Here is a 111,263-nt window from a genome sequence, read left to right on the forward strand (position 1 = left end):
GAGCCTGCGCCGCCTTCGGCAAGGCGCCGTACCTGCTGGCCGGCGGCGGCAAGGACATGGAGGGCACCGAGAAGGCCACCTCCGAGCAGCTCAAGGACGTCCCGGCGGCCGCCCTGGCCGAGGCCGAGCGCCCGCTGATCGGCACCGCCGAGGAGAACGGCGTCATCGACCCGGACGTCCTCTGGTCCTGCACCACCTGCGGCGCCTGCGTCGAGCAGTGCCCGGTGGACATCGAGCACATCGACCACATCGTCGACATGCGCCGCTACCAGGTGATGATCGAGTCCTCGTTCCCGACCGAGGCCGGGACGATGCTCAAGAACCTGGAGAACAAGGGCAACCCGTGGGGCATGGCCACCAAGGCCCGCCTCGACTGGGTCAAGGAGCTGAAGAAGGAGACCGGCATCGAGGTGCCGGTGATCGGCGAGGACATCGACCCCGCCGAGGTCGAGTACCTCTACTGGGTCGGCTGCGCCGGCGCCCTGGAGGACCGCGCCAAGAAGACCACCAAGGCCTTCGCGGAGCTGCTGCACACCGCCGGCGTGCAGTTCGCGATCCTCGGCAAGGAGGAGTCCTGCACCGGTGACTCCGCCCGCCGCCTGGGCAACGAGTTCCTCTTCCAGATGCTCGGCGCCCAGAACGTCGAGACCCTGAACGCGGCGCTGGAGGACGCTCCGAAGAAGCGGATCGTCGCCACCTGCCCGCACTGCTTCAACACCATCGCCAACGAGTACCCGCAGCTGGGCGGTCACTTCGAGGTCATCCACCACACCCAGCTGCTCCAGCACCTGATCGACGAGGGCAAGCTCGTCCCGGTCAACCCGGTCGAGGGCCTGATCACGTACCACGACCCCTGCTACCTGGGCCGCCACAACAAGGTCTACAGCCCGCCGCGCGAGATCATGGACAAGGTCCCCGGTCTGCGCCAGCAGGAGATGCACCGCCACAAGGAGCGCGGCTTCTGCTGCGGCGCCGGCGGCGCGCGGATGTGGATGGAGGAGCGCATCGGCAAGCGGATCAACACCGAGCGCGTGGACGAGGCGCTGTCCCTCAACCCGGACATCGTCTCCACCGCCTGCCCGTTCTGCCTGGTGATGCTCTCCGACTCGGTCAACGGGAAGAAGAACGAGGGCGCCGCGAAGGAGCACCTGAAGGTGGTCGACGTCGCCCAGCTGCTGCTCGACTCGGTCAAGGCGATCCCGCCGGCCGAGGCGCAGGCGGAGACGGTCGACGCCTGAGACCCGGCGGACCGGACCGGGCGGTAGGCGCCCGGGACCGGCGGACGGTCCCGAGAGGGCCGTGAGTACGTCCTGATGTTCGACAGTTCTGTCACAACTGCCCGGCCCGGTGGGTGCCACGAGCGCCCGCCGGGCCGGGCTTTTCGCCGGGCCCGCGAGCGGGCGTCCCGCCGGGCCCGGCAACGGGCCCGCCGCCCCGGTCCGACCGGGTCCCGCCCGGCTTCCCGGCTCGCGGCGAAGGCCGCAGCGGTCCGGCCCGGGCGCCAACCGCCGGACCGCCGGGAGGCGTCCCGGTTGGAAGGAAATACAGTAGGCGCCGGACCGGCCCTGTGCCGGTCGACCCGTTCCGGCCCACCGGGCGGGTGTCCTGACCACCGACGGAGGTATCGGCCCGCCGGGCCGGGCCGCAGAGACCACAAGGGGAACAGCGCAGACCATGACCGAGGCGATCATGCTGGTCGGTGGTAAGGGCACGCGACTGCGTCCGCTGACCACCCACACCCCCAAGCCCATGCTGCCCGTGGCAGGCGTCCCGTTCATCGCGCACCAGCTGGCCCGCGCGGCCGCCGCCGGGGTCACCCGCGTGGTGCTGGCCACGTCCTACCTGGCCGAGGTCTTCGAGGACCACTTCCAGGACGGCACCCCGTACGGCATCGAGCTGGTCTACCTGACCGAGCGCGAGCCGCTGGGCACCGGCGGCGCCATCCGCAACGCCGCCTCCGGGCTCACCTGCGGCCCCGACGAGCCGGTCCTGGTCTTCAACGGCGACATCCTGTCCGGCGTCGACATCGCGGCCCTGCGCGACGGCCACGTGGCCGCCGGGGCCGACGTCACCCTGCACCTCACCCGGGTCGAGGACCCACGCGCCTTCGGCCTCGTCCCGACCGACGGCAACGGGCGGGTCCTGGAGTTCCTGGAGAAGCCGGAGACGCCCGAGCAGATCGTCACCGACCAGATCAACGCCGGCTGCTACGTCTTCACCCGGTCCGTGATCGACCGCATCCCGGCCGGCCGCGAGGTCTCGGTCGAGCGCGAGACCTTCCCCGAGCTGCTGGCCACCGGCGCGCTGCTGCGCGGCGTCGTGGACACCTCGTACTGGCTGGACCTCGGCACCCCGGCCGCCTTCGTCCGCGGCTCGGCCGACCTGGTGCTCGGCAAGGTCGACTCCCCGGCCGTCCCCGGCCCGACCGGCGACGCCCTGCTGCTGCCCGGCGCGACCGTCCACCCGGATGCGGTGCTGAGCGGCGGCAGCGTCGTCTCCGAGGGCGCGGTGGTCGAGGCCGGCGCGATCGTCGAGGGCAGCGTGATCCTGCCCGGCGCCTCGATCGGCCCGGACAGCCTGGTCAAGGACTCGATCGTGGGCGCGTACGCCACCATCGGCGACCGGACGGCGCTGGACGGCGCGGTGATCGGCGACGGCGCGATCGTCCAGGCCGACAACGAGCTGCCGAGCGGCATCCGGGTCGCCTGCGGCACGCTGCTGCCGGTCGGCGCCGTCCGCACCTCGGCCGGCCCGGGCGGCTGCCCGGCCGGGACGACGGCCGCGGCCGCCGTGCACGCGCCGAAGGTGTCCGCGCAGCGCTGACGACGAGAGGGCCGGGGCGGCGCCGGGGCCCCGGCCCGGCCGTCACAGGCTCGCTGCAAACCTGCCCCGGCCCTGTGCCCGGCCGACGCGGAGTCAGCCGGACGGGTACCTTCGGAACGTGGCTGGTAATCGATACGACAGCGGTCAGGGTGCCGACCCCCGTGGCGGGTGGTCGGCTCCTCCGCCCCCGGCGGGAGCGCCCGGGGGGTACGGGCAGACGGACGGGCCGGAGTACTTCACGGCCCCGCACCGAGGGGCGCCGGGGGGCGGCCAGGGTCACGGGGGCCCGGACGGGCACGACCCGTACGCCGCCGACCAGCCCGGCCACACCCGGGCTTTCCCGACCGGCGGCGACCCGTACGGGGGCGAGCCGTACCCCTACCAGGGGCAGGGGTACCCGCAGGAGTACGGGCAGCCGTACCCGGACGAGCCGTACCCGGACGCCGGCCAGGGCGGCTACGGCGGCCAGGGTGGCTACGACGGGCAGGGCGGGCAGTACGGCTACGGCCAGGAGCCGGGATACGCCCAGGAGCAGGGTTACGCCCAGGACAACGTCGCGGTCTACCGGGCCGGCGGCCAGTCCGCCCCGCACGTCTCCGGCCCGCGCCCTGCCTGGCGCGAGCTGCTGGTCGGCATCTTCCGGAACCCGACCGCGACCTTCGACCGCACCCGCGACCACCAGGTCTGGCTCCCCGCGCTCACCGTCTCGCTGCTGTACGGCGCGCTGGCCGTGCTCGGCATCGGCCTGACCCGCGACGACGTCTTCAAGTCGACCTTCGGCGTCGCCCTGACCGCCATCCTCGCCGCCGCGGTCTGCTTCACCCTCGCGGGCGCCGTGCTCGGCGGGGTGACGTACGCACTGGCCCGCCAGTTCGGCGGGGACGGCCCGTGGAAGTCGACGGTCGGCCTCGCCGTGCTGATCGGCTGGATGACCGACGCGCCCCGGCTGCTGCTGGCCCTGGTCCTGCCGTCCGACAACATGGTGGTCCAGGCCGTCGGCTGGGCGACCTGGGTGTTCTGCGCCGTGCTGCTGACCACGATGGTCCGCCGGCTGCACGACCTCCCCTGGGGCAAGGCGGCCGGAGCGGCCGCACTGCAACTCCTCGCACTGCTGGTGCTGATCAAGCTGCCGACCCTGGGCTGACCCGGACGCGGTGCCCGGGCCGACCCGGCCGCGGTCCTCGGGCCGATCCGGACGCGGTGCCCGGGCCGACCCGGCGCCCCGGCCGCTTGTCGGGGGGCACGAGGGAGAATGGACGACGGGCCCCGCCTGCGGGGCCCGTTCCGCTTCCACCACCCTCACGCGCTCGGAGCCAGGCATGACCCTCCCCACCACCCACGTCAGCTTCCCGGCCGGGGCGGTGACCGGCGAGTCCCCGGTGCTCGCGGTGCACCCGCTGGACGGCGGCCGGTACGCGGTCGTCACCGAGGCGACCCCGTTCCACCCGCTCGACCACACCTGGCCCGACCAGCCGGCCGACCTCGGCACCCTCAGCGTCGACGGCACCGAGCTGGCCGTCGTCGACTGCCTGACCGGCGCGGTCGGCCCGGACGGCGGCGCACCGCTGGTCGGCGCCGACATCCCGGTCCGCCGCGGCGACGAGGAGTGGTCCTGGCTGGTCCTGCACGTGGTCGACGGCGACCCGGGCGACCTGGCCGGCAAGGTCGCGTCGCTCGCCGTCGACACCGAGCGCCGCGCCGCCCTCTGCGCCTCGCACAGCGGCTGCCACCTGCTCGCCCTCGCCCTGAACGCCGCCCTCGCCCCGCGCTGGCGCAAGGACCCGGGCCGCGCCGACGCCTTCGGCAACCCCGACTTCGACAGCCTCGCGATGGACACCTCGGTGATGGACACCGAGGCGAGCACCGACACCTACCGGCTCGGCAAGTCGCTCCGGAAGAAGGGCTTCACCACCGACGCCACCGAGGAGTTCCCGGCCCTCGCCGACGCGCTGCCCGCCCTCACCGAGGCCGTCAACCGGCAGCTGGCCGCCTGGGTCGCCGCCGACGCCGCCGTCCGCATCGACGTCCCCGGCCCCGAGCTGACCGCCCGCCGCCAGTGGCACTGCGAGCTGCCCGAGGGCCCCGCGCAGATCTTCTGCGGCGGCACCCACCTGCACCACCTCGGCGAGCTGGCCGAGCTCCGCACCGAACTGCGCCTCTCCGAGGACGGTAGCGAGCTGGTCGCCGTCACCCGCCCCAAGCGCGCCTGAGCAGCCCCGTGAACGCCGCGGGCGGCCACCCCTCGTTCTCCGGGGGTGGCCGCCCGCTGTGCGTGCCCTCTGGGTCCTTCCTCGTCCTTCTGCCGCGCTCCCGCTCAGACCTTCGTGCGGTGGAAGTTCAGGAACGAGCGGGACGGCGTCGGGCCGCGCTGGCCCTGGTAGCGCGAGCCGTACCGCTCCGAGCCGTACGGGTGCTCGGACGGCGAGGAGAGCCGGAACAGGCACAGCTGCCCGATCTTCATCCCCGGGTACAGCTTGATCGGCAGCGTCGCGACGTTCGACAGCTCCAGCGTCACGTGGCCGCTGAAGCCGGGGTCGATGAAGCCGGCCGTGGAGTGCGTCAGCAGGCCGAGCCGGCCCAGGCTGGACTTGCCCTCCAGTCGCGAGGCGACGTCGTCGGGCAGCGTGATGACCTCGTAGGTCGACGCCAGCACGAACTCGCCCGGGTGCAGGATGAACGCTTCGTCGCCCTCCGGCTCGACCAGCCGGGTCAGGTCCGGCTGCTCCTCGGAGGGGTCGATGTGCGGGTAACGGTGGTTCTCGAAGACCCGGAAGAAGCGGTCCAGTCGCACATCGATACTGGAGGGCTGGATCATCGCAGGGTCGAACGGGTCGATCGCGACCCGGCCCTTGTCGATTTCGGTCCGGATGTCCTTGTCAGAGAGCAGCACGCTTCGAGGTTACGTGCATGACACGGCCCCGGACGAATCGCCCGGGGCCGCAGCTGTCACTCCCGTCCCGCCGCTACGCGGGTTCCGCCCCGGTCAGGCCAGGAACTCCGCGGCCTCCAGCCGCATCGCCCGGGCCAGTTGCGGCTCGGACAGCTCCCGTACGTCGGCCAGCACCGAACTCCGCAGCCGTCCACACTGCGGACAGCGGATCAACCGGCCGGGCCCCAGCCGGCCGGGCCCGAGGTTCTGCATCGGGAACGTGGTGGTGCTGAACAGGTGCCCCTCGGCACAACGAACGACGGCGCGCTGCTCCATCGATCCCCTTCCCATCCTTACCGCAGTACTCACCCGTACTCATCGCGCCCCGAACGGCCGGGCCCCTCGGGACAGCGTCACATTAGGGGAACTTCCGGACATTCCATATCGCGGCTCGCCGCCCCGAAACCCGCCCGCCGGAGCTCTCTCACGCGGCCCAAACAGTACGCCCCCACCCCGCCCTCGCACTGCTCCGCCACGGCCTCCGGCCACCTGTGCAACAGGCCTCACGGATGGGGTACAGTGATGACGGATCGAGCGGTCTCTGACGGCTCATCAGGCGGGCGTAGTTTAATGGTAGAACATGAGCTTCCCAAGCTTAGAGCGCGAGTTCGATTCTCGTCGCCCGCTCCGTACCGAAAGCCGCAGGTCAGCGACCTGCGGCTTTCGTGTTGTCCGGGCCTGACGTACGGCATGCGTTCGCGTGATCAAGAGTCCAGGAGCAGGCAGTGTCCCTTTTCGTCCCCGACTTCGACGACACCGTCGTCGTACGCGCTGCCGACGCCGAACTGACGGGCGCCGGCGGCTCGGTGGTCAACCAGCTGCTCGTCGACAGCCCCGCCACGGGTGGGGCGCTCTCCAGCATGCGGGTCACGCTCGGCAAGGGCGCGAACGGCGCCCGCCCGCACCACCACGGCAAGTCCGCCGAGATGTTCTACGTCCTCGACGGGACCGTCCAACTCCTGTCCGGCGATCACGTGGTCACCGCGGAACGCGGGGACGTGGTCGTCGTACCGCCGGGCACTCAGCACGCCTTCGCCGCCGCGCCCGGCGAGATCGCGGACATGCTGGTCATCATCACGCCCGGGGTGGAGCGATTCGAGTACTTCCGCCATCTTGAGCGCATTCGCTACGGCAAGGTGCCGCCGGAGAGCCTCCTCGATGTCCAGGAGCTGTACGACTCCTACTTCGGGACCAGTGCGGTCTGGGAAGCTGCACGGGCTCCCCGCCCGTGACCACGAAGGCGGCCTGTGCGGTCTGGTCCCAGTCGGCCTTCGCCGTCCTCTGAACCCTGACGTGCCCCTGGCCGCGGTCGGCGAACCGCGGCGGTACGGCAGCGGGGAACACGATGGTCCCGGGTCCGGCCACGCCGACCGCGCCCCCCGGCAACGCGCGCAGGCTGCCGTGCGTGGGCGGCCCGTCACCGATGTCCGACGGAAGCCTCCTGCCGGGCTTCGCCGAAGGCTCGCCGGTAGGCGCCGGGGGTGGTGCCGAGGGCGGTCCGGAAGCGGTGGCGCAGGTTGACCGCGGAGGCGAGGCCGACCCGGGTGGCGATGGCCTCCACCGGCAGGTCGGTCTGCTCCAGCAGGACCCGTGCCGCCTCGATGCGTTGGCGCAGCAGCCACTGGCCGGGGCTGACGCCGAGCTGCTGGTTGAACCGTCGGGTGAGGGTTCGGCCGGACAGTCCGGCGTGCTCGGCGAGCCGGTCGACGCTCAGCCGGGTGCCGAGCCGGGAGGAGGCCCACTCCAGCAGGGGCGCCAGTGACTCGTCCGCCCTGGCGGGCTCGGGCCGCACGGCGTACTGGAGTTGGCTGCCCTCCCGGTGCGGTGGCAGCACCATGCTCCGGGCGACCTGGGCGGCATAGGCCGCGCCGTGGTCGGAGCGCACGAGGTGCAGGCACAGGTCGATGCCGGCGCCGGTCCCCGCGCTGGTCGCCACGTCGCCGTGGTCCACGTACAGCACGTCCGGGTCCACCTCGACCTCGGGGAAGGCCGCGGCGAGTTGGTCGGTGCGGCACCAGTGGGTGGTGGCGCGGCGGCCGTCGAGCAGTCCGGCCCCGGCGAGCAGGAACGCCCCGGTGCAGATCGCGACGATCCGCGCCCCGCGGCGGTGCGCATCCCGCAGGGCGGTCAGGACGGCCGGCGACACCGGGCCGCCCGGTGGCTGCCAGCCGGGGACGACCACGGTGTCGGCCGTCTCCAGGGCGGCCAGCCCGGCGTCGACGAGCATCGAGTACCCGAGGGTGGTCGCCACCGGCCCGGGGCGCTCGGTGCACACCTGGAAGTCGTAGTGCAACGGCACTCCCGTCCGGACGGTCCCGAAGACCTCGCCAGCGCACGCGAGCTCGAAGGGCGACTGGGGTTCGTTCAGCAGGGCGACCACTCGGTGATGGCTCATGGCAGGAATATATCCATGGATGTCTTTCCGGACTCTCGAAGTCGCGCACCGGTCTGACCCACAGTGGCCTCCATGAGCGAAACCAACGGAACGACGGCACTGAAGACCACCGTTCGGGTCGAGGAGGTCGAACCGGTCGAGGTCGTGCCCGGGATCGTGCGCCGCCGACTGCCGATGACCGAGTACGCCCGCGGCTGGCTGATCGACTTCGCCCCCGGCACCGAGTGGCCGGACGTCGACGTACACGCCACCGAGGAGCGCTACTACGTGCTGAGCGGCGAGGTGATCGAGGGGGAGGAACGCCACGGGCCCGGCACGTACGTGGTGTTCGCGCCGGGCAGCAGCCACCGTCCCCGAACGGAGACCGGCGCGCGGATGATCGGGATCACCGTGTCGGCCCGCTGACCCACCCGGCTTCGTCCGGCCGGGTGCGTCGGTACCCGGGGAGGACAGGGCTCCCCCGGCAGGGGGAGTGCGGGTTCGTGCGGCAGCCGGATCCGCAGCAGGTGCCCACCCGGCGAGACTCCGTTCCGGACCGGGAACGTCGGGACCACCTCGTCGAACCCACGACCTCTGGAGGACTTCATGGCGGCCGTGACCGCGATCCCCCTGCCCACCCGGCAGTCCCCGTGGGCCGGTTACACGGCTGCGGTGGCGGCTCTGGCCTATGCGGCACCGCACCTGTGGTGGGGCGCCGGTGTCGCGGCGACCTTCCCCGGCGACTTCGCCACGGCCCCGCACGGCACCCTGGAAGCGGCGATCGGCTACTGGGTGATGGGTGCGGTGGCCGTGTTCGGAGCGGTGCTCTCCCTCGCCCTGGTCCGCCCGTGGGGCCGGCGCATCCCGGTCCGCCTGATCGCCGTTCCGGCGGGCATCGCCTCGATCGGCATGACGCTGTGGGGTTTCACGTACTTCGCGATGCAGTACCTGCTCGCTGCCGGCCGCGTGGTCCCGGCTCCGGCCTTCGCCGCGCAGGACGCCCATCCGCAGAGCGTCTGGGGGCTCTTCTGGTACGCCCTCTTCCTCCTCTGGGGCATCACCCTCGGTACGGCCTCCTGGCAGCGCCTTCGCGCCCGTCCCCCGCGGTGCGAGGCCTGCGGCAAGGCCTGAGGGCAGGGCCTGAGGCACCTGGCGCCGGGCCGGATGCGGGGCTCCGGGCGACACGGGTGCTGAACCGGCCGTGCCGGATCCGTGCCGGATAGGGCGGTGAACGACGCTCAGCAGTGGCCGGATCCGATCGCCCGGGCGCCCGCCGGATCAGGTGTCGCCTCGGCCGGCGACGACCAGACTGCACTGGCCGTTCTCGCAGGAGCGCTGCAGCCGGCCCCTCGAAACGGTCTGCGCCAGCCCGATCGCCCAGCACATCGGACACCCGCGCAACGCGAGCAGGCCGACCGGCAGGAGCAGCAGGCTGACCGGGCCGACGACCGGTATGAGTGCGACGGAGCCGACCAGCGCGCCGAACCCCACCGCGCCGCGCGCCAGGTGCCGGGGCAGTGACGCGCTCGCGAAGTCCGGACCGTCAGCCTTCGTTCCCGTCATGGTTCCCTCCAGAAAGTGGGCCGGGTGCGGAGCGCAGTGCGAGTTGGAGCGCTGCGCGTGCTCGGTGCAGACGCGACTTCATCGCCGCCGTGGTGAGACCCAGCGCATCGGCCACCGTCCGTCCGCTGAGGCCCTGGACGTCTCTCATGATCAGCACGCGGCGCTGGTCGACGGGCAGGGCGGCGATCGCCGCCGCCACCCTGCCCGCATCGAGCCGTTGCAGGGCCTCCTCCTCGGCCGAGGCCACGGCGGTGTCCTGCAGCGGTGGGTGGTCCCGCATCGCCGTCCGCGCGCGCCGCAGGCACTCGTTGCGGACGATGCGGAACATCCACGACGCCAGTGCGCCGGAGGCCCGCAGCATCCCGATCTTGCGGTACAGGATGATCAGGGCTTCCTGCGCCGCGTCCTCGGCGTCCTCCGGGGTGGCGCAGAGGGAGCGGGCGAACCGCTGCACGTTCGGGTGTGCGCCCGACACCAGCGCGGCGATCGAATCGACGTCACCGCGCTGCGCGGCGACGACCAGCTGTTCGCCGGGCCAGGCCGAGTCAGCCACGCCCGCCCCGCTTGCGCTTCACGACGAGCATGCAGGTGCAGAGCAGCACCAGTGCGACGGCGATACCGACACCGAGGATCACGACAACCTCCAGGTTCTGTCCCGACGTTTGTCGGCACAGGTATAGGAGGCGCGGACCGTGCTGAAGGATTCGGGCCCCGCCCGGAAAGTTTCCGGGGCCACGGAGGCGGCCCGGGCGGGGCTCAGGAGAACTGCCCGGGCTGGTAGCCGCCGGCGGGCTGCTGGATCATGACGTTCGCGCGGTTGAAGGCGTTGATGAGGGCGATGCCGCACACCAGGGCCGCGAGCTGGTCCTCGTCGTAGTACTTGGCGGCGTTCGCCCAGACCTCGTCCGGGACTCCGCCGGCCGCGTCGGCGATGCGGGTGCCCTCTTCCGCGAGTTCGAGGGCGGCGCGCTCGGCGTCGGTGAACACCGTGGCCTCCCGCCAGGCGGCGACCAGGTTGAGGCGCGTCGCGGTCTCCCCGGCGTGCGCGGCGTCCTTGGTGTGCATGTCGACGCAGAAACCGCAGCCGTTGATCTGGCTGGCGCGCAGCTTGACCAGTTCCTGCGTCGCGAACGGCAGCGTCGAGTCCGCGAGGACCTTGCCCGCCGCGATGAGGTGCTTGCCGAACTTGGCCGTGACCGGGTTGGTGAAGACGTTCAGACGGGCTTCCATCGTGCACTCCTTGTCGTTGTCCGCTCTCGCCCTTGTAGACCGGACACCCCGGCGGGTTGTGACATGGAGCGGATGTGACGTGCGTCTCGTGATGTGCGGCGCCGGAGGGCGCGTGGTCGGCGTGGTGGGGTTCGGCAAGGACGGGACCCCGTCCGGCTTTCGCCGGGCGGGGTCCGTTGCCTTCCGGGGTGTAAGGGTGCAGGGATACCGGAGTGCAGGGGTGCCGGGGTGGGTCAGTGGGCGGCGAGGGCTTCGAGGGCGGGGACGAGGGCGGCCGGGGAGGGGAGGGCGGCGTTCTCGGCCTGGAGGGCGGTGGCGGCCGTGCGGAGGGCCGGGTCGGTGAGGAGGCGGGTGAGGAGGGCGGTGTCGACGTCGTCGGAGGAGGAGCGCAGGGCCGCGCCGGTGGCGGTGAGGGCGTCGGCGTTGGCGAAGTGGTCGGCGCCCTGGGGGAGCAGGAGCTGGGGGAGGCCGGCCTGGAGGGCGGTGAGCATGGTGCCGGAGCCGCCGTGGTGGATCAACGCATCGGAGGCGGTGAGCAGTTCGGCGAGCGGGACCCAGGGCAGCGCGCGGACGTTGTCGGGCAGGGTGCCGAGCGGGGTGAGGTCGGCGTCGCCGACGGCGAGCAGGAACTCGGCGTCCACCGCGGCGGCGGCCTCGATGAGGCGGACGATCGCGCGGACGCCGTCCAGCTCGGTGAGGACGGTGCCCAGGGTCACGGCGACGCGCGGGCGGTCGCCGCGGCGGAGCAGGCCGGCGGGGACGAGGCCGCCGCCGTTGTAGGGGATGTAGCGCATCCGCAGGCCGTCCGGGTCGCCGCCGAGCGAGGCGGGGACGATGTTCAGGGCGGTGGCCGCGGCGGGGCCGGCCAGGCCGTGGGCCTCGTAGACGTCGGTGAAGTTCGCGGCGATCCGCGCGGCCATGCCGTGGCCCGAGGTGACGCCGAAGTTCTGGATCGCCGAGGGGATCTTGAGCTTGGCCGCGACCAGCGGGGCGGAGGCCTGGAAGGAGTCGTAGACCAGCAGGTCGGCACCCCAGTCGCCGGCGGCGGCGAGCAGGCCGTCGACGGTGGAGCGGGAGGCGATGGCGAAGCCCCTGGCCGCCATGTTGAGGATCTCGTCCTGGGTCCTGTCGGCCGCGACGTACTGGACCTTCTCCCCGGTGGACTGCTCGAACGCCTCCCGGACGGTGCGGCCGTCGCCGATCTCGGTGATCGGGAAGCCGGCGGCCCGGAGCGGCTCCAGCGGCCTCGAACCGGCGAACAGCACTTCGTGTCCGGCGCTGCGCAGGGCCTGCGCGGTCGGGATCATCGGGAAGAGGTGGCCGGCCGCGGCCGGGCCGGTGAAGAGTATGCGCACGGATGTCTCCTGGTCATTCGTCAGTCGGTGGGGCGCGGGTCGTCCGTCGTCCACGGTCGGGGCCCGGCGCCCTCTTCACTCCGTGAACTGACGGACGGTCAGTTGGTGTTCCCGGGGGGATCGGTAATCGGACGTTCTGGCGCAGGCCTTGCCGGCCGGGGCGCGGTGTGCTCAGTCGTACGGGGGCGGTGGCGCGGTGCGGCCGGTCAGAGCGGCGGGACGGGGAGGGTGCGGAGCCGGTCGGGGTCGGCGAGGAGGTTGATCTCGGTGATCCGGCCGTCGACGACGGTGAGGGCGAGGATGGAGAACAGCCGGCCGTCGGGGGCGGTGACCAGGCCGAGGGCGCCGTTGACCAGGACCGGGCGTGCGAGCGGGGCCAGGCCGCGGAAGAGCAGCGCCTGCTGGGCGACGGCGGCGGCGCCGTGGACGAGGAGGGGCAGGGCGCCGAAGCGGGTGGCGCCGACGTCCGCGCGGAGGGTGATGTCGGGGTCGAGCAGGGTGACCAGGGCCTCGAAGTCGCCGGTGCGGGAGGCGGCGAGGAAGGCGTCCAGGACGACGCGCTGGCGCGTGAGGTCGGCCTCCGGGGTGGCCGCTCCGCGGACCCGGCGGCGGGCTCGGCTGGCCAGCTGCCGGGTGGCGGCGGGGGTGCGGTCGACGATCGGGGCGAGGTCGTCGAAGGGCACGGCGAACATGTCGTGCAGGACGAAGGCGAGCCGTTCGGCCGGCGGCAGGGTGTCGAGGACGACCATCATGGCCAAGCCCACCGAGTCGGCCAGCAGCGCCGCCTGTTCGGGGTCGGCGGCGTCGACCCGGCCGATCACCGGGTCGGGCACGTGGGTTTCCAGCGGCTCCTCGCGCCGGGCGGCGCGCGAGCGGAGCTGGTCGAGGCAGACCCGGCCGACGACGGTGGTCAGCCAGCCGGCCAGGTTGTCGACCCGGGAGGCGTCGGCGCGGCTGAGCCGGAACCAGGCCTCCTGGACGGCGTCCTCGGCCTCGCTCAACGAGCCGAGCATCCGGTAGGCGACCGACCGGAGCCGGGGGCGCTGCTGCTCGAACTGCCGGGCCAGGGAGTCGTCGTGGTTCATCGCGCGCCGTCGCAATCCGTCGTCGGGCTCCGCCGGGTCGCGGCGGGCCGGCCTCTGTCCGATGTCTGACGATAGGTCTGTCATGGTCGTCCGGGGGTCAGTTGGCGACGCCGACGGTCCGGTGGACCGACTCGGGCCGGTCCAGCAGGCCGAGCATGCAGTGGGCGACGTCGGCGCGGGCGACCGAGAGGCCGCGGCGCACGTTGCGCCCGTACGCCGTCCGGTAGTCGCGGGTGAGCGGCTTGTCGGTGAGGCGGGGCGGGCGGACGATCGTCCAGTCGAGCCCGCTCGCGCGGACCACGTCCTCCATCTGCGCCAGGTCGGCGTAGTGACGGCGGAGCGCGGCCCGGGTGAGCGGTGCGCCGAGGTGGCGCATGAAGAAGCCGTCCCCCGGGTCGTGCCGGGGCGGCTCCGGGCGGGCGGGCGAGGGGACGGTGCCGATCGGGGCCGCGCTGACCACGATCAGGCGCTGGGCGCCGACCTCGCGCATGGCGGCGGCCACGGACCGGGTGCCGCGCCAGGCGACCCCGGCCTCGGCGCCGGAGCGCGGGCCGAGGGCGGAGAGCACGGCGTCCGAGCCGGCGATCGCGGTGCGCAGGGTGGCCGGTTCGGCGGTGGCCAGATCGGCCTGGACGACCCGGACGGTCTGTGCGGCGGGTGTGCGGCCGGTGGTATCGGACAGTCCGGCCGGGTTGCGGACCACGGCGGTGACGTCGTGGCCCGCCGCGAGGGCCTGGGCGAGGAGCTGCCGTCCGATACCGCCGGTGGCGGCGAGGATGGTGAGTTTCATCTGCTGCCTCCTGTCTGCGAGGGGTGGCGTGCGGCGGCGACACCCTATGAGCGGATCGGAGGCCCGGAGTGTGACGACGGGGGCGGCGAATGTGACGCAGGTCACATCGCCGCCCGGGCGGCGGGGCCGGGCTGCCGGGGCCCGGGCGGCGGGGCCCCTGGCTGCGGGGCTCGGACGGTGGGGGCTCAAGCGGCGGGGACTCAGGTGGGGGCTCAGGCGGCGGCGAGGAAGTCGCGGACGGTCCGGGTGAACGCCTCGGGCTGCTCGGCGAGCACGACGTGGCCGGTGTCGAACTCGGCGTACTCGCTGCCGGCGATGGCCGCGTGCAGGCGGCGCGCGTTCTCCACCGGGATGGTGGCGTCCTGGGTGCAGCCGATGACCAGGGTCGGGGCCTGGACGCGGGGGAGCAGGGTGGTGATGTCGAGGTCGAGGTCGAGGGCGATGTGCCGCAGGGTGCCGGGGGTCGGCTGCATGAAGGCGGCGGCGGCCTCGACGCCCTCGCGGCCGATGCGGTTGAGGAAGCCGCGGCTGAAGGCGGTGAGGGTGGCGTAGCGGCCGAAGGCGGCCGGGTCGCCGGCGAGGGAGAGCCAGACGGTCATCATGTTGCGCAGGTACTCGTCGTCCGAGTTGATCCAGCCCGAGGCGGCGACCAGTCGGCGCACCTGGTCGGGGCGGCGGGCCGCGGCGGCGGTGGCGATGACGGCGCCGAGCGAGAAGCCGACCACGTGGACGGGGCCGCGTCCGGCGTGCTCGATGACGGCGTTGACCTGGGCGGCGAGGGTGTCGATGGTCAGTTCGGCGCCGTCGTCCTCGGCGGCCTCGCTGCCCGACAGGTCGGGGAGCAGCAGGGTGTAGCGGTCGGTGAAGGCGTCCAGCAGGTTGTCCCACATGCCGGAGCCGGGGCCGGTGCCGTGGACGAGGATCACGGTCTCGGGGCCGTCACCCACGACGCGGTAGGGGATGCGGGCGGCGTCGACGGTGATGGTGGGCATGGCGGGTGGTCCCTTCCGAGGGGGTGAGGTGCTGACAAGAAAGTAAACTACACGGTGCAGAGCAGTGATTCAACTACACCGTGCAGTGCAATGTTGGGCTGGGCGAGGGCCGGATGCGTGGCGAGGGTCAGGGGTGGGGCCGGGCCGGGGGTGGGGCCGGGATGTGTGCGTGGCCCGGGTGAGTGCGTGGCGAGAGCCGGTATGCGGAGAGGGCCGACCCCGTTCCGGGGTCGGCCCTCTCCGTGGCGGAGGCGGGGTCGCGTCAGCCGTAGAGGCGCAGGAACGCGCGGATGCCGGCGGTGACGCCCGCCTCCAGATCGGCGTCGGGGAGCGGGATCGCACCGAAGAAGCTGGCGTCGGCAGCCCCGCTGAACGTCAGCAGGGTGAACTGGGTCGCGGCCAGCGTCGCGTCCTCGATGTGCAGCAGCCCCTGGTCGGCGAGGCGGCCGAAGTGTGCGGTGAGGTCGCGCTGGGAGGCGAGCGGGCCCGCGTCCAGCCAGGCGCCGAGGACCTCGGGCGGGATGTTGCCGGCCTCGGCGCGGATCGTGCGGCCGAGTGCGGAGTGGTCGCCCGCGGTGAGGACGGCCCGGGCGCGGTCGAGGGCGAACGCGGTGAGGTCGGCCTCCAGGTTGACGATCTTGTGCAGGTGACGGTCGGCCAGGGCGGCGATGGCCTCGGTCAGCTCGCCGGCGGTCTCCAGGGCGACGGAGAGGAACAGTTTCTCCTTGTCGCCGAAGTGGTTGTAGATGGTGCGCTTGGACACCCCCGCCTCGGCGGCGATCGCGTCCACGCTGGCGCGGGTGTAGCCCTCACGGCCGAAGACCGTGCTTGCCGCGCGGGCGATGGCCTGCCGCTTCTCCGGCATCCGGCGCGAGCCCGTGGCCGGTGCGGGTGCCCCGGGGGTTGCCGGGGTTTCTGAGGTCCCTGGGGTCATCGGGTGGTCTCTCCTTCGGGCTGGTTACACTACTCGGTGCAGTGTATGCATGTCGGCGCGGCAGGGGTGGCAGGGGCGGCCTACGGGGTCGAGGTGGCGGAGCTCGGCCGAGGTGGTCGAGGTGATGGGGTCCGGCCGATGTGCACGGGAGCGGCAGAACGTGTGCCCGGTGCGTCGGCGGTGGAACTGGCGCGGTGCGGCGGGCCGTCCAGGGAGTGCAGAGGAACGGAATCCTTCCCGGGTTGAACGCCGGGAGAAGACGGAGGCCCCGGTGCAGCCAGGTGGTGCCGAAGTGAACGTCGAGACTCCCGCCGGAACGCTGCCGGCGTCCGCGCTGCCGGCCGTCCCGTCCGTGCGTACCGCGCCGGTGGACCAGGAGGCGGCGGCCGTGCGCTGCGAGAGCCTGTTACAGGACTCGTTGGACGGCGTCCGGCCGCGGCTCACCTGGCGGCACGGGGCCGCCCGGGCCGGTGCGCGACTGCCGCTGCCGGGGTCGGGCCCGGACGACGCGGCCGTGCACTGGTACGTCGGCCGGAGCCGGGACATCGTCACCATCGTCTCGGCGGCCCGTCGGGCGGCGCTGCCGGCCATGGTCGAGACGCAGTGGCGCCGGCGCGGCTGGACCGTCACCTCGGTGAACGCCGGACGCGAGTGGCCCGGCCTCGCGGCGACCACGCCGGACGGCTACCGGCTCGCGCTGGAGTTCGGCGAGCTGGGCGAGGCGCGGCTGACGGCGGTCTCGCCGGGAGTGGCCCGGTCGGAGCGGCCGGAACAGCCGGGGTGGTCGGAACGATCGGAGCGGTCGGCCGGCGGCTGGGGTGAAGTACCGGGATCCCAGGGCTACTTGGCGCGACTGCCGGAGGTGTGCTGCCCGTTCTGGAGTGCCATGGGGTAGCCGGGGCGAGGCGGTGCGCGATCCGGTGCGGGGGTGGTGTCGGACGGGGAGGCGAGGCGCGGAGCGGGTCCCCCCGGACACGCTCCGCGCCACCTCGTCGCACGGCTTCGGCGCGCGTCGCTCCCCCCGGACTCCCCGGCCCGCGCCGTCCCCCCTGGCAGTGCCCTCCGGCGAGGGCGGTCCGCACAGGCCTCGGCGAGCTCCCCTTGTGGCCGGAGGCGTCGTTGATCTCCACGCTAACAAACCGAGTGGTTGGTTTGTCAATGATCGGATCCACGAAACATCCACATCTTCGCTGCGGAACGGGGCCGCGCGGACACTCAGCGCAGCAGTCGGCGCTCCTTGGCCACGGCCACCGCACCGGAGCGGGTGTCGACGCCCAACTTGTCGTAGATCCGGCCCAGATGGGTCTTCACCGTCGCCTCGCTGATGAACAGCGCGCGGGCGATCTCCCGGTTGCCCAGGCCCTGCGCCAACTGGGCCAGGATCTCCTGCTCGCGCTCGGTGAGCTGCGGAACCGGCGCCCGCATCTGGGCCATCACCCGGGAGGCGACCGGCGGCGAGAGAACGGTACGGCCGCGCGCCGCCGCGTGGACCGCGGCGAACAGTTCCTCCGGCCGCTCGGCCTTCAGCAGGTAGCCGGTGGCGCCCGCGCCGATCGCCCGGGTGATGTCGGCGTCGGTGTCGTAGGTGGTGAGGACCAGGACGTGCGGAGCACCGGGAGCGGCGGTGATCCGGCGCGTGGCCTCCACGCCGTCGATGCCCTCGCCGAGTTGGAGGTCCATCAGTACTACCTGGGGCGCGAGCCGGGCGGCCAGGGCGACCGCCTCCTCCCCGTTGCTCGCCTCGCCGACCACTTCGATGTCCCCGGCACTGGCCAGCAGTGCCAGCAGGCCGGCCCGGACGACGGCGTGGTCGTCGCAGACCAGCAGACGGACCGGCTGTGCCGCGGGGACGGCGCTCATACGCACCTCTTGATCGTTTTGATCGTTCGTTCGGCGGGGGTTCGTTCGGCGGGGGTTCGTTCGGCGGGGGTTCGTTCGGCGGGGGTTCGGTTGGCGGAGGTCTGTTGGGCGGGGGTTCGCTCGCTCATCGCGGCTCCAGCGGGATCGCGGCGGAGACGACGGTGCCCTCGCCGGGGGTGCTCTCGACGGTCAGGGTGCCACCGAGCTGGCGCAACCGGGCCCGCATCGCGGGCAGTCCGTGGCCGCGGCCGGCATCGGGCCGGGCACCACCGGCGGGCTGTCCGCTGACACCCGTCCCGTCGGTCCGGAACCCCCGGCCGTTGTCGGCGATGTCCAGGACCGCCTGGTCGCCGAGGAAGGAGAGCGTCAGGGCGGCGGCCGAAGCGCCCGAGTGCTCCCGGACGTTGGCCAGCGCGCCCTGGGCGATCCGCAGCAGCGCGGACTGGGCGGCGGCGGGCAGCGGCACCGCGGTGCCGTCCAGGTGGAAGCGGACCGGCAGACCGCTCTCGGCGGACTCCCGCCCGGCGAGCGCACGCAGCGCCTGGTCCAGCGTGCGGCCGTCGGCGAGTTCGGCGGGTGCGAGGTCGTGGACGAAACGGCGGGCCTCGGCCAGGTTGCGGGCCGCCACCTCGGCGGCGGTCCGGACGTGGGTCCGGGCGGTCGCCGGGTCGGCGTCCCAGGTGCGGTCGGCGGCCTGGAGCAGCATCTGCTGGCTGGAGAGGCCCTGGGCCAGGGTGTCGTGGATCTCCATGGCCAGCCGTTCGCGCTCGGCCAGGGTGCCCTCCCGCCGTTCCGTGGCGGCGAGTTCGCGCCGGGTGCGGCGCAGGTCGCGGATCAGCGCGCGCTGCCGCTCGGCCTGCCGCTCCATGAAGAGGAAGACGCCGGTGGCCAGTGCCGCCACGGCGGGCGGCAGCAGGATCAGGTTGGCGTCCACACCGCCCAGCCGGACCTCGCCGACCACCACCAGCAGCGTGAGCGCCGCCACCATCGGGATCGCTGCCCGCGCGGGCAGCGTCCGCAGGGCCGTGTAGACCAGCGGGACGGCGCACCACGCGAAGCTCGGCGCCAGCAGCACCAGCACCACCCAGAGCGCGACCACCAGGGCCAGCGGCCAGAGCCTGCGGTGCTGCCCCGGGGCGGGCGGGCGGCGGTGCGCCAGCCAGGAGCCGGCCGGCTGGGAGACCGCCAGGGCGAGGCTGAGGCCGACCACCCAGGGGATGCGCGGGTTGCCGGGGTGGTGGCCGAGGTAGCGGCCGAGCGAGGTGGCGAGCAGCAGCAGGAAGGCGGAGTCGAGCAGGACGGCCAGCCGGCCCGCGTCCGGCTCCCCGGCGGTGCCGCGCGCGGTGGCGGTGCCGGGCTCGGTGGCGGTGCCGGGCTCGGGCTGGTCCACGTGCTCGCTCCTCACTCCGCGTCGGGTGCGGCGGTTGCCGCACTGCCCGGGGCCGACCGGGCCGACCGGCCGACCGGCCGACCGGGCCGGCTCACCGGCTCACCGGGCTTGCCGGGCCCACCGGGCTGACCGGTGCTGACCGGCGCTGACCTGCGTCGATCCCTCGATGGTGACCCGTCCGGCCGGGGCGCGCATCAGCCGATCGGTTGACGGGCCCGTCAACCATCATGCGCGTGAGCGGCCGCCGGACCGTCGATGTGGGGGAGGGGTCCGCGGCCGGAGGATCGGTACCGAAGCCGCCGAGCCCGATCCGGTCCCCCTGGTTCCGGCCGTGGCCCCGACCGAACCGACGAGGAGCCTGACCATGAAGAAGACCTCCGTGCGCACCCGCGTGCTGACCGGTACCGTCGTCGCCGCCGCGCTCGCGGCCGCCACCGTCGGCGCCGTCTCCGCCAGCGCCGAGACCACCGAGGCCCCGGCCGCCGCCGCAGCGGTGAAGTCCGACACCCAGAACAAGAACCTCACCCAGACCACCGGTCTGACCGTCGAGGCCGCCACCAAGGCCGCCCAGGCCAGCTTGGACGCGGCCAGCAAGGCCGGCCAGCACATCTCGGTCGCCGTGGTCGACCGGGACGGGATCACCCGGGTGCTGCTCAAGGGCGACGGGGCCGGCCCGCAGTCGCCGGAGTCCGCCGAGCGCAAGGCGTTCACGGCCGTCTCCTGGAACGCGCCGACCTCCGAGCTGGCCAAGCGCCTCGCCCAGGCGCCGAACCTCAAGGACATCCCGGGCACGCTGTTCCTGGCCGGCGGCGCCCCCGTCCAGGCCAAGGGCGCGCCGATCGCGGCGATCGGCGTCGCGGGTGCGCCCAGCGGCGACCTCGACGAGCAGTTCGCCCAGGCGGGCGTTGCCGAGCTCGCCAAGTAGCCGGACCCGCCGAGCAGCCGGACCCGCCGAGTAGCCGGACGCCGAGCAGCCGGCTGCTCACCGGCCGGCTGCTCACCGGTCGGGGGCCGGGGTGGGCCCCCGACCACCCCGGCCCCCGACCGTCCCGGCGTCCCGGTGCCCCACCCCCAGGGGGCCCGTGCCGGGAATCCGTCCGGTACTTGGTGCGGTGCCGTGCCGGAACGGCCAGGATGACCGGCATGGCACACATGACCGAGGCCGAGTGGCGCGCCTTCCTCTCCGCCGGCACCCGTACCGCCAAGATCGCCACCACCAGGGCCGACGGCCGCCCGCACGTCGCGCCGGTCTGGTTCCTGCTGGACGGCGACGAGATCGTCTTCAACACCGGGGCGAACACCGTCAAGGGCCGCACCCTCGCCCGCGACGGCCGGGTGATGCTCTGCGTGGACGACGAGCGCCCGCCGTTCTCCTACGTCCTGGTGCAGGGCACGGCGAACCTCAGTGACGACCTGGCCGAGGTGCGCACCTGGGCCACCCGGATCGCCGCCCGCTACATGGGCGAGCACCTCGCCGAGCAGTACGGCGCCCGCAACGGGGTTCCGGGCGAGCTGCTCGTACGAGTGAAGATCGAGAAAGTCGGCGCAGAACAGGGGGTGGCCGACTGAAAAGCCGGGTGCCGCTGTCGGTGGCGCGTGGCAGGCTTCCCGGTATGACGGCGTGGACCCTCAACGACATCGAACGTGCGATCCGCTCCTCCTGGGGTGTCGACACCTGTGCGCCCGAGGACCTGGCCCACTGGCGTCCCGACAATCCCGCCCGCGGCCAGTGCGGGGTGACGGCGATGGTGTTGCACGACCTGCTGGGCGGCGAGCTGATGATGGGCGAGGTGCACGTCGGCGGGGTCCGGACGGACCTGCACTGGTGGAACCGGTTCGCCACCGGCGTCGAGATCGACCTCACCCGCGAGCAGTTCGGACCGGACGAGCTGGTCGGCCCGGGGCGGCCGGTCGCCCGTCCGCAGCGCCCGGGCCGGCTCCAGGCCCAGTACGAGCTGCTGCGCCACCGGGTGGTCGCCGAGCTGGAGGCGGGCCTGCCCCGGGTCTCCGCCGTGCCCGAGCGGGCGGTCGCCTGAGCGGGCGGTCGCCTCAGTGGGGAGCGCCTCAGTGGGGAGCGCCCGAGTGGGCGGTCGCCCGGGCGTGGGGCGCGTGGACGCGGGCGCGCTTGAACCCTGCTGCGGGAGCGTCCTGACGTACAGTCGGGTGGGCCGGGCGTCCGGCAATACGTTGCCGGGCGAGGGTGGGAGTGTGCGGTGGGCGGGATGACGGTCGGGTTCGTGGGGCTCGGTGCGATGGGGCAGGGCATGGCCGCCAGCCTGCTGCGGGCCGGTCACCGGGTCCGGGTCTGGAACCGCTCGCCCGAACCGGTGGCCGCGCTGGTGGCCCAGGGGGCGGAGGCCGCCGACGGTCCGGCCGACGCGTTCGCCGCCGAGGCGGTGGTCTCGATGCTCGCCAACGACGAGGCGGTCGAGCGGCTGTTGCTCGACCCGGCCCTGCTGGCCGGGGCCGACGCCTCCGTCCACGTCAACATGGCCACGATCTCGGTGGCGCTCGCCGAGCGCGCCGAGGCCCTGCACGCCGCGCACGGCCTCGGTTACGTCGCCGCGCCCGTCCTCGGCCGGCCACCGGTGGCGGCGGCCGGAGAGCTCAACATCCTGGCAGCGGGGAGCCCGGCGGCGCTCGCCGCCGCGGAGCCGCTGCTCGCCGCGATGGGCCGGCGGACGTGGTACTTCGGTGAGCGCCCGCCGCAGGCCAACACCGCCAAGATCAGCACCAACTTCCTGCTGGCCTGCGCGATCGAGTCGATGGCCGAGGCGTGCAGTCTGGCCGAGGCCAACGGCGTCCGGCCGGTCGACCTGATCGAGATGCTCAGCGGCACGCTCTTCCCCGGGCCGGTCTACTCCGGCTACGGCGCGATGGTCGCCGAGCGCCGCTACGAACCGGCCGGGTTCCGGCTGCCGCTCGGCCTCAAGGACGTCAACCTCGCACTGACCGCGGGCGCCGACGCCCACGTGCCGCTGCCGTTCGGCGGCATCCTGCGGGACGCCTTCCTGGACGCGCTCGCGCACGGGGACGGGGAGAAGGACTGGGCGGCCGTCGCGGCCGTCGCCCGCCGCCGGGCCGGGCTCCCGGCGTAGCGCGACGCGAACCGGCGCACCGCCCCGCGGGCAGGCGTCGAACCCTGCGGCCCGGCGTCGAACCCTGCGGCCCGGCACCGAAGCCCCGCGTCCTGGCGGCGAAAACCCGGTGCCCGGCTCCGTAGCGGCTGCCTACGATCGCGCCGTGACGCTGACGAACGAACCCCGCTCCGGCGAGCCGTGGCTGGTCCGCACCGACCGGCTGGAGCTGCGCGCGGTCTGCGCCGACGACCTCGCCGAGCTGTTCCGGATCAACACCGACCCCCGGACGTGGAGCCACGTCCCCGAGGGGCGGCACCGGGACGAGGAGACCACCCGGGCCTGGATCGGACGGGCCGTCAAGTCCTGGGAGTCGTCCGGCCTGGGCTACTGGACGGCCCGGCTCCCGGCCGACGGCGCGGTGGTCGGCGTCGGTGGCGTCGCGTTCCAGCCCGCCTCCGGCTTCTGGAACCTCTACTACCGGCTGGACCCGGCGCACTGGGGCCGCGGCTACGCCACCGAGCTGTCCCGGGCCGCCGCCGACGCCGCCCGCCGGCACTCGCCCGAGGTGCCGGTGGCGGCCTGGATCCACACCCACAACGCCGGCTCCCGCGGGGTTGTGGCCCGGCTCGGTCTGGCCGACCGGGGTCTGCGCCGCGACCCGACGCTCGGCGAGCTGCTGCACCTGTACACGGACCGGCAGGTGCCGCCGGCCGTGTCGTAGCGCCGGCTCGTAGACTCGAACTCTTTTCGAGTCGTCACAGCCACGGGGGTCCCATGTCCGAGCAGCACGCCGGTACCGAAGCGCCGCGCAGCTTCCTCTTCCTGAACGCCAGCTCGCGGCCGGGCGGTAACTCCGAACAGCTCGCCAGGTTCGCCGCCGGGGCGAGCCTGCCGGCCGGTGCCGAGCAGCGCTGGCTGCGGCTGAGCGAGCACCCGCTGCCGTTGTTCGAGGACCGCCGTCACGCCGACGACGGCTTCCGCGAGCCGGCCGGGCACGAGCGGACCCTGCTGGACGCCACGCTGGCCGCGACCGACCTGGTCTTCGTCGCGCCGCTGTACTGGTACTCACTGCCGACCAGCGCCAAGCTCTACCTCGACCACTGGTCGGCCTGGTTGCGGGTGCCCGGCGCGGACTTCCGGGCCCGGATGGCCGGCGGCACCGTCTGGGCCGTCACCGCGCTGGCCACCGAGCCCGACAAGGCGGACCCGCTGATCGGCACCCTGCGGCTCTGCGCGGACTACATGGGCATGCGCTGGGGCGGTGCGCTGCTCGGCAACGGCACCCGCCCGGGGGACGTGCTGAAGGACGAACCGGCCCTGGCCGCGGCCGAGTCGTTCTTCGCCGGCTGACCCGTACCGGGGGAGGCCCCTCCGGGCGTGTACCGGTCACGCTGTGGTCACCCGGCAGTCGGGTGCAAAAGCCGCACAGGGCGACGGAGTTGGGCCAATCGGACAGGGCGTCGGCGGGGGCGTGTACGAAGCGTGGTACCCGCCTTCCGGGAGCGCGGGGTCCTTCGGTAGTCTCCGTCGGACTTTCAGCTTCGCGGGGGGACTGCTGTTCGGACAGCACCGCCCTGCCGCGCCCCCGGGCCGCGCCCGGAGACACTCTCGTGAGGTCTTCCTTGCCCATGTCCATTCGTCGCAGTCTTGCCCTCGCCGGCGCCGCCGCGCTCGCGTCCTCGATGGTGCTCGCCGGTGCCCAGGGCGCCGCCGCCGTCGGAACCACCGGCTCCCCGTCCGCCACGGCCGCGCCGCAGGCCGACAAGGCCGGTCACCAGAGCCTCGACCTGTCCGTGCACGGGGTGCCGGACACCTTCATCGCGGGTGGCGACGCCCGCGAGTTCACCTTCAAGATCGACAACTCCACCAAGCACGACTTCGTGCTCATCCCGCTGCTCAAGTTCAAGAACCGCGAGGGCAGCCTGAAGGCGGGCGACCTCAAGGTCGAGTACCAGCTGCCCGGCGGCCAGTGGCTGCCCGGCTCGGTCGCGCCCGGCGGCGGGGAGAGCGACGACAACGCGGTGCTCACCGTCCTCGGTGGCGTGGGCCAGGACGGCAACGTCGTCGACGACGCCCTCCAGGTCGTCAACCAGGGCAAGGCCCTCGTCATCAAGGTCCGGGCCTCCTTCACCAAGGACGCCCCGCTGGGCAAGGCCGGCGTGGTGCCGGTCGTGTTCTCCGCCCCGCTGGACGACAAGACCCACGAGCCGTCCGGCGAGGCCCGCTTCAGCTGCGACGGCATCCGCGGCGCGGGCTTCACCATCAAGGCCGGCGGCGGCAAGCCGAGCCCGACCGGCAAGCCCACCACGGAGAAGCCGACCGGCAAGCCGAGCCCGACGGCCACCCACTCGCCGTCCGCGTCCGCCTCGGCGTCGGCGACGACCAGCGCGTCCGCCTCGCCGTCCGCCTCGGCCACGAGCAGCGCGACCGCCTCGCCGTCCGCGACGACCAGCGCGTCCGCCTCGCCGTCCGCCTCGGCCACGAGCAGCGCGACCGCCTCGCCGTCCGCGACGACGACCGCGTCCGCCTCGCCGTCCGCCTCGGCCACCACCGCGCCGAGCGGGTCCGCCACCGGCTCCGCCCCGGCCCCGGCCGCGAGCAGCAGCGACGTGCAGCAGCCGATCGACTTCCCGGTGACGGTCCCGACCGTCACCGCGCCGAAGCTCACCCCGGCCGCCGTCACCAAGGCCAAGGCCGCCGCCGACAACGCGGACAAGGCGCTGGCCCAGACCGGTGGCGGTGACGACACCACCGCCATCGCGATCGCCGGCGGCGCCGTCCTCGCGGCCGGTGCCGGCACCCTCCTGGTGCTGCGCCGCCGCAAGACCGCCCAGCAGGGCTGAGCGCGGACGAACCGCTGAAGCGCCCCTCGGGTGTCCGCCCGCCGGACACCCGAGGGGCGCTTGCACTTCCACGGGGTCCCATAGGATGACCGGCCGGAGGGGGGCGGAACAGCGCGGAGAGGTACAGGGGTGCGGGGAGCACGTTCGGCACGGGTCAGGACCGACTACGAGGCCGCCACAGGGCGGATCGCAGGACTGCCGTTGCGCAGGCACCACGTCCTGCTGGTCGCCTGGACGGTGCTCTGGTTCCTGCTGGTCGAGCCCAGCGGCGGCTTCTCCTGGCACTACCTGCGCCAGGGTGAGGAGCTGCTCTTCAGCGGCCAGCCCGACGGCGGGCTCTCGCTCTACGCGCACCACCCCGAGCTGCAGATCGGCCCGGTCAGCCTGGCCGTGGCGAGGCTCTTCGACCCGTTCGCCCCGCACACCGGCGCGGTGCTGGCCGAGGCGGCGATGTCCGGGCTGGGCCTGGTGATGCTGGTCCTGGTCGGCCGTACCGCCGCCTGGTACTACCTCGGCACCGGCACCAACCACCGCCGGCTCCAGCAGCGGCTGCTGGTCGCCGGGCTGGCGTTCATCCCGATGTGGGTCGAGGTCTCGGTCCGCTTCGCGCACCTCGACGACGTGCTGGCGCTCTTCTTCACCACCCTCGCCGCGCACGCGCTGAGCCGTGGCAAGCAGATCCAGGTCGCCGTGTACCTGGCGCTGGCGGTGGACTCCAAGCCGTGGGCGCTGGCCTTCGCCCCGCTGATCCTCGCCCTGCCCCGGCCGGCCTGGCTGCGGACCGCGCTCTGGTTCGCCGGGCTGGTGGCCGTCGCGTGGCTGCCGTTCTACCTGGGCAACCTGGACACGGTGGCCGCCGCCAAGTTCACCATCCCCAACCAGCCGGCCTCCGCGTTGCGCTGGTTCGGGGTCACCGACCCGGCCACCCCGTGGTGGGACCGGCCCACCCAGTTCGCGCTGGGGCTGGCGCTGGGCAGCATCGCCGTCTGGCGCGGCCGCTGGCCGGCCGTCGTCCTGCTGGGGGCCGACGCCCGGATCCTGCTGGACCCCAGCGTCTACACCTACTACACCGCCTCGATCCTGCTCGGCACCCTGCTCTGGGACGCGGTCGGGCAGAAGCGGCTGGTCCCGTGGTGGAGCTGGATCGCGCTGGCCGCGCTGTACGGGGGCACGCTGCTGATCCCGTCGGACTCGGCACGCGGCCTCGTCCGGCTCGCCTTCGTGGTGGTCTCGGCCGGGTACGTGCTGCTCTGGCCCACCCGGCGGACCCGCCGTCCGCGCCGCGGGGGCCACGACCGGGCCGACGGCGGGGTGACCGGCCGGCGCGAGCGGGCGCTGGCGGGGACGGCCTCGTAGCGGGGGGCTTCAGCCCGCGACGGCGCCGGCCGCGCAGGGTCGGCACCCGAGCCGGCGTCAGCCCGCGACGAGGTCGCGCGCGTCGTCCGGCACCTGGGTGGTCCGCGCCGCCCGGGAGCGGCCGAACAGCGCCGCCGCCAGTGCCACGCCGACCGCCGCCCCGGCCAGCTGGGCCAGTACGAAGCCCGGCACGGAGCCGGGCGCTATCCCGGTGTAACTGTCGGTCAGGGCCCGCCCGAGGGTGACCGCCGGGTTGGCGAACCCGCCCGAGGAGGTGGCCCAGCAGGCCGCCCCGACCCAGAGGCCGACCGACGCCGGCACCAGCCGCCCGCGCCCGCTGCCGGCCAGCCCGGCCACCACCAGCATCAGCGTCCCGGTGGCGACCACCTCGCCGAGCCAGAGTGCGGTGCCGTCCCGGCCGTGCCCGGACGGCTCGGCGAACGGCCGCCCGAACATCACGTTGGCCAGGCCCGCCCCGGCCACCGCGCCGGCCGTCTGCGCGGCCGCGTACGCACCCAGCTCGCGCAGCGTCGGCACCGGACCGCTGCCGTCGCGTCGGCCGGCCCACCATGCGCCCGCCGTCACCAGCGGGTTGAAGTGCCCGCCGGAGAGCGGGCCGAGCAGTTCGATCAGTACCGTCAGGGCGAACGCCGAGGCGCCGACGTTGGCCAGGAACCGGACGGCGCCGTCGGAGCTGAGCGCGGCGGCCTGGATGCCCGAGCCGACCACCACGGCGGCCAGCGCCGTCGTGCCGACCGCCTCCGCGGCCAGCCGTCGTACCAGGGGCGGAGAGGTGGTGGTCATGGCGCCCATGCTGCTGGCTGCCGTCCGGCCCGGCAATAGGCGGCTTCGTCCAACCCGTGGCCCGGGCAGGGCCGTCCGCTAGGAGGGTCGCACGGTGCCGACGGCTCCCGGTGTGCGCGGGGCCGATGGGACCGGGTCTGCCGATACTGGGCTTGACCCTCACGTAACGGGAGGAGGGAGGCTCGTGGTCAGCAGGAAGGGAGCACCGCGGATGACCGGAGGACACTCGGTCGGTGAAGTGGCGAAGATCGCCGGAGTCACCGTCCGGACCCTGCACCACTACGACGAGATCGGACTGCTGTCCCCCCGGGGCCGCACCCCGGCCGGCTACCGCCGGTACCAGGACTCCGACCTCGACCGGTTGCAGCGCATCCTGTTCTACCGCGAACTCGGGTTCCCCCTGGAAGAGATCGCGGCCATCCTGGACGACCACTCGGTCAGCCCGAGCGAGCACCTGCGGCGTCAGCACCGGTTGCTGACCGACCGCATCGCCCACCTCCAGGAACTGGCCGCGGCCGTCGAACACGCCATGGAGGCACAGAAGATGGGTATCCAGCTGACCCCGGAGGAGAAGTTCGAGGTCTTCGGCCGGTCCTACCAGGAGGAGTGGGAGGCCGAGGCCGAGCAGCGCTGGGGCGACACCGAGGCCTGGGCACAGTCCCAGCAGCGCACCGGCGGCTACGGCAAGGCCGACTGGGAGCGGATCAAGGCCGAGGCGGACGCACTCAACGCCCGCCTGGTGGAGGCCTTCACCGCCGGCGAACCCGCCGACGGCGGCCCGGCCATGGACCTCGCCGAGGTTCACCGCCTGCACATCTGCGAGAACTTCTACGACTGCACCTTCGAGATCCACCGCGGCATCGCCGGGATGTACGTCGCCGACCCGCGGTTCACCGCCACCTACGAGCAGCTCGCCCCGGGCCTCGCCCAGTGGCTGCACGACGCGATGCTCGCCAACGCGGCCTTCCGCACCGGCGAGCCGGCCTAGGGATGACCTAGCGCCGGATGCCCTGACGCCCCCGGGCCGGGGTCAGGCGGCCCCGCGGCCGAAGCTGCGGCGGTAGGCGGTGGGGGAGGTGCGCATCACGCGGCCGAAGTGGTGGCGGAAGGTCGCGGCGCTCTCGAAGCCGACGGCGGTGGCGATCTCCTCCACCGAGCCCTCGGGGGATTCGAGCAGCGGCAGGCTGGCCGCGATGCGCTGGGTGACGACCCAGCGCATCGGGCTGGTGCCGTTGCGGGCGGTGAAGTGGCGCAGGTAGGAGCGGTCGGACATCTGGGCGGCGCGGGCCAGCAGGGAAACGGTCAACGGTGAGGAGAGGTGGTCCATCGCCCACTGCATGGAGCGGGCGATGCCGTCGTCCTCCTCGACCGGCCGGACGGCCGCCTCGATGAACTGGGCCTGGCCGCCGTCCCGGTGCGGGGGCACCACGAAGCGGCGGGCGACGCTGTTGGCCACCTTGGCGCCGTGGTCCCGGCGGACCAGGTGGAGGCAGAGGTCGATCCCGGCGGCGCTGCCGGCGCTGGTCAGCACGGAGCCGCCGTCCACGTAGAGCACGTCCGGGTTGACGCGCACCGACGGGTGGCGCTGCTGGAGCAGCTCGGCGTACCGCCAGTGGGTGGTGGCCTCGCGGCCGTCCAGCAGGCCGGCGGCGGCCAGTGCGAAGGCGCCCGAGCAGATCGAGACGATCCGGGCGCCGCGTTCGTGTGCCGTGCGCAGCGCGGCGACCAGTCCGGGGGAGACGTCGCCGCTGAACGCGTTGGGCACCCCGGGGATCACGACGGTGTCGGCGGCGGCCAGGTCGTCGAGGCCGTGACGGGCGGTCAGCGAGAAGCCGCCGACGGCGTTCAGCTCCGTGCCCGGCCGGTCGGCGCAGACCTTGAGCCCGTACCAGGGAGCCGCCAGCAGGCCGCTGAGCTCCGGCCGGGCGAGTCCGAACACCTCGACCACCACGCCGAGTTCGAACGGCGTCATGCCGTCGAAGGCGTACACCGCGACGTCGTGCACCGGCTCCGGGCGCCGCCCGATCGCGACGGCCACCGGCCCGGTCGGCGGCCGGACCGCCGTCTGCTGTTCGGCCGTCCGCCGGTCCGTCGTCCGCCGGTCCGTCGTCCGCTGCTCGGACGGCTGCTGATCGGCCACGGGAGACCCCCTGCTGACGGGTGGCGGGACGGCGGTGAGTGTAGCCGTTCCGGCCGGTCCGGAACTTTTCCGGGAACGACTGCAACCCCGGGCCTCGCCGCGCGTCCATCGGTATGGGGGGCGTTCCGGAGCCGGAAGAACGGTACTGGCAGGATTCCCGCAGATCACGATCATGATCACAGTTCCTGACGGGCCGGTCGCACCGGAAGCCGTCCTGGGGGAAAGCAGAACGTACATGTCCATGGCCATCGGGCCGATCGCGGGACCCGGGCGGAGCCGCGGCTTCTCCTTCGCCGGGCTGGTCGCTCTCCTCTTCGGCGCTCAGGAGGCCGCCTCCGCGCCGGCCGACGTGAGCGCGGACCAGGAGGCGGCACAGCGCCGTTCGGGCTTCCGACTGCTGCGCGGGGGGCGCAAGCGGGCGGCCGAGGAGGAGCGGCCGACCCTGACCGATCTTTACCACGCGCACCGGCTGGGCCTGGTCCGGATGGCCGTCCTCCTGGTCGACCACCAGGACCTGGCCGAGGACGTCGTCCAGGAGGCCTTCACCCAGCTCTACCAGCGGCACGGGGAGCAGCTGGAGGACCTGGACAACGCGCTCGGGTACCTGCGGACCTCGGTGGTCAACGGTGCTCGGTCGATGCTGCGGCGCCGGAAGACGGCCCGCGAGTACGTTCCCCCGCACGAGGCCGATGCGCCGTCGGCCGAAGACCACGCCGTGCTCAACGACGAGCACCGGCGGGTCCTGGTCGCCCTGCAGGAGCTGACCCCCCGCCAGCGCGAGGTACTCGTGCTGCGCTACTGGTCGGACATGTCGGAGGCGCAGATAGCCGAGACCCTGGGGCTGTCCCGGGGCGCCGTGAAGTCCACCGCCAGCCGGGCATTGGACGCCTTGGAAAAGCATCTGGAGAAGGTTCGATGACCGACAAGCTTCCCCGCCAAATCGGCGGCGACGGTGGCGGGCCGGACGAAACCCCGATGGAACGGCTGCTCCGCGAGGCGATGAACGCCCGTGCGACGCAGATCACCGCGCACAGCCTCCGCCCGTCCGTCCCGCCGAGCAGCCGGGTCCGCCGGCTGCGGCCTGCGTACGTCGCCGCCGTGCCGCTGTTCGGCCTGGCCGCCGCGGTGGCGTTCGGCGTGCTCGCCTTCAACGGCGGCCCCGTCGCCAAGCAGGAGGACCCTGGTCCGGCCGCCACCGTTCCGGTCACGGCGAGCCCGAGCCCGACGGCCGAGCCGACGACGACGCCGAGCGCGACCCCGAGCGCCACCGCCTCGGCCACCGCCACCATGACCGAGGAGCCGGGCGGGGCGGTCGAGCCGACGTCCAGCGGCAGCCCGAGCACCACCAACAGCGCCACCACGCAGGCCAACACGCCCGCGACGCCGTACACCTTCCGCGGTGTGAAGTTCACGGTGCCGGCGGGCTGGCGGGTCGCGCCGCTGAGGGAGCCCGGGACCTCCACGCTCTGCGTCCTGGCCCCGGGGGCCCCGCAGACCGCGACGGCGACCGACTGCTCCCCGTACGGCGCGGAGCTGAGCGTCTACAGCACGGCCGAGGAGGTGGACCACGCGACCTGGCCCACCGTGGACAGCGGCGACCTGGACGACGGCTGGACGACCCAGCCCTACTGCCCGGTCTGGGGCAACCCGCACCCGATCGGCGGGTCCGACCAGCTGAAGAACACCACCGCTCCGCTGCGCACCCGGGACATCGTGGCGGGCCGTCCCGTCTTCAAGACCCAGTGGCAGGTCTCCTGCAACGCCAAGGAGAGCTTCACCGCGCAGCTCTGGTCGCTCAAGTCCGACCAGGTCTTCCTCGCGGCGGTCGGGCTCAAGCCCGAGCACCAGTCCGGCCTGGTGTCGATCCTGAACACGATGGACCTGAGCGGGCGGACGGCCCCGCAGCTGAAGTCGAACCAGAACGCCGTCGCCGTCAGCGTCGACGGCCTGGCTTCGGGCCAGCAGGTGACCAACAACGGCACGACGGTGTCCTTCTCGGTGACGTACAAGAACACCGGCCAGACCGGCTACGCCTCGGTCCAGCCGCTGGTCTACACCGAGCCGTACGCGGGTACGCCCGCCGGTGCGGTGCAGATCAACGAGGGCAAGCTGGAGCGGCTGGACGGTGACGTCTGGAAGCCGCTGCCGCTCTCGCCCGGCGGTGGCATGGACTACGCGATGCTGGGCAAGGACGCCTCGTTCCCGCTGGCGCCCGGCCAGAGCAGGACGGTCAAGTACCGGATGTCCCTGGCCACCACCGACGGGGCCGGGGTCATGCCGGTGACGGCGCGGGCGACGCTGCCGTTCGACGGAACCAGCCAGCTGACGGTCATCGGCGAGCGCAGCGTTCCGGTGCGCGTCGTCAAGTAGCCCGTCCGTTCGGCCCGATGAGGCGCCGTGAGCAGGGTCTTCGCCCTGGTCGCGGCGCCCTTCGCATGTCGTGGGGACCGGTGAGAAGCTCACCTTCGAGGCCGGGGCGGTGGCGGACGGCCACGACGGCCCGGCCACGACGGCGACGGCCCGGCTCCCCCGTCACGGGGGGACCGGGCCGTCGCCGTCGTCACGTCACCGGGCTCAGGCGAGCGAGGCCATCCACGCCTCGACGTCCCCGGAGCGGCGCGGAAGACCGGCCGAGAGGTTCTCGTTGCCGTCGGCGGTGACCAGGATGTCGTCCTCGATCCGGACGCCGATGCCGCGGTACTCCTCGGGCACCGTCAGGTCGTCCTGCTGGAAGTACAGGCCGGGCTCGACGGTGAGCACCATGCCGGGCACCAGCAGCGCGTCGACGTGCTCCTCGGTGCGGGAGTGGGCGCAGTCGTGGACGTCCAGGCCGAGCATGTGGCCGGTGCCGTGCAGGGTCCAGCGGCGCTGGAGGCCCAGCTCCAGGACCTTCTCGACGTCGTACGCGGAGCCGTCCAGCAGGCCCCAGGCGAGCAGGCGCTCGGCGAGCACGCGCTGCGAGGCGTCGTGGAAGTCGCGGAACCGGGCGCCGGGCTTCACGGCCGCGATGCCGGCCTCCTGTGCGTCGTAGACCGCGTCGTAGATCTTGCGCTGGAGATCGTTGAACCGGCCGTCGATCGGCAGCGTGCGGGTGACGTCGGCGGTGTAGAGGGTGTGCGTCTCCACGCCGGCGTCCAGCAGCAGCAGCTCGCCCGGACGGACCTCGCCGTCGTTGCGGACCCAGTGCAGGGTGGTGGCGTGCGGGCCGGCGGCGCAGATGGAGCCGTAGCCCACGTCGTTGCCCTCGACCCGGGCGCGGCGCCAGAAGGTGCCCTCGATCCAGCGCTCGGAGGTGGCGACGGCCTGGCCCAGCTCGCGGACCACGTCGGTGAAGCCGTTGACGGTCGCGGCGCAGGCGGCGCGCAGCTCGCCGATCTCCCACTCGTCCTTGACCAGCCGCAGGCCGCTCAGGAACTCCTTGAACTCGGCGTCCTTGTCGGCGTCCAGCACCTCGGCCAGCGCGGCCTCCAGGCCGGCGTCGTAGCCGCGCACGATACGGGTCGGGACGGCGTCGCCCTTGGCCCGCTCGGCCAGCTCGTCGGCGGCCTTGCGGACGTCGCGGGCGGGCAGGCCGAGCAGCTGCTCCTGCTCGGTGAGGCTGTGGCGGCGGCCGACCCAGAGCTCGCCGTAGCCGTCCAGCCAGAACTCGCCGTTCTCCCGGTCGGAGCGGGGCAGCAGGTAGAGGCCGAAGGTGTGGCCGCTGTCGCCGGTGGGCTCGGCGACGAGCACCGCGTCCTCGGTCCGGTCGCCGGTGAGGTGCACGTACTCGCTGGCGGCGCGGAAGTCGTAGTCGGTGTCGTTGGCGCGCACCCGCAGGTTGCCGGCCGGGACGACGAGGCGCTCGCCGGGGTAGGCGGCGGACAGCCGGGCGCGGCGCTCGGCGGCGTACGGGGCCTGGGCGACCGGGGCGAGGCCGTGCAGCTCGGTGTCGGCCCAGCCGGACTTCATCGAGGCGGCCAGCTCGTCGGAGATCTCCGAGTACAGGCCGTTCTTGCGGCCCTTGAACTGCTTCGGCTGCTCCTCGCCGCCGGTGGCCTCGGGGTTCTCGGCCACTGCCGGGGTGCGGTCCTCGGTCACGTACGTCGCCTCCTTGCGCGTGGTGCCGCCCCGGCCGCGTCGGATCGCGACGCGCGTGGGCGGCCGTCCGTCCATGGTACGGACGTACGGCCGCCCACCTGTTCGGGGTGCGGCGGGAGGCGCCGGGCCTACGCGAAGCGGGCCGCGAGCAGCATCAGGTCGTCGGTGGCGGGGGCGGCGTCCGGATCGGGGCAGACGGCCAGCAGGTGGGCGCAGAGCCGGTCCGGGTCGATCCGCACGTCGCGCGGGGCGTCGGCCGCGGCCCGGCGCAGGTTGGCCTGCCCGGCGTGCAGGGTCGGGCCGCAGCGGCGGGCCAGGCCCTCGGTGTAGAGCAGCAGGGTGTCGCCGCGTCCGGCGGTCAGTTCGACCCCCGGCGCCTCCCAGCAGGAGAGCATGCCGAGCGGGGCGGAGAGCGAGGTCTCGATGAACTCGGCGCCGTACCGGGTGACCAGCACCGGCGGGCAGTGCCCGGCGCCGGCCAGGGTGATCCGGCGGTCCTCCGGCTCCACCCAGGCGTAGACGGCGGTGGCGCTGCGGGTGGGCTCGGTGGTCTTGAGCAGCAGCTCCAGGTCGCCGAGGACGGAGACCGGGTCCTCGCCCTCCAGCACCGCGTACGCCCGCAGGGCCGCCCGGACGCGGCCCATCGCGGCGGCCGCGCCGGGCGCCGAGCCCGGTCCGGCGCCGGGGCCGTCACCGGAGACGCTGCCGACGGTCAGGCCGACGGTGCCGTCCGGCAGCGGGATGGCGTCGTACCAGTCGCTGCCGCAGGAGTGGTCCAGGCCGGCCGGGACGAGCCGGGCGGCGAGGCGGAGCCCGGCGGGCTGCGGCAGGCGGTCGGGCAGCAGGCCGCGGCGGAGCGCCTCGATGGTGCGCCGCACCTTCTCGGCCTCCAGCTGCTTGGCCAGCAGCGGGGCGGCCACCTCGCAGTACCGGCGGGCCAGCTCGCGCTGGCGCTCGGCGGGTCCGGCGGGCTCGTCGTAGAACCAGAGGGCGGCGGCCAGCGGGCCCTCCTCCTCGGTGGCGAGCGGCAGGCCGTAGCAGCCGCCGAGGCCGAGGTGGGCGGCGAGCTCGCGCAGCCGGGGGCCGATCGCGGGGTCGTCGGCGAGGTCGCGGGAGGACAGCTGGGCCGGGCGGTCGTGCTCGCGCAGCAGCCGGGCGACCAGGCTCTGTTCCGGCGGCACCGTCTCCAGCGCGCCGAGGCTGGCGCGGTCCAGGCCGTGCCCGACGGGCTGGCTGGGCCCGCCGCCGGGCAGCGCGGTGACCAGCAGGGCGCGGCGGGCGCCGAGCAGGGCGGTGCCGGAGGCCAGCACGGTGTCCAGGGTGGCGGTGAGGCCGCGGGCGCGGGCGAGCAGCTCGGTGTGCTCGTGCAGGCTGGTGAAATCGGACAGCCGTCCGGCCAAACGGTCCTGCACCGCGGACGCGGGGGCGGTGCGGTCCCCGGTGGGTCCGGCCGGCTCGTCGGCGGCGGTCCCGCCGCCGGGCCCGGTGGGCTCCCCGGACGGTCCGGCGGCCTGTTCCACGGCCGGTCCGGCGGCGGGGCCTGGGAAGCCCGGGGGGTCGAGCACCGAGAGCCCGCTGGCGCCGCAGGGCTCGCCGGGCTCGGAGGAGGTCGACGGTGGGTGGGACTCGGTCATGCCGCCACTCCTGACGCGGTACGTGTCATGCGGAACCCCCGGGTACGGCCGATGGGAGCGAGGACGGCCAAAGGGCGCGTTTCGCCTCGATTCACTACTACTCGTCATTGATCGACAGCAATGCCACCACTTCTACACAGGCCATTCGGGGCATGTCCAGATCCGTGACGACGCGGGCGGCCGGTTCCCCGCCCGCCGCAGCCCGCTCGGGGGCGCGAGCCGTTGATGCGCGCGCCGGTGGGGCCGAGGGCATGGAGCGGCCGGAGAACGGGCAGAACCGTGGGGACGGCTCCGGTGGCCGTCCGGATCGTATGCTTTGGCGGCCCGCGGACCGGGCCGGCCGGAAGTCACTCACTCGTACGGTGGAACCAACCGCGCCCGGGCGGCGTCCATCCGGTCGCATACGGGATTCTCGTTCCAAGGGCTGTTCTAATCCGCGGCCCTTTCAGGTCGTGCTCCACACCGTGCTCCACCGCTGCCACGCCGCTCGTCGCGCCCCCGCCCCTTCTCCGGGCCCGGTGCGGCGCACCCCGACGCGGGCCGGCGGGCCCCGGAGCGAACCGAGCGGTCACGGAAAGGAACGAGCGCCATGCGTGAGAACCCGAGGAGCAGCCGTTCGGCGGCCCGTGCCGCCCGGCTGGCCGAGGCCCTGGCGGCCGCCGTCGACCACCGCTGGCCCGTGGTGCCCGGCACGCTCGTGGTCGGCGGCGCCTGTTCCTGCGGCGACCCGGACTGCGCCGTCCCCGGCGCCCATCCGTACGACCCGTCGCTGCTCGCCGCCACCACCGACGCCCGGATGGTGCGGTGGTGGTGGGAGCGGCAGAGCCCGGACGCGCCGGTGCTGGCCGCGACCGGCCGGACCGTCTCGGCGGTCAGCCTGCCCGCGGCGGCCGGTGTCCGCGCGATCGCCTACCTCGGCGCGCTGAGGCTGCCGCTCGGCCCGGTGCTCGCGCTGCCCGGCCGGTACGCGCTCCTGGTCGCCCCCTACTCGCTGGACGTGCTCGGCGAGATGCTCGTCCAACTCCCTTGGGTTCCAGGCTCGTTGCGCTACCACGGGGCGGGCGGATTCCTCCCGCTGCCGCCCGGCGGCGGGGCGGGCGGTCAGGTGCGCTGGGTACGGGCGCCCCGCGCGGCGGCCGACGGCGGGGTCTGGTTGCCCCAGGTCGGGCCGCTGCTGGGCGAGTTGGTCGAGGCGACGGTCCGTCTGGACAGCGGGCGTTCGGCGTACTGAGCGGCGTTGCACGTGGTGCGGCGCCGGTCGGGGCGCCGAACGCGCCGGGCCCTTCGCGGTGATCCGCGGGCTTGGTGCCGGTCTTCGCGCCGGGCTCGGCGCGGTCTTCGCGGGGCTGGTGCGGCCTCTTCGTGCGGCTGGTGCGGACGCTCCGCGGGGCTCGCCGTGGGCCCGTGTGGCGGACTGATCGGGCACGGCCGAACGGCTTGATCCGGAAAAACAAAAGATCCGGCCGCTGGCGACGGGGGATGCACCAGCGACCGGACTCTTTAGACAGTAACAAGGATCCGCGGCCACGCCAATTTCCAAGAGGCCTTCACAGCCCGGAAATTGCGGTCCTGACGGCCAATGTGACGCGTATCACCCGGATCCCGGCCGCCTTTAGTTCAGGGTGACCTGACGGTTCACCAGGTTCGCCCGTGCGCGCCGCTCCTCGGCGGTCAGCGGCGCGGTGTCGGACAGCGTCGCGGCGAGCCGCTCGGCGAACTCGGCGGCCGGCTTCTCGCAGTCGGCCGCCGTCATGGCGAGCGGCAGGTCCCAGACCGGGACGGTCAGGCCGTGCGCGCGGAACGAGCCGACCAGGCGGGTGTCCGGGCCGATCGAGGACCGGTCGGCGGCGGTCAGCCGGGCCAGCGCGTCCAGCAGCTGCTCCTCCGGGACGGTCATCACCCAGCGCAGGTGGTTCTTGTCCGGGGTGCCGCACCAGTACGCGGAGTCCACGCTGTCGAGCTTCTCGGTCGGGATCGCCGAGGCGTTGGCGCGCTCCAGCGAGGCGGCCACCTCGCCGGTGGCGGTCTCGGCGTCCTCCAGCCAGAACTCGAAGCCGGTGTGCACGGCGGGCACGAAGGCGGCCTCGGCGTCCAGCAGGTCCTGCAGACGGCGGCCACCCGGGACGGTGCGGCGGGCCGGCACCGGCGTGCCGGGCTCGGTGGCGAGCGCGAGCTCCAGCGCGTCGGCCAGGTCGCGGCTGAGGTCACCGGAGGCGGACTGGGTCTGCAGGCCGAGCAGGATCGAACCGTCCTGGCGGCGCAGGGCCGGCCAGGCCAGCGGCAGCACGGTGGCCAGCGTCACCGACGGGACGTCACCGTTGGCGGCCTCGGCCACCCCGGCGGCCAGCGTCAGGGGCACCGTCGCGGCCGGCACCAGCTCGCGCAGCGCCACCCAGTCGGCCTCGCCCGGCAGGCCCTCGAACGGGCGGTGCACCAGCTCCTGCACGGCGTGCGAGGCCTCGCGGCCGTGACACGCCTTGTACCGGCGGCCCGAACCGCAGGGGCAGTCTTCGCGGGCCCCGACGACGGGGATCTCGCCCGTGACGGCGGTGGTGGACTGGCTGCGCTGCGGCGCCTTCTTGGCGGCCTTCTTGCCCATGGTGCGGCTCTCCCGGGGACGGTTGTGTTGTGCTCCGGGCAGCCTACTGACGTTCTCCCGGCACGTGGGCACGCGCCGGGACGCCGGGCGGGGGAGGGGATGCCCCCGGGGGTCGCGCAGACCTCAGGCGCTGCGGGCATCACCGCCGGTGCGCCGGGCGTGCCGGGCCCGGGCGGGCAGCGCCGCCCACACCGTCACCTCGCCGGGCGCGTCGCGCACGCCCCAGTCGCTGGCCAACTGGCCGACGATGCTCAGCCCGCGGCCGCCGCGCGAGGTCAGCGACGGGCTGGCCGGGGACGGCCGGGTCTGCGCCCCGCCGTCGGTCACCTCCAGGGTGAGGACTCCGTCCGCGTGCATCTGCCAGCGGACCAGGACGCCGCCGCCGTCCTCTCCGTCGTCCGGCTGGGCGGCCTGGGCGTGGGCCTGTGACTGGGCGTGGGCGTGGGCCTTGGCCGGGGCGGCGGCCCTGGCCGTGGCGCCCGGTGCGCCGGCGGCACCCGAGGGGACGCCGACCAGTACCTGGTCCACCACCTCGGCGCGGGCGCTACGGCCGAGCACCGGCAGCGGGCCGAGCGGCCGTGCGTAGCGACAGGCATTGCTCAGTAGTTCGGAAAGGATCAGAACAGCATCATCAATGACCGGTTCCGGTATCTCCCGGTCACCCAGATCTCGACGCAGTCGGCGCCGTGCGACCCCGACACTCGCTGGGCCGTGCGGCACTGCCATGGTCGATGAAGTCGGCACTTCACGCGCCACCATCAACGCCACCCCCGGACCTCCTTCAGCGTATGCCGAGGGATGGATGCCCCTTGGTAATGCGTCGGAAACGACCGCGCGGCGATCCCTCGCGGACATTTCAAGCACCGCGACCCACGGTGCGCGACAGGTGATTCGACGCTCACCCTCCGTCGTGAAAACGGATAATCTCCGGCAAAAACGATCGTGGAAGGTTTGGGTTCCTACCAGGGCGATCAATAGATCGCTCAGGTGGAACCGCGCCCCGCCGGCCGGTCCCCGTCGGCGGCTCCCCGTCGGCCGTCATCGTCGGCCGGTCATCGTCGGCCGGTCACCGTCGGCCGGTCACCGCCCGAGCTGGGCCAGGACCTCCGCCGGGCGGTTGGTGATGATCGCCGACACCCCGAGCTCCAGGCAGAGCTCCACGTCGGCCGGCTCGTCCACGGTCCAGACGTGCACCTGGTGGCCCAGCTCGCGCAGCCGCGTCACCAGCCGGGGCCTGGCCCGCACCAGGTCGATGCCGGGCCCGGCGATCCGGGCCCGGCCCGGCAGCGTCGCGCCCGGGCGGAGCCGGCCCTGCAACGGCAGCATCCGCTCGAAGAGGAAGACCCGCGGGTACTCCGGTACGGCGGCGGCCACCCGGGTCAGGGCCAGCGAGGAGAAGCTCATGATCCGGGCCTGCGGGCGGTCGCCCTCGCGGGGACCGTCGTCCTGCTGCGCCCCGCCGATCTTGAACCGGTCGAGCATCCGCAGCAGCTCGCTCTCCACCCGCCCCCGGAAGCGGACCGGGTGCTTGGTCTCGATCGCCAGGTCCACCGGCCGTCCGCAGTCCGCGACCAGCTCCAGCAGGCTCTCCAGCCGCAGCACGCCGCGCAGCTCCGGGTCCTCGCTCGGCACGCCGGTCTTCCACGCGCCGAAGTCGTGCGCCTCCAGCTCCGCCAGCGTCATCGCGGAGACGGTGCCGCGGCCGTCCGAGACCCGGCCGATCCGGCGGTCGTGCACGCAGACCAGCTGCCCGTCGGCGGTCACCCGGACGTCGCACTCGACCGCGTCCGCGCCTTCTTCGAGCGCCCGGCGGTAGGCCGCGAGCGTGTGCTCGGGCAGCGCGTGCGAGGAACCGCGGTGGGCGATCACCTGGACGGGCGGCGCGGTGCGCGCCGCCGTCGGGGAGAGGTCAGGGCTGGTCACGCGTCCACGATAGGCGTCGCAGGTGACGGGCATGCGAAGACGGCCCCAACCTGCGGGGCCGTCTTCGTCCGGGTGTCTTCCGGGCCGGGTCGTCCTCGCCCGGGGGCGAGGACGGTCGGGGCGTCACCGGTCGGGCGGCGGGGGTCAGCCGGCGGGCGTCCCGGCCGGTGCGGGCCGCCGGGTCAGCGGGGAGAGCGCCCAGGTGGCCAGGGCCGGCACCAGGAAGCCGAACAGCGACGCCGAGGTCCACTCCTGCGGCGTGAAGTGCAGCGCCTGCTGGGCGGAGGTCCAGAAGTCCGTCCACCAGCCGGCGATCGCGGTCGGGGCGATCAGCTGGTACACCGCGAAGCCGAGCGCCCACGGCAGCAGCATCAGCCAGCGCGACGGCGCGTCGTCGGAGAGGTTCCAGCCGCGCCGCCCGGCGCCGAGGAAGTAGTCCACCGCCAGCACTGCGAACATCGGCACGAACACCGAGCCGATCAGGCCGAGGAAGGCGTAGTAGGAGTCGGTGAACTCGGTGATCTGCAGCGCCAGCACGGTGATCAGCAGGCCGGTCCCGCCGGTCAGCACCCGGCGGTCCACCTTCGGCAGCAGGTTGTGGACCGACATCGCGGTCGAGTACACGTTGGCGAAGGACTGGTCGGTCTCGCGCAGCACCAGGACCAGCAGGAAGAACCAGCCCGCCCAGACGCCCAGGAACGAGTCGAAGATCTTGGTGGCGTCCCCGTCGGACTGCAGCAGCGCGAACAGCCCGAGCACGTAGCACCAGACCTGGGCGATGGTGTAGCCGGAGAAGCTGCCCCAGAACGCGGCGCGCGGGGTGCGCGAGTGCCGGGTGTAGTCGGCGGCCAGCGGCACGAACGAGATCGAGACGGCGATCATCGCGTCGGTGGCCTTCAGGAAGCCGTGCCAGTTGCCGGCGCCCGGGTCCGGCACGCCCTGGCGGCCCAACTGGACGGTGAAGTACACCATCGCCACCGCCACCGCCCCGGCGACGAAGCGGCGCAGCACCGCGATCGCGCCCAGCGGCCAGATGGTCAGCGCGGTGGTCACCGCACCGGCCAGGACGACGAAGACCCAGCGGTAGCCCTCGGTGTGCGCGACGGTCTGCGCGCCCATCGCGATGACCAGCAGCTCGTACACGCCCCAGCCGATGCACTGGACGATGTTCAGCACGGTCGGGACGTACGAGAGCCTCGTACCGAACAGCCCGCGCAGGTTCGCCATCGCCGGGGCGCCGGTGCGCGCGCCGATCAGCGCGGCCACGCCGAGCATCGCCGTGCCGACCACGGTGCCGGCCACGATCGCGGTGACGGCGGCGGCCAGCGAAAGCTCGCTGCCCTGTGCGCCCAGCACGGTGGCGGCGGTGGTGAAGCCGATCAGGCTGACGCCGAGGTTCATCCAGAGCGCGAAGTGGTCCCGGAAGCGGAGCGTGCGCGGCGGCTCGGTGTCCAGGACGAGTGGCGCCTCGACCCGGCCCTCGTGCTCCGGCCGGTCCAGCACCGCGGCGGCGGCCCGGGAACCGGCGGCGGGGGCGGTCGCGTCCGAGTGAACGGTCGTGGACGACTCGGGGAAACCCTTGGACGCGGGCGCGCCCGAAGAAGAGGATGGCGAAGCAGGCGGCATGGCCGATACTCCCTACGCCGGCATTACCCGGACAGGTTCCGGCGGTCTGCGCCCCCTCGACGATCCGTCCACGGAGTCCGTGGCGTACGGTCGACCGGCGCACTCTCAGCCTGGTGGGTCCAAGCTCCCGCGTGTCAGTTTGGAGCGACAGGCTAACCGGCGCAGGGGTGTAGGCCAAGGCCAGACGTCTGGCGGTCCGCATCGCGGGACGTCGGGAGCGGTGTCGCGGAGGCGGTTGCGGGGGCGTCGCGGGGTCGCGGCCGGGGGTGCTGTTGGGCCGGGCTAAGGATTCTTATGAGTTCTTCAGAAGGGTCCTTACGGCAATCGAATCGAGTGTGCGAAAAACTATGGTTGTTGGTCCTGTCAGCTATGGAGGTCGTCCGTGAGCACCGAGCGCGAGGTTGGGTCCACCGGGCCGCAGGGGGAGCAGCCCTCCGGCGGCCAGGGGGTGGTGGGTCCCGCTCATGACGGTCCGGCGCAGTCCGCGTCCGCCGGCCCCGCCCCCGCAGAGGCGCCCGAGGCCGACTACACCCTGACCGACGCCGCGGCGGGTACGCCGGCCGCCCCGGCCGCCGGTGGGTCGACGCCGACGCTGGCGTTCAGCAAGGTGACCGCACCCGAGCCGGCCCCGGCCCCTGCGGCCCCTTCTGCCCCTGCGGCCCCGGCTCCCGCTCCGGCCGACAACGGCTACATCGACGCCCCGCCGCCGGTCCTGCCGCCCGCCCCGCCCGCGCCCGCCGCCCACGCGGCCCCCGCGCCCGCCGCTCCGGCCGGCAACCCGTACGCCGCCCCGGCCGCTCCCGCGGCGCCCGCCACCCCCGTCGCGGCGGCCGCCCCCGGCCACGACCCGTACGGCGCCCCGGCGGCACCCGGCGCGCCCGCGGCCCCCGGCCAGCACCACCCGTTCGGCGCCGGCCAGCCGCTCGGCGGCTGGGGCGTGCACGACGCCACCGGCGGCGGTGCCGGCACGCCCGGCGGTCCCGGCTACCCCGGCGGCCCGCTCGGCTACCCGGGCGAGTACCCCGCCACCCCCGAGCCCGGCGGCCCGCGCAAGAAGCGCGGCGGCCTGATCGCCCTGATCGCCGCCGTCGCCCTGGTCGCCGGTGTGGCCGGCGGCGCGCTCGGTGTCGCCGTCGCCGACCGCGACGGCAACGGCATCCTCGCCTCGGACGACCACCGGAGCACCACCGTCCAGGCCAGCAGCCCGCAGAAGAACGAGCCCGCCCCCGGCTCCGTCGCCGGCATCGCGCAGAAGGCGCTGCCCAGCGTCGTCACCATCAAGGCGCAGGGCAACGGCGAGTCCGGCACCGGCACCGGCTTCGTCTTCGACACCGAGGGCCACATCCTCACCAACAACCACGTCGTCGCCCCCGCCTCCAACGGCGGCAAACTGACCGTCAAGTTCGCCGACGGCACCTCCTACAGCGCCTCCGTGCTCGGCCGCGCCGAGGGCTACGACGTCGCCGTGGTCAAGCTCGACAACCCGCCGAAGGGCAAGCTGGCGCCCCTTCCGCTGGCCGACTCCGACAAGGTCAACGTCGGTGACTCCACCATCGCCATCGGCGCCCCGTACGGCCTGGAGTCCACCGTCACCACCGGCATCATCAGCGCAAAGGACCGCCCGGTCGCCTCCGGCGACGAGACCGGCGCCCAGTCCTCGTACATGAACGCCCTGCAGACCGACGCCTCCATCAACCCCGGCAACTCCGGCGGCCCGCTGCTGGACTCCAGCGGCGCGGTGATGGGCATCAACTCGGCGATCCAGTCCAACACCTCCAGCAACGGCCGGGCCGGCAGCATCGGTCTCGGCTTCGCCATCCCGATCAACCAGGCCCGGTGGGTCGCCGACACGCTGATCAAGAGCGGCAAGCCCGTGTACGCGAAGCTCGACGTCCTGCGCAACGACGACTACAAGGGCGACGGCGCGCAGATCCAGACACGCGACATCCAGGGCACCCCTGCCGTCACCCCCGGCGGCGCCGCCGACAAGGCCGGCCTCAAGCCGGGCGACGTCATCACCAAGCTCGGCGGCAGCCCGATCGAGAACGGTCCCGCCCTGGTCAGCAAGATCTGGACCCACAAGCCCGGCGAAACCGTCGACGTCGAGTACACCCGCAACGGCCAGACCTTCACCACCAAGGTCACCCTCGCCGAGCGCGTCGGCGACAGCTGACCCGCCACCTCCCCAAACCCGGTGCACCGAACCCCGCCGGACCCGTTAGGCTGACCTCCGCCTGGAGAGCTGCCCGAGCGGCCTAAGGGAACAGTCTTGAAAACTGTCGTGGCGTGACCCGTCACCGTGGGTTCGAATCCCACGCTCTCCGCTGGTAGGAGAACCACCTGCTCAAGGCGGGTGCCGACGTCGAGTCGGCACCCGCCTTCTGCGTTTCCGGGCCGAGGAGTGGTGTCCGGTTTCACCTGAACGGGGGGTTTGGGGCGGGGGTGTCCTCTCGTGGGGCGCGAGGTCTCGTTTGCCGGGAGTAAGGGGCGGACCGCCCTGGGCCCGGCGAGGAGAGACGGATGGCCTGGTACCCCGGCGCTGAGAAGATGGAGCTCCAGCCCGAGTCGGACGCGCAGCCGGCGATCGTGCCGACGCAGGTGATCTTCCACAGCATCGCGGCGCCGTGGACGCCGCGGCGCATGTACGAGTACTGGCGGGACTCGACCAACCTGGAGTCCCACTTCGGAGTCGGCTACGACGGGCACGTGGGCCAGTTCATCGGCACGCAGACCCGGGCCGACGCCAACATGTACGCCAACCGGCGGCCGGACGGCACGGGGGCGGTGAGCATCGAGTCGGCCAGCAACGACCAGCACACCGATCCGTGGACGGACGCGCAGGTCGCGGCGCTGATCGCGCTCGGGGTCTGGCTGCACCGGCAGCACGGGATCCCGGTGCGGATCTGCCGCAGCGCCGACGACCCGGGCTTCGGGTACCACCGGCTGTTCCCGGACTGGTCGGACGGCGGCACCGCGTGCCCGGGTGACGTGCGGGTGCAGCAGTTCCTGGCCGTGGTGCTGCCCGGTGTCGCCGCGGCCGTGGGCGGGACGGGTACGCCGCTGCCACCGCCGCGTTCGGACAGCGGGCCGGCCCGGTACCGGGTGACCATCAACGGTCTGGAGTACGGCTACGGCGCGCACGGCCCGCAGGTCCGGGAGGTGGGCGAGGCGCTGGTGGCCTCGGGCCACGGCTCGCACTACACGGCCGGCCCGGACGAGGACTGGCGGGACGCCGATACCCTCAACTACCAGGAATACCAGCAGAGTCTGGGCTATTCGGGGTCCGCCGCGGACGGCGTGCCGGGCGAGGACTCGCTGCGCCGGCTGCTCGGCCGGCTGCCCTCGCCGTACCGGGTCTCGCTGGCCCACATCGTCGCGGCGGCGCGGACGGACCCCGGCGCCGAGCAGGGGCACCAGACCTACGGCGGCGAGGTCCGGATCGTCGAGCAGGCGCTGGCGGACGAGGGCTTCCTGGAGCAGCGCTGGGTCGACGGCTCGCTCGGCACCATGACGGTGCAGGCGTACGCGGCGTTCCAGCGCAGCCTCGGCTACGCGGGCTCCGACGCGAACGGCATCCCCGGGCAGCGCAGCCTGCGGGAACTGGGCCAGCGACGGGGGTTCGACGTGACCGACTGAGGGGCCGGCGACCCCGCGGTCCGACGTGACCGGCCGAGGGGCGGCGGAGCGCCACGGCACGGGCGGCGGCCGGGCCGGTCGGCAGCCAGGAGGGGGAGGCGGAGCGCGGTGCTTGACCATGACACGGTGTGAGGGTCTGCACTGGAGGCATCATGTTCAACATCGGAGACTTCGCCAAGCACGGCCGGGTGTCGGTCCGCATGCTGCGCCACTACGACGCGATCGGGCTGCTGCGCCCGGCCCGTGTCGACCCGGCCAGCGGCTACCGCTCCTACGAGGCGGCCCAACTCGCCCGGCTCAACCGCGTCATCGCGCTCAAGGACCTCGGCTTCACGCTGCAGCAGGTGCTGGCCGTCCTGGACGAGCGGGTGGACGCGGCCGAGCTGCGCGGGATGCTGCGGCTGCGGCGGGCCGAACTCGCCGCGGCGATGGCGGCGGACGCCCAGCGGCTGGCCCGGGTCGAGGCGAGGCTCCGGACGATCGAGAGCGAGGGAACGATGTCAGCGCACGACGTTGTGGTGAAGCGGGTGCCGTCGGTCCGGGTGGCGGAGCTGACGGCCGTCGCGGCGAGCTACGAACCGGAGGACATCGGGCCGGTGATCGGCCCGCTGTTCGCCGAGCTCTGCCGCCGGCTGGCGGAGGCCGGGGTGGAGGAGGCCGGTCCGTCGTTGGCCCGGTACGAGGACGTGCCGGACGGGGACGGCGCGGTGCTGATCCGGGTGGCGGTCCCGGTCGCGAAGGCCGTGACCGGGGCGGGCGAGTCCGGCTTCGCGGTGGTCGACCTGCCGGAGATCGCGGAGGCGGCGACCATCGTGCACCGCGGTTCGATGGACGACGCGGTGGGGGCCTTCCAGACGCTGGCCCGCTTCATCGCCGAGAACGGCTACCGCTCCGCGGGGTACGCGCGTGAGCTGTACCTGGAGTGCCCGGACGCCCAGGCGGACTGGGTGACGGAGTTTCAGGAGCCGGTGGTCCGCGCGTAGTCCGCCGTGGGGCGGCCGGGGCCGGTGCGGGGTCGGCTGCGGCCGGGTTGCCCTCGACCAGGTCGAGGGTCCTACGGTCGGCGGGCATGGCGACCACCACCACCGAAACCACGCCCGCCGGTCCTCCCGGCCCTCCCAGCCCTCCCGGTACCGCTGCCGCACCGGCGCGGCGGGCGGCGCTCCCCGGGCCGTACCTGCTCTGGCTCGCCGGTGCCCAGGCCGGCCTGCTGGGCGACGCGGCGCTCTACTTCGCGCTGGGCTGGGCCGCGTCCGCCCACGGCGGAGGTGCGGCGGGCCTGGTGCTCACCGCGATCACGGTGCCGCGCACCGTCCTGGTGCTGCTGGGCGGCGCGGTGGCGGACCGGTTCGGGGCGCGCCGGGTGATGCTCGCCGGGGACGCGGTGATGCTGGGTGCCACGTTGGCCCTGGCGGCGGCCGCGTCCGGCTGGGGCACGCCGATGCGGCTGCTGGTCGTGGCGGCCGTCGTGATCGGCACCGTCGACGCGTTCTACCTTCCGGCGAGCGGTTCGATGCCGCGCCGACTGGTGGGCGCCGGGCAGCTGTCCCGGGCGCTCGCGCTGCGGCAGGCGGGCGGGCAGGTCGCCGCACTGCTCGGGGCGCCGCTCGGCGGCGTGCTGGTCGCGCTGGGCGGGCTGTCCGGGGCGGCGCTGGCGGATGCGGTGAGCTTCGGGGTCGTCCTGCTGGTGCTGCTGCGGGTGCGGCCGCAGGAGGGGCGGGACGAGCGGGACGAGCGGGAGCCGGGGCAGCCCGGGGACTCCCCGGGGCTGCTGCGCGAGGCGGCCGACGGCGTCCGGCTCGCGTTGGCCGACCCGCTGCTGCGGGCGGCACTGCTACTGACCGGGGCCGCCGCCGGGGCGCTGCTGCCGGTCGTCTCGTTGCTGACGCCGCTGCTCGCCCGGACGCACGGCTGGGGTGCCGGGGCCACCGGACTGGTGGCCGGCGGTCAGGGCGCCGGGGTCCTGGTGGTGGCCGGTCTGATCGCCTGGCGGGGTGCCCTGCGGCGGGCCGGGGTCGGGGCGGCGGCCGGTCTCTGCACGGCGTCGGCGGGGATCGCGCTGCTGGCCTGGGCGCCCGGCGTGCCGGCAGCGGTCGCGGGCGGCGTGGTGGCCGGGGCGGGCTCGGGCCTCTTCGCCTGCCACCTCGGCCCGCTGGTCCTCGGCGGGGTCCCGATCGGCCATCTCTCCCGCATGCAGGCGCTGTTGACACTGGTGCAGAGTGGCGCCCTGGTGCTGTCGACTGGCCTGCTCGGCGTCCTCGCCGACGCGGCCGGTGCCCGTTGGCCGACGGCGCTCTGCGCGCTGGCGACCGGTACGGCAGGGCTCGTCGCGCTGACGTCGGCCGCACTGCGCCGGGCCTGACGGGCGCCGCTGCCTGATTCCTCCGCGCAGCCGGGATGTGCGACCCGGATGCGTGGCCCGGATGCGTGGCCCGCTGTACTGCCTCTGCCGGTGCCTCTGCTGCTGCCTCTGCTGCTGCCTCTGCCGGTGCGGAGGGCGTGGGCCGTCCTCCGTCCGGGGCGGGCCGGGCCGGAGCGGCGTACTTGCCGGTCGTCCGGCCGCCGGGCAGAGTGCGGACGGAGGCGACGGGCGGCGTACGACCGCGCGGCCCGCGGCCGGGCACCAGCGGCCGACGGGCGGCGTACGACGGTCGGGCGGCGCGCGAACAGGGCGGCGTACCGCCGGACGGCGTGCGCCGGGTGGCGATCGGAGGCGGCGATGAGTGATCTGACGGACCGGCTGGCACAGGGGCTCCCGCCCGGCGCACTGGCGGTGGACCCGGATGTGATGGCCGCCTACAGCCATGACATGGCGGGATTCTGCGCTGCCGGCACCCCGGCGGTGGTGGTCTTCCCGGAGACGGTCGAGCAGGTGCAGCACATCCTGCGGATCGCCACCGAGCTGCGCGTCCCGGTGGTGCCGCAGGGCGCCCGGACCGGGCTCTCCGGCGCGGCCAACGCCGTCGACGGCTGCATCGTGCTGTCGATGGTCAGGATGAACCGGATCCTGGAGCTCGACCCGGTGAACCGGATCGCGGTGGTCGAGCCCGGCGTGGTGAACGCGGAACTGTCACGCGCAGCAGGAGAGTTGGGGCTCGCCTATCCGCCGGACCCGTCGAGTTGGGAGTCCTGCACCATCGGCGGCAACATCGGCACCGGCGCGGGCGGGCTCTGCTGCGTGAAGTACGGCGTCACCAGCGAGTACGTGCTCGGGTTGGACGTGGTCCTGGCGGACGGGAGGCTGCTCTCCACCGGGCGCCGGACGGCCAAGGGTGTCGCGGGCTACGACCTGACCCGGCTGCTGGTCGGTTCGGAGGGCACGCTGGGGGTGGTGGTCCGGGCGGTGGTGGCCCTGCGGCCCGCGCCCGCACCGCAGTTGGCGCTGGTTGCGGAGTTCCCGAGCGCGGATGCGGCGGGCGCCGCGGTCTGCGAGGTGATGGCGCGCGGGCTCACGCCGTCGCTGATGGAGCTGATGGATTCGGTGAGCGTCCGGGCGGTCAACGAGCTGGCGCAGATGGGGCTTCCGGAGTCGACGCAGGCACTGCTGCTGGTGGCTTTCGACGGAACGGATCCGGCGGCCGAGCTGGCGGTGGTGGGGGAGATCTGCCGGGCGGCCGGCGCGACCGAGGTGGTGCCGGCCGACGACCAGGCCGAGTCCGAAATGCTGCTGGAGGCAAGGCGGTTGGCGCTCCCGGCACTGGACCGGCTGGGCACCACGATGATCGACGACGTGGCGGTGCCGCGCTCCCGGCTCGCCGAGATGCTGAACGGCGTGGCCGCGATCGCCGAGCGGCACGAGCTGACCATCGGGGTGGTGAGCCACGCCGGCGACGGCAACACGCACCCGATCGTCATCTTCGACGCCGCCGACCCCGAGGAGTCGGCGCGGGCCCAGCGGTCCTTCGACGAGATCATGGCGTTGGGGCTGGAACTGGGCGGCACGATCACCGGGGAGCACGGGGTCGGGCTGCTGAAGCGGGACTGGCTGGCGCGCGAGTTGGGGCCGGTGGCGGTGGAGCTCCAGCGCCAGGTGAAGGCGGTCTTCGACCCACTGGGCATCCTCAATCCCGGGAAGGCGGTCTGAGTCGCGGGCTGAGTCGCGGCCAGGGCTGGGGCCGGGAGATCTGCGCTGTGGGCTGACCGGTGGCCTGAGCTGCGGAGTGGGCCATGGCCTGCGTGAAATAGGATTGTTGGAATAGTCGCAGGATGGCTGGATATATCGACACGGTACGGTCGCGCGACCTTTGGGGGCGTGATTGGTCGGGATTCGCGCCAGGGTGGTGTGACGGGTTCTCCGTGTGCCCCCCGTGCGCTGTTCGCGATGGTCTCGTTTCTTGCCGTCGCTCGGGCAAAATCCTAGGTGGATGGCGGTGTATCGGCGCGCTTTCCGTTTGGACTGCCGTTATTCCCCGCCGCCCTGAATATCACGCTAACGGGCGAAACTGCCGCCCCAAGGTGGCGCTTTGTCGATTTGTTGCGGAAGTCTGTCCCTCGGCGTCGCAGCCCGCTGGCGTTCGTCTGGCCGACGAACTCCCGCACCCAATGCACGAATACCCGACTGACAGCTTTTTTGGAGGCAGATCCATGGCGCGTATCCACATCCGCAATCGCCATCGCAATCGCCGGCTTGCCGGTCTTCTGGTCGCCGCTCCGCTCGCGGCCGGTCTGCTGCTCGCGGGTGCCGGCTCCGCCGCCGCCGACAACGGTGCGGCGGCCAACGACGGCTCCAGCAGCGGCGTGGTGTCGAACGTGGGGACGGGCAACGTCTTCGGCTCCGTCGACGGCAACTACGTCTCCACCCAGCAGACGGCCACCGGCGCCGGTGCCTCGAACCAGGCCAACACCCTCGCGGTGAAGGACAACACGGGCGTCATCCTGGCCGGCCAGTCCAACAAGAACGTCAACCTCGTCTTCGCCCCGGTCTTCCACTGACCGGAACGGGTACCACCGCCGGCGGGGGCGCCGGGGGTGGGTGGCCGCAGGTGCACTGAGCATCCGCGGTGCGGCTCGAAGCGAGACGACTCGATGCAGCGAACGACCGGGTAGCGGAAAGGGTCACCGCGAACCGGCCTCGTGGGCGGTGCCGATCGACGGCGCCGCCCACGAGTGTGTCCGGGGGCGGGCCCTCCCGGTACGCACCGGCGCCCGCCCGGGCGCGCGCCCGACCGGCTGTCCGACCGCCCGCCCGGGCGTGTTCCCGACCGTCCCGCCCGACCGCCGGCCCGACCGCCGCGAACCCCGTCGGGCCAGGGCGCGCGCGGAGCCGTCACCCCTCGGCGGTACGGTTGCGCTCCGACAGCGCACCCCGTGCCCGGGCCCTCGGAGGCCCGTCCGGCGAGGGGCTGCGGCCGCGGCAACCGGAAGGAAGGGTGCGATGGCAGCGGAGGAGGAGGGCCTGAAGGGCCCGGGCGAGGCCAGGCCTGCACCGGGACCGGAAACGAGGCCCGAACCGCGGCTGGAGCCGAGGCCCGAGCCCAGGTCCGTACCCGAGCTGCTGCTCGGCCGCCCGCCGATGGCCCGCCCGCTGCCGTCCTTCGACGCCGAGGCGGCCCCGGCCGAGCCCGGCCCGCTCTTCGTCGACTGGCTCGCCACCGCCCTCGCGGCCGGCGTCCTGGACCCGCAGGTCGCCACCCTCTCCACGGTCGACGCCGACGGCCTTCCGGACGCCCGGGTGCTGGTGCTGCGCGACGTGGACGCGGCCGGCACCGGTTGGGTCTTCTCGGCCGCCGCCGACAGTCCGAAGGGCCGTCAGCTCGCCGACCACCCGGCCGCCGCGCTCACCCTCTACTGGCCGCCGCTCGGCCGCCAGGTCAGGGTCCGGGGCACCGTCGAGCGTGCCGCCGACCAGGTCGCCGGCGCCGAGTTCGCGACCCGCTCCCCGGATGCCCGGATCGGCGCGCTGGTGGGCCGGCAGAGCGAGCCGCTGGCCTCCCTGGCCGAGTACGACGAGGCGGTCGCGGTCGCCCGCCGCCGTCTGGAAGCCACGCCGGACGCGGTCGCCGCGGGGCACGCCGTCTACACGCTCTGGGCCCACGAGGTGGAGTTCTGGCAGGGCGACGCGGACCGCCGCCACGTCCGGCTGCGCTACACGCGGACGGGGCCGGTCCGCACCCCGGAGTGGTCGCGGACGCTGCTCTGGCCGTAGGACGCCTGCCGGTGAGGCCCTGACCGGTTACGTGCTGACCGGTCAGCGCCTCCCGCTTGCACGCCGACCGGTGAGGCGCTGACCGGTTGCGCGCCGACCGGTGAGGCATCGGCCGGTTGCGCGGCGGCCGGGCGGCGCAGGCCCGCCCAACCCCGCCCGACCGGCGCCCCGCCGCGTTCGGCTCAGCGCCGCCCGGTCAGGGTGGCTCCGACGCTGGCGGCCACCACGCAGCCGATCCCGGCCAGCTGAGCCGCACCGAGCAGCTGTCCCAGCACCACCAGCCCGACCAGTGCACTGACCGCCGGTTCCAGGCTCACCAGCACGCTGAAGACCCGCTGCGGCATCCGCCGCAGCGCCGTCATCTCCAGCGCGTACGGGATCACCGGCAGCAGCAGCGACACCCCGGCGACCGAGAGCAGCAGCACCAGCGGTGAGGCGCCCGGCGCGGTCAGGCCGTCCCAGGCCTGGCCGAGCCCGAACGGCGCCAGCGTCAGCGCGCCCACCGTCATCGACACGGCGAGCCCCTGGAAACCCTGGAAGGCGGCGCCGACCTTGTCCGTGAACAGGATGTACGCGGCGTAGCAGGCGGCGGCGCCGAAGGCGTACATCAGGCCGACCGGGTCCAGCCCGGCCCCGCCGCCGCCCTCGCCGAGCAGGGTCAGCAGGGCCACGCCGCCCGCCGCCAGCAGCGCCCAGAGCAGGTGGCTGGCCCGGCGCGCGAAGACCAGCGCGACCGCGAGCGGACCGAGGAACTCGATGGTCGCGGCGGTGCCCATCGGCAGCCGGTCGATGGCCCCGGCGAACAGCAGCGTCATCCCGGCGGAGGCCATGCCGAGCAGGCCGGCGGCGGCGAGGTCGCGCGGACGGCGGCCACGCAGCCGGGGCCGGGTGGCGGCGAGCAGGATCACTGCTGCGAAGCCCAGCCGGAGGAAGGTCGTGCCGCTGACCCCGAGCGGGCCGAACAGCGGCTTGGAGAGGGCGATGCCGAGCTGGACCAGGAACATCGCGGTCAGACAGAAGAGCGGCGCCGGGATCCTCCCCCGGCCTTCGGCCGGGGGGTCCCCCATCGGGCGCCGCAGGAAGTTCGGGAACCGCCGGCCGGTGGGCCGGCCGGGGTGCGTGCCTGGTGGTGTCTCGGGGCCGGGCGCCCCGCCTCGTCGCCAGCTGCCGCGCTCGCCGGCGGGCTCGCCCTTGGGGGCGGGCGGCATGGCAAGGGCCTCGGCGACGGCGGCGGCCGGCAGCGGGGCGGTGGTTTCGCTGGGGTTGAGCGTGGGCATGGTGGCGAGTTTGCCGTAAGGAGTGATGTGGCTGCAAGCTCGTTACCAGAATCGGGACGGATGTGGACGGGTGCGCCCGAAAGGGTGGGCTTCTCCGGCGCCCGCGGCGCGGCTGCCGCATTCGTCCGATGGTCCGTCAGTATCAATGCCAGGTGCGCTATCTCCGCCCGGCGGCCATGGCCGCCGCCTCCCTCGTCCTCCTGCTGGCCGTCGACGGGACGGATGTGGGCGCCCCGGCGGCCGCCGCCATGCCCCGCATCCGGGCCACCGTCCTGCCCGACCGGGCCGGACCCCCGCCCGCCCGCACCCGCGAACCCTTCAGCGGCGCCGCCTTCGACGCCTGCACCGCACCGCCGCTCGACACCCTCCGCGCCTGGCGCGGCGTCTCCCCGTACGGCGCGCTCGGCATCTACACCAGCGGTGCCCAGCGCGGCTGCACCCAGCCGAGGCTCACCGCCGACTGGGTCCGCCAGGCCCGTGCGATGGGCTGGCGGTTCCTCCCCGTGCACGTCGGCCTCCAGGCGCCGTGCAGCGATCTCAAGAACAAGCCGAACCGCATCGACCCGGCCCGCGCCGCCCAGCAGGGCCGGGCCGAGGCGGGCGAGGCGGTCGGCGGCCTCATGGCCGTCGGGTTGGGCGCGGGCAGCCCGGTCTTCCTCGACATCGAGGCGTACCCGCTGCACGACCCGGTCTGCGGGCAGGCCGTCGTCGACTTCACCCTCGGCTGGACCCAGGCCCTGCACGCCGCCGGCTTCAGCTCCGGTTTCTACTCCAGCCTCGACTCCGGCATCGCCGACCTCGCCGCCGCAGCCCGGGCCGGCAGCTCCCCGATGCCCGACACCCTCTGGTACGCCCGCTGGAACGACCAGGCCGACACCGCCGGCGGCGGCGCCCTCACCCCCGAGCTCTGGACCGACCACCAGCGGGTCCACCAGCACCACGGCAACGTCGAGGAGACGTACGGCGGTGCCACGCTCACCATCGACCGCAACCAGGTCGACGCCCCGCTGGCGGGCTGACGGCCCAGCACCGGTGGGTGGATAGGGTGTCCCGTCGACTCGATCAGCTTGATCAGCTTGATCAGCTTGATCAGCTCCATCGGCTCGATCGGCAGAGCGCGATCAAGCAGAGCGCGATCAGACATAGGGGGACGGGCGTGTCGGACGGTCAGGGGTACTACGGCGGGGCGGGCGGGCACGGCGGCGTGCCGCAGCCGGACCCGTACCCGCAGGGTGTGCCGCACTCCAACCCGTACGGGCACGGCGGCGTGCCGCAGCCGAACCCGTACGCGCAGGGTATCCCGCAGCCGAACCCGTACGCCCAGCCCGTCCCCGCCCCCCGGGGCACCCCGTACCCGCAGCCGGTGCCCGCGCAGTTCGTGCCGCCGCAGCCCGTGGCCGCGTACCCCGCGCCTGCCGTGCCGCAGTCCGTGCGCGCTCCCGCGCCCCCGGGCACCGACTACCCGGGCCCGGCGCCGCGCCGCAGCCGGACCGGTGTGCTGGTCCAGTTCACCCTCCAGTGGATCTACGCACCCCTCTGGATCGCGGCCCTGGTGTCCCTCTTCGTGATCCTGCTCTGGACGGGTGCCAGCGGTCCGACCGGCTCCGACTCCTGGCTGAAGGTCAACCGCACGTTCATCCCGCCGCGCCGTCTCAAGGCCGAACTCACCGGTCGGCCGGACGTCTGGGAGCGGTACCTCACCCCGATCCTCGAGCGGCGGATCCGCGAGGCCGAGGCGAGGCACGCCGCCGGTGACGGTGAGGTCGGCGACGACCTCGCCCGCACGATGCGGGTCAAGTTCTCGGTCCGCCTCTACCGGGGCATCGGCGCGGCCGGCGTGGTGCGGCTCGCCGAGCGGTACGGCTGGGAGGGCGGGTCCGTCGGGGGCGACCCGGACCGGGTCTGGATCCGCCGCGTCTTCCCCGCCCCGCCCCGGGTGCCCGCTCCCGGCCCGCAGGACCCGCCGGCCGCCCCCGGCACGCCGTGGGGTCCGCGACCGGGCCGGTTCGCGCTCCTGCTGCCGCTGATGTTCGTGCTGCAGATCGTCTACGTCCCCGTCTACGGGGTGCTCAGCCTGCTGGCCTTCTGGGTGACCCACCACGAGCCGGACTACTGGGAGCGCTGGGGCGCCCGTTGGACGGTCGGGCCGCGCGCCTTCTGGGCGGAGCTGTCCGGCAGCGCAGCCGCCTGGGACCGTCACATCCGCCGCATCCTGGCCCGCGACACCCGCCGCAAGCCCGGCTCCGCGGGCGCGGCCCTTCCGGCCCGCATCCGCATCAACCTCGCCACCTACCGCGGCGCCGGGGCTCAGCAGGTTCTGCGCATCGCCGCCGAACAGGGGTACGCCCTCGACCCGGCCTACATTCCGGAGCCCGAGGCCTGCGTCCGCCTCTACCGGCCGGACCAGGGCTGACCTGCCGTCATCCGGTCTGCAGCCGTCGCGCCTGCGGTCGTCCTGCCCGTCGGTGTCCCGTCTGCCGTTCTCCCGCCTGCCGTCATCCAGTCTGCCGGTGAGCCGGGTCGGACCCTTCTCGTAAGACCACGGTCCGACCCGAAAGTGACGACCGTGCTCCGATGTGCCGGGGTGGGGCGCCGCCGCATTGTTGGCCCCATGAAACCCGCCACGTCGGTCTCCTCAGTCTCCTCGGTCTCATCGGTCTCATCGGTCTCATCGGTCTCCTCGGCCTCCTCGGTCTCCTCGGCCTCCTCGGCCTCCTCGGCCTCCTCGGCCTCCTCGGCCTCCTCGGCCGTCTCCGCCCCCGCTCTCGCCCCCTCGTCCACCTCAAGGGGCACCCGCCCCAAGGCCCATGAGCCTCCCGCCACCTTCCCGGGCCGCTGGGTCGGTGGTGTCTCCCTCGTCGTCGGGCCGCTCCTGCTCCTGGCCGGTGTGCTGCTCCGCGTCCGGTACGACTTCTTCTACCCCTCCCAACTCCGTGCCTATGAACGGCATCCCACCCTCATCACCACCTCCTACAGTGCCTTCGGGGCCGGTTGTGTCCTGCTCTCCCCGGGCATCGTGCTGCTCGCCTCCCGGATAGCGCGGCAGCGGCGTGAGCTGGCCTTGTGGGGTGGCACCCTGGCGGTGCTCGGCCTGTCCGCGCGGACCTTCCACGCGGGTGTCGACCACCTCGCTTTCCAACTCGCTGCACAGGAGGGCGCAGAGGCAGCGATCCGTACGGTCGGTCAGGCCTACGGCGCGTTCCACGTCTTCAGCACGCTCAACGCGGCCATCCTCGGCGGCTGGGTCCTGCTGGCCCTCGGCGCGCACCGGTCCGGGGTGCTCGGGCCGTGGCGGGCCCTTGCGCTGGCGCTGACCGCGGTGCTGCCGCTCGGGGTGCTGAAGGGGACGTCGCCGGGTTCGTTCGTCGCGGTGGCCGGGCTCTGCCTCGCGCTGGTCCCGCTCGGGGTCTCCGTCCTCCGGTCCGGTCCACTGCCGGCGCGTCGTGTGGCCGTCGGGCGGCTGCTGCTCGTCGGGGCCGCCGGCACTGCGATGTTCCTTCTCGGGCAGGCAGGATGAGGCCGCGCAACTACGGTGGGGGGATGCGCTTGCTGCTCCGGTCGCATGCCGGCCATCTGATGGTGCTCGACTTCGGGGCGGCCGTCGTCATCACCCTCGCCTACGGGAGCTTGGCCGGCGCCGAACCGGTCGACGGGCTCCCCGTCTTCGGCGGGCCTGCCTGGCTGGGCTGGCTGGTGGCCGCAGGCGTCGGGATGCCGCTCGCCGTGCGGCGCCGCCGGCCGCTGCCCGTCCTGGCGGTGGTGCTGCTGTCCTCGGTGGCCGCCACCCTGCTGGACATCACCCGGGACCCGTTCGTCGCCACCGCTCTGGCCTGCTACCCGGTGGCCCTGTTGGAGCCGGCCCGGCGTTCCGCGGTGGCGATGGTGGTGACCCTGGCCGCGTCCGCCGCGGCGGTCCTGCTCGGCGAGGCGGTGGTCACGCCGGCCGGGTCGTGGACGGAGGCGGGCGCCACCGCGGCGTCGGTGTGCCTGGCCGTGGGCCTCGGCTGGGTCGTCGGCCGCTGGGTGCGCGAGCGCCGCGCGCTGGCGGCCGAGCAGGGCCGGGTGCTTGCCGATCAAGCTCTCGCCGACGAACGCCTCCGTATTTCACGGGAGTTGCACGACATCGTGTCGCACAGCCTGAGCACGATCGTCGTGAAGGCCTCGATCGCCAACCACGTCGCCGCGGCCCGTCCGGAGGAGGCCCACGACACCCTGCGGGTGATCGAGCAGACCGGCCGCGAGGCACTGGCCGAGATGCGCCGGGCTCTCGGCGTGTTGCGCGACGACGCCGGTGCCGCGGCGGAGTCGGCCTCGCTGGCCCCGGCGCCGGGGCTGGCCGACCTGCCACAGCTCGTCCGCCGCGCCGAACAGGCGGGCGTCCGGGCCAGGCTGCGGGTCCGTGCCCCCGGGTACCTCCCGGCCGGGATGGAGCTCGCCGTCTACCGCATCGTCCAGGAGGCGTTGACCAACGTGGTGAAGCACTCGGGAGCAGGAACCCGCTGCCAGGTCTCGGTCGGGACCGGTACGGCCGGAGAAATCCTGATCGACGTTCTCGACCACGGCCCGCCGTCCTGGGCCCCCGCCCCCGACCGGACCGGGCTCACCGGCGGCCACGGCCTGCTCGGCATGCGCGAGCGCGTGCTGATGTACGGCGGCTCGCTCACCGCCGAGCCCCGCGCGGGCGGCGGCTTCGTGGTCTCGGCCCGGCTGCCGCACCCCCGACAGGGAGCGCCCGCATGACCGCTCCCACGTCGTCCGGCCCAACCTCCTCCGGCTCCACGCCGTCCGGTCCCACCTCCACCTCCGGCTCCACGTCCTCCGACCCGGTCCGTGTCCTGGTGGCGGACGATCAGGCGCTGCTGCGGGGCAGCTTCAAGGTGCTCATCGAGACCGCCCCCGGGCTCGTCGCCGTGGCCGAGGCCGGCACCGGCGAGGAGGCGGTCGCACTGGCCCGCCGCCACCGGCCGGACGTCATCCTGATGGACATCCGGATGCCCGGCATGGACGGCATCGCCGCCACCCGCGAGATCTGCGCCTCGCCCGACACGGCCGGCACCCGGGTCCTGATCCTGACCACCTTCGACCTCGACGAGTACGTGTTCGCCGCGCTGCGCGCCGGCGCGGCCGGGTTCCTGCTCAAGGACACCTCGCCGGACGCCCTGCTCGGGGCCATTCGCACCGTCGCAGAGGGCGAGGCCCTGCTCTCCCCGTCGGTCACCCGCCGCCTGATCGCCGAGTTCGCCCGCCTCCCGGACGCCCGGGGGCCCTTCGCCGGAGCTCTCGACGGCGTGACCGGGCGGGAGCGGGAGGTTCTGACCCTGATCGCCCGCGGTCTTTCCAATGCCGAACTCTGCGAGCACCTCCACCTCAGCCCCGGGACGGTCAAGACCCACATCGGCCGCCTCCTGGCGAAGCTCGACGCGCGCGACCGTGCCCAGTTGGTGATCGCGGCCTACGAGTCCGGGCTCGTCCCCGCCCCTACTCCTTCAGGCCGAGCGTCAGCCAGCCGAGCCCCCCGCAGTCCCGGCAGGTCTCCGTGATGTGCCCCGTCCCGGACCGGTCCGCCCGCACCCCCAGCCGCGCCCGCGTCCGCACCCCACCGGAACAACACGGACAGGGCACCCGGAACCCACCCGCCCCCCGATCAACCCGGCGATCCTCATGACTGTCGCTCATGCCCACCAGTATCGCCCGCCCCACTCGCCCCCTCCTGTTGTTCCGGATCTTCCCCGAGTGGTGGAACCGCGGCGAAGCCGTGATCCGTGCAACGGGGTCGGGATGCTGACATGGGGAGGGCGGAGAGGCACAATCGGGCTCGACTGCCCGCATTACCGGTGAGTAGACGAATGGTGGTGCAGTCGCAGCCGCAGTGCCGCCCGGTCAAGGAGGACCCGTGTTCAGCACGATGCAGGACGTACCGCTCACCGTCGCCCGAATCCTGAACCACGGGGCGACCATCCACGGGCGGTCGACGGTCACCACCTGGGACGGCACCGGGCCGGTGGTCCGGACGTACGCCGAGGTCGGGGCGCGGGCCGCGCAGTTGGCGTGCGCGCTGCGGGACGAGCTCGGGGTGACGGGCGACGACCGGGTCGCGACCTTGATGTGGAACAACGCCGAACACCTGGAGGCCTACCTCGCGGTGCCGTCGATGGGCGCGGTGCTGCACACGCTCAACCTGCGGCTCCCGGCACAGCAGCTGTCGTTCATCATCAACCACGCCGCCGACCGCGTCATCATCGTGAACGGCACCGTGCTCCCGCTGCTGGCCGCCGTCCTGCCGGAGCTCGGCCCGACGCTCAAGCACATCGTGGTCAGCGGCCCGGGTGACCGGTCGGTGCTGGCCGGCTTCGCCGGCGTCGTGCACGAGTACGAGGACCTGATCGCCGGCCGTCCGGCCGAGTACCCCTGGCTGACCGACATCGACGAGCGCCAGGCTGCCGTGCTCTGCTACACCTCCGGTACCACGGGCGACCCGAAGGGTGTGCTCTACAGCCACCGCTCGGTATACCTGCACTGCCTCCAGGTCAACACCGGCGACAACTTCGCCTTCACGCCGCGTGACACCGCGCTGCCGGTCGTCCCGATGTTCCACGTGAACGCCTGGGGCATCCCGCACGCCGCCTTCATGTCCGGCGCCAACCTGCTCATGCCGGACCGCTTCCTCCAGCCGAAGCCGATGGCCGAGATGATCGCCGCCGTCCGGCCGACCGTCAGCGCCGCCGTGCCGACCATCTGGAGCGGCCTGCTCGACGAGCTGGACGCGGGCGACTACGACACCTCCAGCCTGCGGATGGTCGTCATCGGTGGTTCGGCCTGCCCGCCCTCGCTGATGAAGGGCTTCGAGGAGCGCCACGGCATCAGGGTCGTGCACGCGTGGGGGATGACCGAGACCTCGCCGCTCGGCTCCTTCGCCCAGGCGCCGGGCGGCCTCACCCCGGAGGAGGAGTGGCCGTACCGGGTGACCCAGGGCATCTTCCCCGCCTCGGTCGAGGCCCGGCTGATCGGCCCGGGCGGCGAGCGGATGCCGCACGACGGCGTCTCGGCGGGTGAGCTGGAGGTGCGCGGACCGTGGATCGCTGGGGCGTACTACGGCGGCGCCGGCCACGACCCGCAGCGCCCGGAGGACAAGTTCTCCGAGGACGGCTGGCTGCGGACGGGTGACGTCGGCACCATCACCGCGGACGGCTACCTGACCCTGACCGACCGGGCCAAGGATGTGATCAAGTCCGGCGGCGAGTGGATCTCCTCGGTGGACCTGGAGAACCAGTTGATGGCCCACCCGGAGGTCGCCGAGGCGGCCGTGGTGGCGGTGCCGGACGAGAAGTGGGGCGAGCGGCCGCTGGCCACCGTCGTGCTGCGGCCCGGTGCCACGGCCGGGCTGAAGGAGCTGCGGGCCTTCCTTGCCGAGCGGATCGCCTCCTGGCAGCTGCCGGAGCGCTGGGCGATCGTCGAGTCGGTGCCGAAGACCTCGGTCGGCAAGTTCGACAAGAAGGTGATCCGCGCCAACTACGCGGCCGAGGAGCTGGACGTCACGGTGCTCGGCAAGGAGTAGCCGAGTACCCGACGCAACGGGCAGGCGAACACGGCTGAGGGCCGGTCCCCCCAAACGGGGTGACCGGCCCTCAGCAGTGTTCGGCAAACGATCAGCCGCGAGCCGCCACCGCCACCGCCACCGCCACCGCCACCGTCGGCCGTCAGGCGTCAGCGTCAGCCGCCACCGTCAGCCGGCGGCCGCGACACCCGCCTCGCCCATGGCGCCGATCCGCCCGAGCAGGTCGACGATCCGCGACTGCACGTCCGCGCTGGTCGAGCGCTCGGCGAGGAAGAGCACCGTCTCGCCGGTGCGCAGCCGGGGCAGTTCGCGCGGGTCGAGGTCCACCGAGGTGTAGACGACCAGCGGGGTGCGGTGCAGCCGGTCGTTGGTGCGCAGCCAGTCGAGCAGGCCGACCCGGCGGCGGCGGATCTGGAAGAGGTCCATCACCACCAGGTTCGGCTGCACGCTGCTGGCCCGCGAGACGGCGTCGTTCTCGTCCACCGCGTGCTCGACGTGCATGCCGCGCCGCTCCAGGCTGCTGATCATGGCGGCGGCGATGTCCGGGTCGCCCTCGACCAGCAGGACGCGCGGGGCATGGTGCTCGCCGTCGCGCGGGGCGAGCGCGCGCAGCAGGACGGCCGGGTCGGCGCCGTACGCGGCGTCCCGGTTCGACTGGCCGAGGCCGGCGGTGACCAGCACCGGGACCCGGCTGTTGAGCGCGGCGGTGCGCAGCGACTGAAGCGCTGTCCGGGTGATCGGGCCGGTCAGCGGGTCGACGAAGAGCGCGGCGGGGAAGCCCGCCACCTGGGCGTCCACCTCCTCGCGGGAGCGGACGATCACCGGGCGGTAGCCGCGTTCCTGGAGGGCCTGCTTGGTGGCCGGGTCGGGCTCGGGCCAGACCAGCAGGCGGCGCGGACCGCCGTCCCCGCCGGGGGCGGCCTGCGCGGGGTGCTCGGCGGGGTCGTCGTGGCCGGCTGCGGGCAGCTCGGCCATCGGCCGCGGCGCCGGACGGGCCTCCGGCACGGCGGGCAGCTGCGGGGCACCGGCCGGGAGGGCCGGGGCACCGGTCTCCGGGGCCGGTCCGGACGGGATGCCGGGCACACCCGGGGACGGGATGCCGGGCACACCCGGGGACTGGAGCGGGCGCGGCGGCGCCAGCTCGGCGAGGCCGGTGCCGACGGGCTGCGGACCGTTGCCCTGCCCGGCCGCGGCCGGACCGTCCGCCGCCGGGGCGGGCAGTGCGGGGCGGGCGGGGGCGAGTGCGGTGGAGGCGGCGTCGGGGGCGGCCGGTCCCTGGGCCTCGGTGCCGGGGCCGGGCGGGACGGCCAGCCTGCGGCGGCGTCCGGTCGGGGCGGCGGCCGGTTCGGGCAGCGCGGGTGCGGGACCGGCGGGCAGCGCGTGCTCCAGACCGGGGTAGACGGTGGAGGGATCGGGGACGCCGGGCAGGGCGAACCCGCCGGAGGAGTCCTCGTTGGCCGGCAGCGCGCGGCGCCGCCGGGACGGCCTCGGCTCCTGCCCGCCGTCCGCCCGGCCGGTCTCGGTGCCGACCGCGGTGCCGCCCGCAGGAGTCCCGTCGACGGGGGTGCCGCCGGCCGGAGTCCCGTGGAGCTGGGCGCCCCCTGCCGGGGTGCCTTCCACGGGAGTCCCGACCGCCGGCGTGCCGTGGGCCTCTCCGGCGGACGTGGACGCGGACGTCGGCGCGGACGCGGGCGCGGATACGGGCGCGGGCGCCGGGCCGAGCGCGAGCGGTCCACGCGGACCGGCCGCACCCGCCTCGGCGGCGCGGTGGCCCTCCGGCCGGGCGTCCTGGCGGCCCTGGCCGTCCGGCCGGCCCGGGCCGTCGACGCCGTCGACGGGCACGGCGTACGCGGTACCGGAGCGGCCGTCGTCCTTGCCCCATGGGTCGGTCGGCTGGGCGGTCGGACTGCCGAGGCCCGGCCGCCCGTACGCGGGGTCGTTGCCGGTGCCGTGCCACTGCTCGGGGACGGCCCGCTCGACCCGCGCCGGGGCGTGCGGCCACTGCTCGGGGGCGGGAGCGTCACCCGCCGGAGCGGAGGAGGGAGCCGGGGACGGAGCGCCGGACGGCTCGGAGGACGCGCCGGACGGCGTGCCGGAGGGCACGGCCGAAGGCGCGGCGGCGGGAACGGGCGGCTGCTCGACGGCGGGCCGGCCCCGGCGCCCGCGCCGCTCGGCCACCGGCTCCTCGGCGGGCTGGTCGCCCGCCCGCCGCTCCGCTGCGGGCGCGGGGTCCTTGCCGCCGCCCGGCGCCGCCTCGGCGTCGTCCTCCGGGTGCCGCGCGCTGGGCAGCTGCGGGATGCCCGGCAGGTCGGGCAGGACGGCGGAGTCGCTCTCCTTGGGCCGGTCCGAGCGCCCCTCGGCCGACGCGCGCTCGGCGGCGGCCTTCGCGGCGGCCGGGTCCAGCGGCAGCTCGACGACGTAGGTGGTGCCGGCCTTGCCGGGCAGTTCGTGCGGCTGGAGCACGCCGCCGTGCCGCTCGACCACCGCGCGGGCGATCGGCAGGTGGACGGGGCTGCCGCCGCGGCCGGGGCCGCGGATCTCCACCCGGGCGACGTCGCCGCGCTGGGCGGCGGCGAGCACCACCATCGGCGCGTCGGCGCCGCCGGGCGGCAGCGCCGCGGTGCCGGGGGCGGCCAGGCCGGGGGAGGTGACGGTGGGCGGGGCGTCCAGCGAGAGTGCGACCCCGCTGACGTCGGCGACCAGGTGGGCGAGCGCCTGGGCGAGCCGCTGTTCGTCGGCGATCACCTCGACGGCGGCGGCGTGCACGGAGAACCGCACCCGGCCGGCGCCGACCAGCTCGCCCGCGTGCTCGACGGCCTGCCGGACCACCTTGTCCAGGGCGACCGGGACGCGCTCGGGGGCCTTCTTCCCGCCCTTGCCGTCGCCCTTGTCGTCACCTCTGCCGTCGTCGTCGCCGTCGCCGGGGCCGCCGGACGCGGAACCGGACCCCGATCCGGACTCGCCGGCCTCGGAGCGCTGGTGGGCGAGTACGCCGTCGATCAGCTTGCCGAACCGTCGGCACTCGTCGGCCAGCCGGCGCAGCGTCCAGTTGGCCTCCGGCCAGAGCTGGCCGGCCGGGTCGGCGGCGAGCGCGTCGATCCGCCGGTGCAGCGCGGTCAGCGCGCCGCCCAGCTCGCTCTCCAGGACGGCGGTGAGGTGCTCGTTGCGGGCGACGAGCGCCAGCTCGCGGCTGCGGTCGGTGAAGGTCATCACCGCGCCGACCAGCTGGTCGCCGTCCCGGACGGGGGCGGTGGTGAGGTCGACGGTGACGGGCCGGCCGTCCTTGCGCCAGAGCACGGTGCCGCGCACCCGGTGCTTGCGTCCGGAGGTGAGGGTGTCCAGCAGTGCGGACTCCTCCAGCGCCAGCGGGGTGCCGTCGGCCCGGGAGTGCTGGATCAGCGGGTGCAGCTCGCGCCCGCCCAGCTCGCTCGCCCGGTACTCGAGGATGTGCGCGGCGGCCGGGTTGACCAGCACGCAGCGGCCTTCGAGGTCCACGCCGAGCACGCCCTCGGCGGCGGCGCGCAGGATCATCTCGGTCTGCTTGTGCTGGCGCCGCAGCTCGGCCTCGACGCCGAGCCGGCTGGAGAGGTCGCGGACCAGCAGCAGGAGCAGGTCGCTGGCGGAGGGCCGGGAGCCGTCGCGGTACGGGTCGTAGGGGACGAGCGGCGAGAGCGCGTAGCCGCGGCCGTCGCCGGAGCGGGCACCGGACCCGTCGTCGGCGAAGTCGTTGCCGGAGACCTCGACCGGGAAGGTCGTGCCGTCGGTGCGGCGGGCGGTCATCCGCACCGGGCGGTCGAGGGCGTCGTCCTCGCGCGGGGTCGGCCGCATCGAGCCGGGGATCCGGCTCGGGTCGAACTCCGGCAAGAGGTCGAGCACGCCCATGCCGACCAGCGAGGTGCCGGGCGCCTGGAGCGCCTGGACGGCTGCGTTGTTGGCATCGACGACGGTGCCGTTGCTGTTCACCAGCAGCAACGCGTCGGGCAGGGCGTCGAGTATGGCGGCGAGGCGAGCAGCGCCTCGGATCGGCCTGCTGCTCACGTCGACAGGTCTCCTCGGCTCAGGGCAGCTCCTCCGGAGACCGCAGTATCTCATTCTTCTTTGCGGTGGGGACGACCCGCCTAGTAACGTTGGCGGTGGTTGGTGCCGAGCCCTTGGGTTGTGGCATCATCTCAGGCACACGGAGCGGGTCCGCCACGCGGGCACGGTTCATGTGGGGAGGCTTCGCCTAGTCCGGTCTATGGCGCCGCACTGCTAATGCGGTTTGGGTCTTAAAGCCCATCGAGGGTTCAAATCCCTCAGCCTCCGCCAGCCGGGAGCCCCGCCGACGATCACGTCGGCGGGGCTTTCCGCATTTCCGGGCGGGATCCGGCCGACAGGTCCGGCAGGTCCGACGCCGCCGACACCTCCGATACCTCCGGCAGGTCCGGCAGGTCCGGTCGGTGGTCCGGGCGTGCGCGCGGGGGGTGGCCGTCGCGGCGGGAGCAGGTGTCCGGGGTGCCCGGATCAATCGATTTCGCCCCACGTCGCAGGTCATGTAATGTTGTCCCCGCACCGCCCCGGTGGCACGTTCACCAGGGCGAGCGCTCATAGCTCAACGGATAGAGCACTTGACTACGGATCAAGAGGTTGCAGGTTCGAATCCTGCTGAGCGCACCAAACCCCGCAAGACCGGGTCCGCCCGGTACTTGCGCTCATAGCTCAACGGATAGAGCACTTGACTACGGATCAAGAGGTTGCAGGTTCGAATCCTGCTGAGCGCACCAGCGAGAAGCCCCCGGCCACCGGCCGGGGGCTTCTCCGTTTCCCGGGGAACCAGTCGGAGGAGGTCAGCGGCCGGGTCCGGTTGAAGGTCGCCGGCACCGGGCCGTGCCGGATCGGATCGGACCGGGGCCGGGGCCGCCGGTAGCGCCCGGAGCCGGTCGTTCCGGGCGAGCAGCCGCCCGACGACGCCCAGGTCGTACTGCTCGGTGTCCGAGCGGGCGGCGAGCACCACGGTGACGCCGCGGGGAGAGCGTTCGGCGGTGAGCTGCTCCAGCAGTGCCAGGGCCCTGCCCCCAGCCGGTGCCGCCCGCGACGCCCGCCACCGCCGGCAGCGGCCGGGACGAGCCCGGGTCGAGCACGGCGTCACCGTGTAGGCCTCGGTCCACGCCTTCTCGGTCTCCGTGGTCCAGGCGTCCCCGGCGAAGTGGGCGGCGTGGCCGGCGGGCTCGCGCCGAGGGCGGGGAAGTGGCCCGTCAGCGCCCCGTGCCCGGCGTGCCGGGTGCCGAGGTCGCGCAGGATGCCGACCGGCGTGTCGGTGCCCTCCAGGGGGTGACCGGCGCGCCGAGGGCGGCCCGGAGCCGGTCCTGCTGCTCGTCCAGGTGCTCGGCTAAGAGGTCGCGGACGCCGGGATCGTGCTCGAACGGGTGCTGGTGGAAGTAGCCGGTGGTGGCGGGGCCGTGGGGTTCGACGGCCGCGAAACTGCTCTTGATGAGAACGGGGTCGATAGTCACGGGCCCCGACGCTGGTGAGCGGTCGGCCAATTCGAACAGATCCGCCGGATGAGTGGTCAGGTGCCGGACAGTGGCGTCCGGCCGGAATCGCCGGGGTTCACGGGGATTCGTCGGGATTTCCCTCGATGCACCGCCTAATGGATGAAATACATCCCTTTCAGGTACATGCTGTCCTGCCGGTCGGATAACCGCCAATCGGGTGGGAAGCGGCCATGAGTGCAGGTGTCGCAGTATGACCGGCCCGGGATCGTGATTCCGTTTTGTCGCATCTTGTGCCCAGACTGCGGAGCCCCTGGTGACTGGCCACCGGCCCCTGGCAGCCGACACCGGAGGAGAGCCGGATGAGCCGACGGATTCCCCGCGACGCCGCCCTGTCCGCACCGGCCCCGCACCGGTGCGGCGCCCGGACGGGAGGGGTGCGGCGACTCCGGCTGGCGGCGGCCGGAGCGTCGGCGGCACTGGCGGCCGGCCTGCTGATCGGCTGGAATCCGCCGCACTCCGCGGCCCAGCAGTCACCTGACGCCTGGTCGGGTGACCATTGGGCGGTCCTGCCCTCCGGTCTCGCCGTCCAGCTCGATTTCTCCGCCGCTCCCGGAGTGGCCGTCGCCGCCGAACCGGGTGAATTGGCCGACCGCGCCGGAGGCGGCCGGGCGGCCGCCCTCTATACCGACGGAGTTCGGCCCGGAGATCCCGCGCAGACCTTCCGGATCGCGGAGGACCGTCCGCAGGCGGACGGTTCCTGGCGAACCGTCGGAACGCTTCAGATCGGCTTCTCCCGGCCGGTCCGGAATCCCCGGCTGCATCTCAGCGGACTCGCCGGAATCGCCGCCGGGAAAGACGGCGCCACCGGCACCGCGGCCCGGCTGACCCTCACCGGCGGCTCGCCGGCCGCCCCGACCCTGGTCAACCGGACCGACTTCCCCGGCTGGACGGTCGACGGGAACACCCTCGCCCCCGCCGGGGCGGACGGCGGCGCCGACCCCTCGAACGGTTCGGCCGCCGAAGGCAGCCTGGAGCTGGCCGGCACCTTCCGCACCGCCGTCTTCCGCGTCGAGCAGCGCTCCACCGCCCGGGACGGCTCCACCACCGCGCCGCAGCCGCTCGTCGTGGCGGCCACCGTCACCCTGGACGAGGGCGTCGGCACCGCCCCCCCAGGGCTACGGGAACGCCTCCCACCTGCTCTCCGACCTCTTCCTCGGCGCGGACGCCACGGCCCCGGCCCGGCTCGCCCGTGGGCCCGCCACCACCTCGCGGGGCCAGACCGACGAGCCGCTCGTCCAACTCGACCACGGAGCCGCGCGGCGCAGCGTCTGGTCGAACCCGGCCCCGCCGCAGCTCCAGCCCGGGCGCGGCGAGTACCAGGGCGCCGACCCGGCCGTCAGCTACCCGGCGGAGGCGGCGATCGGCCACTACTACCGGCTCGTCGTACCGGTCGCGGTGGGCGGCGCGCCCGCCATCCTGGCCGGCTGGGTCGACTTCGACCGCAACGGGCGCTTCGACCCCGCCGAGCGGGTGCAGGCCGAGATCCCGGCGGGCGCCGACACCGCCACCCTGGGGTGGACCGTCCCCGCCGGCGCCGCATCCGGGGAGACCTGGGCCCGGTTGCGGATCGGCCGGGACGCGACCCAGCTGGTGCCGGCCGGCGGCTTCGCCGATTCCGGGGAGGTCTCCGACCAGCGGATCCGGCTGACTGTCGGCGCCGCCCGGCCCGAGATCGCGATCCCGGTCGACGGCAGCGTGGTCTCCGACGCCCGTCCGCAGGTGCGTGGCGAGGGCGCCGTGACCGGTGCGACAGTGGAGGTCCGGGACGGTGACGCGGTGCTCTGCAAGGCCCGGGTCGAACGGGGCGGCGACTGGTCCTGCCGGCCGGGCAGCCCGCTCGGTGCGGGGGCGCACAGCCTGACTCCGGTCGAGACGACCAGCGGCGGTGTGGTGCTGCGCGGCGAGCCGGTCCGGATCACCGTGAAGACCGCGCCGCCCACCGCCCCCGTGCTCAGCCTCCCCGAGTACACCAACGACCCGGGCCTCCAGCTGACCGGCACCGGGGAGCCGGGCAGCACCGTCTCGGTGGCCGACCAGCCGGCCGGGGTCCGTGACGACGCCGCCGCCGAGCTGTGCAGCACGGCGGTCCGGTCGGACGGCGGCTGGGCCTGCCTGCCGGTCGAGAACCTGGCGGACGGGCGGTACCAGCTCACCCCGACCGCCGTCGACGCCGCCGGGAACCGGAGCCCGGGCCGGTCCGCCGCCCTGGTCGTCGACACCGTCCCGCCGGACCGTCCGGTGCTGACCGCGCCGGCCGCCGGCGAGACCGTCCGGGCCGCCAGACCGAAGTTCGCCGGGCGGGCGGAGCCGGGCGCCAAGGTGACCGTCACCGCCCGGTCGGGCGGTGCGGCCTCGGCCGAGCGGATCGTCGCCTGCGGGGCCACCGCCGCCGCGGACGGCGGCTGGAGCTGCACGGCCGGCCGGGACCTGGCGGACGGCGATCAGTGGCTGGTCGTCACGGCGACCGACCTGGCGGGCAACGGGACGGCGGCCGACGCGGTCACCGTCAGGGTCGCGGGGGTCGGGGCGCCGGCAGCCCCGGCGGCCCCGACTTCGGTGGCCCCGAGCCCGGTGGCCCCGACTTCGGAGGCTTCGGCGGCGGTGCCTGTGGTGACCGGCGCTCCGGTGGTGCCTGGTGTTCCGTCACCTGCCGCGCCGTCACCGGTGGGGCCGGGCTCTCCGGCGCCTTCGCCGGGGACGCCTTCGCCGACCGCGCCTTCGCCGGGGACGCCTGCGCCGACGGCTCCCGCGTCGCCCGTTCCCTCGCCCTCTGCGTCCCTGACCCCGGCGGCCGCGCCGTCGGCGTCCCCGGTGCCCGTGCCGACGGTGTCGCCCACGACGCCGGTCCCGCCGACTCCGCCGGTCCCGCCGACTCCGCCGGTCCCCGGCCCCGAAGCTGCGCTGGAACCCGTCCTGCCCGGCCTGCTGCCGATCGTCGTCCCTGCGGTCGCCGACCCGGCCGGCCGGCCGGTGGTGCCCGTGGCCACGGCCACCACCTCGGTCGGCGTAAAGCCGGGCCAGATTTTGAGCCAGAGCCCGAGCGTGAACCCGAGCCCGAGCGTGAGCCCGAGCCCGAGCGTGAGCCCGAGCCCTGACGTGAGCCCGAGCCCGTCCCTCTCCGTTTCCCCGGGCTCCCCGTCCGTGTCGTCCGCGCCCTCGTCGTCCCCGTCCACCAGGGCGGCCGTTGCCCCGGCGGGAGTCCCTGGTGCGGCGCAGGCGGTGCCCGCCGGGCGGGTGTCCGCCGAGCCCGCCCGGGCGCTGGCCGCACCGCCGGCCGGGCAATCCGTCGAGGCCGGGACCGCGGCGTCGCAGGTGGCGGTCGCCCGGTCGCGGCCGGATGGCTGGCGCGCCGGCCTCGCCGGTGTCCTGCTGCTGCTCACCGGGGTCGGGCTGATCACCCGCAGGGTCTTCGCCCGTGGCCCCGGCGCGCGGCGACGCTGAACCATTCAGACCATTCGCTCATGCTGCCTGCGCGTCAGGTCGGCTTCGGATGATTCGTCAGTAAATGTCGACACGCTCTATCTCAAATGTCGCATTTGATGACGTATGAACTTAGCCTGACTCTGGCACTGCCCGTCAGATCCGGGCCGCCCGTTGCGCGACACACCGAACCCGAGGATCCGTGCATGGACGTCACCCGCGATTCTTCGCAGCGACCCGACAGCCTGCCCAAGGCGCCACCGCTGGCCCTGCCGGAACGTTCCGCCTCCGGCTCCAGTCCACTGGTCAGGACGGTGGCAAGGGTGTCGGCCACCCGAACTGCGGCCGCCCCGGCGCCCAAGACCGCCAAGCCGGCGGACTACGGCCCGGCCACCACCCCGTTGGCGGTGGTCCCCGGTCCGGTGATCACGCCCGCCGACTTGCGGGACCCGCTGGAGACGGGCCCGGAGACCGTGGAGATCCCGGAGGCCACCCCGGCCGGCGCGGTCGCCGCCGCCACCTCCCGCCGCCCCCCGCGCGCCGACCAGTCGCTGCGCGAGCACGGCGCCACCGCGCTGCCCGGCTGGATCGCCCTGCTGGCGGTGCTGGCCGGCCTGGCGGCCGTCGTACTGGTGCTGCTGCACGCGGGCGTCATCCCGCACTGGGACGCGCTGCCCGACCTGCGCGGCGCCGTCGCCCTGGACGGCGGCCGGGCCGAGGTGGACGCCAGGTCGATCGCCGCCGTCACCGCGGCCGGCCTGCTGGTCGTCTTCTCGCTGGCCGGGCTGCTGGCCAACGCGGGTGGTGAGACCCGGGTGCTCAGCCGCTGGGGCCGCTACCGCGGCACCGTCCGGCGGACCGGCCTGGTCTGGGTCAACCCGCTGCTCCGCCGTCGCCGGGTCGACGTCCGGCTGCGGCACTGGCGCAGCGAGCCGGTCAAGGTGGTGGACCGGACGGGAACGCCGATCGTCGTCCGGCTGCTGATCGTGTGGCGGGTCAAGGACACCGCCCGGGCGCTGCTGGCGATCGAGGACCACGAGGGCTACCTGCGCGAGCAGGTGCAGGCGGTGCTGACCCGGACCGCGTCCACGCTGCCGTGCGACAGCAACGCGGCGCCCGGCCCGGCGCTGCGGGACGGCCAGTGGTTCGCCGACGAGATGACCCGGGCGCTGGCCGCCGAGGCCGCCCCGGCCGGCCTGGAGGTGTACTCGGTGCAGTCGCTGGCGCTGGACTACGCGCCCGAGGTGGCCGAGTCGATGCGCCGCCGCCGGCTGGCCGATCTGGACGCCGACCTGCGCACGGTGCTGGTGGACGATGCGGTGGAGGCGGCGGCGCTCGCCGTCCGCCGGCTGGAGCGCGCCACCGCGCACGAACTGGACGAGGCCGCCCGCAGTGCGCTGATGGAGCAGTTGCTGGTCGCCTTCGTCGCCCCGGCCGGAGTGGCCGCCTCGGTACCGTCCCCGGCCGCCCGGGCCGGGCGGAAGGAAGGACGACCGGCATGAGGATAGCCACCGGCACGGAAGCCGACTTCGGGACGGACTTCGCCCCGGTGTCCGGCGCGAAGGCCGACGCCGGGCTCGAAGCCCGGCTCGATGCCGAGTTCGACGCGGACTTCGACGCGGACTTCGACGCCGCGCTCGATACCGACTTCGGTGCGGAGTTCGCCGGCTTCGACGCCGACGCCGCGCTGATCGACTTCGAGGAGAGCCTCGGCAGCGTTCCCGCGATAGCGGGCTGCGCCTGCCCGAACTGCGTGCTCCGGCCGCGGTTCGCCCGCCCGGCGGTGGCCGGGGTGTCCGGTGGCGGACGAATACACCGCGCCGTGCGAAGTACCTGCCTGGCCACCACCGTGCTGGCCGGTGCCGGCGTGGTCGGCCTGACGGCCGGGGCCGGGTCCGCACACGCCGCGGCCGGGAAGCAGGGCTGGGACGGTTCGAAGTACTGGTTCAAGAACGGCAGCGGCGAGTGGCGGTACACCAGCCACTACGACGTCTACCTGAACCGCACCGGCCAGTCCGGCGGCGGTTCGGCCCCCGCGCCCGACCGGCCCGCGAGCCGGCCGGACCCGGACGACGCGCCGGACTCCGGCAGCGTCGAGGCGGCGATCGACTACGCACTCGCCCAGCTCGGCAAGCCGTACGTCTGGGGCGGCAACGGCCCGTCCGGCTACGACTGCTCGGGGCTGGTCCAGCAGGCGTACCGGCGCAGCGGGATCAGCCTGCCGCGGGTGGCCGACGACCAGTACGCGGCCACCACCCCGATCGGCGCGGGGCAGCTGCGCCGCGGTGACCTGCTGTTCTGGTCGGACTCCGGCCGCGCCTCCGGCATCCACCACGTGGGGATCTACCTGGGCGGCGGCAAGTTCGTCGAGGCGCCCCGGCCGGGCAAGGCGGTACGGGTCTCCACCATCAGCAGCGGCTTCTACCCGACGCACTTCGGCCGACCCTAGCACCGGGCCCCTGGTGTAGGTTCCCGCTAGACCTGTCACTTTCCCAACGTTCTGTCGTCAACTTGTCGTTGGCGACAGAACGTTAGGAAACGGATGGAGCCGAGCCGGTCACGTCATCGTGACGAGTGGAGGGGGGCTCCGCTCAGGCGGAGGCGGTGCTCAGCAGGGTGAGCTGTTCCGGGGTGAGGCGCAGGGAGACGGCGGCCAGCAGCGGAGGGAGTTGCTCGACCGTGCGGGCGCTGGCGATCGGGGCGGCGACCGTCGGGCGGGCGTTGAGCCAGGCCAGGGCGACCGTGGCGGGCTCGGCACCGTGCTCGGCGGCGACGGTGTCCAGCGCCTCCAGGACCTTGGGGCCGCGCGGGTCGGCCAGGTAGCGGGAGGCGCCCTCGGAACGGGCGCTCGCGACCTCGCCGCCGCCGGGGCGGTACTTGCCGGTCAGGAAGCCGGAGGCGAGCGCGTAGTACGGGACGGTGGCCAGGCCGTGGTCGGCGACCACGTCGGCCAGCGGGCCCTCGAAGGTGGCGCGGGAGACCAGGTTGTAGTGCGGCTGGACGGCGACGTACTTGGCCAGGCCCTCGCTCGCGGCGAAGGCCAGCGCCTCGGCGAGCCGCTCGGCGCTGATGTTGGAGGCGGCGATCTCGCGGATCTTGCCCTCCTTCACCAGCTCGTTCAGCGCGGTGACGAACTCCTCGACCGGGGTGTCGTCGTCCTGGTGGGTGTAGTAGAGGTCGATGCGGTCGGTGCCGAGGCGGCGCAGCGAACCCTCGACCGAGGACTTGATGTTGGCCGCGCTCAGGCCGCGGGCCTCGGGGTGCAGGCCGACCTTGGTGGCGATCACCAGGTCGTCGCGGTTGCCCCGGCTGCGGATCCAGTTGCCGATGATGGTCTCGGACTCGCCGCCGACGTTGCCGGGTACCCAGGAGGAGTAGGTGTCGGCGGTGTCGACGAAGTTGCCGCCGGCGGCGGCGTAGGCGTCGAGGACGGCGAAGGACTGCTCCTCGTCGGCCGTCCAGCCGAAGACGTTGCCGCCGAGGGAGAGCGGGTACACGGCGAGGTCGGAGGTGCCCAGCCGGACCCGGCCGGGGGCGTCACTGTGGTTTCCGGTCATGACCGGAGTCAACCGGATCGGGCGGGTGGGCATTCCATGATCCGGACGGACTTCACACGCTTGTCGCACCCCCGTCGCAAGGGCGCGGGGGCGAACCCTGGGAGGACAGGAGGGGGGAGACGTGGGGGGAGCGTGCCGGAGGAGGGTCCGGGGTGTCGGCGGGGTCCACGGATTCGTTAGAGTCCGTGCCATGGCTGACAACGACTACGACCCCGCCGGCAGCACCCAGATGTTCCGGGCGTTCGTCGACGAGAGCCCGGCACCCCAGGCGCCGGGCTCCGTCTCCACCTACGGCAGCACCAGCAATGGCAGCCGGACCGGCCTGATCGCGGTGATCGCCGTCGTCGCACTGGCCGTTCTGGGTGCCGTCATCTGGTTGGCGGTCAAGTAACACGCTGGACGGAGTGCCTGGCGGACTGCCCGCCCTGCCGGGTCAGCAGGGCTTCCGCCAGGCGTCCAGTTCGAGCTTCTTCTGCATCGAGCTGAAGCCGAGGGACTTGGTCTTCTCGCAGAACTTCTCCGTGCCGAGCTTGTACTCGACGTGGAAGACCGCCTTGCCCGCCTGCACGAACGGCGAGAGCCGGGCGCACTCGTTGAACTGGGCGCACTCCTCGTTCACGGCGAAGTCGAAGTCGGGCAGCAGGGCGGGGATCTGCTCCAGGTCGTTCTTCAGGCCGATCGCCATGCCGCGTTCGTGCGCGAGTCCGGCCAGCATGCGGTTGTACCGGAGCTGGTCGTCGGCGGTCAGCGGGAAGCCGCTGTTCTGGTTGTAGGCCTCGATGGTGTCCGGTTCGACGGCGTCGAACCCCTTGCTCCTGCACATGTCGAAGCGGGAGGCCATCAGGGGCTTCAGCTGGTCGATCTTGCGGATGTCGAACCACTTCTCGCCCTTCCAGCCGTTGCCGTCCCCCTGGAGGGCCTTGGCGAAGGCGGTGGAGTCGGGGCGGAAGTCCTCCCAGGAACCGGCGTTGATGTAGCAGATCACCTTGCGGCCCTTGGCGTGCAGGGCGGCGACGGTCGCGGCGTCGGTCTCGAAGCCGTCGATGTCGTAGACCGGGACGTCCACCGACTGGTCGACGCCGCCGCCGAGTTGCCACTGCCAGGCGAGGCCGGGGGTTGGCTGCCAGCGGGAGCCGGCGGGCTGCGGCGGCGTGCCGGGCGTGCCGGGGGCGGACGGACTGCCGGGGGTTCCCGGGGTCGCCGGGGTGGTTCCGGGAGTGCCCGGGGTGCTGGGCGTGCCGGGGGTCGCGGGAGTTCCGGGAGTTTCGGGGGTGGCCGTCGTGGGTGCCGACGGGGTGCCCGGGGCGGTGGTGCCGGTGGCCGCGGGCGGCTGGGTGCCGGTGGCGTCGGCCGAGGGGTCGTCCCCGTCCTCCGAACCCGAGCTGCTGCACGAGGTCGCCAGCAGGGCGGTGGTCAGGGCGAGGGCGGCCAGCAGGGGCCGGGTGCGGCGTGTCACGGTGGTCGAACTCCGGATCAGGTCGGTTCGGCGACGGTGCGGCGAGCAGGTCGGGTGGTCGGTCAGACGGCCAGGCCGTGCGGAAGGGTGCTCCAGGGGTTCTCCCCGGCGCCCGGGACGACGCAGCCGACACCGGCCCGGCGTGCGGCGATCAGGGCGACGGCGTCCCGGGCCTGGTCGGCGGGGACGTCGTACACGAGGTGGCAGAACCGGGCGGCGGCGTGCCGTCCGGTCCAGAGCGGCAGGGTCATCTCCCGGTAGGCCGTCCAGTCGCCCTCGAAGGTGACCAGCAGGTCGGCGAGGCCGACCTCGGCGTAGCCGGGATCGGGGTGGTCGCCGTGGCCGAACACCACTGTGGCGCAGCCGGCGGCGCGGGCCGCGGTGGCGAGCCGTCGGTAGTGCGCCAGCGCGCCCGGATGGGTGGCGACCTGGTCGAGGTAGACGCCGGTGATGCCGTGGCGGTGACGGTAGGTCAGGATGTCGTTCACCACGGCGGCGTGCGGCCGTCGGCCGTAGTCGGTGTCGGCGTAGCCGAGCAGCGGGAGGCCGGCCTTGCGCAGCTCGTCGGCGGCCTCGGCGAAGACGCTGTCGGGGGTGTCGCCGGGGCCGTCGGCGAGGTTGAGCACGACGGCGGCGATCCGGCCCGGGTCGGCGGCGGCGACCGCCTGCCAGGCCGCCGGGTCCACCGCGGGGTGGACGTACAGCGGCACCAGCAGGCGGCCGTCGTTCGGGCTTGCGCCGGTCATGCGGCGACCAGTGGGCCGGTGCTGAGCCAGAGGTCGCGCAGGGTGTCGGCGAGGCCGGTCTCCGGGTGCCAGCCGAGCTCCCGGGCGGCGGCCGAGACGTCGGCCTGCTGCCAGGAGACGGCGGCCGAGCGCTCGGAGCCGGCACCGCTCTCGTCGATCCGGCCGGTGAACCCGGCCGCCGCGACCAGGCCGTCGGCGATCGCCCGGACCGGCTGCGCCCGGCCGGAGGCCAGGTTGAGCACCCGGGGCAACGGGCGCTCGGCGGCGACGGCCAGGCCGACCGCGCGGGCGACGTCCCGGGCGTCGACGAAGTCGCGGTGGGCCGAGAGGTCCCCGACCTTCACCACGCCGTCGGCACCCTCCGGGGCGGCCCGGCGCAGCTCGGCGGCGAGCCGGCCGGGCAGCGAGCCGGCCGGGGCACCCGGGCCGACCGGGTTGAACACCCGCAGCACCACGGCGTCCAGCGGCGAGCCGGCCACCGCGAGGGAGCCGGCCAGCTTGGTGGCGCCGTAGACGCCGACCGGGCGGGCGTCGGCGTCCTCGGCGAGCGAGCTGCCGGGGGCACAGACGCCGTACTCGCCGGCCGAGCCGATGTGCACCAGCCGGGCCTTCGCGGCACCCTCCCGGAGCGCCTCGCAGAGCACGGCCGGGCCGCGGGCGTTGACCTCGGCGAGCGTGACCGCGCTGCCGGCCACCGCGCCGGCGAAGTTGACCACCGCGTCGGGGGCGAGCGCGGCCAGCTCCTCGCCGAGCGGGCCGGCCTGGGCGGTGGCCAGGTCGAGACGCAGGTCGTGGTCGGGCCGGCGCCCGGCGGTCAGCACGGTGGCGCCGGGCAGTGACCGCAGGACGGTAAGGGCGTGCCGGCCGAGGAAGCCGTCCGCGCCGAGCAGCAGGATCCTCACGCGGCCCGTCCGTCCTTCTCGGGGCCGGCGGCGGCCGTGGCGGACTGGTCGGGTGCGGCGGCGAGACCGGCGTCCGGTGCGGTGCGGGCGGCCGGGACCGGCAGATCCTGCCCGCCCGGGACGGCGTACAGGCCCTCGGACTCGGCCGGCATCAGCTGCGAGCGGATGAGCGAGAACTCGGCGTTGGCCCGGTCGTAGTCGTCGGGGCGGCCGATGTCCAGCCAGTAGCCGCCGAACTCGTAGGCGGCCGGCGGGGTCTGGGCGGCGAGCAGGTCCAGCACCAGCTCGTCGAAGCCGAGCGGCAGGCCGGGCGTGTACTTGGCGAGCGCCGAGCGGGAGACGCCGTAGACGCCCATCGAGACCCGGTAGTCGATGCTCGGCTTCTCCTGGAAGCCGGTGATTGAGCCGGAGTCGGTGGTCAGCACGCCGAAGTCGATCTTGACCTGGCGGGCGTAGGTGGCGATGGTGAGCGGTGCCCCGGAGGCCTCGTGGTGCTTGAGCACCCCGGCGAAGTCCAGGTCGGTGAGGATGTCGCCGTTCATCACCAGGAAGTTCTCGGGCAGCCGGTCCTGCATGGTGAGCAACGGGCCCATGGTGCCGAGCGGGCTGTCCTCGACGGCGTAGCCGACCCGCAGGCCCCACTGGGAGCCGTTGCCGACGTACGCGCGGATGATGTGGCCGAGGTGGCCGATGGCCAGGGTGACGGTCTTGAAGCCCGCGGCGGCGAGCTGGCGCATCACGATCTCCAGGATCGCGTGCTGGTCGCCGATCGGGACGAGCGGCTTGGGGAGCGCGGTGGTGTAGGGGCGGAGACGGACGCCCTTACCGCCGGCCAGGATCACTGCATGCATGGTGTTTCCCCCACGGAATTTAGTGCGACAGGAGCCTTGGTTAGCGAGTTCTGGCAGGTGGTGCGGCGGCGTCAGACGTTGTAGATGTCGGTCTTGTAGCGGGCCAGGTTGGCCGGGTCGCGGAAGAACTCGATGGTCTGCTCCAGGCCCTCCTCCAGGGAGAAGGCGGGCGCCCAGCCGGTGGCGGTGCGCAGCCGGGTGGCGTCCGCCACGAGCCGCATGACCTCGGAGTTGGCCGGGCGGATGCGCTGCTCGTCCTCCTTCACCAGGAGGTCGACGCCCATCAGCTTGCCGACCAGGGTGACCAGGTCGCCGACCGAGATCTCGCCGCCGGTGCCGGCGTTGAAGGTCTTGCCGACCACGGTCTCGGCCGGGGCGGTGCCGACCGTGCGGAAGGCGTTGGCGGTGTCCTTGACGAAGGTGAAGTCGCGGGTGGGGCGCAGGTCGCCGAGGGTGATCTCGGTCTCGCCGGCCGCGACCTGGGCGATCACGGTCGGGATGACGGCGCGCATCGACTGGCGCGGGCCGAAGGTGTTGAACGGGCGCAGCGTGACGACCGGGGTCTCGAAGCTGGCGTGGTAGCTGTCGGCCAGCCGGTCCCCGCCGGCCTTGGAGGCGGCGTACGGGGACTGGGTGTTGATCGGGTGGTCCTCGGTGATCGGCACGGTCTGCGCGGTGCCGTAGGTCTCGCTGGTGGAGGTGTGCACCAGGCGGGGGATCTCCAGGTGGCGCACGGCCTCCAGCACGTTGAGGGTGCCGGTGACGTTGGTGTCGACGTACGAGTGCGGGGCCCGGTACGAGTACGGGATCGCGATCAGGGCGGCCAGGTGGTAGACCGCCTCGGTGCCCTTGACCAGGCCGTTGACGGAGCCCGGGTCGCGGACGTCTCCGAGGACGATCTCGACCGACTCCAGCACCTCCTTGGACAGGGTCTCCAGCCAGCCGAAGGAGGAGAAGGAGTTGTACTGGACCATGGCGCGGACCTGGTGGCCGTCGGCAACCAGGGCCTCGACGAGGTGGGAGCCGATGAAGCCCTCGGCTCCGGTGACGGCGACGCTGCTCATGCGTGATTCGCTTTCTGTTCTTCGGGGACGGCCGGGCGGGAGGTCAGTGGTGGCCCGGCGTGCACCGGCCGTGGCCGGTGGTCGGTGGTGTCGGACGGTTCAGCGGTGCTTGGTGGTGCGGCCGAGCACGGGCCCGGCGATTGCGGTGAGGACGGCCGCCGCGGCCCCGCAGCCGATCAGCTGCAGGACGGTCGGGTCCACTCCGGTCAGCAGCGCGGTGCACTCGGCGCCCGCGGCTGCCAGACAGATCAGGGCCGTGCTCCAGCTGAGCCCGAAGGCGTTCAGCAGCAGCGCCAGCCAGAGCGAGCCGCCCAGCAGCAGCAGCGCACCGAGCTCCGGGACGCCGAGCGCTGGGGCGCCGGGCCAGAGCACGGTGGCGGCGGCGTCCAGCGCGGCCACGGTGGTGAGGTAGATGAACAGGCAGCCGAGCAGCACGCCGCCGGTGCGGCGGGCGAACGCGGCCGGGGTGTGGCTGGTCCGCAGCGCGGCGACGGCCATCGCCCGGTAGCGGAAGAGCAGCCACTCGGCGAGCCCGAGGCTGAGCGTCAGCGCGATCATCGCCGGCCCCGTCGGGCTGGCTGACGCGCCTTCGGCGGCGCCGGTGCGGACCGCCTGGTGGACGGTGGCGCCGAGGCCGGCGATCAGGGTGAGCGCGCCGACCGCCAGCCCGAACAGCAGGTGCGGCAGCTCGTGCAGGAGCGGGAGCCTCAGTGCCGTGGAGTCCTGCTCGCTGCGCAGGCAGCGGACGATCTCCCGGGCGGCCAGCCCCACCGCCAGCCCGAGCGAGGCCAGCAGGACGACCGTCCGGGCCAGTTGCGGCACGTCGACGGCGAGCACCACGCCCGCGCCGACCGAGGACGGCGCCAGCGCGACCAGCAGGAACTTCTCCCGGCCGAGCACCAGCAGCACGGTGGCCGCCGCCAGGTAGCCGGACTGCCCGGCGGCGAAGCAGAGCGCCCCGAGCGGGCCGCCGATCACGTACCCGGCGGTGGCCGCGACCAGCGCGCCCAGCGGAGCTCCGACGGCCAGGCAGAGCCCGGCCGCCCGGCGCCGGCCGCGGCCGAGCCAGGCGTACGAGCGGTGCGCCAGCGCCTGGTTCCAGGACCAGCTGACCAGGGTGGCCACCGAGAGCGCGAGCATCCCCGAGGGGAGGCCGAAGCGCATCCGGGTGGCCGCGAACAGGTTGGCGCCGAGCAGGTAGCCGAGCCCGGGCAGGGCGAAGACCAGGCCGCGCACCACGCAGCGCCAGGGGTCGGCCCGCCAGGGGTTGGCGAACTCGGCGCTCGGGCCGGGGTAGCGGCGCTCGACCTTCTCGAACAGCTCCTCGGCGACGGTGAACGCGTCGGGGCGGCCGTACAACAGCCCGGCCTGCTCGTCGGAGAGGCCGTCGGACTCCAGGAAGGCCGCGATCTCGTAGGGGTGGACGGCGTCCGCGCAGACGTCGGCGAGCCGTTCGGCCAGCTCGTCCAGCGGGTCGGGAGAGAGGTCGAGCTGCTCCTGCGGCTCGACCGGCTGCGTGGGCACCGCCTGCCGCCGGCGCTTGCGCGGGAGGGTGCGCAGCTGCACAGTCTGCTCGGCCCAGTCCGGGCCGGCCTCGTCGGGGACGAGACGGAGGGGACCACTCATGCGTCCACCTCGTTGCACTCGGCGGCCGCTTCGCGGGACACGCTGCTCTTCACGGTTCGCTCGCTGTGCTCGTTCACGCCGCCACCTCGTTGCACTCGGCGGCCGCTTCGCGGGACACGCTGCTCTTCACGGTTCGCTCGCTGTGCTCGTTCACGCCGCCACCTCGTTGCACTCGGCGGCCGCTTCGCGGGACACGCTGCTCTTCACGGTTCGCTCGCTGTGCTCGTTCACGCCGCCACCTCGTTGCACTCGGCGGCCGCTTCGCGGGACACGCTGCTCTTCACGGTTCGCTCGCTGTGCTCGTTCACGCCGCCACCTCGTTGCACTCGGCGGCCGCTTCGCGGGACACGCTGCTCTTCACGGTTCGCTCGCTCACGCCGTCACCTCGTCGCGCTCGCCCAGGGCCACGGGCTCGTCCCAGCCGGCCGGGGCGCCGTCCTGGACCGCGACCACGCCGTTCGGCAGCCAGCGGGAGGTGCCCAGCAGCTCGGTGTAGATGCCGCGGAAGCCGTCGATGTTCTGGCGGAGCGTGAACTGCTCGATCACCCGCAGCCGGGCCTGCTCGCCCAGCCGGGCGCGGCGCTCGGGGTCGCGCAGCAGCTCGATGGCGGCGGCGGCCATGGGTTCGGGTTCGCGCGGGGGGACGACCAGGCCGGTGTCGCCGACGGCCTCGCGCACGCCGCCCACGTCGGTCGAGACGGTGGAGCGGCCGCAGGACATCGCCTCGATCAGGGTGAACGGGAAGCCCTCGCTGATGCTGGAGAGCATCACCACGTTCCCCGCCGCGTACGCGTCGGTGATGTCGGCGACGCGGCCCTCGAAGGCCACCGAGTCGGCGATGCCGAGCTCGGCGGCCAGGGCTATGCAGCCGTCGCGGTACGCCTCGCCGCCCTTGGGCGTGCCGCCGAACAGCCGCAGCCGGGCCTCGGGTATCTCGCGCTGGACGATCGCGAAGGCCCGGATCAGCGTCTCCAGGTCCTTGATCGGGTCGACCCGGCCGGCCCAGCTGAGCGTGGGCGTCTGCGGCTCGGGTCCGGCGGGCGGGAAGGCCGCCGGGTCCACGCCGTTGTAGACGGTGCGGATGTGTGCGGACGGCGTGCCGCCGCGCTCCTCCCAGCGCCGGTTGTACCGGTTGCCGGGGGTGACCAGCGCGGCCCGCCGGTAGCTTTCCTCGGCGAGCATCCGGTAGAAGCCCAGCAGCAGTGCCTTGACCGGCCAGCGGTACGGGCCGGTGCGGTAGCCGAGGTAGCGCTCGCGCAGGTAGATGCCGTGCTCGGTGAGGAGAAACGGTACGCCGTACTGCTGTGAGGCGATCAGCCCCGGCAGGGTGGCCAGGCCGCCGCTGGCGGCGTGCGCGACGCCCTCCTTGGGCGGCTCGGCCGAGAGCGGGCGCAGCGCGTGTTCCAGCAGGTCGGTGGCGTTGAGCGCGTCGTGCAGGGTGGGCCTGGAGACGGCGGTGGAGAGGTAGTCGCGGGTCCACACGTGCTGGAGGGTGCGCAGGGCGCGCTCGCTCCGCAGGGCCGGGCTGAGCAGCCCGCGGCGGGCGAGGTCGGCGAAGCCGTACAGCTCGGTGCCGAAGTGGGTGGTGTAGACCGGGTCGAGGATGGAGTGCAGGAAGCGCTCGTACGCGTTGAGGAAGCGGCGCATCTCCTTGCCCCGCGGGGCTCTGCCCTCGATGGCCGGGCCCCAGAGCGGCGCGGTCGTGACGGACCGCACGTTGGCGGGCAGCTCCCAGGCCAGCGGTTCGTGGCCGGTGCCCGTGACGGCGATGATGTCGAAGTCGACGTCCGGCATGCCCTGGACGAGCTGGTCGCACCAGACGCTCACACCGCCGTGCTGGTGCGGGTACGTCCCCTCGGTGAGCAGGGTGACGCGCATGGCTTCCCCCCTCCTGTCCTTGCGTCAAGCGTCCGGCCCGAAGGGCCGGTCGGGTGCCGGTGGCGGGGCCGGGGGACGGCCCGGCCCCACCACCGGTATCACCTGTTCAGCGGGTGCCGGTCGTCCCGGCGGTGTTCTTCGCCGGGGCGGCCTTCCCCCCGGAGGCCTTGCCGGTCTTGCTGCTGCCCTGGGCGGTGCCCTTGCCGGCGGAACCGGTGGTGGCGCCCTTGCCCGCGACCGGTGCCCCGCTGCCGGGGACCAGCACCGGCGCGTCGGTCCGGGCGGTGTCGCCGGGACCGGCCGGGACGGCGTCGGCGGTGCCCTGCGGCACGACCTTCTTGTCGGCCGGCGCCGGTGCGGTCACCGACTGGGCGGCGACGTTCGGCGTGACGGCCGGGGCCGCCGCCGGGGCTGCGGCCAGCTTCAGCGTCACGGTGCTCTGCAGCAGCGCGGGCTTCACCCAGCCGGACAGCGTACCGGCGTACGCGGTGCCGAACGGCGTGGTGCCGATGGACAGCTTCTGCGTGGTGCCGGTGGGCATGGTGGCCTGGACCTGGACGCCGGCCGGGGCGGACACCGTGACGGTGTCGCCGACCCGGTACGCGGTGACCTGGCCGGAGGCGAGGGCCGCGTTCCAGGCCGCGCGCCGCTGGAACTCGGCGCCGATGTCCTTCTGCGCCAGGTTCACGATCGGGGCGTTGTCGGCGTGCAGCGAGCGGTAGGTCGAGAGGACCTTCTCCAGCACCGGGTAGACGATCCGGTCCTCGGACAGGTTCGACTGGTGGATGAAGTGCGGCCGCGGGTCGTTGCTCAGCACGTGGCCGAGGTCGATCCGGGCCTCCAGCGGGACGATGTACGACTGGTAGCCGGTGTTGACGTCCAGCGGTGCCGGCAGGCAGGTGGAGTTGGCGTTGTTCTCGCAGACGCCGCTGCCGCCCTTGGCCGCGCTGGTGTAGATCCAGTTGTACTCGTCGGCCTCCTCCTTCGCCGTGCCGGCGTTGTAGAAGACGTTCATCGGGTACCGCGGCACGGTCAGCGTGGACGAGCCGACGGCCCGCTGGGCGGGCTCGCGGGAGGCGTCGCTGGCCGTCCACTTGACGCCGTTGGTGACCAGCGAGGGGGCCAGGTACGGGTTGTCGCTGGTCTCCTGCGGGGCGGTCAGCAGACCGGAGTGCTCACCGGTGACCAGCTCGGTCTTGTCCAGGTGCAGGTTGCGCGCCGTCGCCCAGTCGAGGTTGTTCTTGATCTGGGAGGTGATGGTGGCCTGGTCGACCCAGACGGTGTTGCCGGAGGCGTCCTTCGTGCACTTCCACGGCACCACCGAGACGTCCTGGAGACAGCCCAGGTACGGGTGCGTGTAGGTGTGGTTGATCCACCGGTAGCTGGCCTGGTCGGCGACCATCTGGTCCACCACCGGGTCGGTGGTGGCCGAGTGGTCGGCCTTCCAGTCCTCGCTGCCGCCGCCGTTGAACACCATGTCCATGGTGAAGTTGTTGGCGGTCTGCCACTGCTTGGCGTACTGCGCGTCGGCGACCGTCATCCGGATCGGGTTGGCCGTCTCGGGGGTGCCGGGCGGGCAGGTGACGTCGCCGGGGGTGCACTTCAGCGCGGTGTCCCAGCGGTCGTCGGCCAGGAAGACGTCGTCCACGTGGGCCGCGAAGTAGTTGCGGTCGTAGCCGAGGTGGACGCCCTGGGTTATCCAGTCGACTATGCCGCGCGCCAGCAGCCGGTACTGCTGCTGGTACTGGTTGTAGACGAAGGTGACGACCAGTTCCTTGCGGCCGTCGTGGCTGTACTCGCCGACCAGCGAGCCGCGCGCGGTGGAGCCCGGGATCGGGGCGTCCACCAGCGGCGTGAACGAGGCGTCGGCCGGCAGGGAGGCCAGCGGGGTGGCCAGGTAGCCGTAGCTCTCGTCCACCGACGGGTCGTTGTCCTCGAAGGGCACGGCGCCCTTGAGGTAGCCGAACGGGCCGGCCAGGCCGGCCGTGGTGACCTGGCCCTGGACGCCGTCCAGCTTGCCCATGTAGCCCGGGTTCGCCGCCCAGTTCAGGCCGACGTCCGGCTGGGCGTAGGTGTACGCGTCGACCTGGCGCACGCCGAAGGCGGCCTCGTAGGTGGCGAGGGCCGTCATCTCGGCGGAGCCCGCCGTGAACGGGTTGTTGTTGGGCATCACGATGCCCTGGTACTTGCCGCGAGGCTGCCCGTTGACCGTGTCGCTGAGGAAGGCGGCATCGATGACCGGGCGGTTGGCGTCGTTGAGGTCGACGACCTTGTACGGGGTGCCCTGGCTCTTCAGCTCGGCGGCGACGGCCGCCGTCGCGGGTCCGCCGTCGCTGATCACCAGGACCGTGAGGTCGATCCTGGGAGCCGTGGTGGCGCCGTGTGCGAGGGACGACTGCAGGCCGCCGGCCAGCAGGACTGCTGCCGCGCACGCGGCAACTCTTCGGGTCGCTCGACCCATGTGTGTACCTCCCCTGGGCAGGGCGCTCCGCTGCTCGGCGCTCGCCTGCCCTGTCGCTGTTCGCGGGCAGCAGGCTGCCCGGCGCCCATCCTGGTGGAGACTCCGCACCGATTGGGACCAAATGGGCGGGAGTGCAGCGAATCTGTTACCAACGTTCATGGCGATGCCATGAAGGCGCTGATTGTGGCCGGAACTGCACCCGCTGCGCAAATAATGAATTGAAAATTAATAACCGAAGCCTGAGCGTTACTGCTGGTCACCCACCGTGCGCTGGGGCTGGCTGTGGTGCGCCCTACACTGGCGGCGTTGCGCATGACACTCTGGCACACCCTCCCGTTCCGTCGGGCAGGTTCATGCAATATCGCGCAGGGTTGTGCCATGTCACAGTCCGAATATCCAATGGAGGCCGCCGCGTGACCGAGCAGCAGACCGAGACCGCCGTTATCGAGGCCACCCGGAAAGCGGCGCAGGGCGCCCCGGACGCGGGCCTGGAGGCCCGGAGCCTCGGCCTGCAGGGCGCCGTCAACGCCCGCGATCTCGGCGGCTACCGGGCGGCCGGCGGCACGGTGCTGCGGCACGGCGTCGCGCTGCGCAGCGACGGCCTCAACCGGCTCACCGACGAGGATCTCGGCCTGCTCGGCTCGCTCGGCCTGCGCCAGGTGGTCGACCTGCGCAGCCTCGACGAGGTCCGCGAGGCCGGCCCCGACCGCGTCCCCGGCCTGCCGGTCGCCGCGATCGCGGCCGCCGAGATGTCGGCCACCCCGATCACCGTGGAGCCCGCCACGCCGGACGGCGTGACCCTGCACCACGTGCCGGTCTTCGCCGCCGACTTCGACATCTACGTGACGCTGCGTGACGCCCTGGCGGACCGCAGCCCGGAGAAGCAGCGCGCCCTGCTCGGCAACGGCAGGGCCGCCGCGATGATGACCGGCCTCTACCGCTGGTTCGTCACCGACCGGGTGGCCCGCGAGCGCTTCGCCATGGTGCTGCGCCTGCTGGCCGCGCCGGACGGCCCGCCGCTGCTCTTCCACTGCTCGGCCGGCAAGGACCGCACCGGCTGGACGGCCGCGATCCTGCTGACCGCCCTCGGCGTGGACCGCGAGACGGTCTTCGCCGACTACCTGCTCACCAACGAGCGCTCCGCCGGGATCGTCGAGAACATCGTCGACAGCTTCTTCACCCGCGGCCTGATGCAGGAGCCGGAGCTGCTGCTCCCGGTCTTCCGGGCGGAGCGCTCCTACCTGGAGGCGGCCTTCGAGGAGGTCGCGACCGGCTGGGGCACCTTCGAGGGGTTCTGGCGGGACGGACTCGGGCTGGGCGACGAGGTGCTGGAGGGCCTGCGGGCCAACCTGCTCACGGCGCCCTGAGCGCCCCTCAGGGCGCGTCAGGACGCCGGGTGACGCCTCACCCCCGGGCGCGCCGTCAGCCCTCGCTGATCAGGCCCTCGCGCAGTTGGGTGAGGGTCCTGGTCAGCAGCCGGGAGACGTGCATCTGGGAGATGCCGATCTCCTCGCCGATCTGCGACTGGGTGAGGTTGGCGAAGAACCGCAGCATGATGATCCGGCGCTCGCGCGGCGGCAGCTTGGCCAGCAGCGGCTTCAGCGACTCGCGGTACTCCACGCCCTCCAGCGCGAGGTCCTCGTAGCCGAGCCGCTCGGCCAGCGGGCCGTCGCCGTCCTCCTCGCCGGGGCTGGAGTCCAGCGAGCTGGCGGTGTACGCGTTGCCCACCGCCAGGCCCTCGACCACGTCCTCCTCGCTGACGCCCAGGCAGGCGGCCAGCTCGGCGACGGTGGGGGAGCGGTCCAGCCGCTGGGCCAGCTCGTCGCCGGCCTTGGTGAGCGCCAGCCGCAGCTCCTGGAGCCGCCGGGGCACCCGGACCGACCAGCTGGTGTCCCGGAAGAAGCGCTTGATCTCGCCGACGACGGTCGGCATCGCGAAGGTGGGGAACTCCACCCCGCGCTCCGGGTCGAACCGGTCGATCGCCTTGATCAGGCCGATCGTGCCGACCTGGACGATGTCCTCCATCGGCTCGTTGCGGCTGCGGAACCGGGCCGAGGCGTACCGGACCAGCGGCAGGTTGAGCTCGATCAGGGTGTCGCGGACGTACGTGTGCTCGGCGCTGCCGGCCTCCAGGGCGGCCAGCCGCAGGAAGAGCGAGCGGGAGAGCGTCCGGGTGTCCAGCGCGGCGCCGGACGGGGCCTCCGCGGGCGTCTGGGCGGCCGCCCCGGGCACTGCCCGTTCGACGGCCCCCGGCGGGGCCCCGGGGGCGGGCGGGGCTGCGGCCGGGCCGCGCTGGACCGGGATCAGGTCGACGGCGACCGTTGTGCCACTGGCCCGACCACCGTGGATCTCCGCAGCGCCCAGATCTCCGGACATGCACCCACCCCCTTGTGACTGACAGTTGAACGGGGGCTGTCGCACTGAGGTTCCCGGCGACGCCCTCCCCCTCCATACCGGAACACGGTCCCCGGCAAACCCGAACGTCGCAAGACGTCACGCGTCGGTAACGCGCAGCAATCCTGTTCCGGGTGCCCTTTTGCCGTGCTCTGAGGGGATTGTGATGCTCAGTCTTCCCAGGAGTTGCCGGTCCGAAGCCTGGCCAGGATCCGGGACAGAAGGCGTGAGACGTGCATCTGGGACATCCCCAGCTCGGTGCTGATCTGCGACTGCGTCAGGTTGGCGAAGAACCGCAGCATGACGATCCGCCGCTCCCGCTCCGGCAGCTGCACCAGCAGGTGGCGGACCATGTCCCGGTGTTCGACCTCGGCCAGCGCCGAGTCCTCGTAGCCGAGCCGGTCCAGCAGGGCGAGCCCGCCCTCGTGCTCCTGCGCCGCCTCCAGCGAGGCCGCGTTGTAGGCCCGGCCGGCGTCCAGGCAGGCCCGGACGTCCTCCTCGGGGATGCGCAGGCTGGCGGCGATCTCCGGCACCTTGGGGGCCCGGCCGTGGGTCACCGTCAGCTCCTCCATCGCGCCACTGACCTGCACCCAGAGCTCCTGGAGCCGGCGCGGCACGTGCATGGTGCGGACGTTGTCCCGGAAGTACCGCTTGATCTCGCCGAGGATGGTCGGCAGGGCGTAGGTCGGGAACTGGACGCCGCGGGCGGGGTCGAACCGGTCGATCGCGTTGATCAGGCCGATCGTGCCGACCTGGACGACGTCCTCCATCGGCTCGCTGCGGCTGCGGAACCGGGTCGCCGCGTAGCGGACCAGTGGGATGTTGACCTCGATCAGGGCGGCCCGGACCCGCTCCCGCTCGGGGGCGTCCGGGGGCAGCTCGGCGAGCCGCTCGAAGAGCACCCGGGTCAGCGTCCGGACGTCCACCACGGGGCGCCCGCCGGGGCCGCGCAGGCCGTCCGGGCGCAGTTCGCCGGCCGGGCCGATGACGGCGGCCAGCACCTCCTCGGGCGGCATGGCCTGAACGGGGGGCTGGGCGGGGGGCTGAACGGGAGCCTGGGTCTGAACCGAGGCCTGGGTCTGGGGCGGGGGCTGGGCCGGGGGTTGCGCCTGGCCCTGTGCGGGCGGGGCCGGCGCCGGTGCGGCGGCCGTCGTACTGGTCTGTGCAGTGGCCGGCCCGGTATCGGTTCCCGGCGCGCTCCCTGGTGTCCGCACGGACACGTCACCCTTCCCAAAGTCGACAATGGTGGGACTTGCGGATCGGGCGTCGCGTCTCGGTTCATCACCTCGCCATGTCCGGCAAAACCGGTCATAGCATCACAAGAGGGGCGCAGGTCGGGCAAGCACCGCGTAGAGGTGTGTTGGTGGTGTGGGGGTGCTTCACCGGGTCTTCCGCCGCGGCCTCCGGAGGATCGTTCCGGGACAGAGCAAGGCGCCCCGCCCGGGTCTCGGGAGGGGCGCCGCGGTCCGTCCGGGGGATGTCCCGGGATCAGACCTCGATGTCGGCGATCACCCAGGTGGCGAACTCGCGCCACTGGCCGGCCGCGGCCTGGTGGGCCGGGTGGGTGAGGTAGGCCTGGAGCGCCTCACGGTCCTCGACCAGGCTGTTGATCGCGTAGTCGTGGGCGATGTCGCGCTCGGTGGTGTTCCAGCCGCACTCCCACTCGCGCAGCTCGGGGATGACCGGGCCGAGGGCCTCGAAGGCCTTGGCGCCGGCGAGCGCGCGCTCGTCGTCCTTGCTGACGCCTTCATTGAGCTTGAACAGGACCAGGTGCCGGATCACGATGCCGCTCCTCGCGGACGGGGGGTTGAGGGACGCGCCCACCGTAGCCGGTGCCGGAGCGGCTACTTCACCAGCCCGGTCATGAAGGTGCCGATCGCCTTGGCGGCGTTCGAGATGCCCTCGAAGCCCAGTTGGACGAGCTCGGCGGCGCGGGCCGGCGAGGTGATGATCGTGTAGAGCACGAAGACGAGCAGGAGAACCATGCCGATCTTCTTCGCCTGCGCCATCCGGTGGCCTTCCTCCCTGCTGTGGGCCGCCGCCATTCGGTCCCCGAGCGTCCCTCTGCATTGGGCAGCTTATCCACCGGACGGCCTATCAAGTGTGCGACGCGTTCGCCCGGCGGGACGAAGGTCCCCGTGAGTGGGGCCTTTCTCCGGGTGCCCCGGAGCGATGTGTCGAGCAGGATGGTTGATGTGCCGAGGATCTGGCAGGAATCCCCGGTGTGTGGATCCGGAGCTCCCCGCTGTGGGACCGGGCGCCGCGGCTTCCCCCGACGCGGCCCCGGTTGTGGGACTCCGCAGGGGGAGCGGTTGTTCCCCCCGAACCGCTCCCCCCTCCAGGCTCCGTGCTCGAAGAGCGTTGGTGGTCATCGGCTCAGGGCGCGGAGCCCTTTCCGTGTATGAGGGTGCGCGGAAACGACGAGGGCCCCGTCCGGTGCGGACGGGGCCCTCGTGTTGCTGGCGGTAGCGGTGGGATTCGAACCCACGGTGGAGTTGCCCCCACACACGCTTTCGAGGCGTGCTCCTTTGGCCGCTCGGACACGCTACCGAGGGGAACTCTACCGGACGGGTGGCTCCGTCACGAAATCCGTATCGGGAGGGGGTCCTGTGGGTGGCCTGCGGGGGTGTGCGGCGGGGTTCGACGGGGTGTTCAGCGGTGGGTGTCGAAGAAGGCGCGGAGCTGTTCGGCGCAGTCGTCGGCGAGGACGCCCGGGACGACCTCGGGGCGGTGGTTGAGCCGGCGGTCGCGCATCACGTCGAAGAGGGAGCCGGCGGCGCCGGCCTTCTCGTCGAGGGCGCCGTAGACCACCCGGTCGATCCGGGAGAGGACGATGGCGCCCGCGCACATGGTGCAGGGCTCCAGGGTGACCACGAGGGTGCAGCCGCTCAGGCGCCACTGGCCGGTCTTGGCGGCGGCCTCGCGGATGGCGACCACCTCGGCGTGGGCGGTCGGGTCGCCGACCGCCTCGCGCTCGTTGTGGCCGCGTCCGATCACCTCGCCGTCCGGGCCCAGGACGAGCGCCCCGACCGGGACGTCCCCGGTGGCCGGCGCCAGTGCGGCCTCGGCGATGGCGAGGCGCATCGGCGCCGCCCAGCGGTCGCGGACCGGGTCGGGGCGGACGGGGGCGGGGAGCGGGGCTATCTGCGGGACAGCCGGCGGGACTGTCTGGCGGGCGGACGCGGACTGCATGGCATCCAGTGTCCGGCATCCGGTGACGGGCACCGGTCGCTACCGGACCGCCTCCAGGACCTCGCCGCAGCCGAGGGCCTCGGCGATCTCCTCCAGGGCGTCGCCCGGAACGGCGCCCTCGCCGCTGAGGGCGAGCAGCTCCTCGGAGGGCAGCCCGAACTCGGAGAGCAGGTGGGAGTCGCCCAGCGGGCCGACCGGGACGCCGCCGCGGGTGCCCGCGTCGTCGTCCTCCTCCGGCTCCTGCGCCTGCTCCTCGTCCTCCAGCTCGGCGACCAGGTTGTCGAGGTCGCCGAACTCGCTCTCGCCGGCCTGGTCGACCAGCTCGTCGGTGAGGACGGAGCCGTACGAGCTGCGGGCGGCGGCGGCGCCGTCCGACACGAAGATGCGCGGGTCCTCCTCGCCGTCGACCCGGACGACGGCGAACCAGGCGTCCTCCTGTTCGATGAAGACCAGGACGCTGTCGTCGTCCTGGGCCGCCTCGCGGGCCAGATCGGCCAGATCGACCAGGGTTTCGACGTCGTCGAGTTCCGTCTCGCTCACATCCCACCCGTCCTCGGTGCGAGCAAGCACTGCAGCGAAGTACGCCACCAGGGACACTCCCAAGATCTCGGTCTCGGCTGTCGGCGCTCTCGGGCAACGCGGAACCTGGCCGCCCCCGCGCCAGAGGCGGTCCGCTGTTCGGACCGTCCCATCGGAATCGTGACAGAAAGCCCGCCGTTGCGGGGGGTGTTCGGCAGCGCGTCTTTGCAGGTCGTGTCGGAAGGACTGGCCGGGGGCCGGTGTACGCCCGCCGGGGCGCGCCGAGACCGCTCGAACGGCGGTTGCACGGTGGCCGGAGGGGAGCCCGGGGGAAACGGGGGAGTGATCCGGAGGGGACGGGAGGCCGTTCAGATCCGGAAGGTTCGCATCCGCAGGGCTTCGCGCATCCGCCGTTCCTTGGTCCGGCGGGGCTGCACCCGCTCACGCAGTTCGCGCGCCTCGGCGAGCTCGCGCAGGAAGACGGCCCGCCGCTTGCGGCGTTCCGCCTCGGTCTCCGGAAGGTCCGGGCGCCCGCCCGACGGGCCCGGGAGCCCGTCCGCCGAGCCGTCCCCGGTCCTCGGGTTGCTCGTCATACGACGTGACTTTCCCAGATCGGCCCGGTTGATACCACAGGAGGCCGTTCCGTCCTGAGAGCCGCGGTGCGTCACGGCGTGTCACGGCAGGGTGAACACGGCAGGCCGCGGCGTGTCGTACGGGCGTCCGGGCCGGGCTAACCTCGATGTATGCGGATCCACGTCGTCGACCATCCCCTGGTCGCCCACAAGCTCTCCACCCTGCGCGACGAGCGCACCGACTCGCCGACCTTCCGTCGCCTGACCGACGAGCTGGTGACCCTCCTCGCCTACGAGGCCACCCGGGACGTCCGCACCGAGGAGGTGGAGATCACCACCCCCGTGGCGGTCACCACCGGCACGCGGCTGAGCTACCCGCGCCCGCTGGTGGTGCCGATCCTCCGGGCCGGCCTCGGCATGCTGGACGGGATGACCCGGCTGCTGCCGACCGCCGAGGTCGGCTTCCTCGGCATGGTGCGCAACGAGGAGACCCTGGAGGCCTCCACCTACGCCACCCGGATGCCGGACGACCTCTCCGGCCGCCAGGTCTACGTGCTCGACCCGATGCTGGCGACCGGCGGCACGCTGGTCGCGGCGATCCGCATGCTGATCGAGCGGGGCGCCACCGACGTCACCGCCGTGGTGCTGCTGGCCGCGCCCGAGGGCGTCGCGGTGATGGAGAAGGAGCTGACCGGCCTTCCGGTCACCGTCGTCACCGCCGCGGTCGACGAGCGGCTGAACGAGAACGGCTACATCGTCCCCGGCCTGGGCGACGCGGGCGACCGCCTCTACGGCACCGCGGGCTGAGCACCTCCCCCGAACAGCTGAGAGCCCCCCGGCACCGTGCCGGGGGGCTCTCGTACGTCCGGGGCCGGGCCGCTCAGCAGCTGCCGGTGGCGCTCGGGGTCGGGGAGGGCTTGGTGGCCAGGGCCAGTGCCGCGGCGGCCTGGGTCTCGTCCAGCAGGGCGTTGTAGCTGTCGCCGACGACGACGTCCACGCTGCTGTCGGTGCGGGCGTCGGTGCTGATGGTGGCCCCGGCGATCTGCGAGCTGATCAGGGTGGCGGCTCCGGCGCCGGCCGGGCCGGCGATCACCACGGCGGTGCCGGGCACCTTCTTGTCGAGCTCGGCCGGGGCGTTGCCCTTCTTGTCCACGGTGAAGCCGCGCTTCGTGAACTCGTCGGCGGTCCGCCCGGCCAGGCCGGACTTGGTGGTGGCGTTGAAGACGTTCAGCTTGAAGCCGGTCGGCTGCGGGATGGCGTGCGGGTCGCCGCCGGGGGCGCCGGGGGACGCGTCCGGGGTGGGGGTGGGCGCGGCCAGCGCCTTGCCGGACGGCGAGGCGCAGGCCTGGGCGGAGGCGTTCTTGCCCTTGCCGGTGAAGATGTCGTAGAGCTGGACGCCGCCGAGCGCGATGAGCGCCAGTGCGAGCAGCGAGCCGATCAGGGCCATGACCTTGCGGCTCTTCTTGGGGGGCCGGCCCAGCCGTGGATAGCTGTTGCCGGTGATGCGGTACTGCTTCCCCTTCAGGCCTTGGGGAGTCAACATGCTCACGGTTTGTCTCCCCCTCGTGCCAGGGCGGGGATCGGGTGACGGGTCGGCCGGGGTTGGCGTTCGCCGTGGTCGCGGCCGTAGTCAGCAGACTAGTGCCGGACGGCTGTGAAGGTACTAAATGATCATCATCTGGAGCACGCCGGTACCCGAACGGAGGTATCCGGGTACGAACCGACCGCCTTCCGGCGGACGGCCGGAAGGCGGTGCGGGGGCACGCGGGAGCGGCCCGTCACTCCATTTCGAGGACACGGGCGTGCAGCACCTGGCGCTGTTGCAGCGCGGCGCGCACGGCCCGGTGCAGCCCGTCCTCCAGGTAGAGGTCGCCGTGCCATTTCACGACGTGGGCGAAGAGGTCGCCGTAGAAGGTGGAGTCCTCCGCGAGGAGGGTCTCCAGGTCGAGTTGGCCCTTGGTGGTCACCAGCTGGTCCAGCCGCACCGGGCGCGGGGCGACGTCCGCCCACTGGCGGGTGCTGGTCCGGCCGTGATCCGGGTACGGCCGCCCATTGCCGATGCGCTTGAAGATCACACGGAAAGCCTACCGTTTGGGCGGCGGATGGCCCAGCAGCCGCGGCGCCGCCACGCGCTCCAACGTGAGCTGCGGGCGGACGATTGCGGCTGTTTCATGGGAAATGTCGCGAACGTCGTTCCTCAGCTCTGCCTCTGGAGTGTGATCCGATGTCCACCGCCGAGCCGCCGGCCCCCGCCGAGCCGCCGGCCCCCGCCGGGCCGCCGTCCACCACCGTCCTGCCCGCCCGGGTGCGGGAGATCGCCGACGGGTACGCCTTCACCGGGCCGGCCCTCGACCTCGGTGCGGTGCTGCTGGACGGCACCGCCCACGCCGGCGCCCAGGTGCGGGTGCCGCTCGGGGTGCTCAACCGCCACGGACTGGTGGCGGGCGCCACGGGCACCGGCAAGACCAAGACCCTCCAGCTGATCGCCGAACAGCTCTCCGCGCAGGGCGTGCCGGTGTTCCTGGCCGACGTCAAGGGCGACGTCTCCGGCGTCTCCGTACCCGGTACGCCGAGTGAGCGGACCACCGCCCGTGCCGCCGAGGTCGGGCAGAGCTGGTCGCCGCAGGGCTGCCCGGCCGAGTTCTACGCACTCGGCGGCCTCGGCACCGGAATCCCGGTCCGGGCCACCGTCACCAGCTTCGGCCCGCTGCTGCTCGCCAAGGTGCTGGACCTGAACGAGACCCAGGAGTCCTCGCTCGGGCTGGTCTTCCACTACGCCGACCGCAGCGGCCTGGAGCTGTACGACCTCAAGGACCTCACCGCCGTCATCACCTTCCTCACCTCGCCGGAGGGCAAGGAGGAGCTGAAGGGCATCGGCGGCCTCTCCGCTGCCACCGCCGGGGTGATCCTGCGTTCGCTGACCCTGCTGGAGGACGAGGGCGCGGGGGCGTTCTTCGGCGAGCCGGAGTTCGACACGGCCGAGCTGTTGCGGACGGCGGATGGGGACACCTCCCGCCCGGAGGGTGGGGGAGGGCGGGGCGTCGTCTCGGTGCTGGAGCTGCCCGCGGTGCAGGACCGGCCGCGGCTCTTCTCCACCTTCCTGATGTGGCTGCTGGCCGACCTCTACCAGGAGCTGCCCGAGGTGGGGGACCTGGAGAAGCCCAAGCTGGTCTTCTTCTTCGACGAGGCGCACCTGCTGTTCAACGGCGCGTCCAAGGCCTTCCTGGAGGCGATCACCCAGACCGTCCGGCTGATCCGGTCCAAGGGCGTCGGGATCTTCTTCGTCACCCAGACGCCGAAGGACGTCCCGTCGGACGTGCTGGCCCAGCTGGGCAACCGGGTGCAGCACGCGCTGCGGGCCTTCACCCCGGACGACGCCAAGGCGCTCAAGGCGACGGTCTCGACCTTCCCCAAATCCTCCGCGTACGACCTGGGTGAGCTGCTGACCTCGCTCGGCACCGGCGAGGCGGTGGTGACGGTGCTCTCGGAGAGGGGCGCGCCGACGCCGGTGGCGGCGACCAGGCTGCGGGCGCCGCAGTCGCTGATGGGGCCGGTCGAGGCGGGGGCGTTGCGGGCGGTGGTGGACGCGTCCGCCCTGACGGCCCGGTACCGGGACGCGGTCGACCGCGAGTCGGCGTACGAGAAGCTGGCGGCGCGGGCGGCGCGACCGGAGGCCGCCCCGGTGGCGGAGCCCGCGCCCCCGGGCGGGCAGGAGCCCCCGGCGGGGCGCGCGTCCTCGGGGAGCGGACGGGAGCAGAAGGAGGAGCGGGAGGAGAAGGACGGCGGCGGGCTGCTCGGGGCGCTGATGAGCAACGCGGCGCTGAAGTCCTTCGCCCGCTCGGCCGGGACGCAGCTCGGCCGGGAGATCTCGCGCAGCCTGTTCGGGACGTCCCGGCGGCGGCGCTGAGGCAGCGCTCCGGGGCCTACCCGGCGAGGGCGGCGCCGATCCGGTCCATCGAGGAGAGCCGCATCAGGCCGTAGTTGTAGAACTCGACCTCCGGCACGCCCAGCTCGCGCAGGGTGGCGATCTTGGCGGCGAGGTTGGCCGGGCCGTCGCAGTCCGAGGCCGTCGGACGCAGGATCACCGCCATCTCCTGCGGGCGGACGCCGTGCAGGGCGAAGGCGGCGATCTTCTCGCGGACGGCCTCCGGGGTCCTCGCGTAGCCGAGGGTCTCGATCTGGTCGGCGGCCTTGGTGAGCGCGGGCAGGTCGATGCCGGAGAGCCAGCCCTTCCCCGGGCCGCCGCCGTCCATGAAGCTCAGCCGCATGCCGTGCCGCCGCGCCTCCGCGGCCACCTCGGCGGCCAGCGAGGTCACCGTCGCGGCGGAGGCGTCCACGTAGGCGGCGAACGCGCCGCCGGCCAGTTCGTCCAGGGCGCCCGGTGCGGCGGCGGCCGCGTCGTCGGCCAGCCGGCGGCGCAGTTCGGCGCGGACGGCCGTGGCCACCTCGTCGGCCGGCACGCCGGCGCGGGTGGCGGCGGTGCGGCAGTGGTCGCAGAAGCAGATGCCGAGCAGGGCCTCGGCGACCGGGCCCAGCTCCTCGAAGTAGCGCTCGTGGTGGTAGCCGTGGCGCAGGCCGTGGAAGTGCAGCGACTCGGCCCGGATCGCGTCCACCCCGTACCGGGCCAGCTCGCCGACCAGGGTCACCGCGTACTCGCGGACCTCCGGGGCGGCCGGGCAGAGCTCGGTCAGGTGACGGTCGCCGAAGGCGTTGGCGGGCGCGCAGTCCGGGTGCTCGAAGCCGAGCCGGTCGTTGTGGCAGAAGACCGTCCAGGCGTGCAGCCTCAGTCCGCGGCGCCCGGCCTCGGCGGCGGCCTCGGCGAAGGGGTCGCGGTCGCCGATCGCGGTGGAGGGGGCGGGCCGCAGCCGCCGGCCGGCCCAGCGGGCGGGGTCGGGCCGGAAGTAGGCGGCGCCGGGCTCCAGGTAGCGGATCACCCGGTGCGGGTTGTGCGGGAAGACGTCCCGGGCCTCGTGGTAGACCGAGGCGAGGGTGACGCCGCCGACGCCCGCCCGGTCGGTGAGGTTGCCGAAGAAGGTGTCGGGGCCTTCGTCGAGCAGGTCGGTGGCGAAGGCGAGGACGGACGACTCCACGGTGCGGCTCCGGAGCAGGGGGCGGGTGCCCTCCCACGCTAGCCGGAGGGGGTGGGCTGGTCTAGACCTGGCCGGCCGGGCGCGCCTGCGGCACGTCTGCCGCCTCGGGCCCCGCAGGCCCTCGGTGTGGCTCAGAGGCCCAGGTCCTCCAGCTCCTTGTGCAGGGCCGCCCGGGGGCCGGTCGTGGTGGCTGCGGTCGCGGCGGCCGGTCGCGGGGCGGCGGACGCGCGCGGGCTCCGGTTGCGGAAGAGCCAGGCGCCGACGAGGCCGCCGAGCAGCCCGCCGAGGTGGCCCAGCCAGCTGATCCCCGGGTCGCCGGGCAGGACGCCGAGCAGGACGTACGCGTACACCGCCGCGATCACGACGCCGACGACCGCGTCCAGCGGGTTGCGGTCGAGGAGGCCTCGCAGCACCACGTAGCCGAAGTAGCCGTAGACCATGCCGCTCGCGCCGACCGTCACCGCCTCGGGCCGCTCGAACAGCCAGATCGTCAGGCCGCCGGTGAGGAGGATGACCAGGGAGACCCAGAGGAACTTCTTCATGCCGCGGTAGGCGGCGAGGAAGCCGAAGGCGAAGAGGGGCCAGGAGTTGGCCTCGATGTGTTCCCAACTTCCGTGCAGCAGCGGCATGGTGAACATGTCCGGAAGTTCGTCCAGGCGCTGCGAGCGCAGGCCCCACTCGCGGGAGAGCCCGTAGTCGTCCGTCCAGTTCACCAGCTGCACCAGCCAGATGACGGCCAGGACGCCGAGCATGGTGAAGAGCGCGCGGCGGGAGTCGGTGAGCAGGCGGGCGAGTTTGGAGGCCATGTCCCGACTGTAGGACGGGGCGGCCCGTGGTGGCACCCCACTACAGTGAATCGCGTCATTCGGCCTGGTCCGAGCCGTTCCCGGCTCCCCCGGCCGTCCTTGGCCGTCCGCGGCCGTTCCGGCTTGTCGAGAGGTGACCATTCATGAGTGTCCGTCCGCCGCTGCCGTACGAGTTCCTGCCGCAGGTGCCCTCCTTCCCGCTGACCAGCGAGGACATCACCGAAGGCGGCACGCTGGCCAAGGAGTTCGTCTACTCCGGCGGCAACCTCTCGCCGCAGCTGGCCTGGTCCGGCCTCCCGGAGGGCACCCGGTCCATCGCCGTCACCTGCTACGACCCGGACGCCCCGACCGGTTCCGGCTGGTGGCACTGGCTCGCCCTCAACCTGCCCGCCGGCACGGCGGCCCTGGCGCGCGGCGCCGGTTCGTCCGACGCCGGCCTGCCCGGCGAGGCGTCCTTCCACGCCCGCAACGACTTCCCCGGCCACAAGTACGACGGCGCCGCCCCGCCGCCCGGCGCCCCGCACCGGTACGCGTTCGCCGTGCACGCGCTGGACGTGGACGCGCTGGACGTCACCGCCGACACGCCGGCGGCCCAGGTCGGCTTCCACATCACCTTCCACACGCTGGCGCGCGCGGTGATCACCGCCGAGTTCGGCGTCTGAGATTCTTCTCGGATGAACGATCCGGTTGAGGTCTGGCGGCTGCCCGAGCAGGAGTTCAAGGCGGGCCGCCGGGCCTTCGGATGGACGGTGGGGCCGGGCGGCGAGCTGGTCGTGCTGGTGGTGTCCGAGGAGCAGCTGTCGAACGCCTACGGCTGGGTGCGCCTCGACCTGCCCTGCGACGCCGAGTTGGTGACGGTGACGCCGGAGGGCGAGTGGCGGATGCTGCTGCGCGGCGTCACCGTCCACCCGGACCACCTGGCGCTGCTGCCCGGCGGCCGGACCCTGGTGGCGTGTGCCGGCGCCGACGAGCTGGCGGACGGGTGGGAGCGCAACGCCGTCGTGCACGGGCCCGACGGCCTGCCCGCCCGGGAGCTGACGCTCGGCCACGACATCCAGGCACTGGTGACCGACCGCGACGGCCGGATCTGGACGGCCTACGGGGACGAGGGCGTTTACGGCGACCACCCCGCCTCGCAGACCGGGCTGCACGGGATGGACGCGGCCGGCCGCACGGTGTGGAGCCCGGGGCGGGGCGAGCTGCCCGGGCACCCGCTGGAGGGGCTCGCCGCCGCCACCGAGGGCCGGGCTGTCTGGCTGGCCTGGTACCCGGACACCAAGGGGAGCTTCCTCACCCGGGTCGATCCCTCGGGCGGGCCGTCGTCGTCGCTGCCGCTCCCGGTGCGCGAGCCGGTCGGGTTCGCCGTCGGCGGTGACCGGGCGGTCTTCCTGGACCACCGGTCCGGGCTGCTCTGGGCCGAGCGCGTCGGAGACGGCTGGAAGGAGCTCCGGCGCGCGCCGCTCGGCCTGCCGGGCGAGCTGGACCGGCAGCGGGCGTACGGGCGCAACGGGGTGCTCTGGTTCCGGTCGGGGAACGGCTGGTACCGGGTGGCGGCCTGACGGGGCGCTACCGGCCGCCGTTGTCCGCCGCCCGGTTGGCGCGGGCGGCGAGGGCGCGCAGGTGGGTGTGCATCTCCGGGGGATCGTGCACCTCGAACTCGCAGCCCAGCATGAGCAGGCGCATCGCCAGGTAGTCCAGCGAGTCGGCCCGGGAGCGGAGGCGGCAGCTCCGGTCGTCGAGCGGTTCGACCGTGGTGTCGTTGGCGTGGCTGATCCAGCGCTCGACCTCGGTGGCGGGCATGTGCAGGGTCGCCACCAGGGTGTGGACGGCCGCGGGCCGGCGGAGCTTGCTCGCCACGTACGCGGCCGCGTCCTCGGCGGGGAGTTCGCGCGGGGTGAAGCGGACTCCGGTGGCGAACGGCTCGCTGATCCGGTCCACCCGGAAGAGCCGCCAGTCGTCGCGGTCGAGGTCGAACCCGACCAGGTACCAGCGCCGCCCGGCGGAGACCAGGCGGTCGGGCTCGACCTGGCGGCGGGTCTCGGCGCCGTCGGCGGCCCGGTAGCCGAAGCGGAGCCGCTCCCGGGCGGCGACGGCGCCCGCGAGCACGGTGAGGTCCTCGGGGTCGACGGTCGCCCCGTCGCCGGTGAGCAGCGGGACGGTGGCCGTGTTCAGCGTGCCGACCCGGTGGCGCAGGCGGCCCGGCAGCACCTGGAGCAGCTTGCCGAGCGCACGGACGGACGCCTCCTCGATGCCGACCACGGCGTGCCCGGCCGCCGCCCGGAGGCCGACCGCGATGGCCACCGCCTCCTCGTCGTCCAGCAGCAGCGGCGGCATGGCCGTCCCCGCCACCAGCCGGTAGCCGCCGACCGCGCCCATCGTCGCCTGCACCGGGTAGCCCAGCTCGCGCAGCCGGTCGATGTCGCGCCGGATCGTCCGCGGGCTGACCTGGAGGCGCTCGGCCAGCTCGCTGCCGGGCCACTCGCGCGGGGTCTGGAGGAGGGAGAGCAGGTTCAGCAGCCGTGCCGGGGTGTCCGTCATGGCCTCCAGGATGCCGGACAACGCGGACAGGATCTGACCTACATCCCCCCTATCGTCGTCGACGTGCCGAAGAGCGAGGTAGTGGAGGAGAGCGTGATGGGTGCAGTGGAACCGGGGGTGGTGTCCGACCGGCGGAGGTGGATAGCGCTGGCGATCGTGATGACGGCCTCGTTCATGGACCTGGTGGACGTCACCATCGTGAACATCGCCGTCCCGAGCATCCAGGCCGACACCGGTGCCTCGTTCAGCGCCGTCCAGTGGGTGACCGGCGGCTACGCGCTGGCCTTCGCGATCGGGCTGATCACCGGCGGGCGGCTGGGCGACATCTACGGCCGCAAGCGGCTCTTCCTGCTCGGCATCGGCGGGTTCACCGTCGCCTCCGCGCTGTGCGGCCTGGCGAGCGGCGCCGAGATGCTGGTCGCGATGCGGGTGGTGCAGGGCGGGACGGCCGCGCTGATGGTGCCGCAGGTGCTGTCGATCATCCACGCGACCTTCCCGGCGGAGGAGCGCGGCAAGGTGTTCGGCCTGTTCGGCGCGGTGGTCGGCCTCGGCGCCGTCTCCGGCCCGCTGATCGGCGCGCTGCTCACCGAGTGGGACCTCTTCGGCCTGGCCTGGCGGCCGATCTTCCTGATCAACCTGCCGGTCGGCATCGCCGGCCTGCTGCTCGGCCGCGCGTTCATCGGGGAGTCGCGGGCGGAGAAGGCGCTGAAGCTGGACCTGGTGGGCGTGCTGCTGGTCAGCGTCGGCCTGCTGATGCTGATCTACCCGCTCACCCACGGCCGGGAGGCCGGCTGGCCGCTCTGGGGCTACCTGTCGATGGCCGGTTCGCTGCCGGTGTTCGCGCTGTTCGTCGCCTACGAGCGGGTCAAGACGCGGCGGGACGGCTCGCCGCTGGTGGAGCTGTCGCTGTTCCGGGTGAAGAGCTTCGCGGCCGGCATCGGCGTGCAGCTGACCTTCGGCGTCGCCACCGGGATCTTCTTCCTGGTCTGGACGCTCTACATGCAGCTGGGCCTGGGCTGGAGCCCGCTGAAGGCCGGGACGACCGGCATCCCGTTCTCGATCGCCGTCTCGGTGGCCGCCGGGGTCTCGGTGCAGAAGCTGGTGCCGCGCTTCGGGCGCAAGGTGCTCCAGGCGGGCGCGCTGGTGATGGCGGCGGGCGTGGTCACGTACATCTGGGAGGCCGAGCGGTACGGGACGGCCATCGCGCCGTGGCAGATGGCGCTGCCGCTGGTGGTGATGGGCCTCGGGATGGGCCTGATCGTCGCGCCGATCACGGACGCCGTCCTGGCCGAGGTGCCGCGCGAGCACGCCGGCTCGGCGTCCGGGCTGATCAACACGGTGAACCAGATGGGGAACGCGCTGGGGCTGGGCCTGGTGTCGGTGGCGTTCTTCGGCCGGATCGACGACGTGATCGCGCCGGAGGCGGTGGGCGCCGCCTTCAACGGGGCGTTCGTCCACGCGATGTGGTGGGTCGTGGGGGTGATGGCGGCGGTGTTCCTGCTGATGTGCGCGCTGCCGCGGCGGAAGGCGGCGGTGGTTGCGGACGCCGTCGCGGCCGAGGACCAGGTGCCCGTCCTGGTCTGACGGCCCCCGGATGGTTGACGGCGGGTGACAGGCCCCGGTCGCGGTGCGCGGCCGGGGCCCTCGTGCGCACACTGGAAGGGCCATGGACCGTACGGCGGTGGACTCGTCGGTGCTGCGCTCGGTCGGTTACGACGCGGCGCTGCTCGTGCTGGAGCTGGAGTTCACCGGCGGGCGCGTCTACGTGTACGAGGCCGTGCCCGGGCGGGTGCACCGGGAGCTGATGGCGGCGGAGAGCCACGGGCGGTACTTCGTCCGGGAGATCAGGGGGCGCTACGCGTACCGGCGCCTGGCCTGAAGCCGGTGCTGGGCCTGAAGCCCGGCGCTGGACCACCCGTTGCTACGCCACCCGCCGGTAAGTGCTGCCGTCCTCGGGGCGGGCGAGGTGGCCGCCCTCGACCAGGAAGCGGCGCAGGGCCGGGTAGTCGTCGTGGACCGTCCGCAGCACGTCGTTGACCTCGCGCTCGGTGTAGGCGCGGTCCGGCTCGAACAGGGTGCCGGTGAGGTGCGTGAGCAGCTGCTGACGGCGGGCCGCCCTGCGGGGGATCGCGGGCAGGCGGCCGTCGGCGGAGAAGAGCGCGGACACGCCGGGGGCGGTGGCATCGGTCATCCGTCGAGCGTCGCCCGGCGGGTGATCGGCGGGCAACCCGTTTTCGCCCGTCCGCTACCGCGGCCAGTCCGGGGCGGGGTCGGTGGCGAGGAGCGGGCGGAGGGCCCCCAGGACGGCGCCGATGCAGACGTCGCGCAGCTCGGTGCGGGTGCAGGTCTCCTTGGTGAGCCAGTCCACGCAGAGCACCTGGACGAAGACCAGCCAGCTCTTCAGGACCCCGGACACCGCCTCGCGCGCGTCGGCGTCGGCGAGCGGGAGGACGCCCAGCAGCCGGGCGCGGAGGGCGTCCAGCTCGTTGGTCATGATCGTCTGGATCACCGGGTCGCCGGCGAGCACCCGGTTGGCGGCGAGGACGGCGTTGCGGTTGGCGACGAAGTAGTCGAGGTGGGTGTCCATGCCCTGGATCAGCTGCTCGACCAGCGTGTCGGCGGGGTCGAACCGTGTCCCGGCGAGCAGTTGGTCGGCCGCCTGCTGGTAGACCGCCGCGAAGAGCTCCTGCTTGCCGGGGAAGTGCCGGTAGAGCAGCGCGCGCGAGACGCCGGCCTCCGCGGCGACGTCCTCCATCAGCACGTCCTCGTAGGGGTGGGCGGCGAAGAGCCGCGCGCTGACGGCGAGGAGCTGGGCGCGGCGGTCGGCGGGGCTGAGCCGTTGGCGTCGCGGGCTCTGCTGGTGCGGGCGCTGCTGGTGGGGAGGCACGGGGGAATCCTACTTGACACGTGTCTACTAGCGGGCGCCTACTTAAGTAGACGTGTGTCAACCAGCTCCGAGGGGTGAGTCGGTCATGACCAGAGCCAAGGCGCTGTGGGTACTCGCGTGGGCGATGGGGGTCGTGGACGTGGCGATCGGGCTGTTCCACGTCCTGGGCGGCAACACCGCGATCCCGGGCGCGGCGGACGCGGGCCCGACGATCGACAGCATGGGCCGCTTCTTCGGCGCGATATTCGTCGGGTACGGGCTCGCGTGGATCTGGGCCGCCCGGCAGACGCCGATCCCGGCGGCGGCCGTCCGGATGCTGACCGGCGTCTTCCTGCTCGGCGCGCTCGGACGGGTGCTCTCGATCGCGGTGGAGGGGTGGCCGCACGGGTTCCAGGTGGGGCTGATGGTGCTCGAACTCGCCCTGTCGCCGCTGTACTTCTGGCTCGCCGACGCGGACGAGAAGGCGGCCCGGGCGGAGCCCGGGCGGGCGTAGGCGACCGTGCGCAAGTGGGCGGGCGATGCCGGCGGGTGCTCCATAAGTCCTGCTTCGGGATGTCGAATCGCCGCTTCTGAACCCTCATCGACAGTAACATTGCACTAACTGTGTGCAATTTTACGCATTCGTGAGATGTCCTGGAATTTTCTCGGATCGGTAATGATTGCGTAACTGTGGACTAGGCCATTATAGCCACTGATGGGCAACGAGGCGGCCAGTGGCGAAAAGTGACTGAACGTCATGGTGTGATGTTGAAAACGGGGTCATCTCCCCCGGAATTGCTCGTTCCGGTTGTTGTGCGTCTCTGCCAGAATCCCCAGAATTCGGTTTCACCGTAAACGGGGAGTGAGATCTGACGCATGAACAGACACCGTAGGAAGTCACGTCGGGCGGCGGTGGTGGCGGCCGCCGCCACCCTCCTGGCCGGCACGATCGCGTTCGGCGTGGGTGCGATAGCCCAGGCCGACCTGATCAAGGGCACTGTCGTCGGGGGACAGGGCAACTTCAGCACCGTCAACGAGCGTGTGCTCCCATCGCTTTCGGCCCGGAGCACCGGTCAGGCCCAGGTGGGCGACCGGATCCCGATGGTCTGCCGCACCACGGGCGACACGGTCGAGAGCAACAACCGCTGGATCTGGTCCGGCGCCTTCTACATCGCCGACGCCTTCATCAGGGAGAACACCGGCAACCTGCCGGTCTGCAGCTCCACCCGGCCGACCAGCTGGACGGCGCTCGACATCACCATGCAGAAACAGGTCCAGGACCAGTGGTGTTGGGACGCCTCCGGCCTGACCATCGCCAACTACTGGGGCTACACCCAGTACAACCAGTACGACTTCTGCCGCCTCGCCGCGCAGGGCCGCTGGCTCGACTGCAACGACAAGCCCGCGACGCTGGAGGACATGGCCGGTGGCCTGTCCCGGATCGGCTTCCGCAACAGCGGCTACAGCCTGAACCGCAACGCTTCGTTCAGCGAGGTTGCCAACGAGATAGCCGGCGGACGCCCGCTCGCCGTGCGGATCGGCTGGCGGTCCGGCGGTGGCCACATGAACGTCATCTACGGCTACGACAGCACCAGCAACATGATCGCGGTGGGCGATCCGTGGCCCAGCACGCAGACCTACACCTGGTGGAACTTCGACACCTACGTCAACAACAACTCGTTCCAGTGGACCCACTCACGAACGGGCATCCACGCATGAGGAGGCGAACAGGCATGCAGAAGCGGAGCGTTGTCGCTCTGACCGCCGCAGTGCTGGTGGGAGTGGGCGCCGTCGCGACGCCGGCGTGGGCCGACGGCGGGAGCGGCGGTACGGGCGGGAGCGCCGCGAGTGACGTGCCGGACTACGGCGCCGCGCAGCAGGTGCTCCGCTCTGGCCAGACCCAGACCACCGTCTCCCGCTTCCTCGGCGCGGCGAAGAACGCCGCCACGCCCGGGGGCGGGGGCACGGGTGCCGACGGCGGTGCCACGGGCGCGCGACCGAACGCCCCGAAGGCGGCGGGGGCACCGTCGTTCGAACTGAAGGACCCGGTCCCGCTGTACGAGCTGGCGCCGGACTTCGTCTCGGGCAAGGCCCAGCCGGCGGCGCAGAACGCGCTGAGCCTGTCCTACCTCGCCTCGCGGGTGAACGCCGCCGACGGCCACCAGGCGGCCGTGCTGCTCGCACCCCAGCCGAAGGGCGGCAGCGGCTGGCAGCTGGCCGGCATCCGGGACGGCGACAGCGAGGTCAAGCTGGCGGAGGGCGCCACCGCCGGCGCCCGTACCTTCAGCGAGTCGCAGATCCACGCCTGGTATCGACTCACGCCGAGCGGGGATGTCGTGCCGCTCAACTCCGAGGCCACCAAGGGGCTGGGGGGCAAGCAGAGCGTCACGCTGGCCGCGTACCAGAAGCTCGTGTCCGGGCGGTACGCGGACAAGCAGCCCGGCTCCGGGTACGACCAGAAGGGTCTGGCCGGCGGTTTCGGGCTGGCGGACGCCCAGGCGGCGGCCGGGGCTCAGACGGTGGCCGAGCCGGTGGCCGACGCGCAGCCGGTGGTCGAGGCACAGCCGGTGGCATCGGCGGAGTCGCACTCCGCGGGGGCCTGGCAGGCCGCTGTCGTCGGGGCCGCGGTGGTGGTTGCCGGCGGTGGGATCTACCTACGCCGTCGCCGCGCAGCGGATCGCTGAGGGCCCGGAAGGTTTTTTCGGCGCTCGTGTCACACGCGGGCGGTGCGGCGGGTCAGAGGGGCGAAAGAGCGCGATCGACCCGCCTGGCACCACCCGATGAGGAGAACCTCCGATGTCCACCACTTACGTCGTCGTCACCGTGCTGGCCGCCTTCATGGCGGGTTTCTCCGGCGGGGCGATCTTCTTCAAGGCCGCGTTCGTGGTGGACCCGCTGGTCGAGTACGGGGTGCCGCGTTCGTGGTGGAACTGGCTGGGTGCGGCGAAGGCCGCCGGTGCGGCCGGCCTGGTGGCCGGCCTGTTCCTGCCGGTGATCGGGGTGTTGGCGGCGATCGGCCTGGTGCTCTACTTCGCCGGGGCCGCCGTCACCGTGATCCGGGCCCGCTCGTACGCCCACGTCGTGTGGCCGCTGATGTACCTGGCTCCGGCCGCCGCCTCGCTGGTGCTGTTCGCCTGAGACGCCTGAGCCGGCCAGAACGGAGGCTCCCCGACGCGCCGGTCCCGGCACTCCTCGTGAGTGCCGGGACCGGGCGGGTGGGGTCAGGCCTTGGCCTTGGCCTCCTTGGCGGCGCGCTTGACCTCCTGCTTGTGGGCGCGGACCTTCTCCAGGGACTCCGGGCTGGTGATGTCCGCGACCGAGTGGTACGACCCCTCCTCGCCGTACGTGCCCGCCGCCTCGCGCCAGCCCTCGGGCTGCACGCCGTACTGCTTGCCGAGCAGGGCGAGGAAGATCTGCGACTTCTGCTTCCCGAACCCGGGGAGGGCGTTGAGGCGACTGAGCAGCTCCCGGCCGGACTTGGCGTCCCGCCAGATCCCGGTTGCGTCGCCGTCGTACTGGGCGACGAGGAACTGGCAGAGCTGCTGCACCCGTTTGGCCATCGCGACCGGGTAGCGGTGGACGGCCGGTTTCTCGGAGAGCAGCGCGACGAACTCCTCCGGGCTGTACACGGCGATCTCGTGTGCGTCGAGGTCGTCCCGCCCGAGCCGCTGCGCGATGGTGAGCGGACCGGTGAACGCCCATTCCATGGGTACCTGCTGATCGAGCAACATCCCGACGAGCGCGGCGAGCGCGCTGCGCCCGAGCAGCGCGTCGGCCTCGGGCTGCTGTGCGAGCCGAACGGTGACGTTCATGGGAAAGCCCTCCTCGGATGTGGAGACTCGGGTCGCGGCCCAGTCTGGTGGACGGGGCGGGAGGGGGAGGGGTCAACACGCCAGGGGGTGGTGATTCCCTGGAAACGCTGGGTGGTTCGTTGGCAGAGTTATTGCGTCGTCGCACATTGCGCGGAGTATTGGTCTGCTCTGCCCGGCGTGAGGGCTGATCAATCGTGTCCGGATCGATTTGATTGGCCGGGGCCGGTTCAATCAAGTGCGGGCTGGAATGGTCGATTGACGGCGAAAATGTCAACGGGCTTTGTGTGCACGGTTGTTGTGGTACGTTCCGTGGCCTCATGGAAAAATAGTCGACCCCGGCAGCGCGCCAACGCTCCGGGGCCAGGCACCAGGAGTAGAGCTCCAGATGCACATCCATCGTACCGAACTGGTACGCAACTTCACCGTGCTTCCCAACGGCCTGTTGCAGGACCGGCGGCTCAGCTACACCGCCCGCGGGCTGCTCGCCGACCTCCTCTCCCGCCCCGACGGCTGGCGGGAGGACGGGCGGCACATGGCCGACACCAGCCCGCAGGGGCGCGGCCCCGTCCGCCGGGCGCTGAAGGAACTGACCGAGGCCGGGTACTACCGGGTCGAGAAGATCCGGATGCCGGACGGGAGGATCCGCAGCGAGGCCCACGTCTACGACACCCCGCAGCGGGCGCTTCCGGGTGCCACCCGTCCGGCGGCCGGTGAGGCGGGGGCCGGCTCCGCAGGCGTCCCTGTAGTAAAGAACCGGAAGCAAGAACCCACCCTCCCCGCGGAGTTGGCCGACGAGGCCGACGAGGCCGGGGTGCTCGGGGTGGTCGGGGCGTCGGACGAGCAGGTCCGGGAGGCGGTGGCCGTGCTGTTCCGGGCGATCCGCCCGGAGCCCCGGTTACGGCTGGGCGAGCCGGAGGCCGTGGCGCTGGCGCCGCTCGTCGCGCAGTGGCTGGAGCGGGGCAGTACGGCGGCGGACCTGACCCGGGCCCTGTTGCCCGCCCTGCCCGTCCCGATGCACTCGGCGGCCGGGGTGCTGCGGTACCGGCTGGTGCAGAAGATGCCGCCCGTCCCTGAGGCCGGCCCGCCCCCGGTGGCGCGGCTCGCCGAGTGCGCCGAGTGCCGCGATCCGGTGCCGCAACCGGGCATCTGCGGCGCCTGCGCGGGAGTTGAGCGGCGCCCGGCACCCGCCGCCGGGGGCGCGGCGGTCACAGTCGGGGGCGTGGCGCGGGCCCGGGCGATCCTGCTGGCCGGCAAGGCCGCCCTGGCGGGCCCCCGCCCGGCGGTGGCACCGGCCGGTTGAGGCAGCGGGGGCCTATCACAGGGATGAGTACTGCCTGATCGAGGAGGTGGGCTCATGAGCCGGACAGTGATCGATCTGGATGACGAACTGCTCGCGGACGTGGCCAAGGCTCTCGGGACCAGAACCAAGAAGGACACGGTCAACACCGCTCTTCGTGAGGTGCTGGAGAACAGGAAGGCTGCGCCGGCCCTTGCCGGGCTGCGTGCCACAACGGACGAAGGGTGCGGATTGCCGGGAGTGACTTCGTAGGCCAAGCAGCGAGTTGGTAGCGGGCCTGGTGGTTGCGCCGGTGCTCTTGGCCCAGATGGCAGGTCCAGTAGCGGTCGAAGCCGCCGTTGGCGAGCAGTGCACGGAGTTTCAGGACGGCTTCGGCGCCGGCGCTCCGCCCGGCCGTCGACGCGTTCGTCCGACAAATTCGCTACCTGGCGGCCGGAGCACCGCGATACACAACCGACGTGCAAAACATCTTGGAGTTCCCCGAGGTCCTGCGGCTGATCGAAGACCGCTCGGCCGCGTTCCGCGCCGCGATCGCGTCCGCCCCCGACCTTGACGTCCAGGTCCCGACCTGCCCGGACTGGACGCTGCGCGAACTGGCGCAGCACCTCGGCGACGGCCGCCGCCGCCAGGCCGCCATCGTCGCGGCGGGCCCGGGCGCCGAGCCCCCGGCGAGGACGGACCCGAAGGGCGCCCCGACCGCGCCCCGCGACCGCGAAGCCCTGGACGCCTGGCTCGCCGAGTCGACCGAGCTCATGCTCGACGCGATGCGCGAGGCCGGCCCGGACCGCGGCTGCTGGACCTGGTGGGGCCGCTCGCAGGCCCCGGAGACCAGCGGAGCCGTGGCCCGGCACCAGATCCAGGAGATCGCCGTCCACACCTACGACGTCCAGCTCACCCAGGGGGCCGCACAGCCGCTGCCGACGGACGTCGCGGTCGAGGGCGTCGACGAGTTCCTGACGACCGTCTCGGCGACGACCGTCCCCTGGCCGTTCAAGCCGGCGACCATCGACCTGCACACGACCGAGGGCCGCTCCTGGCGCCTGACCCTCAACGCCGACGGCGTCCGCTGCGACGACCTCGCCGCCGACGCGGAGCCGGGCGACATGGTGATGCGAGGCGCAGCGAGCGAACTGGTCCTCTACTTCTACGATCGCATCCCGCTCGACAGCCTGGAGAACACCGGCGACACCGAGCCGATGGAGCAGCTCGCAGACTGGGACCCGAACGCGTAGAACGCGCACTTGTGACGCATCTGTCGATGGTGCGCGCGCTCCTGCAGGCGCCACTGGGCCCGGGGTTGCGGACATCGCGCGGCTGCGGGCAGGCTGCGGGCCTGCTGTTCAAGGGCGAAGGGCGCACCGGCGGGCGGCTCGCGCTCACTTGGGCAGCATGCCAGGCGTACACCTGGCAGGGGCGTTTCACAGTCCCGGTGATCATGTGAGTCCGCAGGCCGTGGCGGCGTGACGAGTCCGGGCCGCCGTCACCCCTTCCACATGCGAGGCGGGGCGGCGGCGGCCGGCGGGTGAGGCCTACTCGTGGAACTCGAAGATCCAGGCCTGGCCGAGGTTCTCCGGCTCCAGCGGACGCAGCGCCGTCATCGGGGGGAAGATCCGGAGCAGGCTGAGGTCCACCACCAGTTCGACACCGTCGACCGGGCCGCCGGGGACGACGACATGGAACATGAACGGCTCGGCGGACTGCCGGAGCTGCCACTCGGTGGCCTGCGAGGAGCCGCGGAGCATCTTGTTGATCTCCGGAACGCCGTCGAAGCTGAGGTACGTTCCGTGCCGCAGGTTCTTGATGGTGACGTTGCCGTTGGAGAGGCCCCCGACGTGCCACTCCTGCTCACCGGGCTGACCGGTCGGCGGCAGGACGACCGCAGGGGCCTTCTCGTCCTGGAGCGTCAGGTACTGCTCGCCGCGCTTGGCGATTCCATAGGGGCCGTTGGGGATCGGTGCCATGGCAGGTGTCTCCTCGGGAGGGGAACTCGTCGGTGCGGTGCTCCAGCCGGAGCGCACACACACGATCCTTGCCGTGAGACCGTGCTACGCGCGATGGGCTCGCCCAGCGGTCGTCCGATCGGGTGACGTGGACCGGGGACGGGCGGGCGCGCGGCGGCTGTCAGGCGTCGAACTCGCCGGTGTGGACGGCGGTGAGGAAGGCGCTCCAGGCGGTCGGGGTGAACGTGAGGGCGGGGCCGCTCGGGTCCTTACTGTCACGCACCGGGACGAGGCCGGGGAATCCGGGGGCCACCTCGACGCACTCGCCGCCGTTTCCCCCCGAGTAGCTGCTCTTGCGCCACGCCGCGTTCGTCAGATCGAGGGCTTGGGACACTGTTGCTCAGTCCTCTCATGATGCGGTGGATCAGCTGCATGGACTCCGAGTCGGACAGAGCTGCTGCCCTGGTCCGATCATAGTGAGCGGCCCAGCGTCGGACCTCCGCCGCATCATCGATGAAGTGACCTCGGTTCAGGCTCTCCGAGTAGACGCGGCGCCGGCCGTCCGGCATCTCCAGGAGAACCATTCCCGGCATCCAGGCGCGAGTCGCCGCCCTGTAGGGCAGCACCTGGATGATCACGTTGGGGCGGCTCATCATGTCGATCAGGTGTTGAAGTTGCTCCGCCATGGCGTCCGGTCCACCGATGACTCTTTCGAGGGTCGCCTGTTCGAGAACGGAGATGATCAGGGGAGCTTCATCCGGCAGGAGAAGGAGTCGCTGCCGTTCCATTCGGCCTGTGATCATGCCGTCGATCTCGTTGGGGGCAAGGCCTTCGTTCTCTTCGACGAACAGTGCGCGCATATAGCGCTCGGTTTGCAGCAGGCCTGAGATTCGGCCGGTCTGGAGTTGTCGGATCACAACGGCCTTCGCCTCCGACTTCGCGAACTCCTGGAACCAGTCCGGGTGGTAGTCGTGCAGGTACGGCGCGATCAGCTCGTAGCTCCGCACCAGCTGTCCGCCTGTCCCGAGCGCCCGGTCGAACATCTCCGCGTCCTTGAGTGTCGGCGGTGCCTTGCTCAACTCGAACTGTGACACGCGGGTCTGATGGATGTTCACCAGCCCGGCGACCTCGTCCTGCCGCAGGCCGGCCGCCTGCCGCCAGTGCGCCAGCTCGTCGCCCCAGGTCCGCGGCCGATCGCCCGGATCCACCTTCCTGCGAGCCATACCGGCTCACCCCCCGCTGTAAGAGCGCCTGAAGTGGCTTGTGGAAACCCTTGGTGATCCCACGGTCACAGACCGACACTTCCTCCGCAAGGGATTTGCGAAAACGCGACGACCCTTGCGGTCCTCCTGCATTCCCTCCGCATCGGATCGCCCTCGAACAGTGGATTGGACATGACGAACCTCATCATCGAGCGGAACTTCCCGCCCTGCCTCTGCGCGCACTGCAACGACGCCGTCCCCGAGGCCCGTCTCAACGGTGACGACCTCGCCCCCGCCGCGCCCGCGGCCGTCCCGGGCGCCGTTCCGCCCGTCCTGCCGTATCTCCCCGTCCGCCGGGGCGAGGCCGTCTTCGACGTCCGCAGCGGCCGCTGGGGCGCCTTCATGGCCGTCCACCAGGGCGTGGTGTTCCTCCGCCCCTTCGGCGGCGGCGTCGAGTGGGACGCCGACCCCCGGTGGCTCTCGCAGCACAAGCCGCCGAAGTCCTCCGTCGTCTCCTGAGCCGGCCAACTCCCCATCCGAGGAACCACTATGAGCATCCTGGGCAGGATGACGGCTGACGACCGCCGTCGCGCCGCCGACGCCTTCGACGACTTCCAGGCCACCCTCGCCGCCGCCGGCCTCACCCTCCCCTCGGCGGGCGTGGACTGGCGGTCGGCGCAGACCACCGGGGTCGTGCTGATCGACCTGGGCGCCGTCCGGGCGGACGTCGTCGAGCGGCTCACCGACCTCGTCCGCAGGGGACTTCGCCGGTGAGCCCCGCGTGACGGCTGCTATCCGCGGCCCTCTTCGGGCTTCAGGTGGAGGACCTCGCGGGCCTGGTCCGCGGCGCGGGCGATGCTCTCGCTGACGAAGTCGAGGAAGCGGGCGACGTTCTCCAGGCGGTTGGCGGCCGGGGTGTCGGGGCCGAGGACCTTGACGCCCTGCCGCGCGGTCTCGGCGACGAGGGTGGTGCCGCGGACGCTGGCCATCATCGACTGGTACCAGACGTCGTCGTCGACGACGTAGCGCTCGCGCCGGCGTTCGTCGCGTTCCCGGCGCACGAGGCCCTGTTCCTCAAGGAACGCGACCGCCTTGGAGATGGACGCCGGGCTGACCTGGAGGCGCTGGGCCAGTTCGGACGCGGTGAGGCTGCCCGCGTCGTTGGTGCAGAGGGCGGCCAGCACCCGGGCCATCATCTTGGGCGTGCCCGACGCCATGAAGACGGTGGTGAACGTCTCCTCGAACTCGCGCACCGCCTCGGGGTCGCGCCCGTGGGCCTGTTCGGGTGCCTGCGGCTGCCGGGGTGCGGTCTGCCTGCGCTGGTGGGCGCGGCGTTCGGTGGCGCGGTGGGCCAGGTCGGCGCGGTAGCCGGTGGGGCCGCCGTTGCGCATCACCTCGCGCGTGATGGTCGAGGTGGGGCGGTCGAGACGCCTGGCGATCTCCGCGTAGGCGAGCCCGTCGCCCACCCCCAGCGCGATCTGCTGGCGTTCCTGCTGGGTGAGCCTGCCTCCCGGCATCGC

General features: G+C 73.3%; 101 protein-coding genes, 6 tRNA genes, 4 pseudogenes and 1 riboswitch. Of the genes and pseudogenes, 58 read left to right on the forward strand and 53 right to left on the reverse strand.

Features of this window, described 5'->3' with window-relative positions; genetic code table 11:
* From C2142_RS40070 to C2142_RS19910, 4 genes and pseudogenes are all read left to right on the forward strand, one after another.
* Positions 1-1,238 (forward strand): annotated as a pseudogene (locus tag C2142_RS40070) (heterodisulfide reductase-related iron-sulfur binding cluster); the annotation flags it as partial.
* Between the two features lie 436 nt (positions 1,239-1,674).
* Positions 1,675-2,748 (forward strand): annotated as a pseudogene (locus C2142_RS19900) (NDP-sugar synthase); the annotation flags it as partial.
* Positions 2,749-2,941: 193 nt separating this feature from the next.
* Entirely contained in the window at positions 2,942-3,967 is a 1,026-nt protein-coding gene (locus C2142_RS19905; RefSeq protein ID WP_241002676.1) for a Yip1 family protein, read from the forward strand.
* A gap of 175 nt (positions 3,968-4,142) precedes the next feature.
* Positions 4,143-5,033: a metal-dependent hydrolase gene (locus C2142_RS19910; protein WP_148643910.1), complete on the forward strand. Its 891-nt coding sequence runs from the start codon at positions 4,143-4,145 to the stop codon at positions 5,031-5,033.
* A 104-nt stretch (positions 5,034-5,137) separates the two neighbouring features.
* Here C2142_RS19910 and dcd read toward each other — a convergent pair whose 3' ends face one another.
* Both dcd and C2142_RS19920 read right to left on the reverse strand, forming a co-directional pair.
* A complete protein-coding gene (gene dcd / locus C2142_RS19915) occupies positions 5,138-5,713 on the reverse strand; it encodes a dCTP deaminase (RefSeq protein ID WP_148643911.1) in 576 nt (191 codons plus the stop codon).
* A 93-nt stretch (positions 5,714-5,806) separates the two neighbouring features.
* Positions 5,807-6,043, reverse strand: a complete 237-nt coding sequence (locus tag C2142_RS19920; protein ID WP_148643912.1) for a hypothetical protein — start codon at positions 6,041-6,043, stop codon at positions 5,807-5,809.
* 265 nt (positions 6,044-6,308) lie between these two features.
* Here C2142_RS19920 and C2142_RS19925 point away from each other — a divergent pair.
* Together C2142_RS19925 and C2142_RS19930 are read left to right on the forward strand one after the other, a co-directional pair.
* Positions 6,309-6,379: transfer RNA gene (locus C2142_RS19925), tRNA-Gly, on the forward strand.
* A gap of 98 nt (positions 6,380-6,477) precedes the next feature.
* Entirely contained in the window at positions 6,478-6,984 is a 507-nt protein-coding gene (locus tag C2142_RS19930; protein WP_148643913.1) for a cupin domain-containing protein, read from the forward strand.
* Positions 6,985-7,169: 185 nt separating this feature from the next.
* Here C2142_RS19930 and C2142_RS19935 read toward each other — a convergent pair whose 3' ends face one another.
* Positions 7,170-8,147: a helix-turn-helix domain-containing protein gene (locus tag C2142_RS19935; protein WP_148643914.1), complete on the reverse strand. Its 978-nt coding sequence runs from the start codon at positions 8,145-8,147 to the stop codon at positions 7,170-7,172.
* 72 nt (positions 8,148-8,219) lie between these two features.
* Here C2142_RS19935 and C2142_RS19940 point away from each other — a divergent pair, with 72 nt between their 5' ends.
* Together C2142_RS19940 and C2142_RS19945 are read left to right on the forward strand one after the other, a co-directional pair.
* Positions 8,220-8,552 (forward strand): cupin domain-containing protein, encoded by a 333-nt coding sequence (locus tag C2142_RS19940; RefSeq protein WP_148643915.1) that lies wholly within the window; start codon positions 8,220-8,222, stop codon positions 8,550-8,552.
* A 180-nt stretch (positions 8,553-8,732) separates the two neighbouring features.
* A complete protein-coding gene (locus tag C2142_RS19945; RefSeq protein ID WP_148643916.1) occupies positions 8,733-9,257 on the forward strand; it encodes a DUF3995 domain-containing protein in 525 nt (174 codons plus the stop codon).
* Between the two features lie 147 nt (positions 9,258-9,404).
* On the opposite strand, the gene C2142_RS19950 is transcribed toward C2142_RS19945, so the two are convergent.
* The 8 genes from C2142_RS19950 to C2142_RS19985 all read right to left on the reverse strand — a co-directional run bounded on the left by C2142_RS19950 (position 9,405) and on the right by C2142_RS19985 (position 16,075).
* A complete protein-coding gene (locus C2142_RS19950) occupies positions 9,405-9,689 on the reverse strand; it encodes a hypothetical protein (protein ID WP_148643917.1) in 285 nt (94 codons plus the stop codon).
* A complete protein-coding gene (locus tag C2142_RS19955; RefSeq protein WP_148643918.1) occupies positions 9,670-10,242 on the reverse strand; it encodes an RNA polymerase sigma factor in 573 nt (190 codons plus the stop codon). Before C2142_RS19955 ends, C2142_RS19950 begins: the two co-directional genes overlap by 20 nt.
* Before the next feature lie 203 nt (positions 10,243-10,445).
* A complete protein-coding gene (locus C2142_RS19960) occupies positions 10,446-10,919 on the reverse strand; it encodes a carboxymuconolactone decarboxylase family protein (protein WP_148643919.1) in 474 nt (157 codons plus the stop codon).
* Positions 10,920-11,152: 233 nt separating this feature from the next.
* Complete coding sequence (locus C2142_RS19965; protein WP_148643920.1) at positions 11,153-12,274, reverse strand: nucleotide disphospho-sugar-binding domain-containing protein; 1,122 nt, start codon at positions 12,272-12,274, stop codon at positions 11,153-11,155.
* 206 nt (positions 12,275-12,480) lie between these two features.
* Positions 12,481-13,359 (reverse strand): RNA polymerase sigma factor SigJ, encoded by an 879-nt coding sequence (sigJ, locus tag C2142_RS19970; RefSeq protein ID WP_148643921.1) that lies wholly within the window; start codon positions 13,357-13,359, stop codon positions 12,481-12,483.
* A 97-nt stretch (positions 13,360-13,456) separates the two neighbouring features.
* A complete protein-coding gene (locus C2142_RS19975) occupies positions 13,457-14,149 on the reverse strand; it encodes an NAD(P)-binding oxidoreductase (protein WP_148643922.1) in 693 nt (230 codons plus the stop codon).
* Positions 14,150-14,361: 212 nt separating this feature from the next.
* Positions 14,362-15,141 (reverse strand): alpha/beta hydrolase, encoded by a 780-nt coding sequence (locus C2142_RS19980; protein ID WP_148643923.1) that lies wholly within the window; start codon positions 15,139-15,141, stop codon positions 14,362-14,364.
* 262 nt (positions 15,142-15,403) lie between these two features.
* The gene (locus C2142_RS19985) at positions 15,404-16,075 is read right to left on the reverse strand and encodes a TetR/AcrR family transcriptional regulator (RefSeq protein ID WP_148643924.1); all 672 of its coding nucleotides are present in this window, start codon (positions 16,073-16,075) and stop codon (positions 15,404-15,406) included.
* A gap of 292 nt (positions 16,076-16,367) precedes the next feature.
* On the opposite strand from C2142_RS19985, the gene C2142_RS19990 reads away from it, so the two are divergent.
* Complete coding sequence (locus C2142_RS19990; RefSeq protein WP_148643925.1) at positions 16,368-16,970, forward strand: hypothetical protein; 603 nt, start codon at positions 16,368-16,370, stop codon at positions 16,968-16,970.
* Between the two features lie 320 nt (positions 16,971-17,290).
* Here the strand turns inward: C2142_RS19990 and C2142_RS19995 are convergent, their stop codons facing one another.
* Positions 17,291-17,935: a response regulator transcription factor gene (locus C2142_RS19995; protein WP_148643926.1), complete on the reverse strand. Its 645-nt coding sequence runs from the start codon at positions 17,933-17,935 to the stop codon at positions 17,291-17,293.
* A 124-nt stretch (positions 17,936-18,059) separates the two neighbouring features.
* Positions 18,060-19,325: a sensor histidine kinase gene (locus C2142_RS20000; protein ID WP_241002677.1), complete on the reverse strand. Its 1,266-nt coding sequence runs from the start codon at positions 19,323-19,325 to the stop codon at positions 18,060-18,062.
* Positions 19,326-19,689: 364 nt separating this feature from the next.
* On the opposite strand from C2142_RS20000, the gene C2142_RS20005 reads away from it, so the two are divergent.
* The 8 genes from C2142_RS20005 (at position 19,690) to C2142_RS20040 (ending at position 26,604) form a co-directional block, all read left to right on the forward strand.
* Positions 19,690-20,250: a heme-binding protein gene (locus tag C2142_RS20005; protein ID WP_148643928.1), complete on the forward strand. Its 561-nt coding sequence runs from the start codon at positions 19,690-19,692 to the stop codon at positions 20,248-20,250.
* 227 nt (positions 20,251-20,477) lie between these two features.
* Positions 20,478-20,894, forward strand: coding sequence for a PPOX class F420-dependent oxidoreductase (locus C2142_RS20010; protein ID WP_148644892.1), 417 nt, complete (start codon positions 20,478-20,480; stop codon positions 20,892-20,894).
* 44 nt (positions 20,895-20,938) lie between these two features.
* The gene (locus tag C2142_RS20015; protein ID WP_148643929.1) at positions 20,939-21,361 is read left to right on the forward strand and encodes a hypothetical protein; all 423 of its coding nucleotides are present in this window, start codon (positions 20,939-20,941) and stop codon (positions 21,359-21,361) included.
* Between the two features lie 186 nt (positions 21,362-21,547).
* Complete coding sequence (locus C2142_RS20020) at positions 21,548-22,423, forward strand: NAD(P)-dependent oxidoreductase (RefSeq protein WP_148643930.1); 876 nt, start codon at positions 21,548-21,550, stop codon at positions 22,421-22,423.
* A 145-nt stretch (positions 22,424-22,568) separates the two neighbouring features.
* Complete coding sequence (locus C2142_RS20025) at positions 22,569-23,126, forward strand: GNAT family N-acetyltransferase (RefSeq protein ID WP_162002509.1); 558 nt, start codon at positions 22,569-22,571, stop codon at positions 23,124-23,126.
* Positions 23,127-23,179: 53 nt separating this feature from the next.
* Complete coding sequence (locus C2142_RS20030; RefSeq protein ID WP_148643932.1) at positions 23,180-23,755, forward strand: NAD(P)H-dependent oxidoreductase; 576 nt, start codon at positions 23,180-23,182, stop codon at positions 23,753-23,755.
* 278 nt (positions 23,756-24,033) lie between these two features.
* The gene (locus C2142_RS41635) at positions 24,034-25,248 is read left to right on the forward strand and encodes an LPXTG cell wall anchor domain-containing protein (protein WP_148643933.1); all 1,215 of its coding nucleotides are present in this window, start codon (positions 24,034-24,036) and stop codon (positions 25,246-25,248) included.
* Positions 25,249-25,443: 195 nt separating this feature from the next.
* On the forward strand, positions 25,444-26,604 hold the full coding sequence (locus tag C2142_RS20040; protein WP_241003232.1) for a hypothetical protein: 1,161 nt from the start codon (positions 25,444-25,446) through the stop codon (positions 26,602-26,604).
* Between the two features lie 57 nt (positions 26,605-26,661).
* On the opposite strand, the gene C2142_RS20045 is transcribed toward C2142_RS20040, so the two are convergent.
* Positions 26,662-27,408: an aquaporin gene (locus C2142_RS20045; protein ID WP_148643934.1), complete on the reverse strand. Its 747-nt coding sequence runs from the start codon at positions 27,406-27,408 to the stop codon at positions 26,662-26,664.
* A gap of 211 nt (positions 27,409-27,619) precedes the next feature.
* On the opposite strand from C2142_RS20045, the gene C2142_RS20050 reads away from it, so the two are divergent.
* A complete protein-coding gene (locus C2142_RS20050) occupies positions 27,620-28,396 on the forward strand; it encodes a MerR family transcriptional regulator (RefSeq protein ID WP_148643935.1) in 777 nt (258 codons plus the stop codon).
* Between the two features lie 42 nt (positions 28,397-28,438).
* Here the strand turns inward: C2142_RS20050 and C2142_RS20055 are convergent, their stop codons facing one another.
* Positions 28,439-29,548 carry a helix-turn-helix domain-containing protein gene (locus C2142_RS20055; RefSeq protein ID WP_241002678.1) on the reverse strand — a complete coding sequence of 370 codons (1,110 nt, stop codon included), beginning with the start codon at positions 29,546-29,548 and terminating at the stop codon, positions 28,439-28,441.
* A 235-nt stretch (positions 29,549-29,783) separates the two neighbouring features.
* Between C2142_RS20055 and C2142_RS20060 the strand changes: the two genes are divergently transcribed.
* Both C2142_RS20060 and C2142_RS20065 read left to right on the forward strand, forming a co-directional pair.
* Positions 29,784-30,467 (forward strand): SigE family RNA polymerase sigma factor, encoded by a 684-nt coding sequence (locus C2142_RS20060; RefSeq protein ID WP_241002679.1) that lies wholly within the window; start codon positions 29,784-29,786, stop codon positions 30,465-30,467.
* A complete protein-coding gene (locus tag C2142_RS20065; RefSeq protein WP_148643936.1) occupies positions 30,464-31,918 on the forward strand; it encodes a hypothetical protein in 1,455 nt (484 codons plus the stop codon). The genes C2142_RS20060 and C2142_RS20065 overlap by 4 nt, the downstream gene beginning before the upstream one ends.
* A gap of 204 nt (positions 31,919-32,122) precedes the next feature.
* Here the strand turns inward: C2142_RS20065 and C2142_RS20070 are convergent, their stop codons facing one another.
* Both C2142_RS20070 and C2142_RS41640 read right to left on the reverse strand, forming a co-directional pair.
* Positions 32,123-33,625, reverse strand: a complete 1,503-nt coding sequence (locus tag C2142_RS20070; RefSeq protein WP_241002680.1) for an aminopeptidase P family protein — start codon at positions 33,623-33,625, stop codon at positions 32,123-32,125.
* Between the two features lie 128 nt (positions 33,626-33,753).
* Positions 33,754-35,259: a PP2C family protein-serine/threonine phosphatase gene (locus C2142_RS41640; RefSeq protein WP_148643938.1), complete on the reverse strand. Its 1,506-nt coding sequence runs from the start codon at positions 35,257-35,259 to the stop codon at positions 33,754-33,756.
* A 589-nt stretch (positions 35,260-35,848) separates the two neighbouring features.
* Between C2142_RS41640 and C2142_RS20080 the strand changes: the two genes are divergently transcribed.
* Complete coding sequence (locus C2142_RS20080) at positions 35,849-36,490, forward strand: bifunctional DNA primase/polymerase (RefSeq protein WP_148643939.1); 642 nt, start codon at positions 35,849-35,851, stop codon at positions 36,488-36,490.
* A 381-nt stretch (positions 36,491-36,871) separates the two neighbouring features.
* Here the strand turns inward: C2142_RS20080 and C2142_RS20085 are convergent, their stop codons facing one another.
* The 4 genes from C2142_RS20085 to C2142_RS20100 form a co-directional block, all read right to left on the reverse strand.
* Positions 36,872-37,858, reverse strand: coding sequence for a DUF5926 family protein (locus C2142_RS20085; RefSeq protein ID WP_148643940.1), 987 nt, complete (start codon positions 37,856-37,858; stop codon positions 36,872-36,874).
* A 123-nt stretch (positions 37,859-37,981) separates the two neighbouring features.
* The gene (locus C2142_RS20090) at positions 37,982-38,416 is read right to left on the reverse strand and encodes an ATP-binding protein (RefSeq protein ID WP_346766386.1); all 435 of its coding nucleotides are present in this window, start codon (positions 38,414-38,416) and stop codon (positions 37,982-37,984) included.
* Positions 38,417-38,938: 522 nt separating this feature from the next.
* Positions 38,939-39,781: a glycerophosphodiester phosphodiesterase family protein gene (locus tag C2142_RS20095; RefSeq protein ID WP_241002681.1), complete on the reverse strand. Its 843-nt coding sequence runs from the start codon at positions 39,779-39,781 to the stop codon at positions 38,939-38,941.
* 144 nt (positions 39,782-39,925) lie between these two features.
* Complete coding sequence (locus tag C2142_RS20100; protein ID WP_194235794.1) at positions 39,926-41,407, reverse strand: cytosine permease; 1,482 nt, start codon at positions 41,405-41,407, stop codon at positions 39,926-39,928.
* Positions 41,400-41,548: riboswitch (TPP riboswitch) on the reverse strand. Its footprint overlaps the gene before it by 8 nt.
* Positions 41,549-41,789: 241 nt before the next feature.
* Here C2142_RS20100 and C2142_RS20105 point away from each other — a divergent pair.
* From C2142_RS20105 to C2142_RS20140, 8 genes are all read left to right on the forward strand, one after another.
* Complete coding sequence (locus C2142_RS20105; protein ID WP_148643942.1) at positions 41,790-43,580, forward strand: trypsin-like peptidase domain-containing protein; 1,791 nt, start codon at positions 41,790-41,792, stop codon at positions 43,578-43,580.
* A 63-nt stretch (positions 43,581-43,643) separates the two neighbouring features.
* A tRNA-Ser gene (locus C2142_RS20110) sits at positions 43,644-43,731 on the forward strand.
* 196 nt (positions 43,732-43,927) lie between these two features.
* Positions 43,928-45,043 (forward strand): peptidoglycan-binding protein, encoded by a 1,116-nt coding sequence (locus C2142_RS20115; protein ID WP_206670991.1) that lies wholly within the window; start codon positions 43,928-43,930, stop codon positions 45,041-45,043.
* Positions 45,044-45,195: 152 nt separating this feature from the next.
* Positions 45,196-46,026, forward strand: coding sequence for a MerR family transcriptional regulator (locus tag C2142_RS20120; protein ID WP_148643943.1), 831 nt, complete (start codon positions 45,196-45,198; stop codon positions 46,024-46,026).
* Positions 46,027-46,112: 86 nt separating this feature from the next.
* The gene (locus C2142_RS20125) at positions 46,113-47,405 is read left to right on the forward strand and encodes an MFS transporter (protein ID WP_148643944.1); all 1,293 of its coding nucleotides are present in this window, start codon (positions 46,113-46,115) and stop codon (positions 47,403-47,405) included.
* Positions 47,406-47,762: 357 nt separating this feature from the next.
* Positions 47,763-49,127: an FAD-linked oxidase C-terminal domain-containing protein gene (locus C2142_RS20130; RefSeq protein ID WP_148643945.1), complete on the forward strand. Its 1,365-nt coding sequence runs from the start codon at positions 47,763-47,765 to the stop codon at positions 49,125-49,127.
* 500 nt (positions 49,128-49,627) lie between these two features.
* On the forward strand, positions 49,628-49,975 hold the full coding sequence (locus C2142_RS20135; RefSeq protein ID WP_148643946.1) for a hypothetical protein: 348 nt from the start codon (positions 49,628-49,630) through the stop codon (positions 49,973-49,975).
* A gap of 442 nt (positions 49,976-50,417) precedes the next feature.
* Entirely contained in the window at positions 50,418-51,188 is a 771-nt protein-coding gene (locus tag C2142_RS20140) for a pyridoxal 5'-phosphate synthase (RefSeq protein WP_241002682.1), read from the forward strand.
* Between the two features lie 182 nt (positions 51,189-51,370).
* Here the strand turns inward: C2142_RS20140 and C2142_RS20145 are convergent, their stop codons facing one another.
* Entirely contained in the window at positions 51,371-52,465 is a 1,095-nt protein-coding gene (locus tag C2142_RS20145; RefSeq protein WP_241002683.1) for an EamA family transporter, read from the reverse strand.
* 152 nt (positions 52,466-52,617) lie between these two features.
* Here C2142_RS20145 and C2142_RS20150 point away from each other — a divergent pair, with 152 nt between their 5' ends.
* The 6 genes from C2142_RS20150 (at position 52,618) to C2142_RS20175 (ending at position 60,020) form a co-directional block, all read left to right on the forward strand.
* Positions 52,618-53,484, forward strand: coding sequence for a DUF1906 domain-containing protein (locus C2142_RS20150; RefSeq protein ID WP_162002510.1), 867 nt, complete (start codon positions 52,618-52,620; stop codon positions 53,482-53,484).
* 137 nt (positions 53,485-53,621) lie between these two features.
* Positions 53,622-54,878 carry a hypothetical protein gene (locus C2142_RS20155; RefSeq protein ID WP_148643948.1) on the forward strand — a complete coding sequence of 419 codons (1,257 nt, stop codon included), beginning with the start codon at positions 53,622-53,624 and terminating at the stop codon, positions 54,876-54,878.
* Between the two features lie 198 nt (positions 54,879-55,076).
* Positions 55,077-55,982 (forward strand): hypothetical protein, encoded by a 906-nt coding sequence (locus C2142_RS40090; RefSeq protein ID WP_241002684.1) that lies wholly within the window; start codon positions 55,077-55,079, stop codon positions 55,980-55,982.
* Positions 55,983-56,005: 23 nt separating this feature from the next.
* The gene (locus C2142_RS20165) at positions 56,006-57,205 is read left to right on the forward strand and encodes a histidine kinase (RefSeq protein ID WP_148643949.1); all 1,200 of its coding nucleotides are present in this window, start codon (positions 56,006-56,008) and stop codon (positions 57,203-57,205) included.
* Positions 57,202-58,005 carry a response regulator transcription factor gene (locus C2142_RS20170; RefSeq protein ID WP_148643950.1) on the forward strand — a complete coding sequence of 268 codons (804 nt, stop codon included), beginning with the start codon at positions 57,202-57,204 and terminating at the stop codon, positions 58,003-58,005. The genes C2142_RS20165 and C2142_RS20170 overlap by 4 nt, the downstream gene beginning before the upstream one ends.
* A gap of 353 nt (positions 58,006-58,358) precedes the next feature.
* On the forward strand, positions 58,359-60,020 hold the full coding sequence (locus C2142_RS20175; protein WP_148643951.1) for a long-chain fatty acid--CoA ligase: 1,662 nt from the start codon (positions 58,359-58,361) through the stop codon (positions 60,018-60,020).
* Between the two features lie 168 nt (positions 60,021-60,188).
* Here the strand turns inward: C2142_RS20175 and C2142_RS20180 are convergent, their stop codons facing one another.
* Positions 60,189-64,058, reverse strand: coding sequence for a PAS domain-containing protein (locus tag C2142_RS20180; RefSeq protein WP_148643952.1), 3,870 nt, complete (start codon positions 64,056-64,058; stop codon positions 60,189-60,191).
* A gap of 176 nt (positions 64,059-64,234) precedes the next feature.
* Between C2142_RS20180 and C2142_RS20185 the strand changes: the two genes are divergently transcribed.
* The 3 genes from C2142_RS20185 (at position 64,235) to C2142_RS20195 (ending at position 64,783) form a co-directional block, all read left to right on the forward strand.
* A tRNA-Ser gene (locus tag C2142_RS20185) sits at positions 64,235-64,328 on the forward strand.
* Positions 64,329-64,600: 272 nt separating this feature from the next.
* Positions 64,601-64,676: transfer RNA gene (locus C2142_RS20190), tRNA-Arg, on the forward strand.
* Positions 64,677-64,707: 31 nt separating this feature from the next.
* Positions 64,708-64,783 (forward strand) — tRNA-Arg (locus C2142_RS20195).
* A gap of 471 nt (positions 64,784-65,254) precedes the next feature.
* Here the strand turns inward: C2142_RS20195 and C2142_RS20200 are convergent.
* Entirely contained in the window at positions 65,255-65,512 is a 258-nt protein-coding gene (locus C2142_RS20200; RefSeq protein WP_148643953.1) for a hypothetical protein, read from the reverse strand.
* A 1,437-nt stretch (positions 65,513-66,949) separates the two neighbouring features.
* Between C2142_RS20200 and C2142_RS20205 the strand changes: the two genes are divergently transcribed.
* The 3 genes from C2142_RS20205 to C2142_RS41645 all read left to right on the forward strand — a co-directional run bounded on the left by C2142_RS20205 (position 66,950) and on the right by C2142_RS41645 (position 71,423).
* Positions 66,950-68,995 carry an Ig-like domain-containing protein gene (locus tag C2142_RS20205; RefSeq protein WP_148643954.1) on the forward strand — a complete coding sequence of 682 codons (2,046 nt, stop codon included), beginning with the start codon at positions 66,950-66,952 and terminating at the stop codon, positions 68,993-68,995.
* A gap of 185 nt (positions 68,996-69,180) precedes the next feature.
* Complete coding sequence (locus tag C2142_RS20210) at positions 69,181-70,476, forward strand: SPFH domain-containing protein (protein ID WP_148643955.1); 1,296 nt, start codon at positions 69,181-69,183, stop codon at positions 70,474-70,476.
* The gene (locus tag C2142_RS41645) at positions 70,473-71,423 is read left to right on the forward strand and encodes a C40 family peptidase (RefSeq protein WP_148643956.1); all 951 of its coding nucleotides are present in this window, start codon (positions 70,473-70,475) and stop codon (positions 71,421-71,423) included. The genes C2142_RS20210 and C2142_RS41645 overlap by 4 nt, the downstream gene beginning before the upstream one ends.
* Before the next feature lie 142 nt (positions 71,424-71,565).
* On the opposite strand, the gene C2142_RS20220 is transcribed toward C2142_RS41645, so the two are convergent.
* Positions 71,566-72,531, reverse strand: a complete 966-nt coding sequence (locus C2142_RS20220; protein ID WP_148643957.1) for an aldo/keto reductase — start codon at positions 72,529-72,531, stop codon at positions 71,566-71,568.
* Between the two features lie 190 nt (positions 72,532-72,721).
* Between C2142_RS20220 and C2142_RS20225 the strand changes: the two genes are divergently transcribed.
* Positions 72,722-72,922: a hypothetical protein gene (locus C2142_RS20225; protein ID WP_148643958.1), complete on the forward strand. Its 201-nt coding sequence runs from the start codon at positions 72,722-72,724 to the stop codon at positions 72,920-72,922.
* A 42-nt stretch (positions 72,923-72,964) separates the two neighbouring features.
* Here the strand turns inward: C2142_RS20225 and C2142_RS20230 are convergent, their stop codons facing one another.
* The 8 genes and pseudogenes from C2142_RS20230 to C2142_RS20265 form a co-directional block, all read right to left on the reverse strand.
* Positions 72,965-73,936 carry an endo alpha-1,4 polygalactosaminidase gene (locus C2142_RS20230; RefSeq protein WP_241003235.1) on the reverse strand — a complete coding sequence of 324 codons (972 nt, stop codon included), beginning with the start codon at positions 73,934-73,936 and terminating at the stop codon, positions 72,965-72,967.
* A 113-nt stretch (positions 73,937-74,049) separates the two neighbouring features.
* Positions 74,050-74,733 carry a spherulation-specific family 4 protein gene (locus C2142_RS20235; protein ID WP_148643959.1) on the reverse strand — a complete coding sequence of 228 codons (684 nt, stop codon included), beginning with the start codon at positions 74,731-74,733 and terminating at the stop codon, positions 74,050-74,052.
* The gene (locus C2142_RS20240; protein ID WP_148643960.1) at positions 74,730-75,635 is read right to left on the reverse strand and encodes an NAD(P)-dependent oxidoreductase; all 906 of its coding nucleotides are present in this window, start codon (positions 75,633-75,635) and stop codon (positions 74,730-74,732) included. Before C2142_RS20240 ends, C2142_RS20235 begins: the two co-directional genes overlap by 4 nt.
* Positions 75,636-75,784: 149 nt before the next feature.
* Positions 75,785-76,486, reverse strand: a pseudogene (locus tag C2142_RS20245) (sugar phosphate nucleotidyltransferase); the annotation flags it as partial.
* 71 nt (positions 76,487-76,557) lie between these two features.
* On the reverse strand, positions 76,558-77,550 hold the full coding sequence (locus C2142_RS20250; RefSeq protein WP_148643962.1) for an SDR family NAD(P)-dependent oxidoreductase: 993 nt from the start codon (positions 77,548-77,550) through the stop codon (positions 76,558-76,560).
* 99 nt (positions 77,551-77,649) lie between these two features.
* Positions 77,650-79,176: a hypothetical protein gene (locus C2142_RS20255; RefSeq protein ID WP_148643963.1), complete on the reverse strand. Its 1,527-nt coding sequence runs from the start codon at positions 79,174-79,176 to the stop codon at positions 77,650-77,652.
* 372 nt (positions 79,177-79,548) lie between these two features.
* Entirely contained in the window at positions 79,549-81,054 is a 1,506-nt protein-coding gene (pelF, locus tag C2142_RS20260; protein ID WP_148643964.1) for a GT4 family glycosyltransferase PelF, read from the reverse strand.
* A 106-nt stretch (positions 81,055-81,160) separates the two neighbouring features.
* Positions 81,161-83,515: a hypothetical protein gene (locus tag C2142_RS20265; RefSeq protein WP_241002685.1), complete on the reverse strand. Its 2,355-nt coding sequence runs from the start codon at positions 83,513-83,515 to the stop codon at positions 81,161-81,163.
* 413 nt (positions 83,516-83,928) lie between these two features.
* Between C2142_RS20265 and C2142_RS20270 the strand changes: the two genes are divergently transcribed.
* Positions 83,929-84,882: a tyrosine-protein phosphatase gene (locus tag C2142_RS20270; RefSeq protein ID WP_162002512.1), complete on the forward strand. Its 954-nt coding sequence runs from the start codon at positions 83,929-83,931 to the stop codon at positions 84,880-84,882.
* Between the two features lie 55 nt (positions 84,883-84,937).
* Here the strand turns inward: C2142_RS20270 and C2142_RS20275 are convergent, their stop codons facing one another.
* The 8 genes from C2142_RS20275 to C2142_RS20310 all read right to left on the reverse strand — a co-directional run bounded on the left by C2142_RS20275 (position 84,938) and on the right by C2142_RS20310 (position 90,213).
* Positions 84,938-85,891: an RNA polymerase sigma factor SigF gene (locus tag C2142_RS20275; RefSeq protein ID WP_241002686.1), complete on the reverse strand. Its 954-nt coding sequence runs from the start codon at positions 85,889-85,891 to the stop codon at positions 84,938-84,940.
* Positions 85,892-86,079: 188 nt separating this feature from the next.
* On the reverse strand, positions 86,080-86,925 hold the full coding sequence (locus tag C2142_RS20280; RefSeq protein ID WP_241002687.1) for an RNA polymerase sigma factor SigF: 846 nt from the start codon (positions 86,923-86,925) through the stop codon (positions 86,080-86,082).
* Positions 86,926-87,397: 472 nt separating this feature from the next.
* Positions 87,398-87,691, reverse strand: a complete 294-nt coding sequence (locus tag C2142_RS20285; protein ID WP_148643967.1) for a Dabb family protein — start codon at positions 87,689-87,691, stop codon at positions 87,398-87,400.
* A gap of 62 nt (positions 87,692-87,753) precedes the next feature.
* On the reverse strand, positions 87,754-87,918 hold the full coding sequence (locus C2142_RS20290) for a hypothetical protein (protein WP_174315669.1): 165 nt from the start codon (positions 87,916-87,918) through the stop codon (positions 87,754-87,756).
* 451 nt (positions 87,919-88,369) lie between these two features.
* Positions 88,370-88,459 (reverse strand) — tRNA-Ser (locus C2142_RS20295).
* 102 nt (positions 88,460-88,561) lie between these two features.
* A complete protein-coding gene (gene tadA, locus C2142_RS20300) occupies positions 88,562-89,101 on the reverse strand; it encodes a tRNA adenosine(34) deaminase TadA (RefSeq protein ID WP_148643968.1) in 540 nt (179 codons plus the stop codon).
* A gap of 39 nt (positions 89,102-89,140) precedes the next feature.
* The gene (locus tag C2142_RS20305) at positions 89,141-89,689 is read right to left on the reverse strand and encodes a tRNA adenosine deaminase-associated protein (protein ID WP_148643969.1); all 549 of its coding nucleotides are present in this window, start codon (positions 89,687-89,689) and stop codon (positions 89,141-89,143) included.
* A 299-nt stretch (positions 89,690-89,988) separates the two neighbouring features.
* Positions 89,989-90,213: a hypothetical protein gene (locus tag C2142_RS20310; RefSeq protein ID WP_148643970.1), complete on the reverse strand. Its 225-nt coding sequence runs from the start codon at positions 90,211-90,213 to the stop codon at positions 89,989-89,991.
* A gap of 150 nt (positions 90,214-90,363) precedes the next feature.
* Here C2142_RS20310 and upp point away from each other — a divergent pair, with 150 nt between their 5' ends.
* Entirely contained in the window at positions 90,364-90,999 is a 636-nt protein-coding gene (upp, locus tag C2142_RS20315) for a uracil phosphoribosyltransferase (protein ID WP_148643971.1), read from the forward strand.
* A 73-nt stretch (positions 91,000-91,072) separates the two neighbouring features.
* Here the strand turns inward: upp and C2142_RS20320 are convergent, their stop codons facing one another.
* A complete protein-coding gene (locus C2142_RS20320) occupies positions 91,073-91,735 on the reverse strand; it encodes a LytR C-terminal domain-containing protein (protein ID WP_241003236.1) in 663 nt (220 codons plus the stop codon).
* A 235-nt stretch (positions 91,736-91,970) separates the two neighbouring features.
* Positions 91,971-92,267 (reverse strand): type II toxin-antitoxin system VapB family antitoxin, encoded by a 297-nt coding sequence (locus C2142_RS20325; protein ID WP_030061387.1) that lies wholly within the window; start codon positions 92,265-92,267, stop codon positions 91,971-91,973.
* 149 nt (positions 92,268-92,416) lie between these two features.
* Here C2142_RS20325 and C2142_RS20330 point away from each other — a divergent pair, with 149 nt between their 5' ends.
* Positions 92,417-94,099: a helicase HerA-like domain-containing protein gene (locus C2142_RS20330; RefSeq protein WP_148643973.1), complete on the forward strand. Its 1,683-nt coding sequence runs from the start codon at positions 92,417-92,419 to the stop codon at positions 94,097-94,099.
* A gap of 16 nt (positions 94,100-94,115) precedes the next feature.
* On the opposite strand, the gene C2142_RS20335 is transcribed toward C2142_RS20330, so the two are convergent.
* Positions 94,116-95,282, reverse strand: coding sequence for a hypothetical protein (locus tag C2142_RS20335; protein WP_148643974.1), 1,167 nt, complete (start codon positions 95,280-95,282; stop codon positions 94,116-94,118).
* A gap of 131 nt (positions 95,283-95,413) precedes the next feature.
* Positions 95,414-96,088 carry a rhomboid family intramembrane serine protease gene (locus tag C2142_RS20340; RefSeq protein ID WP_148643975.1) on the reverse strand — a complete coding sequence of 225 codons (675 nt, stop codon included), beginning with the start codon at positions 96,086-96,088 and terminating at the stop codon, positions 95,414-95,416.
* A gap of 143 nt (positions 96,089-96,231) precedes the next feature.
* Here C2142_RS20340 and C2142_RS20345 point away from each other — a divergent pair, with 143 nt between their 5' ends.
* Entirely contained in the window at positions 96,232-96,750 is a 519-nt protein-coding gene (locus C2142_RS20345; RefSeq protein ID WP_148643976.1) for a YbhB/YbcL family Raf kinase inhibitor-like protein, read from the forward strand.
* Positions 96,751-96,762: 12 nt separating this feature from the next.
* Positions 96,763-97,647, forward strand: coding sequence for a hypothetical protein (locus C2142_RS40100; RefSeq protein WP_241002689.1), 885 nt, complete (start codon positions 96,763-96,765; stop codon positions 97,645-97,647).
* Positions 97,648-97,654: 7 nt separating this feature from the next.
* Here C2142_RS40100 and C2142_RS20355 read toward each other — a convergent pair whose 3' ends face one another.
* Positions 97,655-98,626 (reverse strand): YafY family protein, encoded by a 972-nt coding sequence (locus C2142_RS20355; protein WP_148643977.1) that lies wholly within the window; start codon positions 98,624-98,626, stop codon positions 97,655-97,657.
* A 96-nt stretch (positions 98,627-98,722) separates the two neighbouring features.
* Between C2142_RS20355 and C2142_RS20360 the strand changes: the two genes are divergently transcribed.
* Together C2142_RS20360 and C2142_RS20365 are read left to right on the forward strand one after the other, a co-directional pair.
* On the forward strand, positions 98,723-100,210 hold the full coding sequence (locus C2142_RS20360) for an MFS transporter (RefSeq protein ID WP_148643978.1): 1,488 nt from the start codon (positions 98,723-98,725) through the stop codon (positions 100,208-100,210).
* A gap of 82 nt (positions 100,211-100,292) precedes the next feature.
* Positions 100,293-100,505, forward strand: a complete 213-nt coding sequence (locus tag C2142_RS20365) for a KTSC domain-containing protein (RefSeq protein WP_148643979.1) — start codon at positions 100,293-100,295, stop codon at positions 100,503-100,505.
* A 42-nt stretch (positions 100,506-100,547) separates the two neighbouring features.
* On the opposite strand, the gene C2142_RS20370 is transcribed toward C2142_RS20365, so the two are convergent.
* On the reverse strand, positions 100,548-100,817 hold the full coding sequence (locus tag C2142_RS20370; RefSeq protein WP_148643980.1) for a DUF2087 domain-containing protein: 270 nt from the start codon (positions 100,815-100,817) through the stop codon (positions 100,548-100,550).
* 54 nt (positions 100,818-100,871) lie between these two features.
* Positions 100,872-101,513, reverse strand: a complete 642-nt coding sequence (locus C2142_RS20375) for a TetR/AcrR family transcriptional regulator (protein ID WP_148643981.1) — start codon at positions 101,511-101,513, stop codon at positions 100,872-100,874.
* An 85-nt stretch (positions 101,514-101,598) separates the two neighbouring features.
* Between C2142_RS20375 and C2142_RS20380 the strand changes: the two genes are divergently transcribed.
* The 4 genes from C2142_RS20380 to C2142_RS20395 all read left to right on the forward strand — a co-directional run bounded on the left by C2142_RS20380 (position 101,599) and on the right by C2142_RS20395 (position 104,630).
* On the forward strand, positions 101,599-102,006 hold the full coding sequence (locus tag C2142_RS20380; RefSeq protein WP_148643982.1) for a DUF4345 domain-containing protein: 408 nt from the start codon (positions 101,599-101,601) through the stop codon (positions 102,004-102,006).
* A 362-nt stretch (positions 102,007-102,368) separates the two neighbouring features.
* The gene (locus C2142_RS20385) at positions 102,369-103,211 is read left to right on the forward strand and encodes a papain-like cysteine protease family protein (protein ID WP_241002690.1); all 843 of its coding nucleotides are present in this window, start codon (positions 102,369-102,371) and stop codon (positions 103,209-103,211) included.
* A gap of 14 nt (positions 103,212-103,225) precedes the next feature.
* Positions 103,226-104,176 carry a hypothetical protein gene (locus C2142_RS20390; protein ID WP_148643983.1) on the forward strand — a complete coding sequence of 317 codons (951 nt, stop codon included), beginning with the start codon at positions 103,226-103,228 and terminating at the stop codon, positions 104,174-104,176.
* A gap of 112 nt (positions 104,177-104,288) precedes the next feature.
* Positions 104,289-104,630 (forward strand): DoxX family protein, encoded by a 342-nt coding sequence (locus C2142_RS20395; RefSeq protein ID WP_148643984.1) that lies wholly within the window; start codon positions 104,289-104,291, stop codon positions 104,628-104,630.
* Positions 104,631-104,713: 83 nt separating this feature from the next.
* Here C2142_RS20395 and C2142_RS20400 read toward each other — a convergent pair whose 3' ends face one another.
* Complete coding sequence (locus C2142_RS20400) at positions 104,714-105,304, reverse strand: HhH-GPD-type base excision DNA repair protein (protein ID WP_148643985.1); 591 nt, start codon at positions 105,302-105,304, stop codon at positions 104,714-104,716.
* A 385-nt stretch (positions 105,305-105,689) separates the two neighbouring features.
* Between C2142_RS20400 and C2142_RS20405 the strand changes: the two genes are divergently transcribed.
* The 3 genes from C2142_RS20405 (at position 105,690) to C2142_RS20415 (ending at position 107,833) form a co-directional block, all read left to right on the forward strand.
* Positions 105,690-106,604: a hypothetical protein gene (locus tag C2142_RS20405; protein ID WP_148643986.1), complete on the forward strand. Its 915-nt coding sequence runs from the start codon at positions 105,690-105,692 to the stop codon at positions 106,602-106,604.
* 54 nt (positions 106,605-106,658) lie between these two features.
* The gene (locus C2142_RS20410) at positions 106,659-106,853 is read left to right on the forward strand and encodes a type II toxin-antitoxin system VapB family antitoxin (protein ID WP_148643987.1); all 195 of its coding nucleotides are present in this window, start codon (positions 106,659-106,661) and stop codon (positions 106,851-106,853) included.
* A 206-nt stretch (positions 106,854-107,059) separates the two neighbouring features.
* Positions 107,060-107,833, forward strand: a complete 774-nt coding sequence (locus C2142_RS20415; RefSeq protein ID WP_148643988.1) for a maleylpyruvate isomerase family mycothiol-dependent enzyme — start codon at positions 107,060-107,062, stop codon at positions 107,831-107,833.
* Positions 107,834-108,130: 297 nt separating this feature from the next.
* On the opposite strand, the gene C2142_RS20420 is transcribed toward C2142_RS20415, so the two are convergent.
* The 3 genes and pseudogenes from C2142_RS20420 to C2142_RS40105 form a co-directional block, all read right to left on the reverse strand.
* On the reverse strand, positions 108,131-108,562 hold the full coding sequence (locus C2142_RS20420) for a hypothetical protein (protein ID WP_148643989.1): 432 nt from the start codon (positions 108,560-108,562) through the stop codon (positions 108,131-108,133).
* 160 nt (positions 108,563-108,722) lie between these two features.
* The gene (locus tag C2142_RS20425; protein ID WP_148643990.1) at positions 108,723-108,935 is read right to left on the reverse strand and encodes a DUF397 domain-containing protein; all 213 of its coding nucleotides are present in this window, start codon (positions 108,933-108,935) and stop codon (positions 108,723-108,725) included.
* 34 nt (positions 108,936-108,969) lie between these two features.
* Positions 108,970-109,764: pseudogene (locus C2142_RS40105) on the reverse strand (helix-turn-helix transcriptional regulator); the annotation flags it as partial.
* A 171-nt stretch (positions 109,765-109,935) separates the two neighbouring features.
* Here C2142_RS40105 and C2142_RS20430 point away from each other — a divergent pair.
* Complete coding sequence (locus C2142_RS20430) at positions 109,936-110,262, forward strand: hypothetical protein (RefSeq protein WP_148643992.1); 327 nt, start codon at positions 109,936-109,938, stop codon at positions 110,260-110,262.
* Between the two features lie 48 nt (positions 110,263-110,310).
* A complete protein-coding gene (locus tag C2142_RS20435; protein WP_148643993.1) occupies positions 110,311-110,517 on the forward strand; it encodes a hypothetical protein in 207 nt (68 codons plus the stop codon).
* Positions 110,518-110,534: 17 nt separating this feature from the next.
* On the opposite strand, the gene C2142_RS20440 is transcribed toward C2142_RS20435, so the two are convergent.
* Entirely contained in the window at positions 110,535-111,260 is a 726-nt protein-coding gene (locus tag C2142_RS20440; RefSeq protein WP_148643994.1) for a helix-turn-helix domain-containing protein, read from the reverse strand.
* Positions 111,261-111,263: the final 3 nt, after the last annotated feature.

Source organism: Streptomyces sp. CB01881, assembly GCF_002953255.1.
GTDB lineage: Bacteria > Actinomycetota > Actinomycetes > Streptomycetales > Streptomycetaceae > Kitasatospora.

What these genes read in the sequence shown, in the direction of transcription:
- C2142_RS19910 (WP_148643910.1), top strand. Translation starts at nt 4,143, where the DNA reads ATGACCCTCCCCACCACCCACGTCAGCTTCCCGGCCGGGGCGGTGACC.
- C2142_RS19920 (WP_148643912.1), bottom strand. Translation starts at nt 6,043, where the DNA reads ATGGGAAGGGGATCGATGGAGCAGCGCGCCGTCGTTCGTTGTGCCGAG.
- C2142_RS19935 (WP_148643914.1), bottom strand. Translation starts at nt 8,147, where the DNA reads ATGAGCCATCACCGAGTGGTCGCCCTGCTGAACGAACCCCAGTCGCCC.
- C2142_RS19940 (WP_148643915.1), top strand. Translation starts at nt 8,220, where the DNA reads ATGAGCGAAACCAACGGAACGACGGCACTGAAGACCACCGTTCGGGTC.
- C2142_RS19945 (WP_148643916.1), top strand. Translation starts at nt 8,733, where the DNA reads ATGGCGGCCGTGACCGCGATCCCCCTGCCCACCCGGCAGTCCCCGTGG.
- C2142_RS19950 (WP_148643917.1), bottom strand. Translation starts at nt 9,689, where the DNA reads ATGACGGGAACGAAGGCTGACGGTCCGGACTTCGCGAGCGCGTCACTG.
- C2142_RS19960 (WP_148643919.1), bottom strand. Translation starts at nt 10,919, where the DNA reads ATGGAAGCCCGTCTGAACGTCTTCACCAACCCGGTCACGGCCAAGTTC.
- sigJ (WP_148643921.1), bottom strand. Translation starts at nt 13,359, where the DNA reads ATGAACCACGACGACTCCCTGGCCCGGCAGTTCGAGCAGCAGCGCCCC.
- C2142_RS19975 (WP_148643922.1), bottom strand. Translation starts at nt 14,149, where the DNA reads ATGAAACTCACCATCCTCGCCGCCACCGGCGGTATCGGACGGCAGCTC.
- C2142_RS19980 (WP_148643923.1), bottom strand. Translation starts at nt 15,141, where the DNA reads ATGCCCACCATCACCGTCGACGCCGCCCGCATCCCCTACCGCGTCGTG.
- C2142_RS19985 (WP_148643924.1), bottom strand. Translation starts at nt 16,075, where the DNA reads ATGACCCCAGGGACCTCAGAAACCCCGGCAACCCCCGGGGCACCCGCA.
- C2142_RS19995 (WP_148643926.1), bottom strand. Translation starts at nt 17,935, where the DNA reads ATGAGCGCCGTCCCCGCGGCACAGCCGGTCCGTCTGCTGGTCTGCGAC.
- C2142_RS20005 (WP_148643928.1), top strand. Translation starts at nt 19,690, where the DNA reads ATGAAGAAGACCTCCGTGCGCACCCGCGTGCTGACCGGTACCGTCGTC.
- C2142_RS20010 (WP_148644892.1), top strand. Translation starts at nt 20,478, where the DNA reads ATGACCGAGGCCGAGTGGCGCGCCTTCCTCTCCGCCGGCACCCGTACC.
- C2142_RS20015 (WP_148643929.1), top strand. Translation starts at nt 20,939, where the DNA reads ATGACGGCGTGGACCCTCAACGACATCGAACGTGCGATCCGCTCCTCC.
- C2142_RS20020 (WP_148643930.1), top strand. Translation starts at nt 21,548, where the DNA reads ATGACGGTCGGGTTCGTGGGGCTCGGTGCGATGGGGCAGGGCATGGCC.
- C2142_RS20030 (WP_148643932.1), top strand. Translation starts at nt 23,180, where the DNA reads ATGTCCGAGCAGCACGCCGGTACCGAAGCGCCGCGCAGCTTCCTCTTC.
- C2142_RS41635 (WP_148643933.1), top strand. Translation starts at nt 24,034, where the DNA reads ATGTCCATTCGTCGCAGTCTTGCCCTCGCCGGCGCCGCCGCGCTCGCG.
- C2142_RS20045 (WP_148643934.1), bottom strand. Translation starts at nt 27,408, where the DNA reads ATGACCACCACCTCTCCGCCCCTGGTACGACGGCTGGCCGCGGAGGCG.
- C2142_RS20050 (WP_148643935.1), top strand. Translation starts at nt 27,620, where the DNA reads ATGACCGGAGGACACTCGGTCGGTGAAGTGGCGAAGATCGCCGGAGTC.
- C2142_RS20060 (WP_241002679.1), top strand. Translation starts at nt 29,784, where the DNA reads ATGTCCATGGCCATCGGGCCGATCGCGGGACCCGGGCGGAGCCGCGGC.
- C2142_RS20065 (WP_148643936.1), top strand. Translation starts at nt 30,464, where the DNA reads ATGACCGACAAGCTTCCCCGCCAAATCGGCGGCGACGGTGGCGGGCCG.
- C2142_RS41640 (WP_148643938.1), bottom strand. Translation starts at nt 35,259, where the DNA reads ATGACCGAGTCCCACCCACCGTCGACCTCCTCCGAGCCCGGCGAGCCC.
- C2142_RS20080 (WP_148643939.1), top strand. Translation starts at nt 35,849, where the DNA reads ATGCGTGAGAACCCGAGGAGCAGCCGTTCGGCGGCCCGTGCCGCCCGG.
- C2142_RS20085 (WP_148643940.1), bottom strand. Translation starts at nt 37,858, where the DNA reads ATGGGCAAGAAGGCCGCCAAGAAGGCGCCGCAGCGCAGCCAGTCCACC.
- C2142_RS20100 (WP_194235794.1), bottom strand. Translation starts at nt 41,407, where the DNA reads ATGCCGCCTGCTTCGCCATCCTCTTCTTCGGGCGCGCCCGCGTCCAAG.
- C2142_RS20115 (WP_206670991.1), top strand. Translation starts at nt 43,928, where the DNA reads ATGGCCTGGTACCCCGGCGCTGAGAAGATGGAGCTCCAGCCCGAGTCG.
- C2142_RS20120 (WP_148643943.1), top strand. Translation starts at nt 45,196, where the DNA reads ATGTTCAACATCGGAGACTTCGCCAAGCACGGCCGGGTGTCGGTCCGC.
- C2142_RS20125 (WP_148643944.1), top strand. Translation starts at nt 46,113, where the DNA reads ATGGCGACCACCACCACCGAAACCACGCCCGCCGGTCCTCCCGGCCCT.
- C2142_RS20130 (WP_148643945.1), top strand. Translation starts at nt 47,763, where the DNA reads ATGAGTGATCTGACGGACCGGCTGGCACAGGGGCTCCCGCCCGGCGCA.
- C2142_RS20135 (WP_148643946.1), top strand. Translation starts at nt 49,628, where the DNA reads ATGGCGCGTATCCACATCCGCAATCGCCATCGCAATCGCCGGCTTGCC.
- C2142_RS20140 (WP_241002682.1), top strand. Translation starts at nt 50,418, where the DNA reads ATGGCAGCGGAGGAGGAGGGCCTGAAGGGCCCGGGCGAGGCCAGGCCT.
- C2142_RS20145 (WP_241002683.1), bottom strand. Translation starts at nt 52,465, where the DNA reads ATGCCCACGCTCAACCCCAGCGAAACCACCGCCCCGCTGCCGGCCGCC.
- C2142_RS40090 (WP_241002684.1), top strand. Translation starts at nt 55,077, where the DNA reads ATGAAACCCGCCACGTCGGTCTCCTCAGTCTCCTCGGTCTCATCGGTC.
- C2142_RS20165 (WP_148643949.1), top strand. Translation starts at nt 56,006, where the DNA reads ATGCGCTTGCTGCTCCGGTCGCATGCCGGCCATCTGATGGTGCTCGAC.
- C2142_RS20170 (WP_148643950.1), top strand. Translation starts at nt 57,202, where the DNA reads ATGACCGCTCCCACGTCGTCCGGCCCAACCTCCTCCGGCTCCACGCCG.
- C2142_RS20210 (WP_148643955.1), top strand. Translation starts at nt 69,181, where the DNA reads ATGGACGTCACCCGCGATTCTTCGCAGCGACCCGACAGCCTGCCCAAG.
- C2142_RS41645 (WP_148643956.1), top strand. Translation starts at nt 70,473, where the DNA reads ATGAGGATAGCCACCGGCACGGAAGCCGACTTCGGGACGGACTTCGCC.
- C2142_RS20220 (WP_148643957.1), bottom strand. Translation starts at nt 72,531, where the DNA reads ATGACCGGAAACCACAGTGACGCCCCCGGCCGGGTCCGGCTGGGCACC.
- C2142_RS20225 (WP_148643958.1), top strand. Translation starts at nt 72,722, where the DNA reads ATGGCTGACAACGACTACGACCCCGCCGGCAGCACCCAGATGTTCCGG.
- C2142_RS20235 (WP_148643959.1), bottom strand. Translation starts at nt 74,733, where the DNA reads ATGACCGGCGCAAGCCCGAACGACGGCCGCCTGCTGGTGCCGCTGTAC.
- C2142_RS20250 (WP_148643962.1), bottom strand. Translation starts at nt 77,550, where the DNA reads ATGAGCAGCGTCGCCGTCACCGGAGCCGAGGGCTTCATCGGCTCCCAC.
- C2142_RS20255 (WP_148643963.1), bottom strand. Translation starts at nt 79,176, where the DNA reads ATGAGTGGTCCCCTCCGTCTCGTCCCCGACGAGGCCGGCCCGGACTGG.
- pelF (WP_148643964.1), bottom strand. Translation starts at nt 81,054, where the DNA reads ATGCGCGTCACCCTGCTCACCGAGGGGACGTACCCGCACCAGCACGGC.
- C2142_RS20265 (WP_241002685.1), bottom strand. Translation starts at nt 83,515, where the DNA reads ATGGGTCGAGCGACCCGAAGAGTTGCCGCGTGCGCGGCAGCAGTCCTG.
- C2142_RS20275 (WP_241002686.1), bottom strand. Translation starts at nt 85,891, where the DNA reads ATGTCCGGAGATCTGGGCGCTGCGGAGATCCACGGTGGTCGGGCCAGT.
- C2142_RS20280 (WP_241002687.1), bottom strand. Translation starts at nt 86,925, where the DNA reads ATGCCGCCCGAGGAGGTGCTGGCCGCCGTCATCGGCCCGGCCGGCGAA.
- C2142_RS20290 (WP_174315669.1), bottom strand. Translation starts at nt 87,918, where the DNA reads ATGGCGCAGGCGAAGAAGATCGGCATGGTTCTCCTGCTCGTCTTCGTG.
- tadA (WP_148643968.1), bottom strand. Translation starts at nt 89,101, where the DNA reads ATGCAGTCCGCGTCCGCCCGCCAGACAGTCCCGCCGGCTGTCCCGCAG.
- C2142_RS20310 (WP_148643970.1), bottom strand. Translation starts at nt 90,213, where the DNA reads ATGACGAGCAACCCGAGGACCGGGGACGGCTCGGCGGACGGGCTCCCG.
- upp (WP_148643971.1), top strand. Translation starts at nt 90,364, where the DNA reads ATGCGGATCCACGTCGTCGACCATCCCCTGGTCGCCCACAAGCTCTCC.
- C2142_RS20320 (WP_241003236.1), bottom strand. Translation starts at nt 91,735, where the DNA reads ATGTTGACTCCCCAAGGCCTGAAGGGGAAGCAGTACCGCATCACCGGC.
- C2142_RS20330 (WP_148643973.1), top strand. Translation starts at nt 92,417, where the DNA reads ATGTCCACCGCCGAGCCGCCGGCCCCCGCCGAGCCGCCGGCCCCCGCC.
- C2142_RS20340 (WP_148643975.1), bottom strand. Translation starts at nt 96,088, where the DNA reads ATGGCCTCCAAACTCGCCCGCCTGCTCACCGACTCCCGCCGCGCGCTC.
- C2142_RS20345 (WP_148643976.1), top strand. Translation starts at nt 96,232, where the DNA reads ATGAGTGTCCGTCCGCCGCTGCCGTACGAGTTCCTGCCGCAGGTGCCC.
- C2142_RS40100 (WP_241002689.1), top strand. Translation starts at nt 96,763, where the DNA reads ATGAACGATCCGGTTGAGGTCTGGCGGCTGCCCGAGCAGGAGTTCAAG.
- C2142_RS20355 (WP_148643977.1), bottom strand. Translation starts at nt 98,626, where the DNA reads ATGACGGACACCCCGGCACGGCTGCTGAACCTGCTCTCCCTCCTCCAG.
- C2142_RS20360 (WP_148643978.1), top strand. Translation starts at nt 98,723, where the DNA reads ATGGGTGCAGTGGAACCGGGGGTGGTGTCCGACCGGCGGAGGTGGATA.
- C2142_RS20365 (WP_148643979.1), top strand. Translation starts at nt 100,293, where the DNA reads ATGGACCGTACGGCGGTGGACTCGTCGGTGCTGCGCTCGGTCGGTTAC.
- C2142_RS20370 (WP_148643980.1), bottom strand. Translation starts at nt 100,817, where the DNA reads ATGACCGATGCCACCGCCCCCGGCGTGTCCGCGCTCTTCTCCGCCGAC.
- C2142_RS20380 (WP_148643982.1), top strand. Translation starts at nt 101,599, where the DNA reads ATGACCAGAGCCAAGGCGCTGTGGGTACTCGCGTGGGCGATGGGGGTC.
- C2142_RS20385 (WP_241002690.1), top strand. Translation starts at nt 102,369, where the DNA reads ATGAACAGACACCGTAGGAAGTCACGTCGGGCGGCGGTGGTGGCGGCC.
- C2142_RS20390 (WP_148643983.1), top strand. Translation starts at nt 103,226, where the DNA reads ATGCAGAAGCGGAGCGTTGTCGCTCTGACCGCCGCAGTGCTGGTGGGA.
- C2142_RS20395 (WP_148643984.1), top strand. Translation starts at nt 104,289, where the DNA reads ATGTCCACCACTTACGTCGTCGTCACCGTGCTGGCCGCCTTCATGGCG.
- C2142_RS20400 (WP_148643985.1), bottom strand. Translation starts at nt 105,304, where the DNA reads ATGAACGTCACCGTTCGGCTCGCACAGCAGCCCGAGGCCGACGCGCTG.
- C2142_RS20405 (WP_148643986.1), top strand. Translation starts at nt 105,690, where the DNA reads ATGCACATCCATCGTACCGAACTGGTACGCAACTTCACCGTGCTTCCC.
- C2142_RS20410 (WP_148643987.1), top strand. Translation starts at nt 106,659, where the DNA reads ATGAGCCGGACAGTGATCGATCTGGATGACGAACTGCTCGCGGACGTG.
- C2142_RS20420 (WP_148643989.1), bottom strand. Translation starts at nt 108,562, where the DNA reads ATGGCACCGATCCCCAACGGCCCCTATGGAATCGCCAAGCGCGGCGAG.
- C2142_RS20430 (WP_148643992.1), top strand. Translation starts at nt 109,936, where the DNA reads ATGACGAACCTCATCATCGAGCGGAACTTCCCGCCCTGCCTCTGCGCG.
- C2142_RS20435 (WP_148643993.1), top strand. Translation starts at nt 110,311, where the DNA reads ATGACGGCTGACGACCGCCGTCGCGCCGCCGACGCCTTCGACGACTTC.
- C2142_RS20440 (WP_148643994.1), bottom strand. Translation starts at nt 111,260, where the DNA reads ATGCCGGGAGGCAGGCTCACCCAGCAGGAACGCCAGCAGATCGCGCTG.